Origin of the sequence: Paenibacillus sp. 32352 (assembly GCF_002042965.1) — a bacterium.
In the GTDB taxonomy this organism is placed as follows: Bacteria; Bacillota; Bacilli; order Paenibacillales; family NBRC-103111; genus Paenibacillus_S; species Paenibacillus_S vulneris.
Map to the genome: position 1 here is coordinate 1 of NZ_MZNT01000021.1, position 102,093 is coordinate 102,093.

Sequence of the window (102,093 nt, forward strand, 5' to 3'; positions counted from 1 at the left end):
CAGCCGCACCTTCCGATACGGCTACCTTGTTACGACTTCACCCCAATCATCTACCCCACCTTCGGCGGCTGGCTCCTTGCGGTTACCCCACCGACTTCGGGTGTTGTAAACTCTCGTGGTGTGACGGGCGGTGTGTACAAGACCCGGGAACGTATTCACCGCGGCATGCTGATCCGCGATTACTAGCAATTCCGACTTCATGCAGGCGAGTTGCAGCCTGCAATCCGAACTGAGACCGGCTTGTAAGGATTGGCTCCACCTCGCGGCTTCGCTTCCCGTTGTACCGGCCATTGTAGTACGTGTGTAGCCCAGGTCATAAGGGGCATGATGATTTGACGTCATCCCCGCCTTCCTCCGGTTTGTCACCGGCAGTCACTCTAGAGTGCCCAACTCAATGCTGGCAACTAAAGTCAAGGGTTGCGCTCGTTGCGGGACTTAACCCAACATCTCACGACACGAGCTGACGACAACCATGCACCACCTGTCTCCAATGCTCCGAAGAGGGCACCTATCTCTAGGTGTTTCATCGGGATGTCAAGACCTGGTAAGGTTCTTCGCGTTGCTTCGAATTAAACCACATACTCCACTGCTTGTGCGGGTCCCCGTCAATTCCTTTGAGTTTCACTCTTGCGAGCGTACTCCCCAGGCGGAGTGCTTACTGTGTTGACTTCGGCACCAAGGGTATCGAAACCCCTAACACCTAGCACTCATCGTTTACGGCGTGGACTACCAGGGTATCTAATCCTGTTTGCTCCCCACGCTTTCGCGCCTCAGCGTCAGTTACGGTCCAGAAAGTCGCCTTCGCCACTGGTGTTCCTCCACATCTCTACGCATTTCACCGCTACACGTGGAATTCCACTTTCCTCTCCCGCACTCAAGTCACCCAGTTTTCAGTGCGATCCGGGGTTGAGCCCCGGGCTTAAACACCAAACTTAAATGACCGCCTGCGCGCGCTTTACGCCCAATAATTCCGGACAACGCTTGCCCCCTACGTATTACCGCGGCTGCTGGCACGTAGTTAGCCGGGGCTTTCTTCTCAGGTACCGTCACCCTCAGAGCAGTTACTCTCCAAGGCGTTCTTCCCTGGCAACAGAGCTTTACGATCCGAAAACCTTCATCACTCACGCGGCGTTGCTCCGTCAGACTTGCGTCCATTGCGGAAGATTCCCTACTGCTGCCTCCCGTAGGAGTCTGGGCCGTGTCTCAGTCCCAGTGTGGCCGATCACCCTCTCAGGTCGGCTACGCATCGTCGCCTTGGTAGGCCGTTACCCTACCAACTAGCTAATGCGCCGCAGGCCCATCTGTAAGCCACAGGTTGCCCCGTGTTTCATGATTCCCTCATGCGAGAGAACCAGCTATCCGGTCTTAGCTATCGTTTCCGATAGTTATCCCGATCTTACAGGCAGGTTGCCTACGTGTTACTCACCCGTCCGCCGCTATCCCCGAAGGGACCGCTCGACTTGCATGTATTAGGCACGCCGCCAGCGTTCGTCCTGAGCCAGGATCAAACTCTCCATTAAAGTGATCACCGAAGTGATCTATAATAGAGCTTGTCTTAAGCTCAAAATTCAATGCTAGCGAGAATTTTCATTCTCTGTTAAAACATTCACTCGTTGTTCAGTTTTCAAAGGACAATGTCTATCACACTTGCTCATCTGTTTTACCAGACAAGATCGTAATATATCATATCTTGTAGCTTCAATGCAAGTAAAACTTTTTTTCCATTCTTGGGATTACCCAGCAAGCTCAGAAACGATGTTAACTTGTTTTGAATCTATCGTGCCGCTCTTCAGCGACCGTGGTTTGTAATGTACCACATCTCCTAGCTTCATTGCAAGCAAAACTTTTTTTCCATTCTTGGGATAGTCCGGCAAGCTCAGAAAACGATGCTTCACTTGTTTTTGAATCTATCACGCCGCCCTTCGGCGACCGTGGTTTGTAATGTACCACATCTCTTAGCTTCATTGCAAGCAAAACTTTTTTTCCATTCTTGGGATGGCCCGGCAAGCTTAGAAGCGCCATTTCACTTGTTTATGAATCTATCACGCCGCTCATTCAGCGACCGTGCTTTGTAATGTATCATATAGTAGATTACCAATGCAAGTAGAAAAACCTTGTGCGTTTTCCACCTTATTTAGAGAGAGGCCCGTCAAAAGAAGCCCCTCTCTTTTTTATGACCAAATGCACTTTATCCCCCGCATGAAACCGTCAGGGCTTCACCCGGCTCCAAACGAAGCCCGTAGCAATGACGGCCCAATGCAGAAGGTGTGACCTTGCTGCTGTGTCCCGACCAGGAATAGGCATCGAATCTTTCAGGGAGCTTTACTGTTATCGCAGTTGCCCGTTCAGCAACAAGCTGCGCACGGAAGGAACCCTTTCTTGTATCCCAGGACATGGACAGCTTCCCCGTGCAGAAACGAAGGTCTGTCACAGAGCCTTGCTCCCATTTATCCGGCAGTGCCGGAAGCAGCTTGACCAGCTTAGGCGATACATAGAGCAGCATTTCCTGAACCGCATTGACCCATCCCATGTTGGCATCCATCTGGATAGGCGCTTCCGTCATGTTCATGCACACGCCCATATTCCGCCAATCGTTGTGTAGCGTGAAGAAATTGTTCAGCAAGCACGAGCGGGACAATATATCGAGGCATTCCAAAGCCTTGTTGCCGTCTCCGAGCCGCGCATAAATAGCAGCCATATGGACGAGCGACCAGCCGCTTTGCGCTCCGATTAACCGCTTTTTGACAGCCGTCTCGAAGGCTTCAAACAGCTCCGGCTGCTCCTCTCTGGTAAATTCCTGTCCAGGGAATATCGGATAAATATGCGACAAATGCCTATGATCATACCGGTCGTCAAACGTTTCATTCATCCATTCCCGAATGGCGCCGTCCTTATTCACCTGATAAGGAGGAATCCGCCGGATCATCTGCTCCCACTTCTCGACCTCATCCCCGTATACTCCCGCTTCGCGGCTTCCCTCAACCAAATGAGACAGCAGCTCCTTCATAACGGCAAAATCCATAGTGGCATTAATCGTCGTAGGCATCGGATGCGCCAATGGTCTGCCATCGGTCGGCATAAAATTTTGCGGCGTATTTTCCGGCGAAACGGAAGGATAATACTTATAGAAGCCGTCCTTGCCCAACACAAGAAAATCTTCATAGAACAGAGCTACTTCCTTCATGAACGGAAGCACCTTTCGTTTCAAAAAGGCTTTGTCACCGGTATACAAATAATACTCATAATAATGTCTGGCCAGCCACCCCGCAGCACTGGTCCAATTCATAATAACGGGAACAATCTGGTTAGGAACGCCGATCCCCGGTGTAGAACCTGCCGGAATATAAATGCCGCGGCAGCCGTACAGCTTGCGAGCGTTATCACGGAAATCGTTCATCATGCTGTCATAGTAATGGATAAGAGCAGGCATCAGCTCACTGAGCCCCCCTGCCGGGGCATGCCAATACATCATTTGCACGTTCTCATTCGCCATGTTGTGACACCAGGTCAAGCGGTAATCACCGCCCCAAAGACCGTACATGCCAAAAGGATATCCTTGCTCGCGCGTGCCGGATATGAATAAATACCGGCCGTACGCCCACATTTTCTCGATTAAGCTTGTCGGAGCTTCTCCGTCATATGCCTCCAGCAAAAGCTCTTCATTCGTACGCTCATCATGAGCCGCCCCAAGCTGCAGGGAAGCGGAGCGGAATAAGCGGCCGTGCAGCTCGGCATGAGCGTTCAGCAGCTCCTTGTAACCGGCTTGTATAGGAGCTAACTCCTCTTGAAGCCGTACCCACTCCTGTTCACGCTGCCCTTTTACGAACACCTTAACAGCCATGAGCAGACTCGATGAATCGCTGACCCGAATCGCATCCGGGAAAGCTTCCCTTCCGCCTGATGCGGATATCACCCGAAGCACCGCTCCGTAATCCGTACCGTCATCGTTGCGTGCAGCGTAATAAATATAGTCGCCCTCAGCTTTGATCTGGACGGTTTCCTCCATTTCCTTGCATTTCTCTGCCAAGCGAGGGCTGTCCGTCGGATGAAAAACCAGACTTAATTCCGCTTGTATGGAAGGCCTGTCCGATTGAACCTCATAGACTATCGCATTGTCCGCCCTGGACACGAACAAGCTTCTTTTGTAGGCGGTCTCACCGTCCTTCCACGATACCGTCACTTCCCCTGTTTCCATATGAAGCGTCCGGCGGTACTGCTTGAAAGCATGCTCCCCCTGCATCACCAGCTTCAGATCGGCTACAGGGAACCTGGCTGCCAAGCGGGTATTATAGCCTTGTTCCTTCAAGGCATTGGTTAAATTCCAGCTGGCTTCGAGGTACCTCTCCTCATCCATCAGCTTCCTCGTCTCATCGAGCTTATGGCTGACATCCGGGACCACATCCTTTTGCCCCCAATGCCACAAGTCCTCATGAGTAATGAGGATGGTTTCTTCTTTAATCGCGCCGAAGACGGAAGCGCCTATTTGTCCATTCCCTGACGGCAAGCCTTCCCTCCATTTATTTTTCCACCATGAAGCCGGATATTTTAAGGTAAGCTGGTTATGGCTCATAAGATTCTCTCCCAGTGTTCATTTTTTACTGATTTGATCCCTTATTCGGTTGCCTTATGAAAGCCATTTCATTATAGTTCCGATTTGTTTTGATGTCTTTGCACAGAATCGTATCTATTTGTCCTTTTTTCCAATATAATAGAGAATGACATTGATTGCTAAGAAGGTGAACCCGTTTGAAAATTGCCGTGTACAGCTTCCAGGTGGATTACCTCACACGTTACTCCGATTTCAATCCTTTACTGCTTTTTGCGCAAAAATATGTCTTTGGCCCACGGGAGCAATGTCCGCTGCGGATCTGCTATACCAACGCCATCATTCTGGTGGAGGCCGGTCAAGGCATTCTGCGTTTGAATGATCAGCAATATCAGGTCCAGACGGGTTCTCTTGTCTATATCCCTGCGGGAACAATCCATCAATGGACCTCGGATGCAAGCGACCCGATGATCCATCGCTGCGCCTACTTTGATTGGAAATATGTCGACCGGCCGGGATTTCAATACCAGAGGAATTATTTTAAAGGGATAGATACCTACATAGAGGAGCTGATCTCCCCTTGCCCGAAGCTTGAGCTGAATGAAGTAACGACCATCAACAATATTCCGTTATGGGTCTCTTATTTCAATGCATTTACCCCGCCGCCGGAGCTGCTGGGAGGACGCAACCCGTGGGATTTCCTGAAATACAATGGAGCCTTCCAGACCTTCCTGCATCAATTCCTTGCCTATGCTGTAAAGCATCACGTAACTTATGATCCGCGAATCAAAAAAATATTGGACTTTATTGAAAATGAGCCGCTGGAGCTGGAGGTTGCGCAGCTGTACAAGCTGGCCCATGAGCTTGGATTAGGCAAGAGCCGATTTCACGATTTGTTCAAGCAGGATACTGGGTACACGCCCAGCGATTATTTGAACCGGTTAAAATATCATCACATAGCGGAGGATTTATGCTTCTCGCGTCTTTCCATCACGGAGATTGCCGAGAAGTACGGATTTTCTTCGATTCATTACTTCTCCAAGGCGTTCCGCCACGCGACGGGAATGTCTCCCTCCGAATATCGGGACAAGTATAAAGCACTGATTTGACGCTAGAATAAAAAGAGCCGGCAGTGATCAGCTTTGTGTACTGATCTTCTGCCGGCTTTTGGCAAGCCCGGTCCGTTTTGATTTGCTCCATCGGTAAAGCGAAAAGACCTTGACCGCATATCTTAAGCCTGGCTGCGGTGAAACATAACCTCGAAGCAGCTTCCTTTCCCTTCCTTGCTTGTGACTCTCACGGCTGCCCGGTGCATCCTCATGATTTCGGAGGCAATAGACAGGCCCAATCCGGCTCCGCCGCTCTCGCGCGAACGTGCCTTATCCACCCGGTAGAACCGGTCGAAGATAAGATGCAGCTCATCTTCGGGAATCCCGATCCCGGTATCGCTAACCCTTAGCATCAACTCGTTATCTCCGTGCGGTATGCACGAAACCGTGACCTCCCCTTCGGGAGGAGTATATTTAATAGCATTATCTAACAATATATAAATCAAGCGGTGCAGTTGGTCCTCATCCCCCATAACGTATGCATCCCCACTCCCGGATGGCGATTCACCGATTCGAAGCTGAATCCCCTGCTTCTGAGCAACCGTTTGCATTGACTGCACCGCATCTGCACATAGATTACACAGATTAACCTGCTCCCTCTGGAACGTCCAGGACTGCGAATCGCTTCTGGCCAGAAGCAGCAGCGACTCGACCAATCGGGTCATTCTCTGGACTTCATCCTTCAACCCGTCAAGAATGTGCTGCTCGAACGCAGGCAGGCTGGACTTGTAGTCCTGCAGCAGCTCTACGGACGAATGCATCACGCTGAGCGGCGTTCTAAGCTCATGAGAAGCATTAGCGGTGAATTCCACCTGCTTGAGATAGGAGTCCTTAATGGGCCCCATCGCCCTGCCCGCAAACCAATACCCTCCGGCCGAAGCGATTGATAGCAGGACGACGGAGAACACTAACAGCACCCATTTCATTTGGCTGAGCAGCATGATGTCCGAAGAAATATCTATGGCTGCCCAGGCCGTACCTCCTGCATTCATTGCGGCGCTGCCGACAAGAAAATGCTGCTTCTGCTCCCCATCCTGTATTTCCAGCCTCTGCTGATTCACGGATTGCCCTGCTCTGGCCCATTGCACCATCTGCTCTGACATAGCAGCATATGCCGTCGATGATACGTACAGCCTGTTATCAGAAGCTTTGATCACTACCAGCTCATTGGATTGCAAATACTGCCAATCGATACCTCTGGATTCTCGTTTACCATCGCGGTGATCCTTGAGCCCCTCCTCCAGGCGATGCTCCCATTGGCGGCTTGTTTTCTCCAGGATGTTGGCCCTCTCCGACCGTTCATTCCTTTGGATCGTTTCCTGCAAAAAGAAGTAGTAAGCCAACGTAACAAGAATTAAAATCAGCGCCAATACACAACCGAATACTAAAGTCAGCCTCATTCTTGTTCGTTGGAACACGTCGAGTCCTCCTTTATCATCAACCGGTAGCCGAATCCCCGAACATTATGAATCAGCTTATCGGGGAAAGGATCGTCCAGCTTTTTGCGCAGCAGCTTGATCGTTGCGTCCACCGCATTCAAGGTGACCTCCGCATCCAGGCCCCATACGCGGTCGAGCAGCTGTTCCCTGCTTAATACTTGCCCCTGATGATCCGCCAAAAAATCGAGCAGCTGGAATTCACGCCGCGATAGCGAAAGGACTACCCCGCTTCGAATCACTTCCCGGCGTGTCTTGTGAATGACGAGCACATCACCCAGGCTCACCTTCTCCCCTTCCCAGTTCGTCTCTTTCCTTCTGAACAAGGCATGGATTCGAGCAATTAATTCTTCAAAAGCAAACGGCTTCACCAAATAATCATCCGCCCCGGCATTGAGTCCTTGTACTCGATCGGTTACCGTATCTTTGGCGGTCAGCATCAGAATGGGCGTAAAATCCTTCCTTGCCCTGATTTGCTTGCACAGCTCTATCCCGCTCTTGCGCGGGAGCATCCAGTCCAGGATATAAATATCAAAGGCAGATCTCTCTATGAATGATTCCGCTGTCTGGGCGTCTTGTGCCCATTCGACTTGAAACAGCTCTTTCTTCAGCTTGTATTGAACCAGCTCACCAAGCCTGGCATCATCTTCCACTAATAAAATGTTCAAGGTCCTTCCCCTCATTTCTACAGCCAAGTAAGTTAAATCTATCTTGTCGCCGTACACTTTTCAGCATGGTCAGCGATACGCTGTTCGAGCTGGTTCGCTTCCCGCTTCAAATTGCCGAAATGACTGGCGGGAGCTTCGATCCTGCTGTAGGTCATACTATGGCCTCCTTGGGGCTTCAACTATCATTATTTGACAAGACAGCCGATTCTAGACGATAGAACAGGACTGAATACGAACGTTTCCTTTCGAGATGCAGAGCTGGACGAACAGGTCCAGTCCGTTCTGCTTACCAAGCCGTTTAGGCTCGATCTGGGAGCGGTAGCCCAAGGCTTCGCCGTTGATCTGGCCGCCAAGGAGCTGCGGATGACGGAGCATTTTCCAATCGTCCAGCTTAATACCTATAACGATACTCTTCTAACATGAAATTGAAGTGAAAAATCATGCAGGAACGAAACGATGACGCACTCTACCGTTTCTTCATTCATCCTAGTGCCCAACAAAAAACATCTCCTCCGCAGCTCGGGTTCCCTAAGGGTTTCCTTTGCCTTCCGGAAAAGATGTTAGCTTCGTCAAATATGAACCAGATCAATGATTGATGAGTTAAGAAATGGAGGTATTCCCTTCATAGTGAAGCTTCAAATACTCCGATATGGATGTGAACCGGAAGCTCTTCATAATGTCCTCCAGCTTGGACTTCGTTCCCCGCACATTGTAGTAATGAATGAAATGCTCCTTAAGCGGCAGCTCCAGCTTGTGCTCGCGGGCATCGATCTCCCTCGGATGCAAGTAGACGATAGTGCTCTTTCCTTGGCGGTTCGCCGATCGAATGGCCGATTTGATGACGAACTTCGGAAAAAAACGGAAGTAAAACCCTCCCGAATACCCGACGTTTTTGCCGGACACGTTCATCACAGACATAGGGACTTCATAGATTCCCAGCTCCCGCCCGTTCACTTGCGGTTTATGAATGACCGTCGGAGCCGTCGGAATGCCGTACAAAAAGGTTTTCACCGGAAAAATACTCGCGTCGTATTGCATCCCCAGCTCCTCCAGCGCCTCCAAATAGTGCAGATTTCGTTCCACTATGGACCATGAAGGAGCGCGGTATCCCAAAACAGGGGATCCCGTTAAAGCCTCCAGTATATCGACCGATTTTTTTACGTCGGCTTTGAATTCGTCGTAGGTTTGCTTGTATGCAAGCTCATGGCCGTAGCCATGGGAAGCAACGTCATGCCCTTCCTTCGCGATCCGCTGGACGATGTCCGGGTACTTCTCGCCGATACAGCCCAGCACGAAGAAGGTCGCCTTGCAGCCTGTGTCACTGCAAAGCTGAAGGAGCTCGTCCATATGGGCCCTGAAATTGGAGCCCTTGCTCGTATCCGGGGCCATGTTATCGTAATTGGCGTGAAACCATTCCTCAATATCGAAGGTGAGCATATTGCTGACACGGCCATCGATCGGCCGAGTGCTGGAAGCGCTAGTATGGTTAACGTTGTTAAGCAAATGTCTTGACCCCTTTGATGGCGAATGAAGTGCAGAACATGCTGGAGAGCTGGCCGCTCTCAGCGCCCTGGCTTACGAATTTGAAAGGATGATACAGCTTCAAAAATTGGATGTCCTCGAAGCCATGCCGGATAAACTCCTTCTTTAGCTCCTCCATCGCATACATTTGGTCGAACTTTTTGCTTTTCTCGAACAAACGAAGCAGCTTTCTTTGAATGGAGCCTTTGTTCAACGTCTCGATAAGCAGCGTCCCGCCTGGCTTGGTTACCCTTGCAAGCTCCCGGATGACATCCTTGTATTGCTCGATTAATTGGATGACGCCGATGCAGAGCACAACGTCAAAACGGTTGTTGTCAAACCGCAAAGCGGTCAAATCGTCAGTCGATGTTTTCAATCCGCGGGCTGCTGCAAACTCCAGACTTTTCTCGGAGAAGTCGACTCCGTATACGGTATTATCCTTAACCAGCGGCTCGCTGAACGCCCCTACTCCGCAGCCGGCGTCCAATATCTGCTTGCCCCGGCACTCTCCGAGCCAGCGCAGGGTATGATCCCTCTGCATAAAAAAGCTTTCTTCGTTAAAATAATCCGACGATTTGACCGACGCACCATGCGTCTCGGCTTTGTTATCGAAGTACTGCTTCCAGTTCAATTGACTCATTATTTTTACATCCTCCGATGGAACATCCATATGATGGTGAGAGTTTTAGCGGCTTTCCTGCGAAAAGCTCTAAGGCAAAATATACTTCATCAACCGTTTGCCTGCAGGATCGGTGATAAAGGAAGGGATGACCTTCCACAGCTCGACGAACAGATGCAAGCTTTGCTTGTCAGGAGCTCCGGCAGCATCGCGGCCTCCATTATACACGAGGTACTTCAGCTGTATCGGCTCAGCGCCCCATTGCTCCTTGTATTTGTACGTCCCCGAGCCTGTCTGAGACCGGCCAAGGTCCAAATACTTCAAGCCGTTCCGTATGCCGAATCTTACAGCCTCCCAGTACATGAAGTTGTTCAGGTACTTGCTGTTATATTCGATAAGATTCGCCCCGTAGGGATAGTAGAGCGTTGAATTGCCCGGGCTCGTCAGCAGCAGCATCCCGCCCACGATCTCCCCGGATTGCCGGTCCAGTACGGACAGCAGGAATGTCTGCTCCGGCAGCTGTTCGAAAATCCGCCGGAAGAAGGATATATCCGGAGCCGGTGATCCCAGCTGCTTCATTCTTTTTACATACACTTTATAGAAGCTGTCCAAGTAGCCGGAATCAAAGGACACGGAGAACCAGTCATTTTTATATACCTTGCGTACATGGTTTCTGTTGCTTCTCGAGGATAGGGACAGCACGTCCTCCTCATTCTCCGATAATGGAAGCAGAAACGTATGATGCTGAAGATTCCGGCTCCAGCCTGGCTGCTCGATGTCCTGATCCTTGAGCCGCAGCTCCGTATAGCCTAGCGAATAACGATCCTTCATGTCCATCGCCGCCTTCAGCGCAAAGCGGTACGACGCCTCGCCATCGGCGCATAGATCCGTGTAATTGACAAAGGGCAGGGACACGCCTACTATTTTCAGCGCCAGATTACGGCCGGCAATCAGAGGCATGATCGCACAGATACGGCCATCTTCATTCACAACGGCATGATAAAGGCATTGGTATCCGAAGGAGCCCAGCAAAATCTGTCTAAAAGCCGTAGTATGAAATACGGTCCCCCTCGCTTGCGCGAACCGGTCCCATTCATCCTTCATGGCTTCGGTATAGGCAACGCACCTGTACATGAATGAATTATCCTTTCAGCCAAAAAATGACGCCGATTAATATAAAGGCGCATCCGGACCATTTCATGAGGCTAATCTGTTCATGAAAGACCAGAATGGAGACGGCAATCAGCAAAATATACTGGATGCTCGATACGAACGTAACATAGCTTAAGTCGAACTGGGACAGGCAGTAAATCCATAAGAAGGCGGCCAGCGCATACAGAACGAATCCTAACACGATAAGCGGCGATGATAAGTAGCCTAACAGGATGGATAGCAGCCCCGAGTCGAAGCTGACGCCCCTGCTTCCTATCTTGAGCAGCGTGCTAGCCGCCACGGTCATCGTGACGCTTCCGAAAAGCATGATGTATTTAATAATAATTACCCCTCGTTCATTTTCTTTTCGAGCTCTTCAAGCTTCAGCTTCGTTAATCCGAGCTCCTGCGTCAAAGCTTTATTATGCATCTTCAGTCCCGATATGCTGACGCTCATATTCAAGAGCAGCAAAAAGGCGCATGCGATCAGGATGGCAAAAAACGCCGATGGAGCATAGTACACCCCGATTAAGGTGGAGAACCAATCCATTAAATCCGTGAACACGGACATGATGAGCGTGAATAAGCCAATAAAAAACCATACCAGCGAATATTTTTCCTTGATCATCCTGGCTCTGACCATAAGAAAGACCGAAATAATAATAATGAGGCTGAATACGATCCCCATCACTTGAAAGCTATACAAATGATATCCGCCATCCATGCTATCACCACCTCGTCCTCGTATAGGAGAAAAAGATGGACAAGATCACTTTCGCCATATAATACGGGCTTTTGATAGGAGTAATGGAGGAGGCTCCGTGCTCCCGCTCCCTCATTTCAACACCGACCTCCGTGATGCGCAATCCATGCTTTCTCAATAAAATAATGGCGTCCGGTTCCGGGTAATCATCCGGGTAATGCTTGCACAAGAGCTCTATGCTCCTCCGGTTATACATCCGGAAGCCCGAAGTGCTGTCGGTCACCTTGGTCTGAATCATCATGCGGAACAGCAAATAAAATACCTTGATGCCCAGCCTGCGCGACCACGTCGTTCGATAGGATTGAATGTCAAGGAACCTGGAGCCGATAACCATATCGCACCCGGACCGATTCATCGTGTCGTACAGCTTCTCCACTTCTTTGGCTATATGCTGCCCGTCGCCGTCAATCTGCACCATATAGTCATAGCCTCTGGTGTAGGCATACTTGAACCCGGTCTGCACCGCCCCGCCGATGCCGAGGTTAAAGGGCAGATCAACCACCTTGACGCCTTCCGCCTGCCTGGCCGTAAGAGAAGTATTATCATGCGAGCAGTCGTTAATGACTAAGATGTCGGAATAAGGGAGGCTCTCCCGGATATCCCTGATGACTTTCAAAATGTTGTTTTGTTCATTAAAAGCCGGAATCACTATTAACACTTTTCCTTGTTCCATAACGGCTCAGCTTCCCCGCATATTTTTTTGCAATAACGAACACACCATATAGAATTCTTTCTGCCCCGTATCCCGCCGCAATAGCAATGAACGGAATGGCAGGCGCCCTGTAACGGTACATCGCGTCAATGAACAGGACGATACAAAAAATAAAGATTGCCAGCGCGGAGAGCCAAATGATAGACGACTTCCTGAACTTGCCGTTCACTATGGCCATCACAGTGCCTGTGAGGAAAAGCAGCGTTGGAAGCAGATGCTCCGCGAGCACTTTTATACCGTGCAGACTGGTCACGTTCGTCTCCCATACCCAACGGCCGAGAAATGCGATGACTCTTTTGCCGTAGATAATGGAAATATGGTCCCAGTTGTTAATCAAGAAGCTCAGAATCAAGCTGTTGAATATATTAATATCGTAGTTTGGTTTGAAATAGTGGTCGTGAGGTGTCGCTTTATCATAAATCCAGCCTTTAGCATAAATATTGTAAAGCACTTTCTTTGCATTAAATTGAAGAGAAGAAATGAGAGGATCCAATGCATTGCCGGAAAATAAATAAATGCAAGCCGCGACAGCTGCAAGAGCGCAGCCTCCGATGACATAGCGGTATGTCTTCAGCATACGCAGCAACGTTTGCCTGTTCGTTCGAATAACGATATACAGGAGAATAAACGCCATCATGACGATGCCCGTCGGCCGGAAAACAACCATGTACAGCGATGAGACAACAAAAAGAATTTTGTATATTCGTTTATTGGATTCATATACCTTGAGGAGGAGAAAAATACATAAAAGCAAAAGACTGATAAAAAAACTGTCTGAAAGGATATACATCGACCACAGCGTCACTTCCCATGCATCATAATAAAAATAGGAGGCTATGATCGCTGCGGTTCTATTAAACAGCATGCGTGTAATTTTAAATACCAGAATAACGCTCAAGCCCGCAGTAACCGCCTGGATAAAGACGATTTTGGCCGGGTCCTTGAACAGAGCCAGCAGCAGGGTAAGCAGTAAATTATAGCCCAGATACATCAGATCGTTCATTTGCGTACCAATGGCAAAGTGATTCAGTAAAGCGCTTGCATAGTCGATATACCATTGACCGTCTTCAGATTGGGGGAGGCCTTGACCCGAACGTAAAATCCAGAAATAGTAGCCTAAGATTTGATCAAGCGCCAGAATCACAAGAGGAATCGTGAAGATAAAATCCCGATTCTTATATTTGTGATAAATACGGACAAGTAGGGACAATTGTACACCGCTCCAAATGTTTTATGAGTTGTAATCCTGTCTTCATCCAGCTTTAATCGTATAAATGTATTGCCTATGACGCGAACATCACATCAATTTACTTGCATCACCTCGAAGTTGTCAGCAATATTCCGCACGAGATTCTGTTTCTGTATGACCCGTTGGATGCACCCCTTACTTCCCATCTTGGAATCCTGAAAGAATCACTCCTCGAAATGGCCTTGATAGAGGGCTTCTCAGGATGAAAATGAAAATCGATAATCCTTTCGACGGCCCTCAATCATATTCCTGCTGTAAAAACGGCTGTGAATTATAAAAATATGGTTAAATTTTTAAATCGTGTTAACTCTTTATACCGATTCCGAAGGAATAATAAAACAAACACCCGATCCCAAAGAGGAAGTCGAGTGTTAGATAGATTGAAGTATTATAGCAGGATACTATTGTAACTATTAAAGCCCCAGTAAATTTCCTTTCTCCAAACGCAGGATTTGCTTCTCCCCGGCGTCGGCTAAGGTCCGGAATTGATCGATCGTCTCCCGCATCTTCGGAAGAGCTTCTTGCTTATACATGCTTATGGAGTCAAAGGCCGACAAGACATCCGTGAACGCCTGCTTCAAGGTATCCACCGAGACGCCGGTTTGCATGGCCTGCTTTTGTATTGCAGCTCCCTGCTCCTTCAACATCCTGGAGGTACCTGCGATAATATCGTTCGTCGTTTGGTTCAGCAGGTCGATCTTTTTCAGTACGATGCCTTGATTGTAGAGCGCGCTAGCCACAGTTACCGCAATTCGCAGTGCAGAGATCGTAACCGTATTAGCCCTGTCTACTCCGCGAATAAGCTCTTTATTGTTGCGGATGAGCACCTCGAACGCCATTATGCCTTGTTGATTGACAGCCAGCATTTGCTGCATATCCATGATGCGCTGACGCAGCGGAAAGAGTACTTCCTCCGTAATGAACCGGATTTTGTCCGGATCTTCATCCCGCAATTTGGCGGCTTCAATCTGCGCTTCGATGGATTCATCCATTAACATGCCAAGCTGAATTTCTTTTCTAAGCCTTTTCGTCAGCTCCCGGATTTCCTGCTGCTCGATTTCAAGCGTCGTGTTGTCGTTTTTAAGAGTCGCCTTCCCCTTCTCCAGAGACACGATAATATCCGCGATCACCACATCCGCTTTTTCATACTTTAGAAAGTACGCACGCAGCGGATTGAACAGTTTTCCGAGAAAGCCTTTCTTGGCAAAGTCTATCACGCTCGGATCCAGATCCTTCAGCTGGGTATGCAGCTCGGCAAGACTCTTGGCAACAGGTCCCCCTTCATCGCCAATCTTGGAGAGGTTCCCTACCGTTACCTGCAGCATCGTATTTTTTTTCGAGGACATTCTCATCGTAGTTAAGCCATAGCTGTCAATGGATTGGAGTATTTCCTTCTTCTTATCAAGCGAATCCAGATCTAATGCCATAATAGCGGCAACATTCGCATCAGCTGCCTCCTTCAGCTTGGCTATCTCCTCCGGAACAGGCTTCACCTCTTCCTCAATCGCTTGCTTGATCTCTTCCTGACTTACGACTTCCATGGAAAATGTCATGTTACTCCTCCTTTGGCTGTATTACATTTGGACGTTAAACAAGTTGCCCAGCTTGTAGACCACATCATCGGTATCCGCATTAATGCTTGCCGCCTCGTTGATGCTTGAAATGCTTTCGAGGGCCTTGATATTCGCATTATAGCCGATAGTATAAATAGGGATCTTGAAGGTCTCGATTAGAGCCTTGATCTCATTCAAGGAATGGCCCTGATTGGTTTCACCGTCACTTAGGACGAAAATGATCGGCTTAACGTCCGGGTTCGCCGCTATCTCATCCTGCAGCATCTTCATGGCTACAATAACAGCGTCAAAGGTAGCCGTTCCTCCGTTAGCCTGGAGACTATTTACCGCCCCGACAAATTTGGATTGCTGGGTCGTGTCATACTTGCCGATAGGCAGCTTAATGGTGACCCCACTGGAATAAGCAACAAGACCGATGCTGTTGTTTTTCCCCAGATACTTTTGGCCTTTGATTAAGGATTCCTTCAAGCGGTTGATCGGCACTCCCGCCATGCTGCCCGATACATCCGTTACAAAAACAGCGGCAATAGGCTTGCTGCCGTCCTTCTTTTCTTTCCAGACCTTTTGTGCGGAAGACAGAAGGTTCCCGTCGATGGCTCCAACTTCGGATTTATACTCCTCCAGACTGTTAAAGCCCTTTTGCTGTGCGGCCTTCTGATATTTCTCCTGCGTGACGAATTCTGCGAATTTCGAGAGAATCTCCATCTTCGTTTGAGGAAGATCGCCTAGCGCATATAACGGACTGTCATGCCTTACGCCAAAAGGAGTAAAGACGAAGCCCGATTTCAAATCGGGGGTGTTGACATACGTTTGGTATTCGAGAACAAAACCATCCAGTGCGCCGGATTTGGCCGCATCCCGCATTTGGATCGTGGTCGACGCGGTAAACGGCACATTGGATTGGAACTTCTCAAAGCCCTGAACCGCTTTATCGCTTAGGATATTCGAGCTGTCGAACGTACTGAGCGCTGTAACAAGGAAATTCAATCCGGTGGAGCTGGCGAACGGGTCCGTATAGCCCATGGCAAATTCGTTGTTTGCAATAGCATCCGTCACGGTTTTTACATTGACCGACCCGTATTTGCCCACTATAGCATCATATTTCGGCTTCGTTATCACAATGCCAGGCACGTTCCCGACGAGACGTTTGGCAACGAGCTGCGTCTTGACGCCGCTGGCCTTGACCATTTCTCCCCACAATTCATTGGAAGGGGTGAACGCGTCAGGTACATATTTGGCGGATTTAATGTAATCGGCCGCGGTACCAGAAGCGATATTGCGAATTTTTACCGACGCGGGCTTCCCGTTAACGGCGATGCTGGCTTTATTGAATTCCGTCGCAACATCGGTCAGCCAACCGTCGACGCCGGTCCCCGACTTTTCGGTGGAGGAGAAAATTTCCACGAAATTATCCGTCGTGTTATTCACCGTAATCGGGAACTTGGAGATATCCGGCAAGGATGAGGCGAGATCCACCGGATTAAGATCGATCTGCCCTTTGACCGGCGTCTCGGTAGCAACGGATACGTCGGAGTAAAGCTTGTTTAATTTCTTCAATGCATCCTCGGATGAAATCTGCGCTTTGGATTTTCCAAAGTTCGAGGTCAGAGTTACCCCTGCATAAACTAATACGAAGACGAAAACGACAATAATACCTGAAAACAGGAAAAACTTGCCCTTTCTCGGCATAGCGATCACCTCTTACTGTTTGTAATATTTCGTTTGCTTGATTAATGAGTCTATCTCCTGCATACAAGCCATCGCTTCAATATCTGCAGGCTCCAGGCTGTTAAGGCGGGAAATTTCGAGGATCAATTTATCCAGCTTCAACAAAATCTCTTCGTTCGTGGCAAGGGAATCCTTGATGAAGGTCATATACTCGTTGTAGACCATAGCTCTCTCTTGAATAATCTTCGGCGATAACTGGGTAGATCTAGGATGTATGACGCTTTCATACTCCGATTCATCAAACACAAGGAGCCGGTTCAAAATACTTTTGACATTCAGATAAAACAGCTTTTCGACCTCCTGCGTTACGGAGAAAAACTTCTGATAACTCAGCTCTGTAGGTTCAAATCTCTGATGTAAGGTTTCCAGTAAGGTTTCTTTCTTTTTGCCGATACGTTCCAGCTGCCTTAAGGCAAGGGAGACATCCTTCTCCAGCACCTTCACTCTTCGGTAGCTAGTGAGAGCCTTTACATAATCCTCATGGGTTTGGATCTGTTGTACGGATAGTACAACCTTAGGTCTAAACAGCCATGCATAACTCCCATAGAGTAGCACAAGCACGCTGGCGAACAGTAACGTGACACCCAATGCCGTCTCGAAAGGGCTGCCTCCTATTTGAACTCCCAGAAATCCGGGCGATAGGACGACGATATTGACAACGATAATACCGATCATAAGTCCCAGCAGCTTTATGTATTTTGTGCCTTCCAATGCTTACACCCCCTGACGCCGCTATAACGGTCACAATAACCAAGCTTCTTCAACTATCGGAACTGGAAAATCGGACCCAAAGATGCCACTCTTGTCTATATTACCAAAAAAAGCTAGAACGGTGTTGTTTTTTGTTAAGGTGCTAATATCATGTAATACGTTCCTTCATAAGGATTGTATTCAAAATTTTGTATTACCGAACTAAAAATCCGCATGGAGCGGAAAAAGCGGCTTCGTTACTAAGGAGGAGGCTCGCCTCAAAATCGATGCCCGTAACACAGGAACTCATCGAAAAAAAAAGAAGGCGCCGCACGCCTTCAAATCATTGGATTCATTTAGTTAACTCCCGGCTCGAAGTAAAATGCAACGCCATCAGCTTCGTTAGCGGCTCTAACGGTCATCCCGTGATGCTCCGCGATTTGTTTGACGATGGCGAGACCGAGGCCGAATTGACCGTCACCGCCGGTTCGAAACGGCTCGAAGAGACTTGCCGCTATCGCCTCATCCAGGGGCGGTCCGTCATTGGCGATAATGAGCTCTGGCAGGGTGGCGCTCCTCTCGCTTAGCTTAGCCTGAATGTGAATGCGGCTTCCCGCGTACCGGAGCTGGTTGTCCAATATATTCTCGATGGCTACCTTCCACTGCTCGGCGTCGCCCGTTACCTGAAGATGGGGCGCAAGCTCCAGCTCCCATTCGATTTCGGGCCGGCGATAGCGCAGTCTGTCCACGGCGTCTTCAATGACAGCGTTCAATTCAAACGGTTGAAACGGTTTGTCCCGAGAGGTCAAATAATTAAGCTTATTTAACAGCAGCAGGTCGCGGATTCGCTTCTCCAGCCTCTCCCCTTCCTTGATGATGACATGAAGGCTTTCATTCAAGCTGCCCTTCGGAAAAATGCCGTCCAGGATGGACTGCGCATAGCTTCGGATCACCATGACGGGAGTTTTGAGCTCATGCGAGGTATGCTGCAGGAAAAACTGCTGTGCCTTATCCTGCCGGACGAGGCGCTGCCGCATCGATTCGATGGCCTTCGCCAGACGCCCGATTTCATCCTTGCGCTTCGTCTCCAGCGGCTCATGCCAATCCCGTTCGGCCAGCTTGCCTACGTGCCGTTCGATCTGAACGAGCGGACGGGTAAAATAGCGGGCCAATCCGACGCAGGGGAGCCAGCTGACCACGATCAGACCGACCATGAGCAGCATCAGCCTGAAGAACATGGTCATAACCAAGTCGTTGCGGTAGCTGCCGGAGGCGTAGGATATCAGATAGTTGGGCTCGTTTTGAACGAACTCTTTACGAATGACATAGAAAATACTGCTGTTATTAATGCTCCGCGTATATTTCATAACAGGGGCGGACTGGGTGAAGGCATCCTGCTCCATGGCTTGGACAAACGGCAGGGTGACAGGATCGGCGGCTATCGTAACCGCGGATTGCGCATTGCCGTTAATCATAACATGCTGAATAGACGGACCTTCCGGGGCGCTGATGCGAGTCGCTATCGTAAGTGCCGCCATTTTATCCGGCTCCAGCTGTTTCTCCGTGACTTCGTCCTGGGAAGAAACCGGCATTTTGGTCATAGGAACAGCCTGTGTCAAGGGCATGCTGGGGGGCAGCTGCTTCAAATCCAATCGGACCGCCGGAATAGCTAAAGTATTTTGCTCCATTTGAATCCCGCTTTGCGCATCGAGCAAAATGTCGTACATTTGCTGCGTAAAGAAGCCCTTCAGCGTCCAAGGCAGCAGGATGGCGAGCAGTCCGAAAATAAATAAGGTCAAAGCGGCAAAAGCACCCCACAGCTTCACTGCAAGCGGCCATTGTCCGATTTTAAGCTTCATGCTCTCACCATCCTGTATCCAAAGCCGTATACGGTCTCTAGCCGCAGCTCCGGCAGCTTGCGCCGCAGCCTTCGCACCAGATCATCCACGACGCGGTCGGAGCCGTAGTAGTCTGTTCCCCAGACCGCATTCAGCACCTGCTCCCGGTCCACAATCTGCCCGCTATGGCTGACGAGGAATACAAGCAGCTCGAATTCCTTGCTTGTCAGCTCCAGCTTGCTCCCGTCCCCGTCTGTCACGATCCGGGCTTGCTCGTCGATGAGATAGGGAGGAACGGCCAGCTTGCTGCGGCGCTCCTGCACTGCAATTGAACGGGCGCCGCCATATACCCGCTCCAGCAGCTTCCGCGTGCGAATCACGAGCTCCCGGGGGAGAAAAGGCTTCGCCAAGTAATCATCGCTGCCTAATTCCAGGCCGATAACGCGATCGATATCGGCGTCACGCGCAGAGATAAAAATAACCGGCTGAGACGGAAGCTCCGCCTTGATCTCACGCATCAGCTGGAAGCCGTCTACGCCGGGCAGCATGATATCGAGGACCCACAAGTCCGGCCGCTCCGATATCGCCACCTGAGCTGAAGTTCCCTCGCGGAACGACCGCACTTGCCACCCCTCTTTCTCCAAATAAGCGGCAAGGACGCCGCTTAAGTGCTCTTCGTCTTCTACTAAATAGATTCGGTACATGAACTTGTCCTCCTGTAGGGTCCCTCTATAGGAAAAGGCGGAGCCGATCCGCTCATGCGCACCGGTTCCACCGTATGATTAGACTGTATGTGCAGATAACGCTGATTATTTGCTCTGCTCATTCTCCTGAGCGGGCTGAATGGCAGCGGCTTCTATTTCTTTAGAGAGTTTACGAAGGCTCTCGGTCTCGCTCTTATAATCCCTCAACAGCTCCGGCAGCAAACTGCGGATTGTTGCTGCATCGTCCGCCTCCACCGCTTCGGCTAATTTTTGCTGGCGTTTGAACGAATCCGGAAGCTCCGCTTTTATTATATCATTAGCGTCCTTCACCTCAACTGGAAGCGCTTGGATAACCTCCTTCATGGCAGCATCGTCCCCCTCCTTGACAATGACCGCCGCCTCGGAGCTTTGCTTATCGGAGGAGCCAGGCAGGACTATGCGAACCATTTGCCGTTTCTTGGATGAATCGGCGGTTTCAGCGCCATCTGCACCCGTGCCGCTTTCCACTGGCTTTTTCGTCATCGTGATGCTCTTCGTCATTTGCGGCTTAGGCAGTTCACTCTCTACCTGCTTTCGCTCGTCAAGCGCCTGCTTCCACTCCCCGAGGGTTTCCGGAGCATAGGTAGCGGCCAGCAGCTTCAAATAATTGCGCTGCAATGCAGGCTGCATTAGAAGGTTCGAGCCGCCCCCTACAGCGAACGTCGAGATGGTTACGGCAGGCTGCGCCAATACGGCGGGCGTTTGGGCTTCCTTCTGATCGTTAGCATCGGCGGCGAAGGCGCTGCCCGCCCCTCCGATAGCCATGGTGAGCATAGCGGCCAGCAGGCTGGTATGAGTTAAACGGCGTTTCCATTGGTTTGTTTTCATGATTGAAAACTCCTTTCGGTTGGTAGGTTTAAGGAAGTGGTTTCCCTTACACCCCTACTGTACCGAAAGATTATGGACAGGGTATCGCAACATTATGGGAAATTATGTGTTGGACCGGATGGTTAATGTAAATCAAGGCTTGATTCCAAAATAGCGGGGCTGTTAATCATGTATTGTGAGGGACTTCCTCAGGCCGATTACCCTAATAATTGACAAGCAATCTACAGGCTGTATTAATTCGTATCCCCTAAATAGCAGCCTTTCCATGAAGGATTCTGCAATATATTTCCCAGTTGCTTAGGATATAATCGAATATCCTCGAGACGGCTAATTTCAATCCATTCTACGCCGACCTGGTCATCATCAGGGTTCTCGCCATTAGTCAATCCGGCATCGCGGGAGACCAGGGAGCATTGGAAATAAAATTCAACTTGATGAACTTCCCCATCCCATGAGGCAAATTCATGATTTTTTCCGATATATTCCCGAACATAGACCAGGTCATGGACTAGCACGCTCTCTCCGATCTCTTCTATGCATTCCCTTTGGACAGCGTCTTTTAATTCTTCTCCATGCTCTTGTCCGCCGCCCGGGAATAAATAAAAATATCCGGAATCATCCTTGTTCTTGGTCAATAAAACCTTCCCGTTCTCGATAATAATGGCCTTGGCAGAATTTCTTATCGGCTTCATGTTTCCTCCTATAAATATTAAGAGTAAGGGAATACATTTTACCACAAAAGGTCACAATTGGAAGGTTTTTTTGTACGGCAAAAGGCAGGGCTAGCCAAGCACCTGCCGCCTCTTAGTCTTTTCATTTAGCTTGGGTTTTGTGGAAAATACCTATATGGGTCATAAGTACCCACAATCGCTGAGGTAATCCAGAATCACGCATATCGATTCCTCGATCGTTAGCCGGTCGCTATCAATGATCAACTCCGGATTAAGCGGCGGCTCATAGGGGGCCGAAATGCCTGTAAACTGCTTGATCTCACCGGCTCTTGCCTTTTTATACAGTCCTTTAGGGTCTCTTCGTTCACACTCCTCAAGCTGGCAGCGAACGTAGATCTCGATAAATTCATGCTCTTCAAAGCTTGAGCGCAGCCGCTCTCTATCCGCTCTATAAGGCGAGATAGCCGCAGCCAAAACGATGATCCCCGCATCAACGAACAGCTTGGCGGTTTCCCCCATTCTCCTTATGTTTTCCGTACGATCCTTCGCACTGAAGCCAAGCCCCTGATTCAAGCCATGACGAAGATGATCTCCGTCCAGGATATAGCTGTGCATATACCTTTGGTGGAGTTCAAGCTCCATCCGTTCCGCCAAGGTCGATTTCCCTGAGCCCGGCAGCCCGGTAAACCACAATACATAGCTTTTATGTCCGTTTAACCTGTGTCTATCCGCTTTCATGATCTTGGACTCATGCCAGCCAATATTAGAAGTCACGATTGTCACCTCACCGTTATGAAACCAGAGCCGTTCAGCTTGTTTTATACTCTATGTAACTATAAGGCAAATGGCATGGACTTGTGCAAAATTGATGCAAGTATCCTCGATAGCATTTTAGGTGAAGTTGAGCGGTAAAGATTGCGCGTCGAATGGCAAAAAGCCCTGCAGATGAATGCAAGGCTTGAAGTTGTTCCCTGTATATTGGTCAATGCACAAGTTCGTATGGGACTATTGAGTTGACATTACTATTCTCATCAAGCATGGTTAAATTTTTCAGCTAGGATAGATTCTGGCGCAGTGTTAGGACCTATCCGCTATCTTTCATGCCCCGTAGCAGCAGCTACTCTTGGATACTCATCTGCCATCGAGTTATTGTGCTTGGGTTGTGCGGGTTACCTGGAAGTCTTGCTGCCACAAGATCCGCTCTCCGATTTTGATGCTGGCTCTAAGCTCATTAGTCCCCGGCTTCAGTTGCCGGACAGCTTTGTATTGGTACAAAACCTGATCCGTTCTAAGCGGTGCGACCCATTCGGCATTGGCTTCCACCGCAGAATGCTCCAAATTCCCGCGGTCTGCGACAACAAGCTTTGGGCGATCCTGGATATTATCGGATTGGAGAAGCTGGGTGTTATCCGTCAAGGAGGCGACCAACTCCAGACTATCGGTATCGCTGGATTGCGGAAGGGATGGCGCCGCAATATGATAGGCTTGCAGCCAAAAGGCCATATCCGAGCCTTTCTCGGAAATGAGCGAGCCGAACAGAGTCCTGGCATCCGCGATATTCAAATAAAGCTCTCCGTCCGCCAAGCGTTCCGGTGCTTGAATCAGCTTCACATGGCTTCCAGCGTTCCCCTGCCACATGGTGTCCGCTGTGTTCGAACCGGGCCTTACCCGAAATCCATATCCAGTATTGCTTTCCAAGGTGAAGGTACCCTCCGATTCACGGACCGTATAACGGAAGCCTTCGGATAGAAACGGAGCCGAGACGTACCAAGAGCCTTCCTTCTTGTAACCGACCTTTCTTTCCTGAAACAGCAGCTCGTCGCCATTCACTTTGGCGCTGTTATAATAGAGCGTATAAAACAAGATTTGTATAGCTTGCTCGCTCCCTGGCTGCAAAATACGGTCCGTGTAGGGATTGATTCTGAACCACGTTTTGCCGACATACGAATCAATCTGATACCACCGATTGCCCAGCTTATCGTCCCAATAGAGCGACGGATGCACAATCTGTGGCGACAACTGCGCAAATTTGTACCATATTCCCGACGTCGGATAGCTCATCAGCTCTGTGTTGGCATTTAACTGAATGGCGACCTCAGCGGGCTTGGTATCGATCGGATCGGCAAACTGCTTATTCACCCAGCCATCCCCCGATGAAGTATGTACGTGGTACCAGACAGGATCATCCGGTGTATTCCCGTAGCTGTTCCGTTCGATTCGTTCGAATGACTCCACAGTCTGCGGCTCTAATATGGCTGCTTCCTCATCGTATGGATACGGATGAACGAACAACGTCGTTCGGGTATTGAGCTTTATGGATTCCTTTGTATCAGTGATCTTCATGCCGCGCGACGATATCCACTTAGGGCCGTTATCCGTCTCCACCCGGTATAAGGAGTTATAAAACGGAGATACAAACTCGCCGGTCACCTGCAAGGCGGCATGGCGCAGGTTCTCCTCGTTGAGAAAGTACGCCTTTTCATCCAGGCTGCGCACACTGCCTATCCTGTTCAACGGCAGCTGGACCCATTGATCCCCAAGCCAAGTCGTATGAATCTGCAGCCATTTCATAGTGCTATTGTCGAACCCTTCTTCTGCGAACCACTGCTTCTGCGCCCCTACTACCGTCACATCTTGAGGCGATAATACGGCAGTTGGCTCCTCCGCTGCATCCGGCTTGGCATAAATCGGGGTATTATCCAAAAGCGATATCGTTTTAGGCGGCGGGACATCCAGATCTTGAGACTGAACATTAATCCATTTGTCACCGAACCTGGTATGAATCTTCCACCAGTTATGCTGGCTTGACCACGGCATACCGCCAATGACGACCTCTACATCCTGCGGAGCCAAAACTCCTTCCGGAGGTGCCCATGAATTTTCGTACTTATCAAAGTACGGCGTATCCGCGAGCAAACTGATAACCGAGGGCACTCTGCCCGATTCCGGCGTATCCGTAGGAAACATTTCCGCGTTAGCGGATAGGGTGGCTGCTGCAAATGCTTGTATGCCGAACAGCGTTCCCGCCAGAGCCTTCATCCACCTCATTAGCTCTCACTCCTTCCCTAATCTCTCTGAATGGTTAAACCTTCCTAATTTATACTCGATTTGTTTGTTAAAGTTGTCCGATCTCCTGCTGTCTTCAATGAACTAACGTACTCGATAGCGTAACAGCGGATGCCGCGTTCGTGAGGATGTGTAAGGCATTTACAAAATAGCGTTTGGTAGACTATGATTTTAATATTCACCTATTGGGGAAATTGCGTAGGATTCCGGACAGCGTCTACTGTGGCCGATTACGCCGGCAATGAAATCAAGTTGAAGGAGTGAATAAAGGATGAAGAATAAGTTCGAATTTACTGCTGTCGTCTTAATAGGCAATGGCGAGTTAACAGACGACTTTACCATCGATCTCGCCAAAATGGTTGACCGTTTGACCGCACAGCTGGAGATCGCCCAGAAAGCACTGCAAACTATTGCGGGGAGCTCAGAGCAAGGTAACGAAGCAGCCAAGACCATTGCAATAGAAGCTCTTGAATCTATTGTCGAGTAGGTGTCGCTGCTTTCGTGTTTTATAACGTAACGTTATCCGTTAGTTTAACGAAGGATTACATGTTCCCTTTAAAAATCTCGCTTAATACGCCATTAGGATTCATATCAGGATACCAACCTAAATCCTTCCTCTTAAGGCTGTTTACCTTCCCAATCCTTGAACATCCCAGTAAACTCAGGAAAGAATCGATCCAGCCAGTTGTGGATACGCGGCTGTATTCACTTTAATTGGTTTATTTGGCTTGAAGGCAATAGGTTCCATTTACTTAATGTTGGCAATTGTAAAAATAATTGATTTATTGAGCATCGGTCCATCGTATCCTCCAAGCAATATTTCCTAAAGTCATAGTTTATTTTACCATACAACTAAATTGTCAGTTAGCTTAATGCCAGTGACCAGGATTATTATTTACTGAAACCCGAAAGAATAAGGAAAAGCCTGGAATCTGCAGCGATTCCAGGCGGTTTAGGGGACGTCGATCGAATTCACGGCGCGGTTTTTAGAGCAGACAACCTGATCGTCAAAAAATTTCCAAGAGAGCTGACGTAACAGGCTGTACCTACAGGTACTGCCTGATTTGCTTCAAATCTAGTAAAACCTGTGGAGTGATTCAATTAAGCTTTTGAAACGATCAGGCTTCAAGAGATAATAAATCCGTTTTCCCTCCCTGCACTCCTGTATGAAGCCCTCGTCCTTCAATTCCTTCAAATGGTATGACAGCTTCGACGACGAAATGTCCCCCAAACCAAGCTTCAGATCCTCCGGGCAGATGGCATGCGCATAAGCCGAACAGACCGGCGCTTGGTAAATCTCCTGTCTTCCCTCTTTCAGAAGAATCAATATTTTAAGCCGTATCGGATCGCTGAGCACTTTAGCCGCTTGGGCTACTGCAAGTTCATCAATTTGTCTCATGAAAAAATTATATCATCCCCTCCTTGACATTTCAATTATTATTGAAATATAAGCAACTCGATTCATTTCAAAATAAATTGAAATAAAGGAGCGATCTATTCATGTCTTCCGATCAACCAACCCGGCTTCGTGCCGCAGCACCGGAAATGGCTTCCGTCGAGCATCCGGCCCTAGGATAGAGCTTGGCTCCGCTCGCCTTGACTCAACTCATTTACTCTCTGGACATCAATATCGTTACAGACTGCTGTTGTTGTCAATTAATCCAATGTTATATGCTATTTGACAAAGTACCTACTAGAAGGTAGACTATGGTTATGGACAATTTATCTACCACATTTGACAACATTTTGGCTTGTGCGCGTACTCTGATCGTCACTGGCGGCTACAACGGCTTCAGTTATGCCGACATCGCTGATGTGGTTGGGATTCGAAAGGCGAGCATCCATCACCACTTTCCTAGCAAGGTCGATCTGGTCCGAACGCTAGTTGCGAGGTATCGGAAAGAAGCTGAAGCAGGGATGGCAAATCTCGAACTTCAAGTATCCGATCCGCTCGAACAGCTTCGGTACTACACTGGCTATTGGGAAGCCTGTATCGCGGACGCCAGCGCTCCGTTTTGTGTCTGCGCGTTGTTGGCAAGCCAGCTCCCGGTCCTACCCGAGGAAGTTGCGCTAGAGGTCCGGGCGCATTTCAGCTACCTGTCGGCATGGTTGACATCCGTGCTGGAGCGCGGTGTGCTGCAAGGACAATTTCAACTGATGAATACCCCTCGTGACGAGGCCGAAACGTTCATGGCAACGGTTCACGGCGCGATGCTTTCGGCGCGGGCTTATGGCGATCCGAAGATATTCGGCGTCGTGACAGACACGCTCTTGGAGCGACTCGTTTCGCGCTTCCCTTCGTGATGAAAGCCACGATGGCGATGGTTGCTGTCATGATCGAGATGAAAGGAGGTGAACATAACCTTTTTGAGGATAAGATCGCTATTGATGAACTAATCGTATCTCATCCGAGAAGTTCATTTGGATCATGACGGCCAGCCGCTAGAGTTGCCAATCATGGCGTGTCAATGGGATACCGGAACATAGCACCGTATTGAACTTCTGGGAACTCGAATGAGCGTCATGGCGATGGATGATTGCGAAACGAACACTGCTGCCCGTCGATGGTTCAGGCACATATCATTTAATTTTAATCTACCTACTAGTAGGTATACTCTTATCAAATATCAATGTAGCTGCTATGCCGGATTAGGCACGTTCAATTTCCTTGTTTCAGCCCCGTGGATGACCTTGAGCCAATTTGCGCGGAAGGCTGCATGGCCGATCATCTTAAGCCCCACCGACACGATATGAGATGCTGTCAACCGCTAGTATCGGCTCGCGGCAAGACAGAACAAATTACCCTTGTCCTTAAGGACCGGAAGGAGACAATTATGTTTGGAATTTCATCACTTGGCTGGGTACATACGCTCAGCAGCTTGCCCGCCATTCCGCTGGCTATATATATGTTTGCTCGCTATGGGCGGATTGTTCCTCGGTCAAGGTCTGGTGTCATCTACTTTATTTCGATGCTGATTGGCGCTATCACAGTATTTCCCATCGCACATCAGTCGGTCAGCTATGTCATTGGCACGACAACGATCCTGCTGCTGCTCGCCGGATACGGGATCAGGCGTGTTTCGAGCTTTAAGCGTGCGGCCAAGTACCTTGAAACAATCTTCCTCAGCCTGACGGCGTTTCTGCTGATGCTGCCGACCGTTACCGAAACCCTGACCCGTGTTCCAGACGGCCACCCCATAGTCGCCGATTTGAATTCGCCAATTCTCCTCGGCGCTCAAGCCAGTCTCTTCGTCATTCTTGTCGTTGGCCTAACAGCTCAAATCATCCATTTGCGAAAGCAAGACAGGATCGCGGCATTCACCTCGCCATCCAAGATGTCTGCCAAATGAAAGCATCTCTAACTTAGTTATAATCTGACGATAAATCAGTAATATTTTAATAAGGAGCTACAAAACATGTCATTAACTCAAGCTTTAGCGGGAGCTAAACAGGAATTTATCGCGCATACCCCTTTGCAGATTCAAACGGAGATGTTTCGTCAGATCCGAGAGCAGCAGGAATCTGGTATTGCTTACGGCCGGCAGGAGGGGCAGAAGGCGAAGGATTTTACACTCAGGAATGCTTTGGGAGAAACGATTAGTCTTTATGAAGAACTGTCCAAAGGACCTGTTGTTCTGACATTCTACAGGGGCGGATGGTGCCCGTTCTGCAACAGTCAGCTTAAGGCCTATCAGAAGCTACTGCCTGACATCGAAGCCCTCGGGGGCCAGTTGATCGCTGTCAGCCCGCAAAGCCCGGACAACACGCTTTCCCAGCAGGAGAAAGAAGAGCTGACTTTCCAAGTGTTAAGCGACACACACGGTCTCGTGGCCGCATTCTATAACATTCTTTACGACGTTCCGGTTTACATTAAGGACATTATGAAACAAATTGGTATGGACTTGGCGGAATACAACGCGACGAACCGCTGGATCCTGCCGATTCCTTCCACCTTTATGATCGACGAATCCGGCATTATCCGTTCCGCCTACGTGAATCCAGACTTTATGCAGCGGCTGGATCTGGAAAATATCCTGCGTGAATTGAGGAAGCTTTAATTATTGACATAAAGGCGATCAGACAGTTGGTTAATCTGCTGGGATCGCAGAAAGCGTGTTAAGGTTCCTACTTTTTACCGTAAACATTCTATTGAACATAACTTCCCTTTCGTATTATGAGATCAGCCGTTCTTTCAGGTTGATCCTTTTTTCATTTGAAGGTAGCCGGGTCGAACGTACCTGCTTGTGGGACTTGATCGCGAGCGCTATAATGTTCACCCCTACATGTATTGGCAATGATTCAGGGGGGTTGGGACATAAAGCCCGTAGCATGTGCGATGCTGTGGAGCGACAAGAAGGTCATAGGGGCTACCGGTAATTTCACTTCCATACCGAGGAATTTTCTATAAGAAGTCATTCCGTTTGGAATAACATAAGCTATTGGAAATAAACCTTCCAATGTGAATCAAATTGGGAGGTTGTTTGGCATCTCTATTTCCCACAATACCACAGGGGTTCGAACTATCTTGTTGGAGATCCATTTTATTGAACTAACTTTACCCGTTTGCGGAATCACTCGGAGGCTTGCCACCGTCGTCAGTCTTCGGCTGTTGCTGCCGGAGCTTGACTAGCTGTTCGTACCGCTCTCGGATCTTCGGTATTGCATCCTCGAGTAACTTTTCGTGCCTCTCAGCTGACAGACGATCGAGTTCCTCTTTCTGCTCCTGGCTGACCTTGTACACTTTCGCCGTTATGATCTCGCCTGTTTCATATATCGTTGTCACTTTCTCCAGAGCCTTTTTCTCCTTGTCCATGTTCGACATTTTCTCCTGCCTCCCAACTTTGTTTCTCTCTTTTCTATTATTACGTCTGACTGATCTCCACGCAATTCCTGTTTTGGGGCTAACTCCCTGTTTAATAAAAGGAACGCTCCCGCGCCTTCGCTTGGGCTACGTCCTCATCATAATATTCCATTTCCAATTACCTATTAAGAAAGTACGCAGGTAGCATGTAGTGCTTAAACACGCGAAGCCATCGCTGCAGGTGAGAGGAGCGCCATCTATCTGGCAGCGGTCGGCATTCTTCTCGGCGCGCTTGTCGCCTTGTTTTTGCCTCGAAAACGAAAAATTTGACGGGTTATTGCATCGCAAAAAACCGGCCAAAACCACGTAATCTGTTTTAACGTGGTTTTGGCCGGCGCAAATTCTATTTGGCTTCCTAATGCTCTGCAAGAGGACGGGTATCCCGATGTACAGGCGTTTATGACTACCTTCCGCAAGGCTGAACCTGTAGTGGAACAGTACAACTATGACCTTGCCGGGTGGGAGCGACAGGCTAAGAGAAATCAGAAATCAGCCGAATGACGGCTATTTTTAAGTTTTCCGCTGCTTCCTGCTTGCATCCGTCTTATTCACTTCCCAAATACCGTTCCAGATACTCATTTATCTTTTCTATTAATTTTGCAGAAAGCTTATTGTCATTTTGCAGACCGTGTCCCGAATGGGAGAACTCGATATAATCGTGGGGAACATGGTTTTCCTCCAATGCGTTAATCAGATGTTTTACTGTTCCGAACGGAGCTACTCTATCGTATTTTCCATAGGCAGCAAGCGTAGGGACAGAATTTTCATCGATCCACATATACGGTGAAATATTTTTGACTGCTTCATCATATCTTGCCGTTCCTATCATATCTGTTGTAATGGTGTTACCAGACATAATGCTGAATAAGTTTGCTGCTGCCTCTGGACTCCGATCCAAACCGTAGGTAGTCCAGTCCTCTGGATAAAAGCTGGGCGGCCCGACCATCTCAAAGACCATTTTAACAGGAATCGGGGAGGTGTCCGCATCACGGTAAGCATACAATAGTGCCAGAGTGCCGCCCGCCGAGCCACCGGAAATAGCCATTCTATCGAGATGGTAGCCTAACTTTTCCGCTTCCGCTTTTACAACTGGAATACTGTTTTTGATTTCCTGAGACATGGTATAAACGCTGGCTTCAGGGTTATTTTCATCAGACACCGTGTAATTAATACCTGCGGCAACATAGCCTTTTGAACAGAGCCATTTCAGCATATCGGCGTCACCGCTTTTGTCACCGGCTGCAAAACCCCCTGGATGGAGATATACCACAAGACCGTAGGTTTTCTTTGTATTATCCGCAGGAACATACAGGTCAAATTTGTTCTTCTCCTTCTCGCCGTATGCGATATCCGTATATACACGACCAATGGAGTCGTTCCAGTTAACCTTCATTTCCCCAGACAGTGGATTATATGTCATTTTGATGATTGCAGAAGCCGCAAATGCAACAATGAAAACACCTACATAAATAAATCCCCACAATACTTTTTTCCTGCCTTTTTCTTTATTTTTCATAGGAAGTTACCTCCGAACAATGTGCCGCCGAGCATAAAATTCATAAATGCCCGCACCGCAAGCCGTCCCAAAACAGCTGCTACGATGATAACTACAATCAGAATGACGATGCGTTTATGTGTAAGGGTCATCTCTTTAAACTCCTTTCCGATTTGTTCGTGACATTACCATTTGATAAAATCACCCTACTCGCTACGTAAAGCCACAACAGGGTCTTTTCCGGCAGCCATTTTAGACGGAATAATTCCAGCAATTAGTGTGAGTACCATACTGCCAATAACTAAAAAGGCAGCATGCATTGGACTCAGATTTGCAACACCGGATATATCCGCAAGCTTTTGTATGATAAGATTCATCGGGACAGTTAAAACATAAGTTATACCTACACCAAGCAAGCCAGCCGTAAATCCAATTAGTAATGTTTCTGCGTTGAACACTCTGGAGATATCCTTTTTGCGTGCTCCTACACTTCGGAGTATGCCAATCTCTTTGGTGCGTTCGATAACCGATACATAGGTGATTATCCCGATCATAATCGTCGATACGAATAAAGAAATTGCAGCAAAGCCTGTTAGAACATAAGTTATTCCATTTAATAATTTTTTTGTTACTGATGTAAGGGATGCGGAAAAATCTGAATATAGTAACTGATCCTTGTTGGGCTTTCCATCGTTATACTGATCAAGGTATTCTTTTATTTTTTCTTTTCCTTCCAAATCTTTGGGGTAAATGCTGATGCCCGCGGGTGTAGTATTTGCCCCTAGCAGTGCTTCCGCGTTAACTTTGGATGCTTCATCCGCAAAAGGAGTTCCCAACATAACATTTGTATTCGATTTTTTTTGGGCCAGTGCAATATCACTTTTGCGTGCATCCTCTAGAACGGATGTTGTTAAATCATGGGTGTATGCAATTCCCGGCGATAAATAACTACCGTTCGTTCCTTTTTTAGGGCGGAGGATGCCTGTAATTTTAAGTGTAGTTCCTGAACCGTTGTTGTAAAGTTTTTCGTAATCAGCAGGTGTAGCGGCGACAAAAGAATCTTTACTTTTTTCAGTGTAATACTCGTTATTCGGAATTACCTTTAAAATCGATTTTCCAATAAAATCGGTGATTTTGTAATTTGAATTTCCGGTAATACCTATTTTCTCGAAGAAAGCCTTATCGATCCGATTATACTTATCGACAATTAGGACCACTTCATCTTTTGCTGAGGGCAGCTTGCTTTCAGAACCGACCAAATCGTACTGCGATAGGATAATATCCTTATTCTCTGGGAGCTGCTGCCAAAACGGCGTACCGATCATTTCATTTCCATTATTAAAATTCACTACGGTATTTTGTCCTTTGGCCAAAAGATTGAACTGGAGTCCGTAGGTATAAGATATATTGTTGACCGACTTTGGAAATTTGGTTTGAAGTTCCGCGACATAATCAAGAAAAGGTTCAGTGATAACATTAGTATGTTTCGCAACATTCGTTTCATTGTTATAGGAATATACAACATCCTGATCCGGATATTCGGTGTACTTCGTCGTTGTATTCAATTCCTCAGCTGTGCCTTCAACAATACCCGCGTTAACATTAATCGGTAACCCACTGAGGGTAGTGGATTGCAAAGAGCCTATATAGTTCGACAATCCGTTAGAAAGAGCTAAAACAAGGGCAACGCCAATAATGCCGATACTACCTGCGAATGCTGTTATAATCGTTCTTCCTCTCTTGGTTAAGAGGTTCTTAAAGGAAAGTAAGGTTGCACTTTGTAGAGACATCGATGTTTTTTGGGGCTTAGTCTGCTCTGTCTTTGATGAAGAGGAAAAAAGTAATTGAGTAATCGGGTCACTATCTGATTGAACTTGTCCATCCAACATACGAATAATTCTATCTGAATAAGCTTCTGCTTGCTCAGCATTGTGAGTCACCATAATCACCAGCCGCGTCTTTGAAACTTCTTTTAAAATATCCATAACTTGATCGCTGGTCTGACTATCAAGTGCTCCAGTCGGTTCATCGGCCAATATAATATCCGGATCATTAACCAAAGCTCTGGCTATAGCAACACGCTGCATTTGGCCTCCAGACAATTGGTTAGGCTTTTTGTTCATATGTTCTGAGAGTCCAACCTGCTTCAACGCCTGCTGTGCCCTTCTTTTTCTTTCCGAAGCTTTGACTCCTGATAAAGTCATTGCAATTTCAACATTTTGCAAAACGGTTTGGTGTCCGATTAGATTATAGCTTTGAAACACGAATCCTATAGAGTGGTTACGATAGGCATCCCAGTCACTGTCTTTAAATTGCTTAGTGGAAACACCGTTTATTATAAGGTCGCCACTATCGTATTGATCCAAACCGCCAATAATATTCAAAAGCGAGGTTTTACCGCATCCGGATGGGCCCAGTATTGAAACCAATTCCCTTGATCGGAACCCAATGGAAACTCCTTTTACGGCCGTAACGGTTTCGCCGCTCTTATAGATTTTTTTAATATTGTCCAATTGAAGCTTTAACATAAAACGATTCCTCCAATAGATCTACAATGAATTGTCTACTTGGAAATCGTATATCATTTTAATAAACTAAAAATAAACTGAATAGGAAAGCCAGTTCTCCATCATTCAAGAAAGGAATGTTCCATTTGTTCAAAATTCTCATTGCAGAAGATGATAAAAATACAGCGAAATGGATGAAAGCAGTAATAAGTAACGAAGGATATGAAGTATTTCTTGCGGAAAATGGAATTGCTGCTTTAGATATTATGGAGCATCATCATGTTGATCTAATCATCATTGATATTATGATGCCTGGAATGGACGGGTTAGAATTGACACATCTTATTAGAGATAGCGGCAGTACCATTCCAATTCTTATGGTCACAGCCAAGCAGCTCCCTAAAGATAAACGAGAGGGGTTTCTTGCAGGAACGGATGATTATTTAGTTAAGCCTGTTGATGAAGAGGAGATGCTTCTTCGAATCAGAGCTTTGCTTCGGAGAGCACAGATTACAACCGAAAGAAAACTCCGTATTGGAAAATTGACGCTTGATTATGATTCTTTGAGCGTGTTTAGAGAAGGGGAGATACAAACTTTACCCCAAAAAGAATTTTATTTGTTGTACAAACTGTTATCATCCCCCAATCGAATTTTTACACGTATTCAATTAATGGATGAAATTTGGGGCATGGATTCGGAAACAACGGATATGACTGTGAATGTTCATATCAATCGATTGAGAAAACGGTTTAACGATTACCCCGAATTTGAAATCATTGCGATTAGGGGCATCGGTTACAAGGCGGTAATACATCATGGTTAAAAAACTTAGAAAAAAAGATAAAAACTATTTTAACGGAATTGGCTTAACGATTGTTTTTACGTTTATCGTATTTCTTATTTTGATTATCTCCATTTTTATCGCATTTTTAATTATCATTGCTTTAGACTACTTTGGGATTTATAAGCCCGCTCCCAATTCAGGCGAGGGATGGGTCATCTCTTATTTTGTAACCGTCAGTGTGACGGTGAGTTTGCTGGCTTCGTTTTTCTTTAGCAGAATCCCTCTTGCCCCAATTCGACAAGTGATTTTTGCAGCCGAAGAACTTGCTAAAGGGAATTTCAATGTTCGTATTCATCTTAGAGGACCTAAAGAACTAAGAAATCTAAACCGAAGTTTTAACCATATGGCAGAGGAATTAGGAAGCCTAGAAATGTTACGTACTGATTTTGTAAATAATTTTTCCCATGAATTCAAGACACCCATCGTTTCTTTAAGAGGCTTTGCAAAGCTGTTGAAACGCCAGAATTTATCAACGGAAGAACGTGAAGAATACCTGGATATTATAATAAGCGAATCGGAACGACTGGCTGAATTAGCGACGAATGTACTTAATCTTTCCAAAATTGAAAACCATACCATTCTGACAGAAAAAGAATTATTTAATGTAACGGAACAAATCCGGCATGCAGTTGTACTAATGGATCAAAAATGGGCTGAAAAAAATATCAATTACCAATTTGATTCCACGGAAGTCATGATCCATGCCAATGAGGAATTATTAAGCCAAGTCTGGATTAATCTACTGGATAATGCAGTCAAATTCTCTCCTCAGGATTCCGAAATACATATTCGAATCTATGATACGGCCGGCCAAGTATTCGTTCTGGTCAGCGATAAAGGACCGGGTATTCCATTGGAAAAACAAAAGTATGTCTTTGACAAATTTTATCAAGGTGATGAATCACACTCGACATTCGGTTTTGGTTTAGGGTTAAGTATTTCCCAAAAGGTTGTAAATTTGCACGGAGGAACTATACGAGTCGCGAAATCGGATGCTTCAGGTACAGTTTTCGAAGTTGCACTTCCTCTGAACTAATCGCGACAATCTGAAAGGGAACTCCGCTTAATTAGTATTAGACTGACCCAAGTATCAAAACAGCAGCAGTCATGGACGAGAAAATAAAGTCCTTGAGTGCTGCTGTTTTAATTGAAACGCTATCCTGGCCTTACGACAAAAGAAGCACGATTTTTCAAAATTTACTCTTCCGAATCCATGAGACCGGTGAATTTCCGGAGCGGCTGTCGTCTATATAAACGAAGGCATAAATGAACACAAACTAATTTGACGAAGAGGTGTTTTGAAAATGGCATTAACGTCCGCATTCACGAGCTTCAACCTGCCTGTAAAAAACGTAGAACAATCGAAAGCGTTCTTCACCGGACTCGGATTCGAGCTCAACCCGCAATTCCCCGATAACGAGAATTCGGTAGCCATCGTGATCGGCGGCAACCATCAGGTCATGTTGATCAATCAAGCATTCTTTAATACGCTCACGGAGAAGGAATCCGTCGATACGAGCAAGTATGCGCAGATGACGATCGCATTGGCCTTCGAGAGCCGGGAAAAGGTCGATGAAATCGTGAATACCGCGGTCTCCTTGGGAGGGAAATTACACGCTGAACCTGAAGATCATGGGTTCATGTATCATTGGGGCTTCGTGGACTTGGATGGCCATCTGTGGGCCATTAATTACATGAACATGGATGCGGCACAAGGTTAAGGCTAACGGAGAGCACGCTCGTACCAGGGTTCAAAAAGAAAGACGCCGGGCATCCTCCCCGGCGTCTTCTTCGCGATGATTAGTTTTGTTCGGTATAGGCTTTGAAATTGTCCATGATCGCTTGCCAGCCTGCTTGCTGGAACTCGACGGGATTGGAGCTTTCCGCGTCGAATGTTTCAATGACCTTCGTCTCATTCCCTTGATCGACGAAAGCAATATCCACTCTTCTTCCGTCTTCCATGGTGTAGCCGATCGCCTCATGCCGATTCACAACATCGTAGACGCCGCCAAAATCAAAGCCCATGCTGCCATCCTTCGCTTCCATCCGTGTCAGAAACTTACCGCCGACCCGCAGATCGTTTTCGGCTCTCGGCGCATGCCAGTCCTCGGACGCTTGATTCCACTTCGTGATGTGATCCGGCTCAGTCCAATAGCGCCATACCTTCTCGACAGGGGCTTGAATAACGGCTTGCACGGTTACTTTCGTCGGTTTACTTGTTTCCATTTTAAATAGACACCTCTCTCATGATATTCGTCATTTGGTTATTCTCAATAATATAGACGTAAGCCAATGACGAAATTCATCGGTCAATTCGCTCGGTCAGCCCAAATCGCGAAAATAATGGCGTATGAATGAAGTTTTGAACGTGCAGGATTTGATTTCCTTTGGTTTCGATGACGTGGATGCCCCAGGGTACCAGGCCAGAGCCCTCTTTGTCCGGCATATACTGGGCCAACGCCGGATAACCGCCATTCACCGTAATGGGCACAAATCGCGAACCTTCGCAATGCCAGCGAGTAAGCGAATAGAAGGCGGACAAATCCTCCTTGCCGCGGATCCACATCTCGAAGGGCGGCATCGACATGCAGCCTTCCTCGTGGAACAGCGCGACGAGCGCGGCAATATCGAATTGCTCGAAGGCCTCCACATACCGGGACAACAGCTGCTGCTCCGGTTGAACGTCCATGCTGCTGAGCTCATCCGAGCGAAGCTGCACCCGGTCCATCGTCTCTCGGGCTCTTTGTAAGGCGCTGTTCACCGCTGCCGGCGACATCGCCAAAGTTTCCGCGATCTGCTTGGAGGACCATTCAAATACATCCTTCAAAATGAGTACCGCGCGCTGCCGCGGAGGCAAGGTCTGCAGGAGAGCGATAAAGCACAGTTGAAGGGTATCTCTGCGGACAAGCCGATCCTCCGGATTGCCCCCAAAGTCGGGAGACGGCCAGATCCAGGCAGAGTCCGGCAGCGTGTCGCGCGGCTCGACGATGGCGACGGCCGGGTCGAACAGGTCAACGGGAAGCGCGCGGCGTTTGGATTGTCTCAGCTTGTCCAAGCACAGGTTGGAGGCAATCCGATAGACCCAAGTTTTGAACGAGGACTCCTGTCTGAACGTGCTCCAGCTCTGCCAGACCCGAATACTCGTCTCCTGAACGGCATCGTCCGCATCGTCCATGGAGCCTAGCATTCGATAACAGAACGAGGTTAAACCCGGCCTCAAGCTTGCAAATAATGATTCGTCAAATGCGGTCTCGGTCATCGCGGCCTCCCTTAATGATCTCCCCGAAGGGTGGTACCTTCATTATATGCAATGAAGCGGACAGCCTCAATACGAATAAATAGGCAGGATATCTGAGTGTAGTGTTTTATAACCAGCCCATGTAGGCCATGATCCTGGCATCGATCTCATCAGATTGTTGGTAACGTTATCCGGCATTAAGCTATCGGGTTACGAAAACGCATTAACGAGGCCGCCGCGGGATCGATCGGGCGGTCTCATTAAACTAAGGGTAGGATAGTTCCAATATATGGTATTATTGAAATGGGTATTTCACGAGGGAGGAATGATGATTTTGATAGTACTTCTTAAAATAATCGGAGTCGCAATTGTTGGTATTGCCCCTGTGGTATGAGTTTTACAGTAGACGTTTATGGAAAAAGCCAAATGCTTTTGATTCCATATGAGTTTTACCATGATGATCATACTGCTGCAGGATCGGCATCTTTGCTACGTTAAACGGGCAGGAAAATTGAAAAATGCGAAGAGGTGAAATATGATTCGGGGAGTTATTATCGAAGGGTTGTCTACCGCAGGAAAAACTTCAGTATTGACCGCATTAAAGAAAATGAACAGTCAGAATCCTAAAGTTGAGAGAACCATGATTGCAGTAAGCGAGCATTATTCGGGAGTTCTAGTTGATGACCATGGTGTTCTAAGGAATCTTCAGCAAGAAGAACACCTCGGACTATTAAATCGTCATGTTGATTATATCGAGCAATTGCATAGCTTTATGACTTCCCTTGGTCGAACAAAGGCTTCACACGGTGTGTTTTACATATTCGAAAGGTTTCATTTAAATCACCGAGCCGCGTTTGGTACGAGTACAGGGCTAGGCACATTGGAGCAGCGATTATCGAATCTTAATGCACTTAGTGTACTGCTTACAATATCATCGGATGTAGTTGAATCCAGGTATGTTGAAAGTCGCGGGGAAAATTGGAAGTCATATGTGATGAAGGGCTTTTCTTCACCTGCGGAAGCTTGCCACAAGTTTGTAAGTGGTCAGGAGAAAATGCGTATTTGTGCGCAACAATCCTTAGTTGCTACATTGGAAATCAACACCGACAATGCTGATTGGGACTGTTATGCAGATCAAATTATGAGGAGGTTGTGCTAACGATATACGATTAACTTGGAGCTGCCGAAATGAACTGCTCCTTTGTGATGTTCATTGAAGTATGTCTTTGGATACTAATTAGTAAAAGGAAACTCATTCGTGGTACAAAGTTTGTTCATCTAACGGTGAACGATAGTTGAACAATAAGGGTTTTCACATTTTAGACATGGCTAATATGTGAAAACCCTTATTTTATAATAGCTTTTTAAATTTAAGTCTTGATAATTTTTGTCAGGTGATAAAAAAGTCTGGAACCATTTTTGTTGATTGTATTGGGCTCGCCACGGCATGTGATAAACATGAAAAAAAGAAAGTGTGGAACCACTAGATATTACCATGTAAAGAAAGTTGGAAACCGAACGCTCCGACTAAAGTCAATGTTCCTTTGGATATTGAAATGTACCTAATTCATTTTACTCTTGAACGTACACGATCTATACACTTTAACAGTTATACTTGTTTAATCCACTATGTAATGCAATTGCCCTGTCGATACATCCTGAGAGTTCTTTGACGTGATTTCATAATTAATCACAAAGGATTCATTCGCCTTGACTAATATGTAGGATGGGAAAGCAATGTTCTCTTTAGGATTAAGTTCATCGAAATGAAACTCTAACACCAAATAATCTGCCTCGTTATGGATTTCAAAATCAAGCAACGTTTTTAAATACCACCTAAAATCTGAATAATCATGTTCAATTCGATCTTCAAGATCTAACAAATCTCGATGCTGGTTAAATGGAATAAACGAATTATTCACATTGTCTTGAACTTTGCTATCTTTTTGGTGACGCAAGCACAGATTTAAGATGCTATCATATCCTGTAAACTGTTTTAATACAATGTATTCGGGTTCTAGATAACTGTCTGGTGTAAGAACTTCAATACTCCTTGGTAATTTAATCAACACCTTAATTTTTTCGTCATACTGTTTTCCCTCGTTCTTTAAAACAAGAGGTATGAGTGAAAATTCTTCGAGAAATTTAAATTGCTTTACAAATGCATCAAGTTTCTCAAGTTCATAATCATATTCCTCTAACTTTTCAAACTTTTGCTTTTCAACTTCATCCCCGATTCGCTCAACTGGAATTGAAAAGAATGGTGTATGAAGCCAAGTTTTCTGCTCTTTCAAATTGCCAACATAAAAGAAATCATCACTTAGTTGAATACCCAGAAGCCGCTGTGTTTTTTCACGGATTTCTTGTTGCTTCTTCGGTGAGTATTCTGATGAAACGTGCAATGATAATTTAATGCGATTTCCAAATATTTCAGTTTCCTTCACCACTTCTTTGTCTTTTTGTGGTATATGGATATTATTGATTTCATCAATTGCTTTTATTAACTTTTGTTTTCGTTTTTCAATAAACTCCGTGTTTAGTAATTGGAGATTAAACGACTTCATCGTATTTGAAAAAGATACTTTTTGGGAATGGTAAAACTCAACAAGCAATTTATTGGACGGCAAGTCACCCTTAACTTCTGGATAATTAAAATACACCCACTCCAATAGTTGCTTCTCAAAATCAGCTTTAGATACTTTATTGCCATTTGTTGAAAATTTAATAAATTGATAAACAATTGCACCCGTCATCATTTCCAACAAATAATGACCAACAGTATGTCCCTTATGAGACAGGAATTTGTTGAGTGACGTATAAATTTTTGATTCCATTGAGTCCAATTCGAAATTCTCTAACTGGACGGTCATCTTATCAAGAAAAGGACTGATTGTAGCTATTTCATCCTGCTCGTCATCATCAAAATTGTTTTTGTTCAGTTTATTAATAAACTGTTTGGTTGGATCACTACAAGTTCCAATAAGGATTAATTTATAATCTTTTGCATTCGGCACATCCTGAATCAGCGTTTCAAACCAATGAATAATATTGGGCTTAGTAAAATTATTTATCGAAGATTTAACTTGCGTGACTTCTTGTTCATCGTTTTCATAAAACCACGATATATCAACCTTATCGTTTGTCGTGTCAGGTTCGATTTGAACGAAAAGCCAATCCCTTGCGACCAATGAATTCAGTACTGACACAACTGACTGATACAGGTACCCTCTTGCCCCTTCTTTTCCGCCCATTCCTCTTCACCCGTTCTATATTTTCAAATGAATTTTACATTTTTTTAAATCTAATCACGAACACAACACCCACAAATATCTAACCACCTACACATATTGAATATGTAAATATCTATTTAACTTTTTTATGGCTTTTTCTGAAATTTGAGGGACATTAACAAACAAATTTTTCATTGCCCTACTACAGGCTACATAATAAACCCTATGATCCTCATTGCCATCAATATCGGGATTCAACAGAAATCCTAAATCTCTGTCCTCATTGTACTTGTATCCGTCCTTACTTTTAACTATCACTAAAACATGATCAAATTCGCTGCCTTTGGCTTTATGAATTGTTCGATGTAAGCTACCATCCTCTGCAATTTTTACATGCAAAGCAATATTCGAATAGATTGTACTTTTATAATAATTTTCTGTACTGGATGGAGATTTGCCACCCTTACTTTCTCTTATCTTTGAAAATTGGAAGTAACCAAGTTTCAATATTTTTTGATACAGTGACCATAATGGCTCATGACTAAATTCATGGTAATCATTCAATAATGTATGAATTACTTGCAATGCTGTCTTTTGTCCATTAAACTCATCAGTGGTTTTTAAATGTCTGCTCAATTCTCTTATCGCATCTTTGAAATGAGAAAGTCTTGCATACTCAATTGCTTTTATAATAGATATAAAAGTTTTCCTTCTGTCATTATCTGAATCTTCGAATGCTTCATCAATTATCGCCCATTTCTGTCCATCTATATATTCCATGTTATTTCTAACAGAATTGGCCATGAGGTTCGAGAATGATAAGGTATAGATTTCTTCGCCGTTAACACTATCCTTTGCATGGTTCAAAGCTTGCAAAGGGGTGCCAACAAGAATTACCGGAAGATTACCGGTCTTTTTTTTCGGGCTTTTTTGTATAATGTCCTTCCTGATAAAATTTAATAAATTGATTATCTCTTGAGTGCTTCTATGATTATCTACCATCTTGTAAGAAGCCATGCCTGGCAGCAAGAAATTATCAAATTGCTTAACATCGGCACCTTGGAACTCATAAATAGACTGTGCTTTATCTCCAATAACCCCTACAATGACCTCTTTCATTGCGATTAACTTAATGATTTCCGTTTGTATAGGATTAGTATCTTGAAATTCATCAATGTAAAAATAAGGGAATTTAGCACGTATTATTCGTAAAATTTCCTGGGTGTTATTCAGAAGCTCCCATGAAAATGCCAAAACATCATCAAAGTGAATAATTCCTCTTTCCCAGAACAATTTCTTGTATTTCAACAAACTATTGTGATAGTCACTTTTTCTTCCCTTTATATGCAATTTACAAGAGCTGCCCTCAATAAACCAGAATATTTTTTTCAGGTCCTCTTCCTCTACATATTTTCTTCCTAAGTCTGTCTGCTTAAAAAAACCCGTTGATACAATATGTTCGTAAGGAGCATCTACCTTCAAAGGATCAATCCCATATTTATCACCGATTAAAAATAGATACGGCTTAACAATATGAGTGAACAAAAAACTATGAATTGTACTAACCTCTACATGATCAGTCTCATCCCCTAATCTTTTTACTATAGTTTCAACTCCGACATTTGTATATGTGATACAAGCAACTTTCCTATTTCGCCCCAGACGGTTAGAATTGTGGAGAACGTTTTTAATATGATTTATTAAGAACTTAGTTTTCCCTGCACCTGGGCCAGCTGTAACTTTAAAATGCTTTTCAATATCTATTTTGGAATTAGAGTGTATTAGCTGCATACCCACGTTATCGCTTCCTTTATGTATTGTGGAACCTTAAAATAAGTGCAAGCATTCTCATTGTTTAAGTTTTCTTCTAATGCTTTAGATAGCTCGTAAGCATTTTCACCCTTAGAGATTGAGTTTAAATATCTAGAAGCAATTAAGTGCTCTCGGCTATCTGACCCTTTGTATCTTTTTATACTTTCAGCAATTCTAAGATTCTCTCCCCCTTTACTTCCTAATATACCTATCATTTCATCTAATGTTTTCCCTTGCTGATAATAATCAAATAATTTATTAAGTTCCTTAAGATTTGACATTGATTCTGTCAGAATCAACTTGCAATGAGGATTTATGTAAGCAAGTGCGTATTCAAACGTCTTTCCCTTACCTTTATCCTGTGAGAAACATTCGATATTTTCAGCAATACGTTTATCAACCAATTCATTTGAACAAGACTTATAAATGTACTTTTCGTCTTCTAAATCAAGCTCGTAAGGATAACATTTTTCAAATTTTGAATCATCACTAACCCTTTCTTTTCGAACCGGATCGAGATCTGTTATGCACGCAATTTTTTTATGTATTGTATATTCTTTAGAGGAATCAAAAAGCTTGAGAAAATGTTCAAAATAACGACCACCTATATTGATAACTGATATGTGGCTGCTTTCTAAATCAAAGCCTACATATTGAGCGAACAAGGACATGGTTAACTGTTCTGTTATTCCCTCGACCAAAATTACCCCTTTAGCAAACAATATATCTGATTTTGTAGTATCTAGAAATCTTTCCACATATGCCTTTGATTTTAGATCATCACCAAAAGCTCTACCTAAATAACCGACATTTAAAGTGTTATTATTCTTTCTGTGAAGGCAGATAATCTCATCCAAACTTACTGCAGAGGTAATATTCGGTGAATGTGTCGTAATAAAAATTTGTCTAGCTTTCTCTTTCGAATTTTCTCTTAGAAATTTCAAAAACTTATACTGCATTGACGGGTGAAGGTGTGCTTCTGGCTCTTCAATAACAAGTATTGGAAAAATTTTGGCGTTACTTCCAAGATAATCGCCAGAAGCATCTCTCTGCATTTTGGCTAATAAAAGTGACATGTAAATTAAGTTATTATAGCCTAATCCGTTATGAGTTGCTGGGATTGTAATACCAGTCTGATACTTAACTATTAATCTAAGAGCTGAGTACAGCTCTGAATCTAATATATGCCCATCAAAGTCCGGCTCAGCATTTCCAAACGAAGCCCCAGTATCGTTTGCATAACTGAGCATTTCTTTTTTTCCTCGCTCCATTCTCTTCTGCAAGGCATTTATTAGTTCAGATGCTTTCTCGGAGAATTGTTTTTTCAATTGTGCGATCTCTTCTTGCTGCTTTACTTTTGTTATTGTTCTGTCGCTTTTTATTTCGTAGTCCATAAAAAAGTCAATCACTTCACGTAATAACGTATTCTTCCCTGTGAAGAGATCTCTTTCAACATCCCGGACAGCATCTAAAAATTGAAAATCAATTTTTTTAAGGGCTTCAGAGTCTGCCACTTGTTTAAAGTCAGGATTACCTCCATAAATGTTACTCTTGTACTTTCTTAAAAAATTATGTTTTATCGCTAACCAATAATCCTCAATATTATCTGAAGTGATATTTGCCAGAGCTTGTTTATATTCTGCCTCTTCCTTCTCTGGCAAATAAAACACATATGTTAATTGCGCTTTATAAGGACTTTTCAGATCCGTTAACCATGTAGAGACAGTAACTAGATCTTCAGAATACTCTTCTTCATTCTTCGATTCCGTAAATGTAACGGTAATAGAAACCTTCGGCGGCTTCTCTTTCAACTCTTTAATACTTATTTCTTTATTAAAATCATCAACAGATAATTTTTTCGATGAACCAAAATTTAAAACTAAGTCTAAAGCTTTTAGCAAATTAGATTTCCCCGAGTTATTATGACCAATTACTACGTTTATGCCTTCATTAAATTCAATAACATTATTAGGTCCTTTATAATTACGAAAATTCTGTATTTCTATTTGAGAAATGTACATTGATTACGCTCCTTTACAATGCAGAATTTCTTTGTTTAATCATCGACCATAGATTGTTAATTATCTTTTTCGACAACAACTGCTTCCTTCCTACTTTACTCTCCAAAAAACTGGTACTACGAACGCATATATTTAGTGATTATCGACGTAAGTTGCCCAACTCCGATGGAGTTTTTAAAAAAATCACAATAATTATACCTAAACGAGCTTGACCATTTGTACGTCACAAAAAGAGCCGAGGAACTAGTTGAATACTTGACTATTCCTTGGCTCGTTATCAACATTCACTTCAATTATCAAAGTAATTAACATATACCTTCAGTTGCTGAATAATTTTTTCGTCTAACTCTTCTGTAGTATTTCTATACATTGGACTAAATCTCTTAATACTATCAAGTGAACTGACTTTCTTTTTATACTTTCTCATCTGATTAATTATTACGGGGAGATGACGGAGCAAGTATTGTTCATCCGATTCAATGGAACGGCGGTCGATCCTGATAGCCCGGCAAGCCGAGGAAGTATTGGAGGTACGGTTTTCAACGAACGTCCCCATCGTCTCATCAAGGCTCCCAGCGCCGTTCGAACTGAGACTGCCTTTTGCCCGCGGAACGATTTCTTGAAGGACTTCGTGTACTTGCGACGGGGTCGAGTTGTCCCGGCAGACGATGGCCAACTGGATGCTACACGGCGCCCAGTGGCTCACCCACGTATACGAGCGGATGAAACGACGCTGCAAGTGCTGCGGGAGCCCGGACGGACTGCAGATCAGAAATCGTACCTGTGGCTATACCGAACCGGCCCTTGGAGCCCGTTGATCATCCTGTACGAGTACCAACCGACGCGAGCGGGCAAGCATCCGCAGCGCTTTTTGACGGGCTTGACGGGCTACCTGCATACATACGGGTACGACAGCAACGACCAGGTCACCGGTGTGAGCGGGTGGGCTGCTGGGCGCACACTCGGCACAAGTTTGTCGAGACGGTTCAGGCGCTGCCCAAAACACGCCGGCTACCGGCACGGCGGCGCAGCAGGGATTGGACTTCTGCAATCGCCTCTATGCGGTTGAGCGAAAAGCCGAAGGGCTACCGCCAGGAGCAAAGCCGCCCGGTACTGGATGCTGTTTCGTTTGGCTGGAGAAACAAAAAACGAGGGTACTGCCCAAAAGTTTGAGTGGAGCGGCTATTACCTGTTGCCTGAACCAATGGGGACGACTGAAGGCGTATCTCTTGGACGGACGGTTGGAGATCGACAACAATCGAAGCGAGCGGGCGATCAAGCCATTCGTCATTGGGCGGAAGAACTGGCTGTTTGCCAACACGCCGAGAGGGGCCCAGGTGAAGCGCGACGATCTACAGCCTCGTCGAGACGGCTAAAGAGAATCGGTTGCATCCGTTTTACTATTTGACCTATCTGCTGGAGAAGCTGCCGCAACTGCCTGATCCCCAAGACGAAATGGCGCTGGACGCTCTGCTTCCCTGGTCACCCCTCGCTTCCTTTAACTTGCCGCGTGTTTACTAAATAGCTTACCCGAGTCCCCGTCTACTTCATAGGTGGGGACTATTTTACGCATACGGTTTTAATTGTAACTGCCCAAATTGACACATCATCAACTTCGACCTTTGGGTGACCTCTGGTAACCTCTGGATGACTTTTTGGTGATCTCTGGGTGACCTTCGATACTGCAGAATAGAGCTCCAGAATGGCTTAATTCGAATGCTTTATTCTTTCACTATTATTTCACTAAGAAAGCGACTTGGTAGTTTGCCGTTATCAATGCCGCCACGGCGACTTTCACGCTGCTGTGAAGAAGACAGGAACAATTTGCTTTCCGAACGGGTCATCGCAACATAAAGTCCACGCCGCTCCTCAGCTTCATCATTCCTAGCAGGAATAATGTCGTCTTCCAAAGCGATGATAAAGACAGCCTTATACTCCAGGCCTTTGGCCGCATGAAATGTAGAAATTCCAACCTCATCAATTGTATCAACGATATGGTTAGATTCGTCTTGAAGATCAAGCTCACCGATCAAATCCACTAGATTTTTCGCTTGAGATTTAGTCATTTTCTCTTTGAGCAATTCAAGATGCCGGATTTGTTCATAAGTGTCTTCTTCCATCCTTTCGAGCGAGACATCGATTTTAAGAAGGTCATACAAAACATCATAAACCTTTCGATTGCTTATCGAGCTATTGTACCCTGCGCAAAATTGTGCAAACTTTTTTACCGCATCATCCATGTCATCCTCTGGCGTAATTTCAGAAAGCTTCGTAATGGACAATTCTCCTCCAATCAGTTCCTTGTAATAATTGACCGTATCATCATAATTGTGAAGCCTTGAAAAATAAGCAATTAATGGCTCCAGAATCAAATCGTTTGAAGGTTCAATTATTAATTTTAACGATTCGTGAATAAGATCGGACAAAAGCTCGATCCTGTTATTAAAATTTCTACCGAAATGTCGGAACGGTATACCTCTTTGGGTGAAAACATCATCGACAATTTTAAGTCCGGGATGTCTGCTACGATAAAGCACAATAATTTCTTTATATTGAATACCTTCCGTGTGAATTTCTTGTATCTTATCGGCAATCCATTCAGCTTCTTGAAGGGCTGTAGTGAAGCTCAAAATTTTTAAACAGTCTCCGGTCTCTGTCTTCCGGCCACTAAGAGACTTCATTTCCCTTTCATCGTTATGTTCTATTAATGAATTTGCGGCGTCTAAAATAATCTGAGGCGAACGATAATTTTGAATCAGCTTAATGCTTTTTGCATTCAATTGCGTGATATATTCGCGAATTACTGTCGGGAGCGCGCCGCGCCAACCGTATATGGACTGATCATCATCCGCAACAGCCATCACATTCCTCGCACCCGTGCCCAGTAGATGAATTAGTTCAAGCTGCATGCGGTTGGTATCCTGCATCTCATCGATCAGCAGAAAAGGGAACGCGTTATGGTACAACCACAATATTTCAGGATGTCTTTTAAACAAAGTTACAGTTAACAAAATAGCGTCATCAAAGTCAATCATTCTATTTTCTCGCAAGCGCCACTCATATTCGGCAGTGGCAGACTTAAAGCCTATAATTCTTGATTCTGTTTTCTGAACATAATCATCGTAATCTACAGATGAATTCTTCAAGGTGCTGATTCTATTGGCGAGTTCGAATTCGCTCATGGTTGTTAAGCGATTATTACTTCGAATAGAGCGAATTAGCGCATTCCTGTTCGCTGTGGACACAAATGTAAAATCGCGTGGTACCCCGATCTTGTCCCCGTAAGACCTTAGAACGGACTGGCATAAATTATGAAAAGTTCCCAAACGAATACGGCGACTATCAATTCCAAGGTCTTGCACTCTCATTTTCATTTCATTAGCTGCTTTATTGGTAAAAGTTATGGCAAGAACCTTCCTCGAAACTGGAACGAAATCCCCCTCGAACAAATAAGCGATCTTCCGGGTAATAACACGAGTTTTTCCCGTACCTGGACCCGCAAAAACCATGGTGTTACGATCCATAGTTTCTACAGCTTTAATTTGTTCCTCGTTTAATCCCTCAAGACTCCTCATTTGCAGTTTGCTCTCCTTCAACATCATCTCCATACCCCGCCAATTGTACGACAGCATCGAGCGTATTTTTGATGAATTCATCCGGAAAATGCTCGCTGAACCCTTCTCCGATAAGCCTTCCTGTCGTTCTGCCCTTAATTTTCCGGAATGAATTAGCCAAAGTTTTTCTTATTTTAAGCTCCGCTTCAGGATAATGGGAAATGACAGCCATCAATAAAGGAATCGCATCTACCAAGCTTCGATCATCTTTTCGCATTTCACGCAGGACATTTGACTTCTCTACATCTACAATCTTTATTACCCCTTTTAGATTAGAAAAAAGTTCCGCTTTTCTTTCCGGTGGAAGGACTTCTTCCAAGAATGCAATCAACTTAACAATTGGCATGTGGTTACAAACATATCCCTCGATGTCCCCCATGTCAGGAGTCCTAGGCAACTCATATAGTCTGGAACATATCGTTTTGATTTCCTCCAACTCGTCCTCATGATTTTTATCTTTGGAATCATAATCAATCACAGCGGCGCTCGGTATGCCGAAGTTATTCAAAAGCCTGATAAATGCTTTGATGTTTGTTTTCCCACCAGCATTTATCACGGAAACACCAATGCGATCCAAATCGTAATTGCTGTCCAGATAAGTGAGAGAAAGTCCCAACTCAGGAAACAAACCTTGTTCTGTTGGCCCTTCCGTCAATAAAACCGCTTTAGAGAAGAATGCATCCGCTTTTCCCACATCAAGATGCTTTTCATAGGAGGATACAAACTCTTCAGGAAAATCCACGGGTAATTGCACACTAGTTGATGTGCCTTGCGCCCCTTTTCGAATTAAGCATATTTGCCTCGGATTGATGAGTTCAATCAATGATGGAGAATGAGTGGCAACCCACACTTGTCTAGTCCGGGATAAATGCAAGATCTCTCTGAACATTTTGCGCTGGGCATGTGGGTAAAGGTGAGACTCAGGTTCATCTATAGCGAAGATTCCTTCTCGTAACTTGCCGATACCAGCAAAGGCCCGAAAAATGCTTACCGTAAGCACGCTTTGAAGCCCCAAGCCGAGTTGATCAACATTGAGGTACTTATCCGATGTATGATGTTTTAACTGTATTTGAATGTATTTTTTTATATCTACAGCTGTTGATGTCGCAATAGTAAGACGCAAAAGGTTGTCGATTCTCGGCAAATCAATGATTTCTCTGGTGATATCGGCTACCCCTTTAGTAAAGGCTGCGATCTCTGGGTTGTTTTTTAATGAATCACTCGCTTCGTTTAGTTTGGACAATATAGCTTTTTCTTGTTCCGTAAGATTAATTTGATTGAGTATGCGACCGAACAAACTTCCTTTATTAGACTTGATAGCCCTATAATCGCGCATAGCGTCCTGTAAAAAGAACGAAATCAATTTCTTCTCTCCGAACGACACTGAACGGTCAGGCTGGCGACCAAAAACTAGTGAAGGCTCTGCTTCACGTGTATCCGGGTTATAAATAACGGAAAAATGTAACGGTAAGGTATATACTTCTTTTCCCTCAACTTGTACAGCATCGACAAGACCGATAAATTCCGCGCAGAGTTCCTCACTGAGATCTTCAAAAATAACCTTTACTTCGATAGGTTTGCTAATATCGTAAAAATCCGTCTCCTCAAATTCCAGTGTTCTAATCGATCTATCTGGATTGAAGATCATATGGAGAATGGATAGCACATTGGACTTTCCAGCGTTGTTTTCTCCAATAAGCACCACGATATCGTGACCGTTTATTTTTTGAGGAGTGATTCGCATCTCATCTTTGAAGTTGCGTAAGTTTTTAATCCGCAATTCTTTGATTCTCATCGCTTACCTCCGGAATACTGTCATTAAGGTTGAAAGCAGGAAAAATAGCTCGTCATCTTAAAGGCAAGGCATTTCATCGTTCCCAAAGAGCTATTGCCACCAAGAATATTCAGTTTTTAAATCTTTTCCTTTCTCGTGTTCGCGTTTCCCAAGAAACTCATCTTCTCTAGCTATTATTGGATCATACCAATCGGCCTTCTTCTTTGCCCAATCGATCCATTGTAAATCTTCCCCTGTCAAATTACCGGACGATTCCAAAGCTGCAACGAATGCCCTGATCTTGCACGCCATCGCGTAATCCTGCGCCAAATTTGTCAATGCAACCGTGCGCTCGACCTCGATCATATAACGTTTTCGGCGTTCTTCTCGCAATCTCTCTGCTTCTTCGCGTTTACGACGTTCTTCTTCGCGCGCCTCTCGCTCTTTTCGTATAATTTCAGATGCTTCATACATCTCGATCAGAAGAATTCCCAATTGGTCTTCCACGATGGAAGATTTCGTATCACGAAACCTTTTATTTTGATTCTGATTTATATTGATGCACAGCTGCCCATTAAACACATAATCATATTTGCGAAAATTCGGTTTCGAAGCCCAGGAGTACCGTTTCTTATCTTCCTCATATTTGCGAAGCTGATTTTCCTCTGACTTTGTTAAAACATGATCGACTTTGTCCTGCATTTCATATATCTCAAGGGATACCGATTCATTCCGAATAATAAAGGAGAGAGTATCCGTCACTGAGCATCCCAATGGTTCTATAGTATGAATGAGTGCCCCAAGGATTCGGTAGACACGCGGAAGCGTCTCATTCGAAATCACGCCCGCTAGAAATGGAGGACTGGACTTATATGAGCTGTAGCTTTGACGGCTTCTTTGAGCGCCAACTTCTTTTTTATCGTTCCTGTTCCATTCGTTAACAACGTTCTTATATGCGGCAATTTTAGGGTGCATCTTGGCCTTTTCATGCGGGATCTGTATCCGACTCGCTATATCAAATACCTTGTTCCTTTCATCCTCGTCGAGGAATGCCAACTTATCCAAAAAGCTTTTGTGAGCAGCTTCGGAATAAGTTCGGTTGTTAATATATTTTTCGGTTTTACTTGATTTGGATAGTGGCATTGCGCCAGTATCCAAACCTGCTTCTAGGAAATCGTCCTCTTTCATAACAATTTTCGAACCAGCATCAGCATTGTTTACCGCTTCTCCATCCTGTTGCGTGGCCTCGAGCTCTGCTTCTGGAATGGTCGCCATACCCTTATCAATCTTCTGCACTCTTATCCGCGGCGTTTTCGAACACGGAATAGCAACTTCATGTATAGATGAGTCTGGAAGAGGTGGTTTCGTTACCGACTTTCCAAAATTTAATTTCGTCCAATACCCCGCAGGAGGTATGGGCACATTTGCTTCCTTACAAAGCTTATATATTAGGCCATATGATGTGCCATATTTCCTAGCAACACCAGCAAGCGACAGCTCCCACACCTCGTTATAGATCTGCTCGCGAGCCAGCATTTGAGGTTGTTCCTCGACCATCGTTACGACCTCCTTCTCAGTTTCAAATGCCTTTTCGTTGATAATTTTCTGGTCAGGTTCATAAGCTACAGGAGCCGCTTGTGAAAATAATTTAGCCCCGCCTCCTATTCGTTTCTTTCGCTCAATAAAAAAACTAAATCCTTCTTCATTTCTTCAAATTGCGAAATGATTGTCTCCAGATTTTTCTCTATGCTTTGAATTTGAACTTCATTGATTCTTCCATACTTGTACGCAATAAGTCGTTCAGCAATAATGTGATAACTCCAGCTATCAGAGTATCGATCCTCATTATGAATTGCAAAACCTATCGGCAGGCGGTCATTTCTCATGCCGATACTTACAGCCATGGGAGCGATGCCAAGATAATCAGCTGCAATTTTACAGGTAATTTTGGGTAAGCTTCTTATTTCTTCATCCGTGTATCTTCCCACACGACTCACCTCTAGTCATTCCTTCCGCTTTAAGTTGAAATGTTGTATTTGCTTCATATACTCTTGGTTTTCGAACATCAGTTTTAGTAATATTTCGACAAATGTAAGTGTTTTCCTTTCCATGTGCTGTATCGGTCAAAATTCGCGTCCAAATTCAAGTCTAAAAACACAAAACCCTTCAGACTTATTCTGAAGGGCAGCATTATAAGTTATGTAGTTGTGTTGTTAAGGGATTCTCTATCATTGTATTAACAGGGACCGAGATAAGAAATTGGTTAATAATAAAGGAGCAGACTAATGGAACTGCCCCTATCATTTTCCTTCTAGTCTCTCATTATACACGTACTCATCGCCCATTCAGTTCAATAAATTGGCAGCTAATCTAACTGTTGCTTCCGGGTCTTTGACATTTAATGCGCCGGGATCAAGATTGCAAAACATCTCCACATATTCTTGCGGCACTCCGCTTTCATGGATGATTTGGAGTTCATTTTTTACTTTCTTTTCAAGCAGCAATTGTATGCTTTTTCTTAATACAACGGGTTCAGGCACTGGGATAACGTCATCCAACGGTTCCTTCACTCTCATTCTTTTCATGGACATTTGTTTAAATAACGAAGTGAATTTGCTCTCTGTTATTAGCCCCAGGTCTTTGCATCTATATATCATAGCGGCAATCGAAACTTTCCAGTATTTTTTAAGCTCCACAAAATGAAGCAATGATGTTGAAGTCACTGTTTTTGCAAATGCCTCGGCAGGCAACAAAAAGGCAGACGCAAAGCGATTCGCCTGCTCTTCAATCTTTTTAAACTCCTCTTTGGAAAGAAGGTTATTATTCACATCTTCATGCATTAAACGATGTCCAAGTTCGTGAGCCCCATCCAATTGACGCCGAACCGCGGATTGTTTGTCATCACCTAGAAAAATAAAGGGACGGCCTTTTCGATGCTGACAAAAGGCATCGATTTTTTCGCTGGCCATATGGATAGTGAACACCATAATTCCGTTACGTTCAAGCAAATTGACGATGTTAGTTATGGGTTTATCGCCCAGTCCCCAATGATCTCTAGTCAATTGCGCCAATTTTTCGATTGATACCACATCCCAATTGCAATTGCTGAAATCTTTGGTGTCCGGCAAGTTTAGTTTAGGGAAATCTATATATTTGCTCAGATAGTCGTATATATATCCTGCAAGATACGATTTGTTCAGCTGTATTTCTCGACTTTTTTTGGTTGCGGTTGCATTCGCCCTAAAAAAAGTGTTGCCTACGTATTGCTCGCTGTCTCCATAAAAGAAACTTTTCGGAAATCGAAGCATAACACCGTCGTTATGCACCGTCATTTCATTACGTCACATAGTCTTTATTCCATCATTTTTTCTTTTTCAATCGATCACGTAAATGCCCGATATAGATTGAATTTGGATCGTTCGGATTGTACTTGCGATTCATTGCACGTTCAAACTCATCGAATAACATTGCAAAATCATGTACATTCGGTTCCAGTCCAAAGGTACGCTTCATATCACGGTAATGACGAAAAAAAACGCCCGTTGCCTGTTCGCCTGAATAACCTATTCGCTGTAACTCGCAAATCACCGCTTGAGCATATTGTCTATTCATCTCGCGACGGCTCTTCATCCCACCATCCTCCCTTTTGACCCCGTCATTTAACCCAATTATAACCAAAATAGCGATCCATCGAGCAAGGTTTGACTACCTCTCGAGGACCGCTTTTTTGGTAAGACTTGTTTCACATGAAATATCTATATTATAGTATGTTTTTTAGAAAGTATACCTGCTTTATTCCAATATGTTATTCTTCTGTGATAATGTTACCCTATAACTGTTCTGAGATAATGTCACTATGGGACAGGAGATAATGACATTGACACAATCAGAATTGAAATAATGTGATCGTAGCATCCTCCATTTGGGTTTAATGACAAACCAAAACAGAGGGGGGAGAGCGACAGCCAACGCTCCACGGCAAGCAGGAAGCACAACAAAAAAGACCTCGCCGCAGAGAGCGCCAACGCTCGATTACGACTAGGCCTGATTGTAATATTGGATTGCCTTCTTGCCGATTAATTCGCCGTTTGCAGTTATGAGCAATTGGGATACATCAACTCCACCCTCTTTCTCACCTGTCAACACCGTGTGAGAAACTATGTGGGCTATGATGTTTGGCGCTGCCCTATGCTTCGTTCAGCCTCTTGGCATCCGGGATTTAGCCGACAACTGCATTGACAAATTTCCCAACGCTCCTTACAAATATTCTCTGCTTCCTCAAGAGACAATTGTTCAAGAAGCTGCTCAAACTCAAGAATGATCGCGGCTGCATCCATCGCTTCCAAATAGCCAACTTTATTCAACGAAGCTATTAACGTACCTACTGCTCTTTTGGCAGTAATCTGGTTACTTAGATGATAGGCAAGATTATCTATGAATAATTCACTATTGGAAATTGCCGCCTTTTGATTGATTGAATCTTTTGTACTTAAGAAAAAACGGATTGATTCAAGATAATTAGCAAAGGTATCTTCACTGGGAAGTTTTTTAATATGATGATCCAAAATACTTATCAGAAATGCCACTTTCTCTGTATCGTTTAGTAAAGTCAAGTTCTTTCACCCCCATGTTTATTCGTAAATACTGCCGCGGCAATGCATGTACGAAGTTTGGACAAAGCCTATTGCAATTCATGAAAGTACTTGGTAATACATGGTTTTCGCATGCACATGAGTCCTTAATTTCCAACAAGCTCCCCAACTTTTTCAACAAGCTTTTGCCAATCAGTAAGTAATGCAGTTGTTGCAACAACCCCCTTTGAAGCTGATGCCATATAGCTTTTTATGTTTTCCATCGCCTTCCTTAATCTAGGCAATTTGGGATTAGGTGATTCCACCTGCTCTTGAATAGTTTCCAAATCGTCAGTCAAACTTTCTTTTTCATCTACTGACAGTTCACTTGCCTGAATAGCAGGCAACAATTTTTCAATCAGTGCCTTAATCTCGGTTACATCGTTATTGGTTATATTGCCAGTGTAAGTGACATCTCTTCCAGCTGCGTTGACGTTCCCGTAGTTATTGCCAATGTTTTGATATATATTGCCCATAACCTTATCTCCTTCCAGCAGCATCATTTTCTTAGCCAATGCATCAACAACAAAATCAACCAAGGACTTGAACGCGCTGTCCAAAAAATCCCTGACTATGTCATCCCAACTTCCTTTGCCGTGAATAAAACTGTGCGCAACCCCTTTAACATCCTTATTTTCTGAGCACAAATACGACATATAATCATATTGGGCTTTCAAATGACTAGCCTCATCAACAGGAGGTTCTATATAGTTCCATCCGGAACCTTCTATCAGAAAACACTGCTTATAGTCGAACTCCACTCCTCTTATTCGATCCTGAATAATGCTGCTTATAACCGGAGTTGAGTCGATATAGTTTTTGAAGCGTTTTAATTGAACCGTTGCAGTATCCGCATCACACATCAGCATGTTGCTTGAAACTCTTCTAAACTCTAAGCTCAAGAGTCTGTACTCTTTGTACTCCGTTGTATTCACTATATATCCACCCCACAATAAGGACAGTAGACTTTCGAAACACCGGCACAATAAAGAACTTTCACATGCTGCTCGCAACAGCTGCAGGCAAAAATCTCTTCCGTTGTGTCACGATCCTTCAGTTCTCTAACGTTAACCGTCTTAAGAGGCTTGAAATCCATTTTTATGACCCCTTTGCTCGTGCTATTAATGTTACGAGCCATTTTACCAAAAGTCTTATTTAGTTGTTCAATAGCATAATTCATGGCCAATGCTTCTATCTTCTCGACAGTCTCTTTGGTGTAAAAGTTATTTTTGTCGCTCGTTAGCCCGCAATATGGACAAAACAGATCCATAACTGGCTTCTCGTCGTGTTGTAATTCATCCGCTCTCACCTTAAATTCCGAATTGCAGAACGGACATTCAAAAGTCACAAATCCTTCACTATCGCCCTGGATTGTAAATGATAGGGTTACCTGGGTCACCCAAATCCCCTCCCGAGTTCATTGTAAAAAGAACCAAGCAGATAGATTGCTTGGTTCTTCTACAGTCAAAATGTCATTGTCTCCAATTGGTTAATGATCCTTTCGTCCACCTCTGCTGTACTTCTCCTGTACATCGGGCTGAACGTTTTTATACTATCAAGGGAAACGACTCTCTTGTTGTATTTTTTCATCTGTTCAATAATTACTGGAAGATGGCGGATTAAGTAGTTTGCGTCTGACTCAACCTTGCTTTTTAGTAATTCTGTAACTCTTGGGAATTTTTCAGGTGCATTCTCTAAATGCTCGGTAATAATCTTGGGGGCATGAGCCAAAATAGTATACTTTCTTATCTGCTCAGCGGGATTTGATCTGTACAGGTCATCTGCTGCCGCGGCTAAAATTTTGCTGTATTCAAGATCTAACTTGGCCCAATCCTTTCGAATCCGATTTTTTTTGCTGGGAGGCAAGTTTTTCTCCATCCAATCCCGGTCGTTCTTTAACATTTTATGATACAGATGATTATATCTTTTAGCCAACTCAGTTCTTGAAATGTCGCTATTTTCCCGCATTATTGCAAGTATCTTTTTGCGATTTTCTGTTAACAACGTGGTGACCTCTGATGTTGCAGCAACTTCGTCATTATTATCCATAGACGATGCCCATAACATTTCAAGCGACTGAAGTATTCTAGTGTCTGAAGCCGGCTCTTTATGCCGGTTCAATGAACGTTTTATTTGGGTTGGGGATGTCTTTAACCTTTTTGCAATAGCATTATTACTTAAACCACTTGAATGAAGTTCCAATACAGTTGAATGCCACAATGGACCCATTGTTAACACTGCATAAGGCTTCTCGTTACTACGATCGTTTAATTTCCATCTTCTTGAGAAACTAAAGCCACATAGCGGACAACCAAATAATCCCGAAATATATCTTCCATCATGATCAACACGAACACATTTTTTGATAACTCCTAAGCCATATCCTTCACATACCGGGTTATTGCAAATCCATGGCCCATTCCCAAATGGTATCGGTATACAAAAGGCTCCGTTCTCCGATATAAAATGTTCAACTGAACCAGATAAAAACATCATAATCAGCACATAGAGCAGGATATTTTTAACACCCTTACATGAAAGAAAGAAACTGTCCGAATTAACCTGTGCTTTCAAGTCGGTAGTCAAGTATCCTTTTAAACCATTGTCTTTCAGGAAATTATCAAAGTGCTGAAGAATTTGTTTTCTGTCAACGCCACCCGAGTACTTCATGTATCCTTTTAGTCCCAATGCATTTTTCAATTTTGCAAATATCTCTTCCCGCGATACCTGCTTGGAGTACCTAACCATCTGATAGAAGTTCGTAAGGACTCTCTGTTCGATATTATAGTTGGAGGAAATCGATTCTTCTTGACAATCTGATAGATTGCAACCACATTCACACTCTATAGAAGCTAATAATTGTCCATCTTTCGCTCTAGCCAACTTCTTATTACAGCTCGGGCAAAGCACAATCAATTTACTGCCATGTTCTGGACAGCATGTTATAAAAGTTAGTTGGTGGGTCCTATGCAAATAGACTTCACCATATTTTTGACTGTCATTCTTCATGCAATCAGGGCAATAACGTAAGTCCTCTGAAATAAGCCGATCTAGACCTTTGCCTAGTAAACCGGCAATATTGGAATCACCTGCATTTTCCATGATCTCTTCAATGGCTCTTGATAACCGATCTTTAGGAATGAATGGTTTGACCCAGTGAAAATAGGTATGGTTAAATAAAAAATCATCCATTGACATAAATCGGCTTGGCAACTGGTTAAACAAAAAATTCAAGTTGCGAGGAAATACGGTTAAACTGTAGACCTTTCTTCCGAACAACTCTGAATTTGTTACTGAAAAATCGCTGTTACCCGAAAGCACATGGTACCTAAATATTATGGACCTACTATCTTCATCTGGATATAAGATCGGTAAATACGATAACATAAGCATCGTCCCTCTTTCATGACTGACACTCAACGAGTTCCATAAATTTGTCTTTAACCATTTTCTTTAATGGATGATTCAAGCCGGCTAGCTTCAATAATCTCCATCCTAACACCTTACCTTCCGTCTCATTAAGCTTGCTTGCTGCCCATATTAACCTGCGAACTTGAAATGTCTCTGTAGAATCGACATGTTTCTTAATGAATTCATTGGTTCTGGGGAGCTTGTTTAGATTCTTCATAAGCTTATGTGTCAGGTTACCTGAATCCGTATATCTAGCTATTGAGGCCAACGATATTCTTAGGGGATTAGGCAACTGTTTCATCTGTTCGACCGCCTTTGCCACCACATCATACAAAATCTCGTCTCGCTGATTCCAATCCACTTTTCGTTTGACTTTCGATAGCGAACATCCTTTCTCGTTGTTTCTGTTTCTTCTCGACCTGGCAGGTTGACTTTGATTTCTCATCTTATGCAAAGCTGCTTTATTAGTATTAAGAAGCTCCGTTTGAGTTTTTACAGTCCCAGGGTCGACACCGAGAATTTTTGCTTTCTGACGAAGAGATGTATTGGTTTCATTAAGACACCTTAGTTTGTCATACCAAACTGGACCAAAAGCTTTAATTCTGCCTATGCGGTTTCGATCCTCATCACTTGTATCCGGACCTCTTCTTGAATATACAAATCCGCAACTGCAATGGAAGGTGCCGACCGGCTTTGAAGTTGTTGAGCAACGAGTAACTACACATTTTTCAACAACACTTTGATTGTAATGATCAGCCGCTTTATTGAGACATGGCCAGGGGCCGCTTCCAAATGGAAGATTGTTGGGGGTGACCGAAAAACCACCGACAGATTTTTCAAAAAAACCGATTAGTAATAGATGCCTTAGCGGATGCGTGATTTCTTCTTGATCCCTGATTATTTTATGTAACCACGAGCTGTTTGAATCGATACCACAGTCTAGATAATCCAGCAGTTCATCAGTGTAGAAATTCCGAAAATCATGTATAAGACGATTAAATCGTATCCGGCCGCCTACTGTTTGGTATCCTTCCATCGGCAGTACCCTTCTATAGGATGTGGTCTCCTCTTTAGATTTTGACTGGGACTGTAGAAGTAAATTCGATTGAACAGCAATGTATTCCAGATGATCACACCAGTTGGCGTCAATAACGGGTTCGGTAAAATTCGATTCACCGTGTATTGCCAAAGGCACAAATGAATATTTGTGATGAAGAGTTGAGTATTCTACCGTACTGACCCTTAAGATGATCTTATGCAACGGACACATTATAACACCGGGCAGCTGATGGCAGCGATGCCAATAAGGCTCGCAAATCTCACTATCTGCTTTATAGCAATCAGTACAAAATCTTAGCCTTGCCGGCAATTTTATAGAAGTAGCAAGCAATCCCAGGAAGGCATGAACTTCCCCTTGTTTACTCCCATTTTCCATCAAGGATTGTACTTGATGAATTTTCTGTTGCTTCATAAAGTAAGTGTAATAGGGAAGTAGGGTATGATTGTTGATGATTTGATCGGTCGTATATTGTCCATTCAGATTATCGGCAAGACTCATTAGGTGACTTGGCAGATCTGCAGTCGCACAAACCGATCGATTACCGAAAAGGTCCTCGATGGTTTGTCTTTGTATCTTATTTCCTGAAATTACATGGTACCTGGCAATCCCGCTGTAAAGCAATTCATCCTCATAAAGAGTCGGAAAATAAGCTAGCAATAGAATCACCCTCTCAGATAAGATCCTATTGCTAGTTTTCCCTATTTTACATGTCCCTAGTACTCAAACAATCCATTAAATTATTAGCTTCGATAGCTCATCCTCCGACGGGATACTTCCTATATCCACTAGCTTTTCATAGATTACCTCTGTATCCTTTTCATTGTTTGCTACGGCATTTCTAAGGTCATCCTCACCAAGCATAACCTGCTGCTTTTTCTTCTTTTGGGCTTTACTGTTCCCCTTTTCTTGGGCTTCTTTCCCCTCGTTACCACGGTTTTCATCTTCATCCGTCATGGAGTTGAACGTAATATCTTTAATAAGTTGTTTTCGTAAATCAGCCATATCCTTCTCAGCCTCATTAGACTGAAGAACCCTATTAGCAGCTTCATAAGCCATATCGTAAGAAGCCCCGAAATCCATTGCTGTTTTTACAAGCTCAATTAGCTTCTCTTCGTCCTGCTCAATTTTTCCATCACGCAATATTTTTGTTCTGACCTCTCCTTGAATATTGACTTTCTCATCTGCCTTTTGTAAATATTGATCCAACACGTTCCACTTAGGATATAAATCATCTATTGCCTCTAACGCTCGGGGATCTTTACTTCTCAAAACCTTTAACATAGGCTGAACCAGCTGCATGTGCTGTTTGGCAACGGTCTCCAGGAGAGCCCCTGTTATTTTTTCATTATCGTTTCCGTCCTCGATGGCTTGCCACTGGGCTAACATGTACAACTTAACCGCAATATCTACAATTCCCTGAGAAAGCTCATACATTTTCTTACTCAAATGAGGCTTTAGAGGCGTTTCAGTAGCAGTCCATTGATATTTCCACAGAGCATTTAAGAAGAAATCCCACTCCTCGCCTTCACTTAGTCTATCCATGATCAGGTCCCCTTGTCCCGTGCTTCTTCTTGCTTGACTGAAGGAACCTGAAAGAAGCTTCATTGCCTTAAACGTCCCTACTAATACCACAGGAACACCAATCGTATTAATCAATTGAGTAAAGTAATTAAGCATCTTCTCAGCGCCGCCACTCTTAAGAAAACTCAAGTTTTGAATTTCGTCAATGACTAGTACTCCTAACCCATGTAATGTAGCGATATGAGCCATCACTGGAATTAACATATCTACCGATACTTTTTGAGTCGAAAATTTCCGGAAATATTTAGTACCCAAATGCGCATCTACGGATTGTAAAAAGTTAAAGCACAACCCTTTCAGCGAACCATCAAACGGGCAATTTAATTTCAGCCAAACAACTTGCTTACGGATAAAAGGTTGCCCTTTATAAGTCGAGTGATGGATGACCTGCGGGTATAAAAGTAATGAGCTCTCGATTGCCGTTGTCTTCCCCTGTCCACTTACTCCAAGGATAGCGAATCCGGCAGCGGTAGATCTCACCCCTGCAATATTGCTTCCTGTTGAATCAACTCCTCCTTCAAGAACCTCTTTAAACCCTATATGGAATTGTCTCATGACTGCTGGAGAGAAAGGATTTCTGGCTTTATAACCATGGCGGATTAATCTCGATAGCCTTTGTTCCACCAGAAAATGTGAAGGTAACGGCTCGACATAATCGGATATCTGTTGAACAAGATGCAGCCTTGTCTGCCGTCCTAATTTACGTTGCCTTTCATCGTAATCAGGGTATTTCCTGATTTGTAATGCGACATCTTCTTCTTCAAATATCGGGGGCAAAGCTTCTATAAAAGGATTACCCCTATAGTCAGGAATCTCCTGTTCAGAATAGCTTGCCTCCTCTTGCCTGCCTATAAGGCTCGGAGAATACTGGTAATAATCAACCTGCTGTTGAGCTTGCTTAACCATGCTTTTTCTCCTCCGTCTCCCTTAATTTTGCGAGTAGACCCAGCTTTGATTTAGGCTTATATGTTTCTAGAGGGATTACATGATCTCCAGGAATAGATGGTTCGTCCGTCTCCTCATTTGGAGACTTACCCAACTCATAAGCTTGTTCTTTTCGCAGCTTTTCTCTCTCAACGGCTTTAGTCCCTTTAATATTGGACTTCCGTTCAGACTTTGTTAAGGAATGGTCTTGGCTATCGGCACTCCGCTTCATTGCTTCTTTCTTAATCGCTTCTAACTTCGCGCTTAAGGTTACTTCTTCCTGAAGTTCCGTTTCATCATAGTACAAGCTTCTTGACAATTTTTCCTCGTACCGGGTTGACTTGACCTCTTCAAGGCTCATATTTATGAATCGGGAAGACTTGGCCAATAAGTCGCACTTTATAAAACCCTTGCCATTGTCCGTCTTCACATAGACATGATTCATACATCTTCTGTCATAAGCGATCGGCACCTTTTGTGTTTTCCCTTTAACGAACCAACCCTGACGCGCTAATTCTTCACAACCATAATACATTCCTTCAAAGTATATCCCCTCCCGATTCACAGTAACTTTTGCCTCGGGCAATACATTCAATCGAACGATATCCGGATGAACATTCTTCAAATAGTGATTATGAGATATCCCCCAATTCCATAAATCCCTTGCAACGGGCCGCACTTTATCCAATGCCTGATCTTTGTCTAAAGGGTAGTATTCCATGTAATGATAGTTGTTCCTTTGAAGAATCATCTCGATCATCATTTGTGTAAATTCTCTAAGTGTGAGCTTCGCATCTAAAACGTAATCCGGTCCCCCGCGCTTTTTGTATTCTTTCTTCACAGCACCAGGCGTCCATGGTTGGAGCGTCACGTTCAATGTTCGAAATTGCTGTTCCACAATCCCCTTTAGATCAGCACGATACGGAGGCGCGTTCTTTAGTTTAATTCCTAGCGCTTTACCAAGCGAGTCGGCATTTTTACTCTCCATCTCGCCTCGGTCAGCCATAAAACTTTCTGGCATATGGTGACACGGCCACTCTTCCTCTGTAATTTCGATATCATACTGCCTGCAGAACTCAACCTTATTTTCCACTGTATTTTCAATAGCCATCATGACTCCAAGCCAAGACGGACCTTCAAACCCAACATATAACCCGACAACCATATGACTGTATACATCAACAACAATATATACGACAGGCCTGCCGACAATAATATTGGGATCAATTGCACTTACCAAATATACATCTGCTACCGTTGCATCAACTTCGAAGATTTGGCCTGGTCCATTAGCTTTCCTAGTTTCTGATCCTAGCAAAGGCCTGAAATCACGATTGAATGTAACCTCGCCTTCTCGGGCGATTAGCAGCTTGCGCTTGGTATAATACCTTCGAATGTGATATCGCAATTGAGCAATACTTGGTACATCGTGTCCTGGAGGTATTATCGGGATCTCATATTTCCCCTTCTTAATGGTATCAATTTTATAATGATTCTTTAGCATCTCAATATATGTATATTTCACGGAGTCCCTTCGATTTATTTTTAAATAAACATCTCTTATAGCCTTATCGAATATTTTTCGATGACCCTCACTTATTAAGACTCCTTTTAACTTGGGATCTACAGAAATGCTGGTTTCTCTGGGTCTGCCCATCTTTTGAGTTGGATTCTTCTTACTGCCCTTCCCCCCGCATTTTCTGAATCTGGGAAGTAGAGCATTCACCATCTTCCCCCCAGTCCAGTAATAGCGTAAGTATTTATAGTAAAGGTTTTTTCCCTTACCGGTTCTTTCCACCTCGCTCTTTATGATTTCATACCGCTCTTTTGGATTGTAGATGTTAGGCTCCAGTTCAACTATGTCTTTAATACATTCCCAGGCTTCATCTCTAAGGCGAATTTCTTTTGGGGTTAGAAGTTCTTCCGAAACCATAAATCTGGAATATGGGTCATGCTCGCGCTTAATCATCGTCCCTTCAATAAGCTCTTGTTCAATAGATGAGATACGCTTAAACTCAGGAACCCCGGTTTTTTTTATAATAGAAATGGTAACGGCACAATCCTCCGACTGATTCAGCCACAGGACCCTCTCGCAATCAACAAGCTTTGATTCCGCGTCTCTCTTTTCAAGCAGAGTATTGATAAATAGCTCCATTTTATTCTCCTCCAATTTCAATAATGGTTAGGATAGGTCTTGTAATTACATTAGGATTGGCCGAGTTAATTACGCATATATCAGCTATTGTTTGATCTATTTTGATCGCTTGAATCGTCTGGCTTTCCTTTATTAATTTGGACTCTAAAACAGACTTTAATGTAGCCTCGTTATCTTCTAGAGATGCTAATACGATTATTTTCATGGCCAGCCCTCCAGTTTTGAAAATGATTCACTCGTACTTCTAATCGTTTTTGTGTAGGAAGAATTCGACGACTCATATCAACTTCCCACAAGCGATTAGCGATCAGATATCGGACAACATTCATGCTGGTCCCCATTGGTAATTCCATCTTTGCATCAAGGTCCAAGGTGATTTTGGCTAAGGGCTTGTCTATATTAACAATCGATTCGTATAGTACAGGCTCCAACTTATAAACCAGTTCATTATTTAGATACGCCATCTCATCCAAAATTTTGGCCGAATGCAACCATTCCACGTTTTTAACCAGATCATAATTGATTTGATTTTCAGTAATCAGCCGCCATTCAATATCCAGATCTTTGAAGTAGTACTTTTCTATTTGAAGCTTGTCTAATACCCTTCGATTTAACTTTGCCGATGGCTTTATGGAATGAGCTATAAACCTAAGTTCTCCACCTGACCTTACGGTCAATAACATGTCTGTGGTCATTACAATGGGATGCTTGGTCTTCGGATCAATTGGATGTCTGATGCCCAGCTTTTGTGCAATGAACAGTGTTTTTTCTAAAGGCAACAAAGGATATTGCTCCCTAATATCAACAACGTCCATGGCCCACTCCATTTGATAATGATGAGCTAATTCAAAATGCTCCGACAAATAATGGTGTAATCGTCCACTCTTCCAACCCCGAACTCTCGTTACAACCCCATGGGATGGAACATCATGAATGGTTAACCAAGGCTTATATTCCGCAAAATGCCCCATACCACGCCCTTCCTTAATCCACCTTTCAATTGTTGCTGCTGTAGTGCGCCGACGTCTTTTCGACATGAATAACTCCTCCATCAATTTATAGATTTTTTATTTACAATAGAAGTGCATAAAAACGATATATAATTGACTTTGATAATAAGCGATATTTACTCAACTTGTCAACGACTTTAGTCGAGTAATTTACAACTTCAACGTGATATGTTACCATTAAGTAAAGTGTTCACTTTACTGTTCAGTTTTGTATTCAGATAAGCAGATTATGGGTAGGGGGATTTATGTTAATATTAGGAGAAAGAATTAAAACCTCGCGTATATCTAGAGGGTGGACTCAAGAAGAACTCGCCGGGAAGATCGACACAACGAAACACGTTATTTCTAATTGGGAACGCAACAAAGGTAATCCAGACCCAGAGCAAATTACCGCATTAGCTAATGCCTTTGAGGTTTCGGCAGACTACTTGCTTGGGTTAACCAATTTTCCCGAACCACATTTTCGGGACCCATTCGGGCAAATCTCCTTGATACCTGCAATTGACTATTCTTTTGTGAAAGGATCGACATGGGATCTTCTTAAATTGTTAAGTTCCGGTATTGCACTAACCGTAGATGGCAATGAAATTACCCCTAAAGACAAGAAACTGATCGCCACCATTATTGAAGCCATTCTTACCAGAAGCAACGAAGATGCTTGTGAGGTTATAGAAGAACCGCTTAATTCTCTGGCCAATATGGATCAAGATTCTCTGCTGTTATAAGGTGATGCCAGCCCATCACCATTCTTCTGTTAGGTCTAGGACCCTTTTGCATATATCACATTGCACCTCGATGATTAACCCCAGTCCAGTGGGAACGAAGGTATAAGCGAATTTAGCGCCTGTAACGTCAACGGGTTTACATGAATCCCAATCTTGTATTTTCTGAAGCATCTCTTCTGTAATCTTAAAAATCATCGTTCCATCTCCATTCTCATGTTTCATTTTCATCTAATGACGGCCATCGTAGGAACAGGGTTATTCGATAGAACTAATGTAGAAAGAACACAGCGAATAGGGGGAGGCATGATATGTTGAACCTCCCTCTATACAGAGATGCCTTCCAGTTGTTCAATCCTACTCTCTAAGCGCTTCATATAGGTCAACATGGCGTCAAGAGTACATGGAGTCACAAACCCGGGCACGCCGTTCCTCTCGATGTTAATCCTACTAGTGAATTCCTTGCTTCTTCTTGGCTCTACCGGTCCCCATCTATGTTTTTTGTACCTCAGGATTTTCTCCAGGCAGATTGTCCAAACCTCTAATGTCTTCTGAAGCATCATAAGTTTGTAGTAATGATCCGGGTTGTTTGTGAATGGATAATCATAGTACTTTTTTTCTCTTGCGATGCTCAGCTTGTAAACGTTGATGATTTGTTCGACATCTTCAATTAATTCTTCCATCTTCCCACCTTTGCTTATCTCGGTTTATGTTATACGCATCGTTATTTTGCATTTTTCGCAATGCTTTAAGTTTATGAATGCTCTGAAAGTAAAGCTGAAGTTTAACGTCCGAATGCGTCCTAGTATCATATATTCGATTGCACTTTTCCAAGTCGCCATTATCTTCAACTATGTAAATTGCTGACAATTCCTTGTGGAGGGTATATACAATCCTTACCCGCCACTCTTTCTCAAAGGCAGCCTTTTCGAACCACTGATCTCTGATTGCTCTTGGGCACGTAAATCTGGCACCCTTGAAAATAATGCCTCGTGCCGTCACTTTCGCACATCCATTTCTCAGTAAATGTTTATTCATTCCCATAGAACAACTCCTTCATAGATTCTTCTATCACCATCATATCCCTTGTACTATATTTTATACGTATATCGTATTTTAGATATTTTGTGATAGGCCTTCCCCCACTAATCTTAAAATATATACCTTTGATGCAAACTGCGCAGACAACTTCCTAAAGCTCATCATCATCCTTCATGAATCCATCTATCTTTCTGCCCATTAAGTAAATCGCTAACATTAACGTACCGATTCCGATCGCCTCAATTGCTTTTATCCAATCCTCCTGAATACTAATCATCCCTACACCAAAACCAAATAACATAACAATAGTGACTCTTATTAAAATATCCTCAAGCTTCCCTGCCCCTTGCTTCATTAAAGCCACACTCCTGCTTCGTTTTGTTTGATCAGGTACTAGCCCAAACCCATTTCATATCAGTGTTGCCAAAAACAATGCCGGCTAACTGTTAAAATTGATTTATCGAGATATGTTCAAAAATAAAAGCCCCAGCCGCAAGAATTCCTTGGCTGAAGCCGCTTGGTCATTCAACATTACAACACTAACTGAAGTTCCTTCCATTCCTCATCTGCAACATAGCGATACGACTGCAGGGCTACGAAATGTTCAAAAATCTCATCAGGTTGAACAGGGTTCTCATATCCACAGATAAGTTGTCCCCGAGCCGTGCCCCAACCAGCCCTCAGCTAGATGTACGCATCAATAAACGCAGCGTGTCTAATTTGACTCTTTTTGTCCTCCATGAATGATCGCATATTGTCACTATCTGAGTACTTGGTAAGCGCTCTTGCGATCTGGATGACCACACGATTGTTCTCATATCTGCCGGTCACGATTTGATTCAGACTCCCATGTGCCTCTCCAAATCCTCGTGTGTATGCGTAAGCCACCATGGAGGTTATTCGTCCTTTTAACTCATCAATAACAAATAATTTCATAAGAAACGAGCAAATCACCGTCATCGAGCGGAAACTCCAGCGGGTTTGATGTGTAATTTGTACAAGCTGCTCTTCGAAACGATCCAGAAAGAGCTCCACATTTTCCGGTGCTGCGTAATCTCTAGCCCACACTAAAACAAGGTCCGACGGCAATTCCATCAGTGGAGAGAAGTAACTGGCAAACGTTAAATCGCCCTGATTTCCCCCGGTATAAAGCCGATTATTTTGAGTTAAGTAATCAGACATGTCCGCGACTTGTTCCAACGTCAAAGTTCTTCTGTTTGAAAACTCAGACCCGATTTCTTGAATGCTACTTCGGATTCGTTGCGGGTTACGAATGCGAAGGTATTGATCCAGCACTTTGATAACTTCCCCTACGTCCACTGGGCGTCGGCTCGGATTATGCTCCATCAGTTCGCGTATCACGTCCCCAAGACCAGTTTCGACACGCGTTCTTAACGGGTCTTTGCCGGTAACCATGTAGACCATGAGCGCTCCTACGGAGTATAGATCGGATTGAACGGAAGCGTTGCTCAAAGCCTCATATTGCTCCGGTGAGATGAACGACGAGTGTCCAAGATGAGTGTGTATCGATCTCGTTAACGACTTGGACATTCGATTATAGTCGCGGCCTAGTCCAAAATCGGCAACCCAAATGTCCGGCAGTGGAGCGTTCGGTTGGTGAAAAAGTAATATATTATGCGGCCCCAAGTCCCGGTGCAGAATATTTTTCTTATGTGCCGCTTGTAGCCCGACCAGAATTTGCTTTGCAAACTTGATCGTAACTTCTTCATCAAGCGTACCGTTATGGGTCACAAAATCGAATAAGTTCATCGTCGCCCTCGGCATCATGTACCACGGACACTTCGCCTCAACGTCGTAATCGGAGATCGGAATAATGTTTGGACTTCCCTTGAGCTCATTTAAGATCACGATTTCGCGTTGCATTCGGCGTCGGTCTTCCCGACTTTTCAATTCCGGATCGAGTGCCTTAATGACCACATCTGGCATCCCTTCGATCTCATATATGACGCCAAACGATCCCCCGTTCATACGCCGCCCTTTATATCGTTCGTGCCATTCCATCATTCTTGCACCTCTGTCTTCTATTGATAGCTTTATTTTATACATATATTTTGAATAAACCACTCAACATAAAGCGTCTGAGAATTTCGTTTCAGACGCGCACAATCCAAGGAAGGATGATGTGATCAATGGACAAATTTGATATAATGCAAACATTGCCGCGTATTCCACAACTTTATTAGTTTAATACTTTGTTTTCAGTCTACTACTTATTTTCTCAGTACATTACCAATATAAAAAGCCCTAGCAGAAATTTTTACTCCGAGAAGCATTCAAGTGTTTAAAGCAAGAATCTTTTGGAGAAAATAAGAGTAGTTTGGAATAGGGATCCAGGCTTCCTGCCGGCAGATGCAACCCATAGTCTTGGGGTTGGGTAGGTATTTTCAATTTACCTAAAAGTAACCGCCACCGTTATGAGGGAGGCGGTTGCTTTTTTGTGGAGATGAAAATAAGTAGCTATTTCATAGAAATATAGCAAACTGCCAACACCCATTCGGGACCTTCGAAAAGATCGCCTATGCAGAGCACAAAAAAACAACTGACCCTATAAACTGAAGGTCAATTGTTTTTCAAGTTCCTCATTTATCATTAATTTAATCATTTTTGCGATCTGCTCTGCCATGATCGGTGGAACAGCATTACCGATTTGCGTAAAAATAGAGGTTCTTGGGCCCTCGAAGAAAAAGTTATCGGGAAACGACTGTAGCCTTGCGGCTTCTCTAACTGATAAGGATCTCTTCTGGGTTTTGTCAGGATGAATATAATAGTGACCGTCCTTGGCGATATGTGCGACTACCGTATGAGAATACGGAAGGTCACCACTAACAACTTTGAAGCGATCCAGAAACGAACTCAGATTATTGTGGGTTCGAAGGTCTTCAGGCAAATCCGTATACTTCAAACGCTGCCTTTTATTGTTCCACAAATCGATAGCAATTTCGTAAATGCTCCTATCATTCTCATTGTGTATTCTTGCTACATGTTGTGTAAGGATATCCCCTTCATTTCTGATTCCAAAACTACTTAAATATTTGCTCGGTTCTCCAGTGTAAAAGTAATTTTTTTCTGTCCCTGGTTGCAAAGGAGGCAAATCCTTCAGCAAATCCCAGACCGAATATTCATGGCTTATTTTTTTAAACTCCGGATACTCGTAATCCAGTTCCTTTCTCCAACCGATTAAAATAACACGTTTCCTTTGTTGCAGGACTCCAAAATCAGCTGCATTCAGAGTTTTTGCAGCAATATTATATCCGGCTTCTTTCATAATTGCTTGGATATCTTCAAACAACTTTCCTTTTGCCGCGTTCAATATGCCCGGTACGTTTTCAAAAACAAATACTCTTGGCTTATATCTGTCCAAAAATTTGACGTACTGCCTATACAAATAATTACGAGGATCTTTTTCTTTCCCGTATGGGTCCCTAGCTCTTCCTACCAAAGAATATGCCTGACACGGGGGGCCTCCAATCAAGACATCAACCGACTTTTTCTGACTAGTCATTACCATCAGACTTTGGTCTATTTCATTGAATATATAGTCTATGGATTCATCGGAAATCTCCATATTGATAACAGCATCAGTCTGACTACCCGGAACATGACCATAGAGATCATCTCGAGAAATCTTTCCAAACAAGTAATCCTTGTAAACTGCCAGATTGTCTTTATTCTTGAGGTAGTGGTAAGCAGCTCTTGTTTTTAATGTGAGCGCGGCGTACTTGTCCATTTCAATATGGGCAATAGGCTTGAAGCCTTGTCGTATGAATCCTTCCGAAAGCCCTCCTGCTCCTGCAAATAGATCGATAAAATACATGGCAACTGCTCCTAAAAAACGACGTTATTATAAATTATATCAAAGGGGGATATACCCATAAAGTCATTCACGGCTTACAGTTCGAGAAAAGTTTCGATATCCATGTCCCGAAAACTAGTCCAGCACTCTTCTTTTTTACACCACTCTGTCGGATTTTCACCATTTCGCGGATTGGATATATGAGAAAACGCTGCTTTGATTACAATCTTTATGGTTTCGATCATTGATGCGGGAACAGTCTGAGCTCTCCAGATCTCTTCGAGGTCAATCCTTTTTTGCGTTTTGTATGAAAGCCACGCCATGGTATATGTAACAATGTTCGCACGAAATTGGGTTTTAACCATTCCGTTAATCGTATTGAAAATAATCGCTTTAGCTATGGTTTCATAGTAATACTTGCTATCCATTTGTTCGACATCAAGTTTTTCCAGAGTTTTTGAAAACTCTGCAAAGTTTTTTTGGTTGCCTCGACTGACGATGTGTGGTAACTGCTCCCACGAATTAATGTATTTCGCCAAATCGGTTTTGGTAAATACCTGGGGCTTGGGATTATCTTCTTCAAATTGCCTTTTCTTTGCCTTCGTTTCTTGCTTGTTTTTCAAGTCCAGATATTGTCCTCTTGCTCGTTCATAGAACCATTTTGTTTGTCGATGACTTCCCGCCTTTGCAGGTGCCCAGATATTTCGCGAAAAATGCTCCATTTTTCGGTGATAGGGGCTGTTGGAATAGAAATCCGCCGTCTGGATTTTGTTCTGGCTATTTGCGCAATATGAGATGATAGGAACCATTTCGTCCATTTTTTCGGCATCTTTAATTACCGTCAATTTCATCTGTACATGAATCTTCGAAACATCAGCTTCCTTTTCATTCTTGGATGCATAATAAATGGCAGCCGTAGTCTGTCCTCCATTTACAATCTGCAAATCCTTTATGGACTTGATGGCCGGCAAACCGTTGCCATTGCCTTGAGTGAATTCCACTTGTTCCGCGGTTGCTGCGATTCCGTTGTTGTAGGCCAAAAACATATGTGGTTCATTCAGAATGGTTTTTCTGATATCTTTGTTGACCCCCCTGAATTGCAAAAAGGATCTTACATTTCGTTCTATCAGTCTTTCTCCGTATTCCTCATAAATTTGAGCCAGCAGTTTACCTGGCATGAACGCGAGGTAAGATTCATAATCTTCGTTCGGGTCGGGCATGGGCAAACAGGGAAGTTCCAATCCGTACTTCTGTTTCAAGTCCAAAAAGACAGGTTCCTTCAACTTTCCGGAGCTTGTCATTCTGAACAACCGTTCCAAATCCCACACATGAAATTCCACAGGTATGTCTTCGACATTGGTAGTTTCCAAATCGATTGTTTTGGTGATGCCGTCGGTGAAGAAAAATACCCGAACAAATGCAATCCTGTCCTTGTTCTCATATATCAATTTAGCAATATCATGAACTTCGGAGTAATTCACTAGCGAAAAATGAAGGCCAGCCAAACTTTTTCGAAAAAATCCGAGAGCTCTCTTTACAACAGGTTCCCATTCATTTTTGTGTATGGATATCGGCGGGATAATACGGGTATGCAGACTGACGAACAGGTCAAAGGCAAACCTTTCCTCATTTTCGTGAATGGCATAACCGTTCAACTGTATTCCGGGTCTCTTGAATTGCCCGATTACCTCGTAACTTGTCAATTCACCGGACTCCTGCAAATAACCGCACATGGCATCGGTAAATGACTCAATACTTTTGTTTTCATTTTTTGCCGCGGCAATTCCCTCGATGTGTTGCTTGAAAGATTCCGCAAAATCCTGCAGCGCTTTGTTCATAGAACCCACTCTCTCAAGGGCGTTTCGCCTTGAATTCCTCAATAAATTTTACTATTAGATCCATTGTACCACGAAAATTATTTTTCAGGTCATGTTCCCAAATACGAAGTATGTTCCATTTGCGACTCTGGTAATGGACTGTGACATCCAGGTCGCGTTCCATATTCCGTTCCAGTTTTTGTTGCCAAAATTCCCGATTTGTTTTTGGAATATTTGCATGCAACGGACATCCATGCCAGAAGCAGGAATCAATGAAGATGACCAATTTGTATTTCTTTATGCTGAAATCGGGTTTTCCGAACAACGACTTGTCATTTCTTCGATAACGCACACCCGCATGCCATATTTCTTGCGATACCCGGTCTTCCAATCTTGATACAGATCGAATGTTGCTCATCATCCTGCTTCTTTGTTCTTTGGATACGATGTCGCTCATTTCCGATCTCCTTCCCAACAAACTAGACGGAATCCGGGAAAAGATATTCATGCAATCGATTCTTTCGTGCATGCCCCAACAGCTTTTCGAGCGCTTTTTTTTCGATTTGTCTTACCCACTCTCTGGTGCAACTCAACTGAATGGAGATCTCTTCCAAAGTTTGTTCCGGCTGATTGTTCAAACCGAAACGTTTTTCAACGACATATCTTTCCTTTACGTTCAATAACATAAGAATTCTGCCGAGTCTTGCTTTCAAATCCTTGCGAAAAACACTACACTCGACAGTTGTGGGAGCCCAAAACAATTCGCAATCTTCTTCATCTATATCACAGATAGTTTCAAGCTGTTCCAGCAATTGGTCGTCGGTTAAATCCGGATCGGAGTGGTATGATTTTAGCGTCTGCTCGTCCAACCATTCCAAATGAAGCCAAGACGGCTCGTATTCGTCGGCCCTACTTTCGGATAAAAATGCCCAATATTGTTCGAAAGAAATGTAATCGACATTTTTCCATCTTGCAAATATCTTCATTTGCTGGCTTTTACGGTCCTTTTTCGGAAAATCGCTCGCAGTGCCGGCCTGTTGCAGTTCCTTGTGTTCTTCTTCCTCGAATCCCCTGATTTGTTCCCAGAGATGGATCGGAAATCGTACCAATGTCCTGCCGTCCAGATGCTTTCTGAGCATCCGGCTGAGGATGTGCGTCTTTGCGTAATGGCCGAATGGGACTCCTTCTTCAACGGAATAAAGCTTCAATGCCCTTTCCAGTCCCTGATAACCCTCCTGAACCAAATCCATTCTTTCCACACTGTATGTTCCTCGGTTTGCAGCCATTTTGCAAATCAGTTTGGAGTAAGCTTTCACCAATATTTCTGCCAATTCGCGCTCGGACAAAGCCATTGCCTTAGCCTTCTCGTACCGGAGGCTCTTTTGCATGAAAGCCCATTTGCTGAACGTTTCCCAATGGTCGGTCATGCGAGCGGGCTGCCTGTTTTCCTTTCTCCGTTTGATGGCATTCGTCGTTTCCGTTGCCTTCAAATCGGTCCCGATTGTCCCTTCTTCCGCTTCGATGTCTTTTTGGTTTCCGGTTTCGTCAACAAAATAACGGGACAGTTTCGAACTGTCCAGATACCAATAACCTTTTCTGTTTGGTACCGGGACAAAACAGGGATTCCGGGACAAAAGTTGAGAAATTGTATTTCGGTTGGCCGAACGAATGGCATTCACTTCTTCAAACAGCCTGACCCAATGCATTCCCGAAGGATGGCTTGCAAGCACTTCACACATCAATACAAAAAATGATTTATTAACAGTTCTGCTCTCTTCCACGAGCAATCCGATATCCAGATATCTGGCTTGTTCTGAAGCAAAGACACTGTTGATCCCGCCGATCACCACTTCAATCGTACGGGAATCGGAATGCATATGCATGTTCAATTCCCGCCCGGCTTCGAGCTCATGATCGAAGTAAAAATCCATGACTCCGCCACCGTAAAAAAAGCATCCCGCTTTTTCCCGTTTCCACGACCACATGTATTCAATACGGTTGCACACAATACGCAACCTGCCATTCTCCCCCGTGAAAAAATCATCCCAATCGCAAGGGATCCGAAGGTATCCCTTGACTCTCTCATAATAGCTCAAACATCGCATTACTCTCCGCGGTTTGGAAGGAGTCCTTCCAGTCCCCGCCGTCTGCTTTGTGTAAGAAGAGACATTACTGCAATAATCGGTCTCCGCTGTTCCGTCTTCCGAAGGAACGATATTCACGACCGGGCTGCTTTTATACACGGCATACTTCCAAGACTGCGGCGTCATCAATTCCGGAATATCCTTCTCGTTCCCAACAAAACGCCAAGCACCATTTTCCTCTTGACGGTACCCCTCCATGGTTTCCAAAAACTCGTCTATTGCTTTGCAATAAACTGCGAACATGTTGTGATAAGCCTTTGCTCCCAAAATATTCGTCGCGATGTCTCTGGCGTCAGCATGGTCGACACGATTCAAATACTTGCAAATCAAGAGGCTTGACCGCGCAACCTCTTCCTTGATTTCGGTCGGTACTTCTGTTTCCGGTCCTTCCGACCTTTCTTCAAGTAAATCGATCAGTACATGCTCTCCGGCCATCCGAAATCTGGGATCGATTTCGGGAGCAAATATCGTTTTATCCCACCGGAGGTTGTAATCGTTCAACAGCAGGTCGGGGATTTCGGCTAGCAACAGTGCAGACAACTTGTTGCGCTGCATGTAATCATGAACCAAATCGTTCGCCAGTTCCCATTCCGACAGCATCCAATAATCTTCACCGTTGAATTGGACACTCGAAAATCTGATATCGGAAACCAACTGCCCGAACAGTTCCCCCGTGTCCTTCCACTTTATTCTTTTTGACAGATGTGTCACTGTAAAAAGCCGATACTGGTTTACCATGTACCGATAAATATCATCGAGACCGGATTGTTCCCGATGTTTGATAGTCCACAAGCCGGTAGCAGTATCTTCCTCAAAGTGAGACAACTTTGCTTGGAGAGCCAGATTGGTCAAATGTTCGGCATCCTCGAATGTGATGCGATTCCAGTGATTGGCCAAATATCGTACGATCTCGTATTGAGACAAGGATTTGGTCGGGCTCTGGTGTAATGCCCGCTTGATCATGCTGATATTGCTGAATACGGGTCCCGATTTCAGATGGACTGTCATTTTAATCACCGCAACCGATGCTTTATTTTCCGGTGTACCAGTACTGTTCGTGCAACTCCCCGACCAGTGGAGATGGGGAATTCTCAGGGTACAGCACCATCAACCCTCTCATCGCTCTCGTCATGCCCACGTACAAAGTTCTGCGGGCAACTTTCATGATTTCCGCAATTTCTTCCGGATCCTCCGAATCAGGTAAGTACGGAAAAGCCTGTTTCTCCAATCCGGCAATACATACAATCGGAAACTCGAGCCCCTTGGAGGACGAGAGAGTCAACACTTTCACTTCGTCGCTTTGAAGATCCAGTTGATTTCCACTCATGAATTTGCAAGGAAAACCCGATCTGGTTACTCTCTCTGCTATGTCTATTCCGATCTTCGAAGAAGGTACCAGAACGGCCGCGGAGGATGTCTTCAACCTCAAATGGCGGCTCATTTGCTTAATGAATTTCACAATAAGCGTAATTTGTTCTTCTTCGGTTTCGTGGGAGAGAAGCAACGGTTGCGGCCCACTTTGGCTTGAACGTAACATAAGGGATTCGGGATCCCCCTCTGTTGATAATTTCATGAAATGTGTCGCAGCTTCGGATATTTCACGCGTTGTTCTGTAGTTTCTTCGCAGAGTGATGGCTCTTCCACGAAACTGCAAACGATCATGAATTTCGTTCCACGAGAACCCCCTGTAGTAGATGGACTGGGAAGCATCGGCCGTTAAGTAGATCCCTTTTTCCGTTTGAGAAAGCTCGGCTAGCAAGGCGAGACTTGCCGGTGTGAGATCTTGGGCTTCGTCTATAATCACTGCATCGTATTTCGTCTGATATATCCCGGTTTTTGTAAATTCGAGAGCTACGGTTCGCAACCCTGAGATTGAGCATACTCCTTGCGATTCCAACGATTCCGTGAAAACTTGATAACATTCCCAAATTTCCTTCCTGGCAGGCCCGGTCAGGGGTATTCCTCTTCCCCTTCGGTTGGCAGCAAGATACTCGTCCACGCTCTTCAGATTTTGGCCCTCGATTACCCATTCAAACTCATCCAGTAAATAATCGGTACGCAGTTTGTTGACAATCGAGATTTTCCCTGCCGCTGTCAGCGAACGTAACAATATATCTCTTAGGACACTGCGATCGACAAGCTCTCTTTTTTTCCCGCCAGCAGCAGCTATGTCTCTTACAAGCTCATCCGCTGTTGCCACTCTCACTTGATGAATTCTGCCTTGCAGCAGTTGCTCCAAGAGTTGTTTCGAGAAACTGGCCAGAGCTTCAGAAAATGTGGCAAACAAAATTTTTGCGTCAGGTTTCCCCTGTTTTGCAAAATGCTCCAGCAACGAACGAACACGATACAATGCAATCGTGGATTTGCCCGTCCCCGGCCCTCCTTTTATCAGAGCAGGTCCTTGTAATGCCCAATCGACCAGTCGTTCCTGATCCGAATCCAAGCGTAGCAAAAATCCGAATAAATCGCCTTCCTTATAGCGTACGAGATCGTTTGTATCGAAAACGACAAAATCCGGCTGCTGCAATATTTCTTGGACGGGACGGGGAAACAGGTTGTCTATGATTCTCTCTACAAACTGATCCGGAACCGTCGACATCAGGAGATCATCTTCCGTCTTGCATGCTATCAACCGTTCATGAAACTCATCCGGTATCCTTAATTCGGTCAACCAGTCTTTCGTGATACACCGGGGCAATGGTTGTGGTGATGAAAGATGGTTTTTGGCGGTCCAATCATATTCGACACCGGCTGCCAATTCCTCGTCATCCGCAATTTCTGCGTCAATTCCCAACTCAGATGGCTCTTCATAGGCAACACTTTTCTGATAAGCATTCTTGCGCGGCCGAATACTCAATAGACGTATCCAGTTTCCTCCGAAGGAGTAAAACAGTCGAAAATCACCTATTCTCAATCGATAAACATTATCCCATTTGTTCAGCTTCTTTTTGAGCCTACCATCGGGTATCGGGTTTTGGGCCAGAAAATTGATTTTCTCCCAAACCTGATCTCCCATTTGTGAAGGAAGCGCATGCAGTTCCCTCAAAAAAGACGGCTTGATATTGATGTCCCTGTTCAGATTCATTCACAATCGCCCCCTTCAATCCGCTGTAGAATACCTGCTCGTTCGAGGGAGTTGAAATGATCGGCCATTCGATTTGCAATGCTTCCTTTGACCCGAATCCCCACTTCGATATTCGTACTCAATCCATGATGGGTCAAATTTGCGGATGTCACCAACAGATCTCTGCGATCCGCAAGAAGCAATTTTGCATGAAGACTGGCCATGGCATCTTCCGGATGGCCAGTCCATTTGAGCAGTATCGGCAGGCCGACATTCGATGGCCATATCTTTTTCAAAATCCGCTGATTCTTCCCGTCATCGTGCAAAGCAATTTTCAGATCGCATCCGCGTTTCTTTGCCGCAACAAGTTGCTCAAGCACCGCCGCGGGGAACGCTGTGGACGAAGTCAGGCTGTATCCCACGAGCAAAATACTTTTATGGGCTGAATACATCATTTCCAGCATGACTGAAAACGTATCCCTGACTTGACTTGATGAGGGCGGGTGGGGCCCAGTCCAAACCAATTCGATATCCGGAGTATGCCGAATTACTCGCTGTTTGGTTTTCAGCGCTGTACGAAGCCCGAACGCCACGCTTTCATTTGTCGCTGAACTTGACTGCCATGATTGTACCAAGTTGGCAAGTGACGGTGTCGGAATATGTTCACTTCCCATCATTTTGGTCCACTCGTAAACACTAGTGTTCAGATTCACCACGCCGGTCTCAAGCAGTTCAATCATCTTCAGGATCGTATTTTCCCGACATTCCTCTGTAATTTTTCCAAGAACAGTTGCCAATTGATCCATCTTCATTCAAAGTACGCCAGATCAGACTCGGATACGGTGGGAACCAAAAACGAACGATCCAGAAAACGATTGGATCTTTCGCAGGATGTTTCCGCGGCCAATTGGCATGCGTGGCATGCTGCGCCATTGAGATCACCAACTGCATCTGGTTTGTGCTCGGAACAAAGAGGATCTCCCGAGCAGAATCGTGCATCTTCCAGCGCATGAAACAGAATCTCTTCGAACTTTTCGGTTTTCCCCAATTCAACAAGTCCTCCCAGACTCCCTTCGGAATCGGGAGTTGCTGTATAAATTAGAATCCCGGCCATCTTTTGTCCCTCTTCATTTCGGGAATAAATCCTTTCTCTCAACGATGTCGAAGAATACCCGGAACTGAGACACAATTGTCGCATTAATGCATGCGACAGGGTATGAAGCAATACATAACGTGCACCAGGAAACCGAGGTTCGCCTTCAAGATTTCGATCCGTGCAATATTTGATGAATTCCTGTTTCATCGGAACGATGGCAGTCTCGACTTTTTGTTCCCACTTGCTCAACTCATCCTCTTTCAAAGTGATGAAGATGCCTTCTCCGCGCGTAACAAGTCCCGGTCGCCATGAGAGTCTTTTTTCGCTCAAAGAAGCTTTGAAAGACTCCTTTACAGTTTCGTCTTCTTCACCCATCGAGGTCATGTCAGGCAATGGCTCAATTCTGCTAAAGCCGTCCAATACCCGAACTTCCGTCAATCTCCGCACCATGATCAAATTGGAAATTTTATCAGCAAATCGATCCGGTACCTGCTGCTCCTCCGTTTCGAATTCGAACTCGGAATGCTCGTCCGTACCGCGATGAAGGGCTTCCCACTCGGGGAACAGCAGATCCTGCTCCTCCCCGTCTCCCAAGTTGCGTTGATGCAAAATCGCTTTCCAAAGCTCTTCCAAATCGAAATCTTTGAATGATGGAAAAACATCGTCATCTATATACATCTTCAATTTTTCCTTCGTGTCCATTTTCCCCAGTCGTTCCATTTCTTCGGCAATAGCTTGATGAACGGGATTTGTATAGGGCGGTATGGATAAAGCGCTGGCCACTATTGGAAAATAGAGATTCGAAGCTCCCCTGAGCAGAGCTCTGGATTTTTCCGTACAGTCTTCCCTGCTGCCCCATGAGCCCATCCAATGCCTATGTCCCCTGCATGATGGCAGCCCGACTCCAGAAAAAGCATCTTCGAGCGTTCTCTTCTCCCCGCATTTTTTGCATTCCACTTCCACGTCTGCAATTGAACCTGTCACCCCTTTGTCATTAAGCGCCAGTTCCCCCTTGCAATCCAAATTCCCTTTTTTGGAATGGACATAAAAATTCCAAGGAAAATCTTCAATGTGTCCCTTTGAACAAGCAACAATGAAACGGGCGGGAAAAACCTTGGTATCTTCTTCACAATGACAGTATGCGATTTGGGTTTTGTCGTCTATATAAAAGTCACGGAAAGAAGCTAATTTCCTGCATTTGGGGCATACCAAGTATGTCGGGAAACGAAATGCGGGCAAAGTCCCTATATTGTTTTCCGTATCCCACTCCAACGCCGGCGGTGAATATATCTTGTTTATTTTCAGTTTTCTTTGCAGTCGGGGTTCCTTGATTGTTTCGCAATACTTTGTGTTCCAGTGATCCAAACTGGCTATGATTACCGAAAAATCAGGCAGATCCATGATTGCTCCGGGCCCGAATGTCGAGATCAACTGGCTGTTCCTCACTTCGCCCACTTTTTCGCGCATTGCTTCTACTCCTTCAGATAGATTCCGATCGTTTTCTCCACATCCCTCATGGAGTTGGGGACGCCGAATTCGGCACCTTTCGGATTCTCGCCCAAAGGAAACATCAAATTCGGCTTTTTGGTCGCGTTGCTATAGACCAGCGATTTTTCCATCGTCTTCTTTTGCCACCGATCGATTCGATTTTGCAAATCATCGACTACTTCCTTGGTCTTGGCTGGCTCTATGCTGTCCACGCGTTGTTTGATTTGATCCTTGATGCGAGCAACCAAAGGATGGGAAGGCTTGAAATTCTGAGCTTCTTCCTTCTTGGCCAAACCGGGAATATTCAATCGGGCCATAGTAATAAACGCCGCTGATAGCGCCCTGTCTCTTGCCCTGGACGAGAAAGGAGTGACGCTGATCGCTTCCACATACCGATACAAGGCATCGTGATAGGATTCGAAACGTTCATAATGGGATACATCTCTCGGTCGCGCCCAGTTATAAACCGTAAATACAAGACCCGGATGAGAGCGTCCGACCCGGCTGGTAGCCTGAATGTACTCGGCAGTTGTTTTCGGTTGCCCGGTAACCACCATCAGCCCCAATCTGCTGACATCAACCCCGACTGAAATCATGTTGCTCGCAAGGACCACATCCACAGGTGCAATTCTGTCATCCTTGGCATGAAAAGGCTGTTCCAACCTCTGCAGTATGGAAGGAATCTCGCTGGAGTCAACACGGCTTGTCAACTCGGGAACATTCTCCCTGATAATTCTCGCTTTGTAATCGTAAACTTGTCCCTTCGTTCGTCGAGCCAGCACTTTAATACGTGCTTTTACGTCGTCCTCGATCAGTCTGACTGCCCCTCCAAGTTCCCGGAGGCTGTTGAAGTAACCAACCAAAGTTCGATAAGGGTCCAGATCGTTCGGATCCACCCCCATGGCTTCTGTAGCGGCCAGTAGTGCTGCATAAACACGAACCAAGGCGGTTTTGATGCTTCGTCCGGGCGCAAAAATACCAACATACGATCTTCCAGGAACAGATTCCAGAGGTTGTTCCTCGGAAAAGAACGAATTGCCGGCTACCAGCCCGGGGCTTGGAAAGATGGCCAATCTCCTGGCGAACAGAGACAAAATTTGTTCTTTTGCCCTTCGAATCGTTGCCGTGGATGCAACAACTTTCGGACCGATTCGTTTGCCTTTGATTTCCCTGCCTGCCAAGTAATCGATAGCCGTTTCGTACAATCCGACCATGGTGCCCAGTGGTCCGGAGATCAAATGAAGTTCATCTTGAATGATCAGATCGGGAGGAAGCAACGGTCTGTTGTCCATAATTTGTCCTGAAGAGGCATTGGACTGAAAAACCTCCCTCATCCATACCGCCGTCTTGTCATCCATTCCATCACTGACAAATCCCCAGTGCTGGGCCTGTCCTTTCACAATTCCCATCAGTGACTGCGTATTTCCGACCCACGGCATCCTTGCAAACTTGTCGACTGTTCCGATGACAAGCGTCGGAAGAAGTCGATAAATCTCCTCGTCGGATACGACAGCCGGAATACCCTCCGGATTTTTTGAGCGATGGAATTCACATTGGTCACGCGAACAACCGATGATGACCCGGCGCATTTTTCGATAGGGCCAGTAGTTTTTTCTTGATAATTCCGCACCGCACCACGGACATGATACAAGTTGGACTGGTGTGGACGCCGATGGATTGTACGTTTTTGACTTGAGAACTTCCTCGCACGCATCAAAATCATTTGGAGTATTTTTAACCCCTACCCAAAGACCGATTCGAAAAGGTTCGTTACCCCATAAGTTCGGATGTTCCTTACGAATGATTTCGCATGCGCAAATGAGCGCAGCGGCACGTTGAAACTGTTGGATCGTTAGCAACCGCAAAGTATATCTCATCAATACGGCAACCCCGGCATCTCCCCTCAATCCGTCCTGTTCACCATTCAATCTCCTCAGTGCCATGACAAAGGCTGCAAGACCCAAATAAGCCTCTGTCTTTCCTCCACCTGTAGGAAACCAAATCAGATCGGCAATTTGGCGATCATCATGAGTCGGTTCGACAACACCGGTAATGCATTGCAGAATAAAGCCAATTTGGAACGGCCTCCATTCCGTCTTAATTTTTGGGGGGCCACTGGACCAATCCTTGTTTTTGCCTGCAGTTTTTGCCCATTCGCTGTGCGTTCTCTGCAAAGCCATGGCACGATTGGCGAAACGGAAGGCTTCCACGATTTTTCCGTCTCTTCCGTCTGCGCGAATCATGTCCAAACCTTTCCGCATTCTGTTCAGGGATTCTCTGCACGAATCGATATGTTCTTTGGCCGTGATTTTCATTTCCCCGTCGAGCAATTCCATTTCATCTTCCCGCTCCCATATCCACTGGTCATATGCTTCAAGAAGCGGGCTCAAATAATCATTTACTTCTTCCCCGTCAACAGCATTGGCCAACTTCATCATGTCCAATGAACCTTCCCCGGCCCAATCCGGAGGAACAACTCTCGGTATTTCATGAACAGGCATGATTACCGTATTCAACTCACCTGCGGATTGTCGGTCCTCGGAGACATTATTCCATTTCACTGCAACTCCGTGTCCGACAGCGAAGACTGTCTGATTGCGATAAAGCAATTCATCCGCCGTAACATCGGGGTATTTCGTTTTTTGCTTGATTGTCATTTTTCGAATGGAAAAAGGCCGCGTCCCCTCCCCACCGGATACCGTTATCTCGGGTTGGAATAGACAAATCGCATCCTTCGGCCCTTTTTCCGGTTTCGGTTTTCTGTTAACAAGAAATAGACTGACCGTGTGTCTTCCGAAACCGTCATTCAGCGGTCGCGATATCCATTCTACGAAGACTTCGGGATCATCGGTCGGCTTTGCTTTTCTCTTGCCGTCGGCAGGAAAAATATCGATTTGACAGTTGAACTGAACTGGGCTTCTGTGCCAGGAAGGATTTTTTTTGTCACCTTTTTGTTCATACATCCCCCAACACGCCTTCAGATTGAAAGATTCGATTCCTGTATCCAGCACAAAAGACAATCCGATAGCCGAAGGCTTCATGGCCTGCATTAGCGGAGCCGCACGATCTGGCAAACCTGATTCTTCTCCACCTTCTTCCGTAGCATGATCCTCGTCGTCTTCCTCCTCGATTTCGGATCCGATTGGCCAAAGAATGCCTGCAAGATAACGCTGGGTCGGGGACTCGCTCAACTCTTCGGTTTCGTGATTAGGCCCGATCAACTCAAGCCTCATACGCTCGATCAATTCGTTCCTTATTTCCACTTTATCCAACAAACCCATGACCTGCACCCCATTGTTACATGAATTCTGACAATCTACATCGTAATATTTATTTCGACAAGCAGGACAAAAGTCCCTTCCTGTCGAACCAAATACCCCATAAACATTTCCATCTTCTCAATTTGGAGGCAATCCGATGACTGTTTTCAATGCAACACAAAATCGGGTCATACGTGCTCCATTGGCTCATATTGCAATCAACGCCGCGGCAGGCACGGGGAAAACAAGCACGCTTGCCGCCCGCATTCATTACTTGCAATCCGAACTTCATATTCCGCCGAGTTCGATCTTGGCCATTTCGTTTTCACGCACAGCCCGTTCAAGGTTGATCGAGAAACTGAATGAGTTTTGCAAGATAAATGGATCTGGAAGCCCCGTCCCTACGTATACATTCCACGGTCTCGCGTTCCGTATCGTTCGGATCGCTGCCGGCTTGGGAGAAACTTGGTTGAAACCTGGTTTCGATATCGTGGATGCTTTCGGCAGCAGCCCGATTTACAAGAAAAGAATCTCTTTGCTTGAAGGAGTTTTTTCACACCTTGATCGGGAGACTGCTTGGGAAGCTTGCATGACGGCTATTGACTGCTTGCGAAAAGGCTCGGAGGAAACGGACCCTTTGTTGGGTCCCGGTGATCTGGCTCAAGATGTACTGATTGAGGTCGAAATGGGTCAAAATGCCCGAGAAAGATTGAGATCTTCAGATGTCGTTGTTGCATGGCGCAGATACGAGAGAATGCTTAAACATTACAACATCATCGATTTCTCGGGACTGATCGTCGAGGCTATTCGAATTCTATCGCAATCAACATGTGAAACTCGAAAAATAATCGTAGAAAATCTGAAAGTAATAGTAGTTGACGAGTATCAAGACACTTCACGGGCACAAGAAAAACTACTTTTCCAACTGGCAGGCAATGACATACCCGTCAATGTTGTCGGGGACATGGATCAGACCATTTACACATTTAACGGCTCCAGTGCAACTAGTATGACAAACTTTCTATCGAGAGCCTTCCAAACGAACGTAAATGTTTTGCCAAGCATCGGTATGACCGAAAACTATCGCTCCTCCGGGCCAATTTTGGATTTGGCAAACCGGATTCGCAAAAACTTGACTGATGACCGCAAACTTGTACCGGCCTCCGATGTGTCCGAACAAAAAATAGTCTTGTACCGAAATCAAAATTTTCCGGTTAAACTTGTGTATGCCCCCAGACTTGAACTGGCAGCGGATTTCGTTGCAAAAGAAATTGACAGGTTGCTGAATGAAGAAAACGTTGACAATATTGCCGTTTTGGTAAGAAAAGATTCCGAGTATTCCCCCCAGGCTCTGTCTGTCAAGAACGCACTGGAGCTCCGTGGAATCAAAATCGATTTAATGTCGACGCAATCAAAAAAGGAACGTTATGAACATCTTCAGTTTCTCTACGATCTGTGCCAGGATCCTGAGTTTTATTCAAGACCGCTGGAGAGTCTATTGTCTGAAAATATCGATGATTCCTTGCCGAACAACATGACCATCGATCAATTTCGATCATGCATCAGAGAAGCTCTCGATTCAGGCGCCTCCTATTGTTACGAAGCGGTTGACTACCTGTTCGATAACATGAACGCCGATGATGCGAACGACGAACAAGGAAACACTCGTCTGAAAATCGGAACGATTCATTCAGCCAAAGGAGAAGAGTTTCGAGTAGTATTTTTACTTTATCTTGGCGACCGTTCATTTCCTCACGGGAGTCAGCCGAATTTGGACGAAGAACGGCGGCTTTTATATGTTGGCATAACACGGGCCCAAGAGCGATTGTACGTAATCGGAAGACCTGGCATTCATTCCGAAGATTTCTTTGGAAACTGCAAGGGAGAAAACACAGAATATTTAGAGTACCTTGTACCGACAGCCAATCTCGGCAATGATCCGGAAACGCAAATTGATGATGAAATTGCAGCATCCATAGACCATGCCAGATTGAGGCAACAAACAAGTGAACAAGAATTGCGCGAGAAACTTTGGGAAATGTTCGAAAAAGAGTATTGATACCCATTCGGAGAGTGACATGTCATGGCAGTCAAAATAATCAAACTTACACCCGAACAAGAAAGCTGTGTCAATTTTCGCCCCGACGGTGAACTGTTGATTCGAGGAATCCCGGGTGCCGGTAAAACAACGGTTATCATTGAGAGAGCATTGTTTCTTCAGAAAAAAGGCGAGCAAATCACAAATGGTCCAAAGGTGCTCGTTCTGACATATAACAAGGCTTTGGCGACTTATATCACTCAGATGGCGCGTTCTTCGCAGGAGGAACCTGTCGGAGCATTGACATTTCATCAATGGGGTTCCATGTTGCTACGGGAATCCGGAATTTCTAATTTTCGAATAACGGATGATAAACCGTTTTACGTCAAATGGGCCAAAAACACAGTAAAAAAATATGGGAACCCTGACTTGCCTCATATCCAGGCCGCCAGACAAAGTGCGGAACAAGCGTTGATAAACTTTCTTTCCGAGGAAATTGCATGGATCAAGAACAATGCCATTCAAAGCCGCACGGAATACCTGAGTGCTCAAAGAACCGGTCGTGGCACTCAAATTCAAATCACCCGAAGCCATCGGGAATCCATTTACGATATTTACGAGAAGTACCAGGAGCTGTTGAGGAGCAAACGCTACATTGATTTTGATGATATTGCATTGCTGATCATCAAAAATGCACATCTCATAACGAAGGATAAAATGACAAGCCATGTTTTAATTGACGAGGCTCAAGACCTTACACCAGCACAATTTCGGGCGATCAAACTGTTGACTGCCAAAAGCCTTACAATAGCAGCTGATAAAGGACAACAAATATATCGAAGACAATTCACTTGGAAAAGTGTAGGCATTGAGATTCGAGGGACAAGAAGCAAACTCTTGGGGATCACTCATCGGTCAACCAGACAAATCATTCAATTGGCACGTAGTTTGCAGTCGCATGACAAGCAATTATTGGCTGATGAAGATTTTTTGCCTACGCAAGATCCCGATAACAACGGTCCCATGCCGGAACTCATTATATCTGATAACATGGGAAATGAAATAAGCTCAGTTCTTCGAAAAGTGAAACAATTGAGGAATAAGTATCCGAACGATTCAATCGCTATTATAGCCTATTCTCAAGAGCGATTGAACGAATTTGAAAACGCCCTTTCCCAGAACGGAGTTGGAAGTGTCCATATAAAGTCCGAAGAAGCCAACTTTCTGGTTCCTGGGGTGAAATTGGTAACGTTCTACTCTTCAAAAGGACTTGAGTTTGAACATGTCATAGTTACCGGACTGCAGAATGGAAAAATTCCGTTTGGAATTATGGATCCAGGTGATGATCCTGAATCATTCAAGGCAACGGAACGTAAAAAACTATATGTGGCTATGACACGAGCACGATTGACACTCACGCTTTCGGCAGTAACCCCCATATCACCGTTTATAAATGAACTGGATCCGAATCTCTATGTATGAAAACAGTCATCTTTCAAAAAGCAAAAAGTCCCTGTACACATCAATGTACAAGGGACTTTTTGCGGGTGCTTCCCGACTATTGAAAATTATATCACGGTTGGCTATTTTGTCAATTTGTTTCTGTTCATTCTTTGAAAGATTTATTAAACGAGGGAGCAAATATGAATACTGATGAACTTCAGCATGCACTTAACAGTTTGGCTAACCAAGCATCACAATTATTGAGGGAGTCTTTGAGTATCTGCACTCCCCTCTACAAAGATCAATCCGGTGTTCCCGATTTGATTCAATTTGTTGTTTCAAATTTGTTTACCGCTTGCTTTTCAACCAGTGAAAGTGCCTTGTTGCTGATAAGCAAATACCGTTTATGGGATGCTCATATACTTTACAGAACTGTATTGGAAGGGACAATAAAACTAATGTTTGTTGCTCAAGGCAATGAACATGAAATTTTGGAAAAATGCAACGAGTTCTGGAATGTGATTCCCGAGATGAAGTTGATCAGCAGGCACAAAAAAGCGGAAGATTTATTATCCGTAAAAAATGCCGATTCAAATATGGATGCTTTTAGACCCATGAGGGATATAACGTTACCAGATAATGAACTGTCCGAATTGGAGTCCAAATATCCCAAAAAAACAAGGAAACAATTGGAACAGAAATGGTCATTTAGCGAAATTGTCCGATCACTCTCTTCGAGTGGCGAACCCGCGTACGATACTCTTGTTTCCACCTATCATGATTATGGTATCGGAAGCCATCTTGTCCATATGGACGGTGATGCTATCGGAATCATTTGGGACAGGAATAGGCGGGAACATGAACGCAGAATTTCTTTGGAAATTGCTCATGGCGCAAGAATGATATCTGCTTTACTCACGTACGCCGCTATTAGAGCAGATGTATACTATAAAATTTATAGACTTGATGAAGCTACAATACATAACTTGAAAAGAAAAACCTATGTCTACACACAAGAAATCGAGCAACATTACAGCCAATGGATCAACATAGAATATAAGAAGGAAACATAAGGGACTTAATCATTTATACCCAACCAGCTGGTACTATTTGCGGAACAACAAAACTATAATCATAATAGGAAAAATTGAAGAAGGTTTAGAAACAAATCAGTCTTAGTCTATATTTTCGTAGGACAATGACCGTTGGGAAAATCAATCAAAGCGGCTATGTATGAATCATCAAAGTATGATTTGGCCTGGGCCTTGACGTTTCTTAGCTGCTTCGAAATTTTTCAGTTGGTCATAACCAGCATCAAGCATAATAATTTCACTTTCATGCCAGCCACCTGTTCTATAAATACAGGTCCTATATCGCCGTCGTTAACATAAGACGGTGTAATGGAGAGCGCCATCGGCAGCTCACTTGTCGTGTCAACAGCCAGATGAAGCTTATAACCGAACCACTTAACCTTGTTGCCAAATGAGTCGGACTGTCGCTGTTTTCCCTACCAGAGATACGTTAGAGCAAAATACTTGCCTAAACAATGCCCCACATGTCACCGGTTTTAACTGGAAAATCCCTTTCAGATTTAGAACTAATCAATTAATGACCTCAATCTCAATTTAAGGCGCATTATTTCAACTATTTCGTTTTTATGGTAATCATCAAGATTTCTGAACACATCTATTAAGTTTTTTTCAATCTCATCTTCATATGTTATACCATCTTCCGAATTCACACCGGTTAATAACCAATTTAAGTTTACGTTGTATTGTGTTCGTATAGATATAAGCGTTTCCGCAGACGGATTACTATTTCCCATTTCAATTTCACTAAGATTCCCTTGAGAAATTCCTATACTTTTTGCAAACTGAACTTGGTTTAAATTGTTCTCTTTGCGGATACATTTTATTCTATAGCCAATGTCACTCAACAATTTCACCACCGATCGTGAAGTCCTTGTATATACTGATTTCTTAACAGATTAAAAGGGAGCCACGAATCATTTCCCTCGGGCTCCCTTCTAGATGCTGAATCATCTTGCATATCGGTTCATGACATCTTTTTTTGGTTCACAACATCTTTTACTGGTTCACGACATCTTTTACTGGTTCACGACATCTTTATCACTGGACAATTTTTAGTCTAGAACTTCGGACACTACTCCACCGTCACGCTCTTAGCCAAGTTACGAGGCTTATCGACATCGTTGCCGCGGGCAAGAGAAGCATAGTAAGACAACAACTGCAAAGGAACAACGGATAAGGCCGGGCTCAGAAGCTGCAACGTGCTTGGAATGGTGAACAATCCGTCAACTGCTTTGGCAAGCTCGGTGTCGCCTTCCATGTTCACTCCATATACATGAGCGCCGCGCGCTTTCACTTCTTTAATGTTGCTGATGGTTTTCTCAAGAAGATCTTCCTGTGCTCCCAGAGCGATAACAGGGATACCCTCCTCGATCAAAGCCAGCGTACCATGCTTCAATTCGCCTGCAGCGTAAGCCTCAGAGTGAATGTAAGAAATTTCCTTCAGCTTCAAGGAGCCTTCCAAGGCCACGGCATAGTCCAGTCCTCTTCCGATGAAGAACAGGTTGTTATGGGATGCTACTTCTTCCGCCCATTCCTTGATGCTTTCAGCCTTCTCCAGAATTTGCTCTACCTTCTCAGGAAGCAGCTTCAATTCGGAGATGACGTCCGCAATATAGCTTGGATCCTTCGTACCTAACGTTTGTGCCAAGTACAGACCGAACAAATAGAACGCGATCAGCTGGGAAGTATAAGCTTTGGTCGAAGCTACCGCAATCTCAGGACCTGCCCAAGTAACGATCACATGATCCGCTTCGCGGGCAACCGAGCTGCCTACCACGTTAGTGATAGCTAGAACGGATGCGCCGTTGCGCTTAGCTTCACGAAGGGCTGCCAAAGTGTCCGCGGTTTCACCGGATTGGCTTACGACGATAACCAGCGTATCTTTGTTGATGATCGGCTCGCGATAACGGTATTCCGAAGCAACATCCACTTCCACTGGAATTCTGGACAGCTTCTCAATGACGCTTTTGCCGACCAAGCCTGCATGATAAGCCGTACCGCATGCGATAATATGAACATTGCGGATGGAACGGATTTGCTCTTCCGTCATCTTCACTTCATCCAGAATCACCTTCGTACCGGACGGGTCCAGACGAGCTCCCATCGTATCGCGGTATGCCTTCGGCTGGTCGTGAATTTCTTTCATCATGAAGTGATCGAATCCGGCTTTTTCCGCCGTCATAATGTCCCAATCGACATAAAATAATTCCCGGGAAATAAAATTCCCTTCCAAAGTCATTAATTCGACACCGTCTTTCGTCAAAACGGCCATTTCTCCATCATTCAGGATGTACACGTTACGAGTGTAATCCAGAATCGCAGGAATGTCGGAACCAATGAAGTTCTCGCCTTCGCCAACGCCGATGATCAACGGGCTGGATAAACGTACAGCGACCAATTTCTCAGGCTCGTATTCCGTCAGCACGCCTAAGGCAAAAGCGCCGCTCATCCGTTGTACCGCTTGCTGCACGGCTTTGACGATGTCGCCGTCGTACAGATCCGCGATCAAATGCGAAATGACTTCTGTATCGGTCTCAGAGACGAATACGTGTCCTTTTGCAATCAGCTCTTCTTTCAAAGCTACATAGTTTTCAATGATCCCATTGTGAACAACAGAAAACTTATTGCTGTTATCCGTATGAGGATGGGAATTCACATCCGAAGGCTTGCCATGAGTGGCCCAACGCGTATGGCCGATTCCGATAAATCCGTTCAATGGCGCTTCATCCAGCTTGGATTCCAAATTAGCCAAGCGGCCTTTGGACTTCTTCACCTGCAGCCCGTTTTCTGTAAATACTGCAACACCTGCGGAATCATAACCGCGATATTCTAGCTTTTTCAAGCCTTCAATTAATATATTTTGAGAATTACGTTTGCCAACGTATCCAACGATACCACACATAAGGGATAGAACCTCCTGCTATTTTAAAAAACCGTCATGTCTTTCCTCGTCATGCTGAACCCTTGTGCGTCAGGTCGCCCCGACGTTTTGCGTTTCAGCTTCTACGGTAGTGATCGCCTACCGGAAGGTCCCCGCCGAATGTTTCGAACACCTTCACCTCGTCAACTTATAAGCGGCTATCTGGTCAATAGATCGTCCTGGTCCACACGTTCATGAACTCTTACCTATGTAGATACCCTCATAAGTTCTGGCGCTGTTAGTACTTGCAACCTCTGCCCACCTTTCTATCCCGGAGTAAAAAGCATATTATCATCTTATTCATTTTGAAGGCGATGTGCAACTTATATTTTCATGATGCTTTCATATGTCAGTGAAAAAATAGAAAAATCCTCTAATGTGTCACATTAGAGAATCTTCTAACCTTCTAATCTATAAAAATATTAGCCCAGCTCTTTTTGAATAACATCGGCAATATCCTGCACATAAGCTTCCACTTGGGCCTTGTCCGGGCCTTCCGCCATGACACGAATTAAGGATTCGGTGCCGGATGGTCTTACAAGCACGCGCCCATTATCTCCAAGCTCCGCTTCCACCTTACGGATCGCTTCATCGATGGCATGGTTTTCTTTCCACTTGCTCTTGTCCGCCACGCGAACATTAACAAGCTTTTGCGGATATTTGCGCATAATGCCTTTGAGATCGCTGAGCTTTTGGCCGGATTGAACTACCGTATCCATCAGCTGCAGCGCAGTTAGAATGCCGTCTCCGGTTGTATTGTAGTCGAGGAAGATCACATGGCCGGACTGCTCTCCGCCCAGATTGTAACCGCCCTTGCGCATCTCTTCCATCACGTAGCGGTCGCCTACCGCAGTCTTAGCGGCCTTCAGGCCTACCGACTCAATGCCCTTGAAGAAGCCGATATTGCTCATTACAGTCGTTACAATCGTGCTGTGATTCAGCTTGCCTGCTTGGTTCAACGCATGTCCGCAGATGCTAAGGATGAAGTCTCCATCGACTTCCACACCGTTCTCGTCAATCGCGATCAAGCGATCGGCGTCGCCGTCAAAGGCCAGACCCAAGGCCGCTTGATGCTCAACGACAGCCTTCTGCAATCCTTCGGGATGCGTCGACCCGCAGTGGTCGTTAATGTTGCGTCCGTTAGGCTCTGCGCCGATGGTGATCACTTCCGCGCCCAAAGCCTCGAACACCTTCGGAGCAAGCTCGTAGGCCGAACCATTTGCGCAATCCAGAACGACTTTATACCCTTGGAAGGATGATTTCACGGTCGACTTGATGTAATCCAAGTATTGGTATTTGGCTTGTTCATTGTCAACCGCCGTTCCCAGATCACCGCCAACCGGCCGCGGCAGCTCATCTACAGGAGCATCCATCAAACGTTCGATTTCCAATTCCGTTTCGTCAGACAGCTTATAACCGTCTCCGGCAAAAAACTTGATTCCATTATCCTCTACAGGATTATGGGAAGCCGAAATCATGACGCCGGCATCCGCCTTCAGCAGACGGGTCAAATAGGCGACAGCGGGAGTCGAAACAACCCCAAGCCGTATAACATTAGCTCCAATCGACAAAAGTCCCGCTACGAGCGCTGCCTCCAGCATCGTACCTGAAATACGGGTGTCTCGGCCGATAACGACATTCGGCTTCTCCACTTGTCCTGCCAATACGTAACCGCCGCAGCGGCCGATCTTATAAGCTAGCTCGGGCGTCAGCTCTTGATTGGCAACGCCCCTAACACCGTCAGTTCCAAAATATTTCCCCATGAATTAGACTCTCCCTTTCTTAATCCCATGCTATATCCTATATTTCGATCCGTTATCTGTTATATTATTGCTGTTTGGCGCTGATCTCAACTGTCGCTTTGAAGTCCTGCTGCGGCCCTTTCTTGATAAAGGTCGGCAGATTGAACACGACCGGCAGCTCATGGCGCCCTGGCGGCAGATTGCTGACATCCAGAATGGCCTGAACATCCGCAGCCTTAACCTTATCTAACAAGGCTTGGGCTCCCTCGACCACCAGATTGATTTTCCCGTTCTCCGGTACCGCAACCTTCGTATTGAACCCGTCATTCTGTCCGACGATCGACAGCGGAATCTGTTCTAACGTCTTCGTAACCGAAGGGACAATGTTGATCTTCACTTCCACCTTCGCGGGATCCAGCTGCGTCACTTTATTACGCAGCGGAATATCCAGCGTGAGCGTGTATTCCTTCTCTTCCTTCAGATCCCCCAGATTGACGCTTGGCCCCTCATAGTATTCGAGACGGTTAAGCACATCTTGGGGGCCGTATACCGTGACCTTATCCGCATTTTGCTGCAGCGACCCGACACTCAAGCCCCGCGGCGGCTCCCCGACCAGCTTCAGCTGAAGCGGAACGCTCGTAAACGGACTGGTGATCGGAACCTCCACTTCCACTACGGCCGGATTGATCGCCGCCATCTCCATGATCTTCCCATCCTTGTCGTAAGCAACAAGGCGGGCTTTGCTCGATACCGGAGATTGAGCCTTCTCTACGCTAACATCCGCCCTAACGGATTCGATCGAGTCGATACTTCCGCTAGGCAGCGTTACCGTAACCTTATTCGGCTTGACTATCGGCTGTCCCGCCTTCAAACCTACAGCAGGGATTCCCGTGACATTGACCGTAACCGGCATCTGCTTATTCGACTTTTCATCGATGACGACCTTCGCCGTAGCAGGGGCGACCTTGACCGTAACGTTATTTGGAAAGCCTACAGGCGTCAAGGTTAGTATATGTTCACCTTTGCCATATTTTGTCAAGTCGAGCTCCACGGAATAATTACTTGTGCTTAACGCCTTCTTAAGCGCAGCATCCTTGCCGGATATCGTGAGCACGACCTGGGCGGGATCAATGGATTCGATATAAAACTGATTGCTGTCGTATTTCGGAGTAACCGAAACGTTAGAGATTTTCTCTTCCCTAACTCCGGTGCCTCCCGTTCCAGGAAGCGAGCTGTCCTCCATATGAACGACGGCCCACAGCAAAATGCCTATTATTAACGCAATAACTTTCACTACATTCGTGTTGCGCAGCCAACGATCCATCATTACCGCAGCCTCCATTTCCAAATGGAGCTTTTTTCCTTGGTCTTCGTCTTTGATTTGAGCTCCTCATACAGCTTGGAGAGCAGCGATTCCTCCTTAATATCCCGGAGAATATGCCCGTTCATGGCGAGAGACACTTGTCCGGTTTCTTCGGACACAATGACACAGATGGCGTCGGATACCTCGCTCATGCCGATCGCCGCGCGATGGCGTGTGCCCAGCTCCTTGCTTATAAAAGGGTTCTCCGACAGCGGCAAATAACAGCCGGCCGCCATAAGCTGATTGCGCCTTAACAGCACCGCACCGTCATGCAGCGGCGTGTTCGGAATAAAGATATTAATCAGCAGCTCCGAGCTGATATGCGATTCGATGGAAATACCGGATTCTATGTAATCCTTCAGGCCGGTCTCCCGTTCAAAAACGATTAACGCCCCTATTTTTCTGCGTGCCAAATAATTCACTGCTTTAAGAATTTCACCGAGCCTCCGGTTCAGCTCCTGATCGTCCTCCGAGACGGACCGGCTGAACAGTGTGCCGCGGCCCAGCTGCTCCAGCGCTTTGCGAAGCTCCGGCTGGAAAATGATGATGACCGCAAGCACTCCGAAGGTGAACATCTGGTTCATCATCCACTGAAGCGTGCTAAGCTTGAACCAAATGCTAAGCGCCCAGGTTAGAACGACAATAAAAATCCCCTGGAGAAGCTGTACGGCCCTTGTCCCACGGACCAATATGATTAAATTATAAATGACGTAGCTTACAATGAGTATATCGACAATGTCTTTTAGACTGATGGCAGTTATGAAATCCATGGCACTGGCCCCCAACTTGGGATTTGGCTATATTTTGTCTCTAATCCCTTCATTTCATCATACCACAATATGAACAAAAAACCCTCCCTTTCACACTGTTAATTAGGGAGGATTTTCGAAAAATAGTTCGGATGAACTATTTGGATTGAGATATGGTGGTAGCCCATTCGTTCATTTTATACCAAAGCCAGCTGAATGCTTGATCTACCTGGGTAATCTGACCGGAAATGTGGGCTGTAGAAGCCATAACCACAGAGCCGTCGATGACGACAATGTTGCCCTTAATGTCTCCATCCACCTGCAGCTTTCCGTTTTCTACCATTAAATTCCCGGCTACCGTGCTGCCTGCCGGAACATAAACCGTGTCTCCTTTAATGACGACCGACTGAAGATCCGAACCCTTCACCAGAAGCTCTGTATCCTCATTCCATAATGACATGAAGCTGCCCATCATCACGAGCAAAAACACTGCCGCGACCGATGCGGCCGGATGACGGCGAACCCACTGCCACCAAGGATTTTTGCGTTTTTCTGGGGGTAAAGCCTGCATAATGCGCTCCGTCAGTCCGGACGGTACACCTTGCTCTGGCCACGCTTGAATGAGCGCTTCGACCTTTTCAAGCTGTTTGAGGCGCTCCCTACAAGCCGGACAAGCAAGCAAGTGCTCTTTTAACGCTAAGGCTTCACTGCCCTTCAATTCGCCGTCCAAATATTCGTGCATTAAAGGAAGGGCCTCCGTGCAATCCATATTGAGCCACTCCTTTCTGTGTCCTTGAAAGCTTGTGTAGTACAGTACGTATGACGATTCAATTTGTTTCACCGAAAATCATAAAATCGTCTCTAATTTTTTACGTAAATATTCCCTGCCGCGGTGCAGTCTCGTCTTGATAGTGGTCACCGGCATGGCCAGTACATCGCTGATTTCTTGTAGCGACAAATCCTGCAAATAACGAAGGATGACAACCGCTTTATATTTCTCGGGGAGCGTTTCGATCGACTTTCGGATTTCTGTCTGTGTCTCGCTTAACACAACCTGATCATCCGGCGTATCTTCATTGCTTGGAAGCATCGCATACCAATCAGTTCCCTCTCCGTCATTCATTTCGGCATCAAGGGAATAATTGGCTTTGCGCTTGCGGAGACGGTCAATGCAGAGGTTCGTGCCAATCCGGTAAATCCAGGTCGAAAACTTCTGATTTTCATCGTACCGCTCAAGATTCGTATATACTCTTAAAAAGGTTTCCTGAACGATCTCTTCCGCCTCATGACGGTTATGCAGCATCCGGTTCGCAAGGTGAAAAATTTTATCCTTATACAGCTCCACCAGCTCGGCGAAGGCGACACGATCTCCCTTCCGCGCCAGCTTGGCGAGCCTAACATCCATTTCATTCAAACGACATTCCTCCAGACTTCCGATCCCAATTCGAATCCTCTCCTTGGAACCGTTAGGACACTTCCCGTATTTCACGTGAATGATTCCTGCCAATATGAAAATCATACCAAACGACTGCACCTCATGTACAGTTTTTCCAAAAAACAGAACCAAAAATCTGCAAAAAAGCGGTCAATCTTTGTCGAAATCGTGCGAATCCCGAACGGACGGGCTATTCACTCCACCTTCCCCTTTTTCCAATTTAATGAAAAAATCGGCATTTCGACTTATCTGCCCCCTGCAGCCAAGGGATTCCCCATATCAGGTTCTGTTTACGGCATGGCTCTTCATAACAGTCTCTTAGGAATGCAGCACCCTTCAAGCCCTATATCCCAATCCTACGTATGATTCGTAAACAAAGTTTCAAAAAAATAAAGCCGGGCGGCCTCATGAGGCCACCCGACTATAACCGGTGCTAAAGCTTGGAAACAACAAGGGCATCTGCAACCATCAGCCCGTATTCCGAAGCCCTGCAGCAATACCATTAATCGTCAAGAGCACTTCCCGAAGCAGTAACGGGTCGTCTGCGCTTTGTTCTCTTTGTGCCCTAAGCTCGGACAACAGTTGAACCTGCATGTAGCTTAGCGGATCAACGTAAGGGTTGCGCAAACGGATCGACTCCTGGATTACCGGAACATTATCGAGAATTTCCTGCTGGCCGGTAATGCTCAGAATGAGCGCCGAAGTGCGATCATATTCTTCACTGATCAGATTGAAAATCCGTTCGGCGATAGCTTTATCTTTAATCATGTTGCCGTATTCCTTCGCAATCAGCAGGTCGGCTTTGGCAAGAGCCATTTGCAGGTTGTCGATCAGCGAACGGAAGAACGACCAGTTCTGATACATGTCCTGCAGAACAGCCAGGTTCTCTTCTTTGCCTTGGTAATAGCTGTGAAGTCCGCTTCCCGCAGCATACCATGCCGGCAGCAGGTAACGGCTTTGCGTCCAGGCAAATACCCAAGGGATAGCGCGAAGGTCTTCGAATTTGTCGCTTCCTTTGCGCTTCGAAGGTCTCGAGCCGATATTGAGCTCGCCTACCTCCGGCAGAGGCGTAGATTCCTTGAAGAAGGTCATGAAATCCGGATCGCGGAAAATGAGATCCTGGTATTTCGTTTGAGCATTCTCCGAAATATTCTTCATAATCTCTTCCCATTGCGGGTCAGTTACTTCCGCCTGCGGATTGCGGGCGTTCAACGCAGCGGTGATAAGGGCTGAAGTGGCTTGCTCCAAGCTGCGATAAGCGATGCCTTTCATGGAATAACGGGAAGACAATACCTCTCCCTGCTCCGTAATCTTGATTCCGCCGCCGATCGTATCGGCCGGTTGAGCCAGGATACTGCGGTTCAGCGGCATCCCTCCGCGACCCAATGCGCCGCCGCGGCCATGGAAGAACTTCAGCTTCACGCCGAATTCCTTCGCCGCCTCCGTAATGCTGCGCAGAGCCACGCGAAGCTCCCAGTTCGCTGTAATCACGCCGCCGTCCTTGTTGCTGTCGGAGTAGCCGAGCATGATTTCCTGCAGCTGGTTCGTGCTATTCAAGCTGTTGCGGTACGCCGGAATTTTGAACAATGTACGCATAATGTCCGGAGCTGCATGCAGGTCATCGATGGTTTCAAACAAAGGTACGGATTGAAGAGTACAGGTTACGGAACCGTCCTGCTCTTGGCGGTACAAGCCGGCTTCCTTGCCGAATACCAGCACCTCGAGAAGATCGCTCGCACCTTGTGTCATACTGATCAAATAGCTGGTAATACAATTGCGGCCAAACTCCTGCTGAGCCTTTTTAATGACTCTATACACGTTCAGACATTCAAGCGTAGACTCCGAATAATCCATGTACGGAGAAGTGATAGGACGCGGCTCATTCAGCAGGCTGGTCAGCAGGCTGATTTTATCGCTTTCGCTTAGCTCCGCATAATTCGGGCAGATGCTCATTTTGGCCAAAATTTCGGCCATGGCCGCTTCATGCTCTTTACTATGCTGTCTAACGTCCAAAGACGCCAGGTGAAATCCGAACAGCTCGACTTGGCGAATCAGCTTCACAACGTATTCATCTGCAATAAAATCCGCATAATGATTACGGAGGCTGCGTTCAATAATTTTCAGATCGTTCAGGAACTCTTCCGGATTGTTATATTTTTGAGCCGGGCTTGCGCCAGGATCAGCCGCACGGAGAATCTTCTCAATCATATAGGTGACTTTGATCCGGTAAGGCTCTTTTTCATTGCGCCATACTTCGTTCGAACGAAGCTCCACATGCTGACGGTCCTTCTCAACCGAGTCCAGCAGCTCCTGCGTCACTTCCACGATATTTTTGCTGAAGCTCATATGCTTCTTGAAATTTTGCAGCAGCTCCGCGTATTTCTCGAGAGCCAGCTGACGCTGCATCGTTAACGTCTCCCAGGTTACATCCGAGGTTACCGAAGGGTTACCGTCACGGTCGCCGCCGATCCAGGAACCGAATTTCATGTAAACCGGCACATGCCAATCCTCTTCCGGATAATACTTGGCAAGAACCCGCTCCAGCTCCTGATACACCTCAGGAAGAACGTCGAATAACGTTTCGTCAAAATAATACATCCCGTTACGAACTTCGTCGATTACTGTCGGTTTCCGATCTCTAAGCTCATCGGTTTGCCACAAGGTAACGACCTCGCCAAGGAGATTGGCTCTCAGCTGCTCCCGCTCCCGGAACGTCAGGCTAGGATTGTCCAGCTCCATAACATCATTGGCGATCCGTTGATGAATATCCAGCACGACACGGCGGCTTGCTTCCGTAGGGTGCGCCGTCATGACAAGCTCCAGAGAAATGCCTTTAATGATTTCCTGAACCTCTTGAGCCGGAATTTGCTGCTGCTTCAGCTCACGCACTACATCTTCAATAGAGCCCGGCTGAACATTTTCACCCGCAGAACGCTCGTAATCTCTTTTTCGGCGAATACGGTGGTTTTGCTCCGCTATATTCACAAGCTGAAAATAGATAGCGAAAGCGCGAATCACCTGATGTCTCTTTTCAGGGGCCAAAGAGTTGATCGTCTCTTTAAATTCTGCAAAACTTTCAGGAGTAAACTCGGCCCGAAGGTTTTTACTCATCTCTCTGATCTGCTCTACGATGGCTAATAATTCGTTACCGCCCTGGTGAACAAGGACCTCTCCCAGAATATGCCCCAAGAATCTTACATCTCTGCGCAGTAGGTTGTTCGACGTATGTTTGTTAATCAAGCTGCCTGAATCCGACATGGTTCTCCTCCATCCTCATCTTGGTCATACTGCATATTTTATCACAATACCGCGCTACCATGCAGTAACTTTATAAAGGAAATGTTAGATTTTCTTACTTTTCGCCTGAACGATCACCTTTTTGAGCTATTGTGCATCCAATCCGTTTTTTCTGCAAAACCTATCTCTGTCAAAAGCTCACATCCCTTTCCTTCATGATGGCTCCTCTCCCAATAAAGAAAAAGACCGCCGAGGGTCTTTAGCGTTCTTCCTTTGTATTAACCTTTGGATAGCCTTGACCAAACAGGTGAAACCCTAATTCAGCTTTACCAGCTTCGCATGCACGGCAAGCCTGCTCGCTTCCGGGTCCAAGGTGCTATCGCAGGTAGATAAGGTAATCATTATCCTGTGCCTGGACGATCAGATAACCTATTAAGGTATCCTGCACCCTGATCCAACCGGTAAGATCCGGGATCATCCGCTTCAACTCCTGGAATCGCACGACCTCATGGATCTCGTTCGATTCCTCGGCCTGCCACATGCTCTGTGCCCAGTCCTGTTCCTCCTTCAGGCTTGTGCTGTAGACGACTTGAGCCCTCCGCCATCACCTGACGGCTTGTAGCATACTCAAACAGCAGCTGATAGGGGGAGTAAGCAATGCCTGCTATACTGAACGAGATAAGTCCTAATTGCCGCAAATGCCCCCTGTTCATGATATCCCTACGGGCACCAGGTAGAAGCCGGTATCCTTGTCATCTTCAGAACAACATCGACTCCGTAAATAGCTTTGACGGCTTCTTCGGTTATGACATCCCGGGGCTTACCTTTGGCTATTCATAAAAAATGCTTCCATTCTTAATCACGATTAAATGATCACTATAACGAATTGCAATTCTCAAAATCAGCGCCCCCCTCTGTTTCTTTACTGACCAGAATCCAATAAGGGCGAAGACCTACCTATGTTCGGGGATAGGTTGCATCAACATGAAATATGCAAACTGTTGATGCTATAGGAGGCTAATAAAATAAAAAAAACCTTGAGATTCTCAAGGTTGGCTTTAAGCGGGTGATGGGAATCGAACCCACGCTACCAGCTTGGAAGGCTGGAGTTCTACCATTGAACTACACCCGCAAATAAAGAAAAATCGGGACGACACGATTCGAACATGCGACCCCCTGGTCCCAAACCAGGTGCTCTACCAAGCTGAGCTACGTCCCGATGGTATATGGAGTGAGCTACTGCTTCACTTCATAAGCAATATCCAATTGTACTTAATGGCGTGCCCTGAGAGATTCGAACTCCCGACCTTTTGATTCGTAGTCAAACGCTCTATCCAGCTGAGCTAAGGGCACTAATCTTAATTGGAGCGGAAGACGGGAATCGAACCCGCGACCCTCGCCTTGGCAAGGCGATGCTCTACCGCTGAGCCACTTCCGCAAAAGCAATGCGCGTAGAGGGACTTGAACCCCCACGGTCTCCCGCTAGATCCTAAGTCTAGTGCGTCTGCCAATTCCGCCATACGCGCGCTTGAGAAAAACATGGTGAGCCATGAAGGACTCGAACCTTCGACACCCTGATTAAAAGTCAGGTGCTCTACCAACTGAGCTAATGGCTCATGATACATGCCCGGAAAGTAATCGTACTTCTCAACGAAGCTTCACGTCACTTTTTGGGGTGGTAATACTGGGGATCTAGGATTCGAACCTAGGCATGACGGAGTCAAAGTCCGTTGCCTTACCGCTTGGCTAATCCCCATTATGGATGGTGCCGTCGAGAGGACTTGAACCCCCAACCTACTGATTACAAGTCAGTTGCTCTACCAATTGAGCTACAACGGCGTATTACTATGGTGGAGGCTGACGGGATCGAACCGCCGACCCTCTGCTTGTAAGGCAGATGCTCTCCCAGCTGAGCTAAGCCTCCATATGTTTTTTTAGGTTGAAATGGTGACCCGTAGGGGATTCGAACCCCTGTTACCTCCGTGAAAGGGAGGTGTCTTAACCCCTTGACCAACGGGCCATGAACTGGAGCTTCCAACCGGGATCGAACCGGTGACCTCATCCTTACCATGGATGCACTCTACCTACTGAGCTATGGAAGCATATGGCTCCCCGAACAGGACTCGAACCTGTGACAACTCGATTAACAGTCGAGTGCTCTACCAACTGAGCTATCAGGGAATGTCCGCTTGGCGACGTTCTACTCTCCCAGGACCCTTCGGTCCAAGTACCATCGACGCTGGAAGGCTTAACGTTCGTGTTCGGTATGGGTACGCGTGGTTCCCTTCCGCCATCATCACCAAACTAAGAGCTTTCGTCAGAAAGCTTACTTCGTAAGCATGTTTCTGCCAAGAAACATCCTACTTCATTTCAAGGTGGCTTGCACCCTGAAAACTAGATACGAAATGCATGCGTAAAGTTCGTGAATTAGTTTCCCGTTTTTTCCGGGCCTCGAGAAAGTACTAGGAGTAAGCTTCGAAGCTTCTCTTCACTTTCTTGGGTAATGGATAAGCCCTCGACCGATTAGTATTCGTCAGCTCCACACGTT

General features: G+C 45.1%; 81 protein-coding genes, 12 tRNA genes, 2 rRNA genes and 4 pseudogenes. 19 read left to right on the forward strand and 80 right to left on the reverse strand.

Translation table 11 applies throughout. The features are described from left to right. Together B1728_RS33350 and B1728_RS33355 are read right to left on the reverse strand one after the other, a co-directional pair. Positions 1-1,520 (reverse strand): 16S ribosomal RNA (locus B1728_RS33350); the annotation flags it as partial. A 668-nt stretch (positions 1,521-2,188) separates the two neighbouring features. Continuing rightward, positions 2,189-4,570 carry a glycosyl hydrolase family 95 catalytic domain-containing protein gene (locus tag B1728_RS33355; protein ID WP_079914750.1) on the reverse strand — a complete coding sequence of 794 codons (2,382 nt, stop codon included), beginning with the start codon at positions 4,568-4,570 and terminating at the stop codon, positions 2,189-2,191. 176 nt (positions 4,571-4,746) lie between these two features. On the opposite strand from B1728_RS33355, the gene B1728_RS33360 reads away from it, so the two are divergent. Next, entirely contained in the window at positions 4,747-5,655 is a 909-nt protein-coding gene (locus tag B1728_RS33360; protein WP_079914751.1) for an AraC family transcriptional regulator, read from the forward strand. Between the two features lie 122 nt (positions 5,656-5,777). Here B1728_RS33360 and B1728_RS33365 read toward each other — a convergent pair whose 3' ends face one another. Beyond that, a complete protein-coding gene (locus tag B1728_RS33365; protein ID WP_144028093.1) occupies positions 5,778-7,073 on the reverse strand; it encodes a sensor histidine kinase in 1,296 nt (431 codons plus the stop codon). Further along, positions 7,052-7,759 (reverse strand): response regulator transcription factor, encoded by a 708-nt coding sequence (locus tag B1728_RS33370; protein ID WP_079914753.1) that lies wholly within the window; start codon positions 7,757-7,759, stop codon positions 7,052-7,054. The genes B1728_RS33365 and B1728_RS33370 overlap by 22 nt, the downstream gene beginning before the upstream one ends. A gap of 153 nt (positions 7,760-7,912) precedes the next feature. On the opposite strand from B1728_RS33370, the gene B1728_RS33375 reads away from it, so the two are divergent. Then, positions 7,913-8,182 (forward strand): FAD:protein FMN transferase, encoded by a 270-nt coding sequence (locus B1728_RS33375; protein ID WP_144028095.1) that lies wholly within the window; start codon positions 7,913-7,915, stop codon positions 8,180-8,182. A gap of 177 nt (positions 8,183-8,359) precedes the next feature. Here B1728_RS33375 and B1728_RS33380 read toward each other — a convergent pair whose 3' ends face one another. The 16 genes from B1728_RS33380 to B1728_RS33455 form a co-directional block, all read right to left on the reverse strand. Further along, entirely contained in the window at positions 8,360-9,262 is a 903-nt protein-coding gene (locus B1728_RS33380) for a polysaccharide deacetylase family protein (protein ID WP_079914755.1), read from the reverse strand. Further along, entirely contained in the window at positions 9,255-9,920 is a 666-nt protein-coding gene (locus B1728_RS33385) for a class I SAM-dependent methyltransferase (RefSeq protein WP_179136301.1), read from the reverse strand. The genes B1728_RS33380 and B1728_RS33385 overlap by 8 nt, the downstream gene beginning before the upstream one ends. A gap of 69 nt (positions 9,921-9,989) precedes the next feature. Then, on the reverse strand, positions 9,990-11,033 hold the full coding sequence (locus tag B1728_RS33390) for a GNAT family N-acetyltransferase (RefSeq protein WP_079914757.1): 1,044 nt from the start codon (positions 11,031-11,033) through the stop codon (positions 9,990-9,992). A gap of 7 nt (positions 11,034-11,040) precedes the next feature. Continuing rightward, on the reverse strand, positions 11,041-11,358 hold the full coding sequence (locus tag B1728_RS33395) for an EamA family transporter (RefSeq protein ID WP_079914758.1): 318 nt from the start codon (positions 11,356-11,358) through the stop codon (positions 11,041-11,043). Positions 11,359-11,396: 38 nt separating this feature from the next. Then, on the reverse strand, positions 11,397-11,774 hold the full coding sequence (locus tag B1728_RS33400; RefSeq protein ID WP_079914759.1) for a DUF2304 domain-containing protein: 378 nt from the start codon (positions 11,772-11,774) through the stop codon (positions 11,397-11,399). A gap of 4 nt (positions 11,775-11,778) precedes the next feature. Further along, positions 11,779-12,486, reverse strand: coding sequence for a glycosyltransferase family 2 protein (locus B1728_RS33405; RefSeq protein WP_079914760.1), 708 nt, complete (start codon positions 12,484-12,486; stop codon positions 11,779-11,781). Then, the gene (locus B1728_RS33410; RefSeq protein ID WP_079914761.1) at positions 12,446-13,735 is read right to left on the reverse strand and encodes a glycosyltransferase family 39 protein; all 1,290 of its coding nucleotides are present in this window, start codon (positions 13,733-13,735) and stop codon (positions 12,446-12,448) included. The genes B1728_RS33405 and B1728_RS33410 overlap by 41 nt, the downstream gene beginning before the upstream one ends. A 452-nt stretch (positions 13,736-14,187) precedes the next feature. After that, a complete protein-coding gene (locus B1728_RS33415) occupies positions 14,188-15,327 on the reverse strand; it encodes a toxic anion resistance protein (RefSeq protein WP_079914762.1) in 1,140 nt (379 codons plus the stop codon). Between the two features lie 21 nt (positions 15,328-15,348). Next, positions 15,349-17,037, reverse strand: a complete 1,689-nt coding sequence (locus B1728_RS33420; protein WP_079914763.1) for a vWA domain-containing protein — start codon at positions 17,035-17,037, stop codon at positions 15,349-15,351. A 12-nt stretch (positions 17,038-17,049) separates the two neighbouring features. Next, the gene (locus B1728_RS33425) at positions 17,050-17,787 is read right to left on the reverse strand and encodes a hypothetical protein (RefSeq protein WP_079914764.1); all 738 of its coding nucleotides are present in this window, start codon (positions 17,785-17,787) and stop codon (positions 17,050-17,052) included. 335 nt (positions 17,788-18,122) lie between these two features. After that, positions 18,123-19,625, reverse strand: coding sequence for a HAMP domain-containing sensor histidine kinase (locus B1728_RS33430; RefSeq protein WP_079914765.1), 1,503 nt, complete (start codon positions 19,623-19,625; stop codon positions 18,123-18,125). After that, positions 19,622-20,308 carry a response regulator transcription factor gene (locus tag B1728_RS33435; RefSeq protein ID WP_079914766.1) on the reverse strand — a complete coding sequence of 229 codons (687 nt, stop codon included), beginning with the start codon at positions 20,306-20,308 and terminating at the stop codon, positions 19,622-19,624. The genes B1728_RS33430 and B1728_RS33435 overlap by 4 nt, the downstream gene beginning before the upstream one ends. 105 nt (positions 20,309-20,413) lie before the next feature. Then, complete coding sequence (locus B1728_RS33440) at positions 20,414-21,175, reverse strand: hypothetical protein (RefSeq protein ID WP_079914767.1); 762 nt, start codon at positions 21,173-21,175, stop codon at positions 20,414-20,416. 233 nt (positions 21,176-21,408) lie between these two features. Further along, positions 21,409-21,867 (reverse strand): NUDIX domain-containing protein, encoded by a 459-nt coding sequence (locus B1728_RS33445; protein ID WP_079914768.1) that lies wholly within the window; start codon positions 21,865-21,867, stop codon positions 21,409-21,411. 159 nt (positions 21,868-22,026) lie between these two features. After that, positions 22,027-22,584 carry an adenylyl-sulfate kinase gene (cysC, locus tag B1728_RS33450; RefSeq protein ID WP_225948680.1) on the reverse strand — a complete coding sequence of 186 codons (558 nt, stop codon included), beginning with the start codon at positions 22,582-22,584 and terminating at the stop codon, positions 22,027-22,029. 408 nt (positions 22,585-22,992) lie between these two features. After that, positions 22,993-24,894, reverse strand: a complete 1,902-nt coding sequence (locus B1728_RS33455; protein ID WP_079914770.1) for a hypothetical protein — start codon at positions 24,892-24,894, stop codon at positions 22,993-22,995. A gap of 289 nt (positions 24,895-25,183) precedes the next feature. Here B1728_RS33455 and B1728_RS33460 point away from each other — a divergent pair, with 289 nt between their 5' ends. Beyond that, positions 25,184-25,399, forward strand: a complete 216-nt coding sequence (locus B1728_RS33460) for a hypothetical protein (RefSeq protein WP_079914771.1) — start codon at positions 25,184-25,186, stop codon at positions 25,397-25,399. A 588-nt stretch (positions 25,400-25,987) separates the two neighbouring features. Here the strand turns inward: B1728_RS33460 and B1728_RS33470 are convergent. Next, complete coding sequence (locus B1728_RS33470) at positions 25,988-26,311, reverse strand: ArsR/SmtB family transcription factor (protein WP_079914772.1); 324 nt, start codon at positions 26,309-26,311, stop codon at positions 25,988-25,990. Positions 26,312-26,619: 308 nt separating this feature from the next. On the opposite strand from B1728_RS33470, the gene B1728_RS33475 reads away from it, so the two are divergent. The 3 genes from B1728_RS33475 to B1728_RS33485 all read left to right on the forward strand — a co-directional run bounded on the left by B1728_RS33475 (position 26,620) and on the right by B1728_RS33485 (position 28,970). Next, positions 26,620-27,216, forward strand: coding sequence for a TetR/AcrR family transcriptional regulator (locus tag B1728_RS33475; RefSeq protein WP_256865618.1), 597 nt, complete (start codon positions 26,620-26,622; stop codon positions 27,214-27,216). 530 nt (positions 27,217-27,746) lie between these two features. After that, a complete protein-coding gene (locus B1728_RS33480) occupies positions 27,747-28,262 on the forward strand; it encodes a hypothetical protein (protein WP_079914773.1) in 516 nt (171 codons plus the stop codon). A gap of 66 nt (positions 28,263-28,328) precedes the next feature. Continuing rightward, on the forward strand, positions 28,329-28,970 hold the full coding sequence (locus B1728_RS33485; protein ID WP_079914774.1) for a peroxiredoxin-like family protein: 642 nt from the start codon (positions 28,329-28,331) through the stop codon (positions 28,968-28,970). A gap of 497 nt (positions 28,971-29,467) precedes the next feature. Here B1728_RS33485 and B1728_RS33490 read toward each other — a convergent pair whose 3' ends face one another. After that, entirely contained in the window at positions 29,468-29,734 is a 267-nt protein-coding gene (locus B1728_RS33490) for a hypothetical protein (protein ID WP_079914775.1), read from the reverse strand. Between the two features lie 210 nt (positions 29,735-29,944). On the opposite strand from B1728_RS33490, the gene B1728_RS37410 reads away from it, so the two are divergent. Further along, complete coding sequence (locus B1728_RS37410) at positions 29,945-30,043, forward strand: LPXTG cell wall anchor domain-containing protein (protein WP_079914829.1); 99 nt, start codon at positions 29,945-29,947, stop codon at positions 30,041-30,043. Positions 30,044-30,317: 274 nt separating this feature from the next. Here B1728_RS37410 and B1728_RS33500 read toward each other — a convergent pair whose 3' ends face one another. Genes B1728_RS33500 through B1728_RS33505 form a run of 3 tightly spaced genes read right to left on the reverse strand, consistent with a single transcriptional unit; the run spans position 30,318 to position 33,796 of the window. After that, positions 30,318-31,289 (reverse strand): alpha/beta hydrolase, encoded by a 972-nt coding sequence (locus tag B1728_RS33500; RefSeq protein WP_079914776.1) that lies wholly within the window; start codon positions 31,287-31,289, stop codon positions 30,318-30,320. Continuing rightward, on the reverse strand, positions 31,286-31,420 hold the full coding sequence (locus B1728_RS37110; RefSeq protein WP_256865619.1) for a hypothetical protein: 135 nt from the start codon (positions 31,418-31,420) through the stop codon (positions 31,286-31,288). Before B1728_RS37110 ends, B1728_RS33500 begins: the two co-directional genes overlap by 4 nt. Before the next feature lie 54 nt (positions 31,421-31,474). Further along, positions 31,475-33,796 (reverse strand): ABC transporter ATP-binding protein/permease, encoded by a 2,322-nt coding sequence (locus B1728_RS33505; RefSeq protein WP_079914777.1) that lies wholly within the window; start codon positions 33,794-33,796, stop codon positions 31,475-31,477. Between the two features lie 125 nt (positions 33,797-33,921). Between B1728_RS33505 and B1728_RS33510 the strand changes: the two genes are divergently transcribed. From B1728_RS33510 to B1728_RS33520, 3 genes are all read left to right on the forward strand, one after another. Further along, a complete protein-coding gene (locus B1728_RS33510) occupies positions 33,922-34,599 on the forward strand; it encodes a response regulator transcription factor (protein WP_079914778.1) in 678 nt (225 codons plus the stop codon). Further along, the gene (locus B1728_RS33515) at positions 34,592-35,656 is read left to right on the forward strand and encodes a HAMP domain-containing sensor histidine kinase (protein ID WP_079914779.1); all 1,065 of its coding nucleotides are present in this window, start codon (positions 34,592-34,594) and stop codon (positions 35,654-35,656) included. Before B1728_RS33510 ends, B1728_RS33515 begins: the two co-directional genes overlap by 8 nt. A gap of 268 nt (positions 35,657-35,924) precedes the next feature. After that, positions 35,925-36,341, forward strand: a complete 417-nt coding sequence (locus tag B1728_RS33520) for a VOC family protein (RefSeq protein ID WP_079914780.1) — start codon at positions 35,925-35,927, stop codon at positions 36,339-36,341. A 79-nt stretch (positions 36,342-36,420) separates the two neighbouring features. Here the strand turns inward: B1728_RS33520 and B1728_RS33525 are convergent, their stop codons facing one another. Both B1728_RS33525 and B1728_RS33530 read right to left on the reverse strand, forming a co-directional pair. Further along, complete coding sequence (locus B1728_RS33525; protein ID WP_079914781.1) at positions 36,421-36,846, reverse strand: SRPBCC family protein; 426 nt, start codon at positions 36,844-36,846, stop codon at positions 36,421-36,423. Between the two features lie 76 nt (positions 36,847-36,922). Continuing rightward, positions 36,923-37,879 carry a sigma-70 family RNA polymerase sigma factor gene (locus B1728_RS33530; protein ID WP_079914782.1) on the reverse strand — a complete coding sequence of 319 codons (957 nt, stop codon included), beginning with the start codon at positions 37,877-37,879 and terminating at the stop codon, positions 36,923-36,925. Between the two features lie 514 nt (positions 37,880-38,393). Here B1728_RS33530 and B1728_RS33535 point away from each other — a divergent pair. After that, positions 38,394-39,017, forward strand: a complete 624-nt coding sequence (locus B1728_RS33535; protein WP_079914783.1) for a hypothetical protein — start codon at positions 38,394-38,396, stop codon at positions 39,015-39,017. Positions 39,018-39,477: 460 nt separating this feature from the next. On the opposite strand, the gene B1728_RS33540 is transcribed toward B1728_RS33535, so the two are convergent. From B1728_RS33540 to B1728_RS33550, 3 genes are all read right to left on the reverse strand, one after another. Next, a complete protein-coding gene (locus B1728_RS33540; RefSeq protein ID WP_079914784.1) occupies positions 39,478-41,109 on the reverse strand; it encodes a hypothetical protein in 1,632 nt (543 codons plus the stop codon). An 87-nt stretch (positions 41,110-41,196) separates the two neighbouring features. After that, positions 41,197-42,879, reverse strand: coding sequence for a UvrD-helicase domain-containing protein (locus B1728_RS33545; protein WP_079914785.1), 1,683 nt, complete (start codon positions 42,877-42,879; stop codon positions 41,197-41,199). Next, the gene (locus B1728_RS33550) at positions 42,870-44,921 is read right to left on the reverse strand and encodes an ATP-dependent nuclease (RefSeq protein ID WP_079914786.1); all 2,052 of its coding nucleotides are present in this window, start codon (positions 44,919-44,921) and stop codon (positions 42,870-42,872) included. Before B1728_RS33550 ends, B1728_RS33545 begins: the two co-directional genes overlap by 10 nt. Before the next feature lie 448 nt (positions 44,922-45,369). Between B1728_RS33550 and B1728_RS37500 the strand changes: the two are divergent. From B1728_RS37500 to B1728_RS37425, 4 genes and pseudogenes are all read left to right on the forward strand, one after another. Next, positions 45,370-45,743, forward strand: a pseudogene (locus tag B1728_RS37500) (IS66 family transposase); the annotation flags it as partial. Next, positions 45,705-45,848 (forward strand): annotated as a pseudogene (locus tag B1728_RS37505) (hypothetical protein); the annotation flags it as partial. The pseudogenes B1728_RS37500 and B1728_RS37505, both read left to right, overlap by 39 nt. Positions 45,849-45,958: 110 nt before the next feature. Next, complete coding sequence (locus B1728_RS37420) at positions 45,959-46,297, forward strand: IS66 family transposase (protein WP_079914788.1); 339 nt, start codon at positions 45,959-45,961, stop codon at positions 46,295-46,297. A 10-nt stretch (positions 46,298-46,307) separates the two neighbouring features. After that, entirely contained in the window at positions 46,308-46,442 is a 135-nt protein-coding gene (locus B1728_RS37425) for a transposase domain-containing protein (protein ID WP_179136303.1), read from the forward strand. A gap of 200 nt (positions 46,443-46,642) precedes the next feature. On the opposite strand, the gene B1728_RS33570 is transcribed toward B1728_RS37425, so the two are convergent. The 15 genes from B1728_RS33570 to B1728_RS33640 all read right to left on the reverse strand — a co-directional run bounded on the left by B1728_RS33570 (position 46,643) and on the right by B1728_RS33640 (position 65,108). After that, positions 46,643-48,523, reverse strand: coding sequence for an ATP-dependent helicase (locus B1728_RS33570; RefSeq protein WP_179136304.1), 1,881 nt, complete (start codon positions 48,521-48,523; stop codon positions 46,643-46,645). After that, entirely contained in the window at positions 48,483-50,330 is a 1,848-nt protein-coding gene (locus B1728_RS33575; RefSeq protein ID WP_079914791.1) for an ATP-dependent nuclease, read from the reverse strand. The genes B1728_RS33570 and B1728_RS33575 overlap by 41 nt, the downstream gene beginning before the upstream one ends. Positions 50,331-50,420: 90 nt before the next feature. Then, a complete protein-coding gene (locus B1728_RS33580; RefSeq protein ID WP_079914792.1) occupies positions 50,421-51,866 on the reverse strand; it encodes a hypothetical protein in 1,446 nt (481 codons plus the stop codon). A 104-nt stretch (positions 51,867-51,970) separates the two neighbouring features. Continuing rightward, complete coding sequence (locus B1728_RS33585; protein ID WP_256865620.1) at positions 51,971-52,306, reverse strand: hypothetical protein; 336 nt, start codon at positions 52,304-52,306, stop codon at positions 51,971-51,973. Positions 52,307-52,654: 348 nt separating this feature from the next. Continuing rightward, positions 52,655-53,641, reverse strand: coding sequence for an ImmA/IrrE family metallo-endopeptidase (locus B1728_RS33590; protein WP_079914794.1), 987 nt, complete (start codon positions 53,639-53,641; stop codon positions 52,655-52,657). Positions 53,642-53,669: 28 nt separating this feature from the next. Next, positions 53,670-53,939 (reverse strand): hypothetical protein, encoded by a 270-nt coding sequence (locus B1728_RS33595; protein ID WP_079914795.1) that lies wholly within the window; start codon positions 53,937-53,939, stop codon positions 53,670-53,672. 536 nt (positions 53,940-54,475) lie between these two features. Further along, entirely contained in the window at positions 54,476-54,922 is a 447-nt protein-coding gene (locus tag B1728_RS33600) for a hypothetical protein (RefSeq protein ID WP_079914796.1), read from the reverse strand. A 125-nt stretch (positions 54,923-55,047) separates the two neighbouring features. Next, positions 55,048-55,875, reverse strand: coding sequence for a hypothetical protein (locus B1728_RS33605; protein ID WP_079914797.1), 828 nt, complete (start codon positions 55,873-55,875; stop codon positions 55,048-55,050). Then, on the reverse strand, positions 55,875-56,339 hold the full coding sequence (locus B1728_RS33610) for a hypothetical protein (RefSeq protein ID WP_079914798.1): 465 nt from the start codon (positions 56,337-56,339) through the stop codon (positions 55,875-55,877). The genes B1728_RS33605 and B1728_RS33610 overlap by 1 nt, the downstream gene beginning before the upstream one ends. Before the next feature lie 65 nt (positions 56,340-56,404). After that, entirely contained in the window at positions 56,405-58,327 is a 1,923-nt protein-coding gene (locus B1728_RS33615) for a TnsD family Tn7-like transposition protein (protein ID WP_179136305.1), read from the reverse strand. A 16-nt stretch (positions 58,328-58,343) separates the two neighbouring features. Continuing rightward, the gene (locus B1728_RS33620) at positions 58,344-60,068 is read right to left on the reverse strand and encodes a TnsD family Tn7-like transposition protein (protein ID WP_144028098.1); all 1,725 of its coding nucleotides are present in this window, start codon (positions 60,066-60,068) and stop codon (positions 58,344-58,346) included. Between the two features lie 75 nt (positions 60,069-60,143). Beyond that, positions 60,144-61,898 (reverse strand): ATP-binding protein, encoded by a 1,755-nt coding sequence (locus B1728_RS33625; RefSeq protein WP_079914801.1) that lies wholly within the window; start codon positions 61,896-61,898, stop codon positions 60,144-60,146. Next, the gene (locus B1728_RS33630) at positions 61,891-64,071 is read right to left on the reverse strand and encodes a Mu transposase C-terminal domain-containing protein (protein WP_079914802.1); all 2,181 of its coding nucleotides are present in this window, start codon (positions 64,069-64,071) and stop codon (positions 61,891-61,893) included. Before B1728_RS33630 ends, B1728_RS33625 begins: the two co-directional genes overlap by 8 nt. A 1-nt stretch (position 64,072) precedes the next feature. Next, positions 64,073-64,276 carry a hypothetical protein gene (locus B1728_RS33635; RefSeq protein WP_079914803.1) on the reverse strand — a complete coding sequence of 68 codons (204 nt, stop codon included), beginning with the start codon at positions 64,274-64,276 and terminating at the stop codon, positions 64,073-64,075. Then, on the reverse strand, positions 64,242-65,108 hold the full coding sequence (locus B1728_RS33640; RefSeq protein WP_179136306.1) for a TnsA endonuclease N-terminal domain-containing protein: 867 nt from the start codon (positions 65,106-65,108) through the stop codon (positions 64,242-64,244). Before B1728_RS33640 ends, B1728_RS33635 begins: the two co-directional genes overlap by 35 nt. A 218-nt stretch (positions 65,109-65,326) precedes the next feature. On the opposite strand from B1728_RS33640, the gene B1728_RS33645 reads away from it, so the two are divergent. Further along, a complete protein-coding gene (locus tag B1728_RS33645; protein ID WP_079914805.1) occupies positions 65,327-65,806 on the forward strand; it encodes a helix-turn-helix domain-containing protein in 480 nt (159 codons plus the stop codon). A gap of 323 nt (positions 65,807-66,129) precedes the next feature. Here B1728_RS33645 and B1728_RS33655 read toward each other — a convergent pair whose 3' ends face one another. The 11 genes from B1728_RS33655 to drmA all read right to left on the reverse strand — a co-directional run bounded on the left by B1728_RS33655 (position 66,130) and on the right by drmA (position 83,548). Then, on the reverse strand, positions 66,130-66,486 hold the full coding sequence (locus B1728_RS33655) for a hypothetical protein (RefSeq protein ID WP_079914807.1): 357 nt from the start codon (positions 66,484-66,486) through the stop codon (positions 66,130-66,132). Between the two features lie 509 nt (positions 66,487-66,995). Next, a complete protein-coding gene (locus B1728_RS33665) occupies positions 66,996-67,199 on the reverse strand; it encodes a hypothetical protein (protein WP_079914809.1) in 204 nt (67 codons plus the stop codon). A gap of 329 nt (positions 67,200-67,528) precedes the next feature. Beyond that, entirely contained in the window at positions 67,529-68,869 is a 1,341-nt protein-coding gene (locus B1728_RS33670) for a serine/threonine protein kinase (protein ID WP_179136307.1), read from the reverse strand. 541 nt (positions 68,870-69,410) lie between these two features. Next, the gene (locus tag B1728_RS33675) at positions 69,411-70,679 is read right to left on the reverse strand and encodes a DNA cytosine methyltransferase (RefSeq protein WP_079914811.1); all 1,269 of its coding nucleotides are present in this window, start codon (positions 70,677-70,679) and stop codon (positions 69,411-69,413) included. 74 nt (positions 70,680-70,753) lie between these two features. Continuing rightward, positions 70,754-72,496 carry an AIPR family protein gene (locus B1728_RS33680; RefSeq protein ID WP_079914812.1) on the reverse strand — a complete coding sequence of 581 codons (1,743 nt, stop codon included), beginning with the start codon at positions 72,494-72,496 and terminating at the stop codon, positions 70,754-70,756. 13 nt (positions 72,497-72,509) lie between these two features. Beyond that, complete coding sequence (locus B1728_RS33685) at positions 72,510-72,932, reverse strand: very short patch repair endonuclease (RefSeq protein WP_079914813.1); 423 nt, start codon at positions 72,930-72,932, stop codon at positions 72,510-72,512. A gap of 22 nt (positions 72,933-72,954) precedes the next feature. Next, positions 72,955-75,627 (reverse strand): sigma-70 family RNA polymerase sigma factor, encoded by a 2,673-nt coding sequence (locus tag B1728_RS33690; protein ID WP_079914814.1) that lies wholly within the window; start codon positions 75,625-75,627, stop codon positions 72,955-72,957. A 22-nt stretch (positions 75,628-75,649) separates the two neighbouring features. Next, a complete protein-coding gene (locus B1728_RS33695) occupies positions 75,650-77,704 on the reverse strand; it encodes a 3'-5' exonuclease (protein WP_079914815.1) in 2,055 nt (684 codons plus the stop codon). Further along, complete coding sequence (locus B1728_RS33700; protein WP_079914816.1) at positions 77,701-78,495, reverse strand: phospholipase D-like domain-containing protein; 795 nt, start codon at positions 78,493-78,495, stop codon at positions 77,701-77,703. Before B1728_RS33700 ends, B1728_RS33695 begins: the two co-directional genes overlap by 4 nt. Beyond that, positions 78,492-80,246, reverse strand: a complete 1,755-nt coding sequence (gene drmB / locus B1728_RS33705; protein WP_079914817.1) for a DUF1998 domain-containing protein — start codon at positions 80,244-80,246, stop codon at positions 78,492-78,494. The genes B1728_RS33700 and drmB overlap by 4 nt, the downstream gene beginning before the upstream one ends. A gap of 5 nt (positions 80,247-80,251) precedes the next feature. Further along, complete coding sequence (drmA, locus tag B1728_RS33710; RefSeq protein WP_079914818.1) at positions 80,252-83,548, reverse strand: DISARM system helicase DrmA; 3,297 nt, start codon at positions 83,546-83,548, stop codon at positions 80,252-80,254. A gap of 136 nt (positions 83,549-83,684) precedes the next feature. On the opposite strand from drmA, the gene B1728_RS33715 reads away from it, so the two are divergent. From B1728_RS33715 to B1728_RS33725, 3 genes are all read left to right on the forward strand, one after another. Next, positions 83,685-85,586, forward strand: coding sequence for an ATP-dependent helicase (locus tag B1728_RS33715; RefSeq protein ID WP_079914819.1), 1,902 nt, complete (start codon positions 83,685-83,687; stop codon positions 85,584-85,586). A gap of 24 nt (positions 85,587-85,610) precedes the next feature. Continuing rightward, entirely contained in the window at positions 85,611-87,047 is a 1,437-nt protein-coding gene (locus B1728_RS33720; RefSeq protein ID WP_079914820.1) for a UvrD-helicase domain-containing protein, read from the forward strand. A gap of 161 nt (positions 87,048-87,208) precedes the next feature. Further along, positions 87,209-88,081, forward strand: coding sequence for a DUF5677 domain-containing protein (locus tag B1728_RS33725; RefSeq protein ID WP_079914821.1), 873 nt, complete (start codon positions 87,209-87,211; stop codon positions 88,079-88,081). A gap of 182 nt (positions 88,082-88,263) precedes the next feature. Here B1728_RS33725 and B1728_RS37510 read toward each other — a convergent pair. The 24 genes and pseudogenes from B1728_RS37510 to rrf all read right to left on the reverse strand — a co-directional run. Further along, positions 88,264-88,497: pseudogene (locus tag B1728_RS37510) on the reverse strand (transposase); the annotation flags it as partial. 108 nt (positions 88,498-88,605) lie between these two features. Further along, the gene (locus tag B1728_RS33735) at positions 88,606-88,944 is read right to left on the reverse strand and encodes a helix-turn-helix domain-containing protein (protein ID WP_179136308.1); all 339 of its coding nucleotides are present in this window, start codon (positions 88,942-88,944) and stop codon (positions 88,606-88,608) included. Between the two features lie 227 nt (positions 88,945-89,171). Then, complete coding sequence (glmS, locus tag B1728_RS33740) at positions 89,172-91,001, reverse strand: glutamine--fructose-6-phosphate transaminase (isomerizing) (RefSeq protein ID WP_079914823.1); 1,830 nt, start codon at positions 90,999-91,001, stop codon at positions 89,172-89,174. Between the two features lie 440 nt (positions 91,002-91,441). Beyond that, positions 91,442-92,782: a phosphoglucosamine mutase gene (gene glmM, locus B1728_RS33745; protein ID WP_079914824.1), complete on the reverse strand. Its 1,341-nt coding sequence runs from the start codon at positions 92,780-92,782 to the stop codon at positions 91,442-91,444. Positions 92,783-92,846: 64 nt separating this feature from the next. Continuing rightward, positions 92,847-94,088, reverse strand: a complete 1,242-nt coding sequence (locus B1728_RS33750) for a CdaR family protein (RefSeq protein WP_256865621.1) — start codon at positions 94,086-94,088, stop codon at positions 92,847-92,849. Further along, on the reverse strand, positions 94,088-94,894 hold the full coding sequence (gene cdaA / locus B1728_RS33755; RefSeq protein WP_079914825.1) for a diadenylate cyclase CdaA: 807 nt from the start codon (positions 94,892-94,894) through the stop codon (positions 94,088-94,090). Before cdaA ends, B1728_RS33750 begins: the two co-directional genes overlap by 1 nt. Positions 94,895-95,030: 136 nt before the next feature. After that, a complete protein-coding gene (locus B1728_RS33760) occupies positions 95,031-95,642 on the reverse strand; it encodes a zf-HC2 domain-containing protein (RefSeq protein ID WP_079914826.1) in 612 nt (203 codons plus the stop codon). 78 nt (positions 95,643-95,720) lie between these two features. Then, a complete protein-coding gene (gene sigW, locus B1728_RS33765; protein ID WP_079914831.1) occupies positions 95,721-96,287 on the reverse strand; it encodes an RNA polymerase sigma factor SigW in 567 nt (188 codons plus the stop codon). A gap of 489 nt (positions 96,288-96,776) precedes the next feature. Further along, entirely contained in the window at positions 96,777-99,566 is a 2,790-nt protein-coding gene (gene ppc / locus B1728_RS33770) for a phosphoenolpyruvate carboxylase (RefSeq protein ID WP_079914827.1), read from the reverse strand. Positions 99,567-100,051: 485 nt separating this feature from the next. Then, positions 100,052-100,258, reverse strand: a complete 207-nt coding sequence (locus tag B1728_RS36490; protein ID WP_179136309.1) for a hypothetical protein — start codon at positions 100,256-100,258, stop codon at positions 100,052-100,054. Then, a pseudogene (locus B1728_RS37130) lies at positions 100,255-100,435 on the reverse strand (ABC transporter ATP-binding protein); the annotation flags it as partial. The pseudogene B1728_RS37130 and the gene B1728_RS36490, both read right to left, overlap by 4 nt. Positions 100,436-100,606: 171 nt before the next feature. After that, positions 100,607-100,677: transfer RNA gene (locus B1728_RS33780), tRNA-Gly, on the reverse strand. A 13-nt stretch (positions 100,678-100,690) separates the two neighbouring features. Beyond that, positions 100,691-100,764, reverse strand: a tRNA-Pro gene (locus tag B1728_RS33785). Positions 100,765-100,821: 57 nt separating this feature from the next. Next, positions 100,822-100,898 (reverse strand) — tRNA-Arg (locus B1728_RS33790). A 10-nt stretch (positions 100,899-100,908) separates the two neighbouring features. Next, positions 100,909-100,983 (reverse strand) — tRNA-Gly (locus tag B1728_RS33795). Positions 100,984-100,991: 8 nt separating this feature from the next. Next, a tRNA-Leu gene (locus tag B1728_RS33800) sits at positions 100,992-101,071 on the reverse strand. Positions 101,072-101,085: 14 nt separating this feature from the next. Then, a tRNA-Lys gene (locus tag B1728_RS33805) sits at positions 101,086-101,161 on the reverse strand. 68 nt (positions 101,162-101,229) lie between these two features. Beyond that, a tRNA-Gln gene (locus tag B1728_RS33810) sits at positions 101,230-101,301 on the reverse strand. A gap of 7 nt (positions 101,302-101,308) precedes the next feature. Beyond that, positions 101,309-101,384, reverse strand: a tRNA-Thr gene (locus B1728_RS33815). A 9-nt stretch (positions 101,385-101,393) separates the two neighbouring features. Then, positions 101,394-101,469, reverse strand: a tRNA-Val gene (locus B1728_RS33820). 21 nt (positions 101,470-101,490) lie between these two features. Continuing rightward, positions 101,491-101,565, reverse strand: a tRNA-Glu gene (locus B1728_RS33825). Positions 101,566-101,571: 6 nt separating this feature from the next. Next, a tRNA-Thr gene (locus B1728_RS33830) sits at positions 101,572-101,647 on the reverse strand. 3 nt (positions 101,648-101,650) lie between these two features. Next, positions 101,651-101,726 (reverse strand) — tRNA-Asn (locus B1728_RS33835). Between the two features lie 6 nt (positions 101,727-101,732). Next, a 5S ribosomal RNA gene (gene rrf, locus B1728_RS33840) occupies positions 101,733-101,849 on the reverse strand. Positions 101,850-102,093 lie beyond the last annotated feature (244 nt).

What these genes read in the sequence shown, in the direction of transcription:
- B1728_RS33460 (WP_079914771.1), top strand. Translation starts at nt 25,184, where the DNA reads ATGAAGAATAAGTTCGAATTTACTGCTGTCGTCTTAATAGGCAATGGC.
- B1728_RS33415 (WP_079914762.1), bottom strand. Translation starts at nt 15,327, where the DNA reads ATGACATTTTCCATGGAAGTCGTAAGTCAGGAAGAGATCAAGCAAGCG.
- B1728_RS33580 (WP_079914792.1), bottom strand. Translation starts at nt 51,866, where the DNA reads ATGGTCGAGGAACAACCTCAAATGCTGGCTCGCGAGCAGATCTATAAC.
- B1728_RS33625 (WP_079914801.1), bottom strand. Translation starts at nt 61,898, where the DNA reads ATGGTTAAGCAAGCTCAACAGCAGGTTGATTATTACCAGTATTCTCCG.
- B1728_RS33445 (WP_079914768.1), bottom strand. Translation starts at nt 21,867, where the DNA reads ATGAAGCCGATAAGAAATTCTGCCAAGGCCATTATTATCGAGAACGGG.
- B1728_RS33715 (WP_079914819.1), top strand. Translation starts at nt 83,685, where the DNA reads ATGACTGTTTTCAATGCAACACAAAATCGGGTCATACGTGCTCCATTG.
- glmM (WP_079914824.1), bottom strand. Translation starts at nt 92,782, where the DNA reads ATGGGGAAATATTTTGGAACTGACGGTGTTAGGGGCGTTGCCAATCAA.
- B1728_RS33760 (WP_079914826.1), bottom strand. Translation starts at nt 95,642, where the DNA reads ATGGATTGCACGGAGGCCCTTCCTTTAATGCACGAATATTTGGACGGC.
- B1728_RS33500 (WP_079914776.1), bottom strand. Translation starts at nt 31,289, where the DNA reads ATGAAAAATAAAGAAAAAGGCAGGAAAAAAGTATTGTGGGGATTTATT.
- B1728_RS33355 (WP_079914750.1), bottom strand. Translation starts at nt 4,570, where the DNA reads ATGAGCCATAACCAGCTTACCTTAAAATATCCGGCTTCATGGTGGAAA.
- B1728_RS33520 (WP_079914780.1), top strand. Translation starts at nt 35,925, where the DNA reads ATGGCATTAACGTCCGCATTCACGAGCTTCAACCTGCCTGTAAAAAAC.
- B1728_RS33390 (WP_079914757.1), bottom strand. Translation starts at nt 11,033, where the DNA reads ATGTACAGGTGCGTTGCCTATACCGAAGCCATGAAGGATGAATGGGAC.
- B1728_RS33685 (WP_079914813.1), bottom strand. Translation starts at nt 72,932, where the DNA reads ATGAGCGACATCGTATCCAAAGAACAAAGAAGCAGGATGATGAGCAAC.
- B1728_RS33675 (WP_079914811.1), bottom strand. Translation starts at nt 70,679, where the DNA reads ATGTATTTTATCGATCTATTTGCAGGAGCAGGAGGGCTTTCGGAAGGA.
- B1728_RS33475 (WP_256865618.1), top strand. Translation starts at nt 26,620, where the DNA reads ATGGTTATGGACAATTTATCTACCACATTTGACAACATTTTGGCTTGT.
- B1728_RS33525 (WP_079914781.1), bottom strand. Translation starts at nt 36,846, where the DNA reads ATGGAAACAAGTAAACCGACGAAAGTAACCGTGCAAGCCGTTATTCAA.
- cysC (WP_225948680.1), bottom strand. Translation starts at nt 22,584, where the DNA reads ATGAAAGCGGATAGACACAGGTTAAACGGACATAAAAGCTATGTATTG.
- B1728_RS33665 (WP_079914809.1), bottom strand. Translation starts at nt 67,199, where the DNA reads ATGAAGCAAGGGGCAGGGAAGCTTGAGGATATTTTAATAAGAGTCACT.
- B1728_RS33535 (WP_079914783.1), top strand. Translation starts at nt 38,394, where the DNA reads ATGATTCGGGGAGTTATTATCGAAGGGTTGTCTACCGCAGGAAAAACT.
- B1728_RS33655 (WP_079914807.1), bottom strand. Translation starts at nt 66,486, where the DNA reads ATGGAAGAATTAATTGAAGATGTCGAACAAATCATCAACGTTTACAAG.
- B1728_RS33670 (WP_179136307.1), bottom strand. Translation starts at nt 68,869, where the DNA reads ATGATGGAATGGCACGAACGATATAAAGGGCGGCGTATGAACGGGGGA.
- cdaA (WP_079914825.1), bottom strand. Translation starts at nt 94,894, where the DNA reads ATGGATTTCATAACTGCCATCAGTCTAAAAGACATTGTCGATATACTC.
- B1728_RS36490 (WP_179136309.1), bottom strand. Translation starts at nt 100,258, where the DNA reads ATGAACAGGGGGCATTTGCGGCAATTAGGACTTATCTCGTTCAGTATA.
- B1728_RS33680 (WP_079914812.1), bottom strand. Translation starts at nt 72,496, where the DNA reads ATGAACAAAGCGCTGCAGGATTTTGCGGAATCTTTCAAGCAACACATC.
- B1728_RS33720 (WP_079914820.1), top strand. Translation starts at nt 85,611, where the DNA reads ATGGCAGTCAAAATAATCAAACTTACACCCGAACAAGAAAGCTGTGTC.
- B1728_RS33630 (WP_079914802.1), bottom strand. Translation starts at nt 64,071, where the DNA reads ATGGAGCTATTTATCAATACTCTGCTTGAAAAGAGAGACGCGGAATCA.
- ppc (WP_079914827.1), bottom strand. Translation starts at nt 99,566, where the DNA reads ATGTCGGATTCAGGCAGCTTGATTAACAAACATACGTCGAACAACCTA.
- B1728_RS33590 (WP_079914794.1), bottom strand. Translation starts at nt 53,641, where the DNA reads ATGACGGTGCATAACGACGGTGTTATGCTTCGATTTCCGAAAAGTTTC.
- B1728_RS33435 (WP_079914766.1), bottom strand. Translation starts at nt 20,308, where the DNA reads ATGTACCGAATCTATTTAGTAGAAGACGAAGAGCACTTAAGCGGCGTC.
- B1728_RS33515 (WP_079914779.1), top strand. Translation starts at nt 34,592, where the DNA reads ATGGTTAAAAAACTTAGAAAAAAAGATAAAAACTATTTTAACGGAATT.
- B1728_RS33420 (WP_079914763.1), bottom strand. Translation starts at nt 17,037, where the DNA reads ATGCCGAGAAAGGGCAAGTTTTTCCTGTTTTCAGGTATTATTGTCGTT.
- glmS (WP_079914823.1), bottom strand. Translation starts at nt 91,001, where the DNA reads ATGTGTGGTATCGTTGGATACGTTGGCAAACGTAATTCTCAAAATATA.
- drmB (WP_079914817.1), bottom strand. Translation starts at nt 80,246, where the DNA reads ATGCGCGAAAAAGTGGGCGAAGTGAGGAACAGCCAGTTGATCTCGACA.
- B1728_RS33400 (WP_079914759.1), bottom strand. Translation starts at nt 11,774, where the DNA reads ATGGATGGCGGATATCATTTGTATAGCTTTCAAGTGATGGGGATCGTA.
- B1728_RS33440 (WP_079914767.1), bottom strand. Translation starts at nt 21,175, where the DNA reads ATGAAAACAAACCAATGGAAACGCCGTTTAACTCATACCAGCCTGCTG.
- B1728_RS33645 (WP_079914805.1), top strand. Translation starts at nt 65,327, where the DNA reads ATGTTAATATTAGGAGAAAGAATTAAAACCTCGCGTATATCTAGAGGG.
- B1728_RS33480 (WP_079914773.1), top strand. Translation starts at nt 27,747, where the DNA reads ATGTTTGGAATTTCATCACTTGGCTGGGTACATACGCTCAGCAGCTTG.
- B1728_RS33725 (WP_079914821.1), top strand. Translation starts at nt 87,209, where the DNA reads ATGAATACTGATGAACTTCAGCATGCACTTAACAGTTTGGCTAACCAA.
- B1728_RS33505 (WP_079914777.1), bottom strand. Translation starts at nt 33,796, where the DNA reads ATGTTAAAGCTTCAATTGGACAATATTAAAAAAATCTATAAGAGCGGC.
- B1728_RS33695 (WP_079914815.1), bottom strand. Translation starts at nt 77,704, where the DNA reads ATGAATCTGAACAGGGACATCAATATCAAGCCGTCTTTTTTGAGGGAA.
- B1728_RS33575 (WP_079914791.1), bottom strand. Translation starts at nt 50,330, where the DNA reads ATGAGAATCAAAGAATTGCGGATTAAAAACTTACGCAACTTCAAAGAT.
- B1728_RS33550 (WP_079914786.1), bottom strand. Translation starts at nt 44,921, where the DNA reads ATGTACATTTCTCAAATAGAAATACAGAATTTTCGTAATTATAAAGGA.
- B1728_RS33540 (WP_079914784.1), bottom strand. Translation starts at nt 41,109, where the DNA reads ATGGGCGGAAAAGAAGGGGCAAGAGGGTACCTGTATCAGTCAGTTGTG.
- drmA (WP_079914818.1), bottom strand. Translation starts at nt 83,548, where the DNA reads ATGGGTTTGTTGGATAAAGTGGAAATAAGGAACGAATTGATCGAGCGT.
- B1728_RS33640 (WP_179136306.1), bottom strand. Translation starts at nt 65,108, where the DNA reads ATGTCGAAAAGACGTCGGCGCACTACAGCAGCAACAATTGAAAGGTGG.
- B1728_RS33700 (WP_079914816.1), bottom strand. Translation starts at nt 78,495, where the DNA reads ATGAAGATGGATCAATTGGCAACTGTTCTTGGAAAAATTACAGAGGAA.
- B1728_RS33430 (WP_079914765.1), bottom strand. Translation starts at nt 19,625, where the DNA reads ATGAAGCTTAAAATCGGACAATGGCCGCTTGCAGTGAAGCTGTGGGGT.
- B1728_RS33570 (WP_179136304.1), bottom strand. Translation starts at nt 48,523, where the DNA reads ATGATGTTGAAGGAGAGCAAACTGCAAATGAGGAGTCTTGAGGGATTA.
- B1728_RS33385 (WP_179136301.1), bottom strand. Translation starts at nt 9,920, where the DNA reads ATGAGTCAATTGAACTGGAAGCAGTACTTCGATAACAAAGCCGAGACG.
- B1728_RS33485 (WP_079914774.1), top strand. Translation starts at nt 28,329, where the DNA reads ATGTCATTAACTCAAGCTTTAGCGGGAGCTAAACAGGAATTTATCGCG.
- B1728_RS33750 (WP_256865621.1), bottom strand. Translation starts at nt 94,088, where the DNA reads ATGATGGATCGTTGGCTGCGCAACACGAATGTAGTGAAAGTTATTGCG.
- B1728_RS33545 (WP_079914785.1), bottom strand. Translation starts at nt 42,879, where the DNA reads ATGCAGCTAATACACTCTAATTCCAAAATAGATATTGAAAAGCATTTT.
- B1728_RS33455 (WP_079914770.1), bottom strand. Translation starts at nt 24,894, where the DNA reads ATGAGGTGGATGAAGGCTCTGGCGGGAACGCTGTTCGGCATACAAGCA.
- B1728_RS33405 (WP_079914760.1), bottom strand. Translation starts at nt 12,486, where the DNA reads ATGGAACAAGGAAAAGTGTTAATAGTGATTCCGGCTTTTAATGAACAA.
- B1728_RS33530 (WP_079914782.1), bottom strand. Translation starts at nt 37,879, where the DNA reads ATGACCGAGACCGCATTTGACGAATCATTATTTGCAAGCTTGAGGCCG.
- B1728_RS33635 (WP_079914803.1), bottom strand. Translation starts at nt 64,276, where the DNA reads ATGAAAATAATCGTATTAGCATCTCTAGAAGATAACGAGGCTACATTA.
- B1728_RS33690 (WP_079914814.1), bottom strand. Translation starts at nt 75,627, where the DNA reads ATGACAGTCCATCTGAAATCGGGACCCGTATTCAGCAATATCAGCATG.
- B1728_RS33615 (WP_179136305.1), bottom strand. Translation starts at nt 58,327, where the DNA reads ATGTTATCGTATTTACCGATCTTATATCCAGATGAAGATAGTAGGTCC.
- B1728_RS33470 (WP_079914772.1), bottom strand. Translation starts at nt 26,311, where the DNA reads ATGAGACAAATTGATGAACTTGCAGTAGCCCAAGCGGCTAAAGTGCTC.
- B1728_RS37110 (WP_256865619.1), bottom strand. Translation starts at nt 31,420, where the DNA reads ATGACCCTTACACATAAACGCATCGTCATTCTGATTGTAGTTATCATC.
- B1728_RS33395 (WP_079914758.1), bottom strand. Translation starts at nt 11,358, where the DNA reads ATGACCGTGGCGGCTAGCACGCTGCTCAAGATAGGAAGCAGGGGCGTC.
- B1728_RS33595 (WP_079914795.1), bottom strand. Translation starts at nt 53,939, where the DNA reads ATGAAGAGCCGTCGCGAGATGAATAGACAATATGCTCAAGCGGTGATT.
- B1728_RS33490 (WP_079914775.1), bottom strand. Translation starts at nt 29,734, where the DNA reads ATGTCGAACATGGACAAGGAGAAAAAGGCTCTGGAGAAAGTGACAACG.